Below are 115,343 nucleotides of genomic sequence, written 5' to 3' on the forward strand. Positions count from 1 at the left end.
AGCAGGGTCAGAGCCGCGGTCATGTTGCCGCCGACCGAGTCACCAGCGACCCCCAGTCGGGTGCCGTCGAGGTTCTTCTCGGCACCGGCGGTCACGATCCACTGCGCGGTCGCCCAGACCTGCTCGAGCGCGTGTGGGTAACGCACCTCGGGTGAGCGGTCGTATTCGGGGAAGACCACGGCGGCGTTCGCACCCACGGCGAGATCGCGCACGAGGCGGTCGTGGGTGTGGGCGTCGCCGAAGACCCATCCGGCGCCGTGCGTGTAGAGGATGACCGGCAACGTGTCGGTGGCCCCGGCCGGGCGCACGATGCGGACCTGGACCGTCCCGGTCGGGCCGCCGGGGATCTGGATCCATTCCTCATCGATCGCCGGCTTGAAGATCGGTTCGTCCTGCACACCGTCGACGGCCTTCCGTCCCTCCTCGGGGGCGAGTTGGTAGAGGTACGGCGGGTCGGCGGTCGCCTCGACGAACGCCTGGGCGGCGGGTTCGAGGGAAATGTTCTTCGGGTTCGCGGACATGGCGTGCACTTCCTTCCGGTCGGTGGAGCCGGGGTGAGAACGATCGTTCTCGATCGTGGTGTCGACTGTAGAGAACGACCGTTCTCGACGTCAAGGGGTGACCGACAATTTCCGTCGAGACCCGCCTTGACGAGGCCGAACGTCCACATCGGAGACCGCGGAAGAAGCACATCGACAGACCCCTTCGAGGGGTCGAGGGGCCACTGGGAGAACCAGCGTTCTCGGCGTGCGTAGACTGGCGCCCGTGAACGAGGAGATCCGCACCCGCATCGTCGAGGCCGCCGATGCGCTCTTCTACAGCCGCGGTTTCGGCCAGGTCGGAATGGACGCCGTACGCGACGCCGCCGGGGTCTCGCTGCGCGCGCTCTACAAGGAGTTTCCTTCGAAGGACGAGCTGATCGCCGCCGTCCTCGCCGGCCGCCACGAAATGTGGACGAGGGGCGTCGAAGCGAAAGTCGATGCGATCGACGATCCGGCGGCTCGACTGCTGGCCGTCTACGACTTCCTGAGCGACTGGTTCGGAGATCCCGACTTCCGCGGTTGCGGATTCATCAACGCTTTCGGCGAACTCGGCTCGGCGAACCCGCGCGTCGCCGAGGTCGTGCGCGAGCACAAGGCGGACTTCCAGCACTACGTCGCACGGCTGGTCGCCGAGGCCGGTGCGCCCGAATCCCTTGCCCCCAGCTCGCCATCCTCGCCGAAGGCGCCCAGACCACCGCGGCCATCGCAGGCACTACCGATGCTGCGGCACAGGCGCGGGCCGCAGCGGAAATTCTCATCGACTCCGCACTGGGCCGGTAAGCGAGGTCGGTGATCGTTCACGATTTCACCGCTGACGTCGGGAGCGAGCGGCGCGAGTTCTGTTCGTCGAGCGTCGTGATGTGAGAACGTTCCGGATCCGCATGCTCCGGGCCTTCAGCGCTCGTCGGATGCTCTCGCCGCTTCGAGTTCGCTACGCAGAGCAGCCGACTCGGCTCGGAGCTGCGTGTTCTCGTTCTGCAGCGTCCTCGTCTCGCTGCGCAGGGTGTTGATCTCGTCGCGCAGCGCGATCACTTCGGCGCGCAGCTCGTCGCCTCGTTCCCGGGCCGCCGCTTCGGCGGCCTGCGCCGTCGCTGCGGCGATGCGTGATTCTTCGAGCCGGCCTCGCAGGTCGGCTACGTGCTCGCGTTCGGACGCGAGTTCCGTCTCGACGCGTTCCCGTGCTGCGACCTCGCGGTCCAGGGCTGCCTGCAGCCGGGCGAGTTCGCCGCGCACGTCGGCGGTTTCGGCGGTCGCACGATCCCGCTGGGCCGCTGTCTCGGCGAGTTCGCGCCGGTGGGCAGTGAGGGCCCCGTCCTGTTCGGTGACGGTCGCACGGAGTTCCCCGACGAGGCGTGTGTGTTCGGCGGTGGCCGTATCGAACTCGTCCTTCCACCGTTGGAGCGTGTCGGCGTGCTCACCCTTCAGGCGCGTCAGTTCGGCGTGATGCGCCTCGTCGAGCCGGCGTATCTGTTCGGCGTGTGCGGTACGGGCGTCGGCGAGTTCGGCGTCGACGGCGGCCACCGCTGCGTCGGCGTTGTCGCGGTCCTCGAGCGCCTGGGCGAGTTGCTCGCGTAGACGCACGATCTTCGCGTCGGCATCGGCCTTGACCTTCGCGAGTTCGGCGGCGGACCGCGTCATGTGCGCTTCGAGGGCTTCGGTGTCGGTGAGTGTGTCGACGGCGGTGGTGATGCGGTCGGCGATCGCCGCGTACTGCTCGACGGTGTTCGCGGCCAGCGCACGCAACGCGGTGGTGGCGGCGGTGAGAGCGAAGACCGCCTCGTCGGGACTGTCGACGGACGGCGCGGCCGTGCCGGCCGCCTCCTTCTTGGCGCGTTCCCGTTCGCGGTAGGCCCGCACCCGGTCGGCGGCGGTGGCGTACTTGCGTGGACGTCCCACCCGGGCCTTGGTGGTACTGGCGTCTGCGCCTTGGTCGCCGGTGGGGGAGTGCGCGTCGGTCATCGATGGTCCTCGTCGTGTCGAAATCCCAGGTGAGAGCTGTGCAATCATATTACATTACGTAATAAAAAAACGTAACAGTAATGAAACGAAACGAAATAAAATCATCTGAACTGCAGAAATGGCAAGAAATACTCGATTTCGTCACAGAATCGACCGGATATTGTCAGGAGAGCCTCGGCAAGTCCGAGAGACTTCTTGATCGTCATAATCCCCACTTATGACGATCAAGTGCGGGGACCGTCCGAAAACTGTGCACCCCCGGATCCACGCCGCCGGCGAACTCGCACCCGTCACCGATGCGGTCCGTGTGCTGACCGGCACCGCCCCGAAGAGCCTGGCCGACGTGCTGCGCCGCTCGTGAGTGCCGAGGCTGCCGTCCGGTCGTCGGTTTCGCTAGCATTCGCCGTGTCGCACGACCGGTCCGTCAGCGCGGGAGCGACCACCCGTCGCAGGGGTAGAGGGGGAGCGCAGTGGTGAAACACGTCGGCATCCTGGGCCACAGCTGGGAAGGGGCTTCACTGTGCTGGCGGGAGGTCTGCCGGCACAGCAACCGTCTCGGGCATCCGGCTCATCCGGACATCACCATGGACTGCATCTCCTTCGAGCACTGCATGCCGGCCTGGGAGGCGGGGGATCACGAAGCGGCGCGCGCGGTGCTCGCGACCAGCATCGACCGCTTGGCCCGGGCGGGGTGCGATTTCTTCGTGTGCCCGGACAACACCGCGCACCTCGCGCTCGAAGCACCCGGTGATCCGCTCGCCCTTCCCGGCGTGCACCTGGTCGACGTCGTGGCGCGCGCCGCCGAGCGCGCCGGGCACAGCCGAGTAGGCATTCTCGGCACCCGGTTCACGATGCGCGGTCCGCTGTATCCCAGGGAGCTGGCCGAATGGGGGATCGACGCCGTCATACCCTCGGACGAGGATCAGGAGATGGTCCACGAGGCCATCTTCGGTGAACTGGTCCACGGCGAGTTCCGCGAGGACACCCGACGGTCGTTCGTCGACCTCATCGGCCGGCTGGGGGAGTCCGGTTGTGACGCGATCGCTTTGGTGTGCACCGAGATCCCGTTGTTGTTGTCGCCCGAGGATTCGCCGCTGCCCGTGCTGGACTCCACGAGATCGTCCGCACGGGCCGCGGCGGAGATCGCACTGGGTCTCGAGGCGATGCCGACCTGGCGCGGATCGGAATTCCGCTGATGGCGGACACGCCGGTGCCAGGTCCGTAGCATCGAGAACATGGTCCTCTTCTACGAGCTCCTCCTCGTGGTCGCCGCACTGCTCATCGCATGGTTCGCGGTGTACGTCATCTACCGGCTGATCACCGACGAATCCGCCGACCGCTGACCTGCGACCGACGCCCCCGTCAGCACCCTCGAACGGGCCGACGCGAGGAGTTCTGTGACCGAAACACCCCGAGCTCGAGCAGGCCGATCCTGTCGCACCGGTGCGCGTGGTGGCAGGATCGGAACCCGTGAGCTCCGCGAATCTGACCCGTGCCGAAACCGCCGCCCGCGCCCGCGCCCTCGACGTCCATTCCTACCGCGTCGAACTGGACCTGCGGAGCGCCGTCGACGCCCGGCACAGTGGTTTTCCCACGGTCACGACGCTCGAGTTCACCGCCTCGACCGACGAGACCTGGCTCGACTTCATCGGCGACTCCGTCGAATCGGTGACCGTCAACGGCGAGCCCGTACCCGTGGTCTACGACGGCGCGCGCATCACGATCGGTGGTCTGAGGGAGATCAACGTCGTCACCGTGGTCGCGACCGGGCTCTACAGCCGCTCGGGGGAAGGACTGCACCGCTTCGCCGATCCCGTCGACGGCGAAACCTATCTCTACACCCAGTACGAACCCGCCGACGCCCGCCGCGTGTTCGCGTGCTTCGAACAGCCGGATCTGAAAGCCCCGTTCACCTTCGTGGTCACTGCGCCGCTGCACTGGCGGGTGCTGTCGAACGAGACGACGGAGCGCCGGGTGCAGCGGGAGAACACGCAGACCGTGACTTTCGCGCCGACCCAGCCGATCTCCACCTACATCACCGCGATCGTCGCCGGCCCGTACCACCGGGTCGACTCGTCGTGGAGTCGCGGCGACCTCACCGTGCCGCTCGGGGTGCTGTGCCGGGCCTCGCTCGCCGGCCACCTCGACGCGGACGAAATCCTCGAGGTGACCCGGCAGGGCATGGACTTCTATGCCGACAACTTCGACTATCCCTACCCGTTCGGCAAGTACGACCAGGTGTTCGTGCCCGAATACAATCTCGGCGCGATGGAGAACCCCGGCTGCGTCACGTTCACCGAGGCGTACGTCTTCCGCGGTGCCGCCACCGCCGCCCAGCGCCAGGCCCGCGCCAACACCGTCCTCCACGAGATGGCGCATATGTGGTTCGGCGACCTGGTGACCATGAAGTGGTGGGACGACCTGTGGCTGAAGGAGTCCTTCGCCGACTTCATGGGCGCCCTCGTCAGCGCCGAGGCCACCGAGTTCACCGACGCCTGGGTGGCGTTCGCGAACCGGCGCAAGGCGTGGGCGTACCTGCAGGATCAGCTGCCCACCACCCATCCGATCGTCGCCGACATCGTCGACCTCGAAGCGGCCAAACTGAACTTCGACGGCATCACCTACGCCAAGGGCGCGAGCGTCCTCAAACAGCTCGTCGCGTACGTCGGCCGCGACGCCTTCTTCGACGGTGCCCGCCGCTACTTCCGCCGGCACGCCTTCGGCAACACCACCCTGGCCGATCTGCTCGCCGAACTGTCGAGCACGTCCGGTCGCGATCTGTCGCCGTGGGCGCGGGCGTGGTTGCAGACCTCCGGCGTGTCCACCCTGCATCTCGAGGCGACCGCGGACGACTCGTACGAGATCGTGCAGAGCGATCCGCGACCGCACCGCCTGGCCGTCGGCTGCTACGACCCCGACGAGTCCGGCGATCTCGTCCGCACCCACCGTTTCGAGATCGATCTGCTGGACACACGCACCGGCATCGACCTGCCCGACACGGCGCTGGTGCTGCTCAACGACGACGACTGGACCTACGCGAAGGTCCGCCTCGACGCGCGGTCGCTCGACACCGTCGAGACGTCCCTCGACCGCGTCCGCGAACCCCTCGCGCGGGGGCTGTTGTGGTCGGCGCTGTGGAACGCGACCCGCGACGGCGACCTCGCCGCCGATCGCTATCTGTCCATGGCCGCCCGGTTCGCCCCGCACGAGGCCGACATCGCCCTGCTGACCGCCGTGCTCGCCAACGCCGCCCAGGCCGTCGAACACTATGTGCCCCCCACAGCCCGGCCCGACGCACGGCGCCGCTGGTTCGATGCGGTCTGGGCGGGCCTGCACAGCGCGGCACCGGGCAGCGACGCGCAACTGGCGTTCGCTCGCGCCATCGGGGTCGCCGCGAGCGTCGACGATCGGCACTCGGGGGAGCTGCGCGCGATGCTCTGCGGGGACACCCCACCGCCGGACGGACTGCGCCTCGACCCCGACCTGCGGTGGAACTGGTGGGCGGCACTCACCGCCACCGGGAACGCCGACGAGACCGACCTGGACGAGGAACTGCGCAGCGACGACACCGCATCGGGACGCACCGCGCATCTGCGGGCGCTCGCCTCGCGGCCCCGCGCCGAGGTCAAGGCGCACGCATGGGCCACGATCCTCGCCGACCACACCCTCACCAACGACCATCTCGACGCGACCATCGCCGGTTTCCGCGCCGGGGCGCGCCGCGACCTGATCTCCGCCTACGACCCGGACTATTTCGCGGTGCTCCGCGAGACCTGGACGAGTCGCAGCATCGAGATCGCGCGGCGGATCGTCGTGGGTCTGTTCCCGGCCGCCGACAGTCTCGAACCCGTCGACGCGTGGCTCGATGCCAATCCCGACGCCCCCGCCGCGCTGCGGCGCCTGGTGATCGAACAACGCGACCAGCTCGCCCGGGACCTGCGCGTGCAGAGGCTCAACACCCCGTGAGCACCCCCGATCTGCACCGGCCCGAGCCGCCCGCGGTCCCCGACACGGTCGCGACCGCGATGCGCCGGCTGCGGGAGAAGGCGGCTTCGGAGAACACCCGGGCCGCCCAGCTCGCCGACTGGACGACCTTCACCCGCTGGTGCGAACGGACCGGGCACAGCCCGATCCCCGCGACGGCCGAACAGCTCGGCTGGTTCCTCACCGAGAAGGCCGCCGAAGTGCGGCCCGACGGCCGGTGGGCGTACGCACCGTCGACCCTGTCGCGCTGGGTGTCGACCATCAACAAGATGCACGCCCTGGCAGGTCTTCCGAAACCCGGTGGGCACGAATCGGTTCGGGACCTGTTGCGCGGAATCCGGCGCGACCGGGCCACCCCGCCGTCTCGGCGCACCCCGCTGCTCACCGACGACATCCGCACGATCCTGAGCGCGATGCGCGCCGAGACCGCCGACGCCGGATGGGCGGCGCGCGTCGCCGAACGCCGCGACGCCGCGCTGCTGCTCATGGGCCTGGCCGGCGCGCTGCGACGCTCGGAACTCACCGGCCTCCTCGTCTCGGATGTCGTCCCGCACCGCGCCGACGGGCTCTACGTCACGGTGCGCCGGTCCAAGACCGACCGCAGCGCACGCGGGCGCACCGTCACGCTGCCCTACGGATCCGACCCGCACACGTGCCCGGTGTGCGCCTACCGCCGCTGGCGGGACGTGCTCGACGCGTGGGACGAGACCGGCCGCGCAGCGGTCACCGAACTGCTCGCCGGCGCCGAGCCCGACACCGGCGACCACTGCTGCCGCGGACTGGCGTCCGGGCGCTCCCCGGACGGCGACCGGCCGCTGTTCCGGCCCGTACACCACAGCGGGACGGTGGGGACGAACGCGCTGTCGGGCCAGTCGGTGCACTCGATGATCCAGCGCCGGGCCCGCCGCGCCGGATTCAGTGACGAGCTCGTCGCGACCCTCGGCGGACACAGCCTGCGGGCCGGCTTCGTCACCCAGGCGGTCCGTGGCGGCGCGACCACCCAGACGATCATGACCCAGACCGGGCATGCCGACGAACGGATGGTCGCGCTGTACAGCCGCCACCACGCCGGTCTCGTCGGCAACGCCGTCACCCGTCTCGGTCTCTGAACCCGCCGCGCTGTCGCCGATCGGTCGTAGGCTGAGGCGACCGACCCACGGACAGGAGATCGCGGTGGCCCGGACGACAGCGAATTCCCCGACCGTCGACGAACTGCTCACCGAACTCGCCGCGCTCGACGATCCGCGCATCCGCGAGGTCAACGCGCGCCACGGCGACGACCACGGCGTGAACCTCACCGCGCTGCGTGCGCTCGCCAAGCGGCTGAAGACCCAGCACGAACTCGCACGACAACTGTGGGAGCGCGGCGACAGCGCCGCCCGCCTGCTCGCGCTGCTGATCTGCCGTCCCGGATCGTTCACCGGCGACGAACTCGATGCCATGGTCCGCGAGACCGGCACCCCGAAGGTGCACGACTGGTTCGTGAACTACGTCGTGAAGAAGAATCCGCACGCCGACGAGCTGCGTGCGCGCTGGATCGCCGACCCGGATCCGGTGGTCGCGAGCGCCGGCTGGGCACTGACCGCCCACCGCGTGACCGGCGACGCCGGCGGCCTCGATCTGCCCGCCCTGCTGGACACCGTCGAAACGCAGATGCGGGAGGCACCCGAGCGATTGCAGTGGGCGATGAACACCTGCCTGGCACAGATCGGCATCGCCCATCCCGAACACCGCGCCCGTGCGATCGACATCGGCGAACGCCTCGGGGTGTTGAAGGACTATCCGACCTCCCCGGGCTGCACGTCGCCGTTCGCTCCCGTCTGGATCACCGAGGTCGTGCGCCGACGCGGCGAGTGAGCCGGACGCCGGATGGGTACCGCTGCAACGACACATCCGGTCGTCGACGACGAGGAGCACGATGCCACTTCCCAGCCCGCAGACCAGTTCCGACGGCGCACCCACGGCGCTCGCCGCCGCGTCCGGAAGTGACTTCGAGGTCCTCGACGCGTGGTGGCGCGCGGCGAACTATCTGTCCGTCGGGCAGATCTATCTCATGGACAACCCGCTGCTGCGCGAACCGCTGCGCCCGGAACACATCAAACCGCGACTGCTCGGGCACTGGGGCACCACACCCGGCCTGAACTTCGTGTACGCGCACCTCAACCGCGCGATCACCGCACGCGATCTCGACATGATGTACGTCATGGGGCCCGGACACGGCGGACCCGGCCCGGTCGCGGCCGCGTGGCTCGAGGGCACCTACAGCGAGGTCTACCCGGACGTCTCCGGTGACGAGGAGGGAATGCGCCGGCTGTTCCGTCAGTTCTCGTTCCCGGGCGGTATCCCCAGCCATGTCGCCCCCGAGACCCCCGGCTCGATCCACGAGGGCGGTGAACTCGGCTACGCCCTGTCCCACGCCTACGGCGCCGCCTTCGACAATCCCGATCTGATCGTGGCCGCGGTCGTCGGGGACGGGGAAGCGGAAACCGGGCCGCTGGCGGCGAGCTGGCATTCGACGAAGTTCGTAGACCCACGCCGTGACGGTGCCGTGTTGCCGATTCTGCACCTCAACGGCTACAAGATCGCGAACCCCACCGTGCTCTCCCGGATCGGCGAGGACGAGCTGGTCTCGCTTCTACGCGGCTACGGGCACGAACCGATCGTCGTGGCCGGTGACGAACCCGCCGAGATGCACCGGCGGTTCGCCGCCGCACTCGATCGCGCCCTCGACCGGATCTCCGAGATCCAGCAGTATGCCCGTACGTCCGGTGATCCCACCCGGCCGGCCTGGCCGATGATCGTGCTGCGTTCCCCGAAGGGCTGGACCGGGCCGCACGAGGTCGACGGCGCGCAGGTCGAAGGATCCTGGCGTGCCCACCAGGTACCCATCGGTGATCCGCGCGGCAACGAGGAGCACCGGCGCGCACTCGAGGACTGGTTGCGCAGCTACCGGCCCCACGAACTGTTCGACGATGCCGGCGTCCCGGTCCGCGCCCTGCGCGATCTCGCCCCGCGCGGCGACCGGCGGATGAGCGCGAACCCGCACGCCAACGGGGGCGAGGTCCTCCGTGATCTGGTCCTGCCGGACTTCCGCGACTACGCCGTCGAGGTGCCCCGACCCGCCTCCGCCACCGCCGAGGCGACTCGGGTGCTCGGTCGCTTCCTGCGCGACATCGTGCACCGCAACCGGGACAACTTCCGCGTGTTCGCACCGGACGAGAACAACTCCAATCGTCTCGACGCCGTCCTCGAGGCCACCGACCGCACCTGGAATGCCGACATCGAACCGGGGGACGACCATCTCGCTCCCGACGGACGGGTCATGGAGATCCTGTCCGAGCACACCTGCCAGGGCTGGCTCGAAGGTTATCTCCTCACCGGCCGCCACGGATTGTTCTCGAGCTACGAAGCATTCGCGCACATCGTCGATTCGATGGTCAACCAGCACGCGAAATGGCTGCTCACCACGAACCGCATCCGCTGGCGTCACCCGATCCCGTCGCTGAACTACCTGCTCACCTCGCACGTCTGGCGACAGGACCACAACGGCTTCTCGCATCAGGATCCCGGTTTCATCGACCACGTCGTCAACAAGAAGCCCGAAGTCGTGCGCGTGTATCTACCGCCGGACGCGAACACCCTGCTGTCGGTCGCCGATCACTGCCTGCGCACCCGCCAGTACATCAACGTCGTCGTCGCCGGCAAGCAGCCCGCGCTGCAGTTCCTCGACATCGACGACGCGATGACCCACTGCCGCAAGGGCATCGGGATCTGGCAGTGGGCCTCGACCGACCGGGACGTCGAACCCGATGTCGTCCTCGCCTGCGCCGGTGACATCCCCACGATGGAGACCCTCGCCGCGGCCGACATCCTGCACCGCCGTTTCCCGGACCTGAAGATGCGCGTGGTCAACGTCGTCGATCTCATGCGGCTGCAGGACGACCGGCGGCACCCGCACGGACTACCCGACGCGCACTTCGACGCGCTGTTCACCACCGACAAGCCCGTGGTCTTCGCCTATCACGGCTATCCGTGGTTGATCCACCGCTTCGTCTACCGCCGCACCAACCAGGCCAACTTCCACGTGCACGGTTACATCGAGGAGGGCACGACCACGACTCCCTTCGACATGTGCGTGCTCAACCGCATCGACCGCTACCATCTCGCGCTCGACGTGCTCGACCGCGTCGAGAGGATCCGGCCGGTGGCAGGACACGCGCGTGAGGAACTCGAGAACATCCTCGCCGAGCACACCCGCTACGTACGCACCCACGGCGAGGACATGCCGGCGATCACCGACTGGCACTGGCAGGGCGTCGGAATCGACTGATCGTCACCCGTGCCGAGGCGCCCGCAGCACGAGCCTGCCCTCGGTGAGCGCGGCGACGTCGACCTCGTCGAGCGAGGACACCACGAGATCGGCGCCCGCCCGCGCCAGATCCTCGGCTTCCCCGTGGCGGGCGACGCCGAGCGCGGCCATGCCGCCGGCCTTCGCCGCCTGTACTCCGGTGATCGCGTCCTCGACCACCACACACGCGGCGGCCGGCACCCCGAGTTCGGTCGCAGCCGCGAGGAACAACTCCGGGTCGGGTTTGCCGTGGGCGACCGGGCGGCCGGACAGATCTGCGTCGAACTGCTCGAGCAAGGTCTCCCCGGGACGGTCGTGTGCGGGAATCGCCCGCAGGAACAACCCGGCGTTCTTCGACGACGACGCCGCCGCCACTGCGATACCCGCCGCGCGCACCGCCGCCACGAAACGCACGCCGTCCTCGAAGGCGCGGAACCGACGCTCGTCGATCAACTGCAGCAACCGCGCCTGTTTGCGATCGGCGTAGTCGACGGCGCGGCGTTCGGCGTCGGGCACCGCGAAGTACTCCAATGCGGCCCGCGCCCCGTCCATCCGCGGTCGCCCGGACAGGACCTGCCGGTAGACCTCGGAGGTGAACGCGTCGTCACTCCACGAGCCGGCGGCGCGTAACTCCTGCCAGTCTCCGGTCACCAACTCGGCCAGAGCTTCCCGCCACGCCGCTTCGTGCGGAGAGTCGACGAGCACCCCGTCGACATCGAAGATCACCGCCCGGAAGCTCGGCTCCCTTTCGGCCATGACCGTCCCCTCCCCGGATCTACGCGCGCACCGTGGCGAGCCGGAAGTCGTGCGAATCGCCCGGACCGAGTTCGGCGGAGTCGCCGTTGAGCGCGACCCGCACGGGTACCCGGAAACCTTCCGCCTCGGCGCGCACCGACAAGGTGTCCCCGGCGATGTGCACCCGTAGGGGAGTGCCGCGATAGCGCATCGAGAAGGCGACACCGTCGAGGTGCGAGATCAACTTGGGGCGGAAGACGAGCACATCGCCGTACCCCCGGGCACCGACGTAGTAGCGCTGCACCAGATCCAGGGTGCCGCCCATGACACCCATGTGGATGCCTTCCTTGGTGGTGCCGCCCTGCAGGTCGCTGACATCGCTCTCGAGGGCGAGTTTGAACCGCTCCCACGACGATTGCGGATCGAAGGTGGCGAGCACACCCGCGAACGTCACGTGACTGAGCGTCGAGCCGTGCGACGTGCGCTGATCGTAGTAGTCGACGGTGCGACGCACGAGGTCGAGATCGTACGGATAACCCAGCTGCTCGAACAGCGGCCGCAACTCGGCGTCGTCGAACAGGAAGAACAACATCACCGTGTCGGCCTGCTTGGCCACCTTGTAGGCGTTCGGGTCGCGTCCCTCGGCGCGCAGGATGCGATCCATCCGCCCGATGTTGCCGTATTCGGCGCGATAGTGATCCCAGTCGAGTTCCTCGAGGTCCTCGTAACCCTCGAACTGACTGATCACCCCGTCGTGGTACGGCACGAACATCTTGCGGCTCATCTCCGACCACACCCGGAGTTCCTCGTCGGTGACCCGCAGCCGCGCCCGCAAGGCGGTCTGCCGGCTCTTCGACAGCACCTCGAAGACGTCGAGTGCCCGCGCCGAGATCCAGGCGACCATGACGTTCGTGTACGCATTGTTGCGCAGCCCCGCCGCGGTCGAACCCGGATACCGCTCGTGGAATTCGTCCGGTCCCATCACCCCGTGGATCTCGTAGCGGTCGCGCTCGGGGTTGTAGTGGGCGATGGAGGCCCAGAACCGGGCGATCTCGAGCATCATCTCGGCGCCGTAGTCGGCGAGGAAATCGACGTCGTCCGTGGCCTGGTAGTAATGCCAGACGTTGTAGAAGATCGCGGCACTGACATGCCGCTGGTTGCGGCTCAGGTCCGGATCCCAGCGCCCGGACAGCGGATTGAGATGCACCATCTGCGTCTCTTCCGTGCCGTCGCTGCCGCTCTGCCAAGGGAACATCGCCCCCCGGTAGCCGGCCTCGCTCGCCGCCGCCTGCGCTTCGCTCAGCCGCCGGTAGCGATAGAGAATCAGGCCCTTGGTGATCTCGGGAACCCGCATTCCCAGGAAGGGATAGACGAACAATTCGTCCCAGAACACGTGCCCGCGGTAGGCCTCCCCGTTGAGCCCGCGCGCGGGGACTCCGGCGTCGAGCCGGGAGGTGTGCCGCGAACACACCTGCAGCACGTGCGAGATGTGCAGGCGCAACAGCAACTGCGCCCGCGGTTCCCCGGGCAGCCGGATATCGCCGATGTCCCACAGCTCGTCCCACGCCGCGACGTGCTCGTCGAACGCCTCGTCGAAATCCGGATAGCGCAGTACGTGCCGGCCCACCGACGCGAGCGGTTCGGTGATCGCGTCGTCACGGGCGGTGAACATCGCCACCATCTTCTCGATCCGCACCGTGGCGCCCTGGGTGACCTCGAACGCGAGGACCTGCTGGATGTAATCCTCCATCTGGTACAGATCGCGATCGATGAGCAGCGAACCGTTCTCGCCCTCCCGGAACACCCGGGTGCGCGCGGCCTGCGCGATATAGATGTCGGACTGGCGGATCTGGACCTTCAACGCGATCGTCTCCGGTCCGTAGGTGCGGGGGGAGACCGGGTCCAGATGCCGGGCTTCGAGATCGCGATAGCGAGCGACCGCGCGGTTGGTGACCCGGCCGTCGAGCGCGGAGACGATCTCGACCCGCCCCGACCAGTTCTCCGGGGTGAGCGACCATTCGAGTGCACCCTGGTGCGGATGGGCCATGCTCACGAAGCGCCTGCTGCGCAGGGAGGTTTCGCGGCCGCGCCGATCACGGAACCGGATCTCGCGGATCACCGTCGCCGTGCGGATGTCGTAGACGTGCCGATACGACAGGATCTGCGTCTGCGCCAGGCGGATCGCCTCGCCGCCGTCGATACGCAGTTTCAGCACCAGCCAGTTGGGGAGATTGACCAGATCCTCGTTGAGGACCGGGTTGCCGCCCATGATGGTGGTCTCACGGTTGTAGCAGCGGTGGGCGTAGGTGCCCGGATAGTGGACCGCGCCCATGTCCTCCCACTCGGCGGTGCCCCGCGTGCAGAAGTAACCGTTGCCCGTCGACGTCAGCGCCTCACGCAGGGCTTCGTCGTCGGGATCGAAACGGTCGTAGTGGAGGCTGAACTCCGAGTCGTACACGCGTACCTCCTGGCAGGTCGTACTCGACACGAGCTTTCCGGTGGCGCGGCGTCACCTGCCCAGAGCCGAGAGGAAACGTTCGACCTCGTCCACCGATCCCAGGACGAATTCGGCATCGGTGCGGCGTCCGGCCATCTCCGGGTCGTCCGGACTACCCACCAGAATCCCGATCCCGCGCCCGAGGAGGGCCCGGAAGGCGTCCTCGTCGGTGATGTCGTCGCCGAGATAGATGGGCACCACGTCGTCGGACCCGAGGCCGAGGCCGTCGATCAGATGGAGGACCGCCTTGCCCTTGTTCCAGTCCACCGCCGGTTTGAGTTCGTAGACCATCTTTCCGGGCACCACCGCCAACCGGTCCGGGTTCTCGGCCAGCAGTTCGTCGACGATCGCTTTCACCCGGTCGCGGACCTCGGGTGCGGCCTGGCGGTAATGCACCGCAACGGATGCCCGCTTCGGTTCGATGCCGACCCCTTCGAGGCCGGCCAGCCGGGCGCGGAGCGTGTCGGTGACCTCGGAGATCAGGTCGGTGAAATCGCCGAGGACGCCGTGCGCGAGCCGGCCGCCCGTCGGGCTCCAGATGTCGAAACCGTGGCTGCCCGCGACGACGAGATCGTCGACGCCCATGAGTTGCTGGACGACGTCGCGGTCGCGGCCGGTGACGATGCACACGGATACCCGGTCGGCGAGATCACGCACGGTGCGGCGCATCGAATCGGACCACACCGCGTCCTCGGGACGCGGAACGATCGGCGTGAGCACCCCGTCGTAGTCGAGGAAGACCGCCGGGCGGCGACCGGCGATCCGGCGGGAGAAGGCGTCGTCGAGGGCGGACGGTAGATCCGCCACGGCGCGAGTCGTCGTCATCCGGCCGGTACTCCTGTCGTCGCGACCCGTCATGGTTCGAACCGTACACAAAGATCGGTGGCGCGACCGGGATACGTGAGCCTCGGGTCCGCCGGAAGCGCCGTCACCGGATCGGGCGGCGCCAGTGCTCGTCGGCGGTGAGCCGGGAGCGCACGTGCTCGGCGGCGTCGTCGTTGCGGAACGGGCCGGCGAGCAGGTCGGCGTAGATCTGAGAGATCGCGGCGTGCCGGAGTCCGCCGCGGCGGTCCATCCGATCGAAGACCACCGGCGACCAGGGGATCGCGACGACGACATCGCCGCCGCGTTCGACCGGGCGCAACCCGAGGCTGTCGGCGACCTCGTCGGGATCGTCGGCGTAGAGCTCGAGCAACGCCGGGGCGGCATAGTCGGTGGCGCCGACGCCGGTGAGCGCATAGGGGAGATCGATGCGCTCGGCGAGACGCGCGCGGGTCGCGGTGACTCCGTCGGGGGCGGTGAACCGGCGGACCGGACACACCTTCCGTTCGGCCGCCCAGGCGCGCAGCATCGGTTCCCACCGCACCTCGACGATCGGACCGCGGGGCACCCGCCGGACGAGTTCGCGCTCGACGAGCACCTCGACGACCCGGTAGGTGGCGCCGGTCGACGCTCCGGACAGCGTGATCAGTTCCGGGACGGTGATCTCACCGACGTGGTCGGCCAGCGCCCGCACCACCCGGTCGGACGGTTCGCCGGTCAGGACGCCGGAGGGTCGGCCCGGCCCGCGCCACGGGTCGGCGTCGGCGCCGCGGTCACGGACCCACACCGCCGGGCGGTTCGCGACCAGGGAGAGGTTGCCGGTGGCGTCGGCATAGGAGATGCCGTGCCGGTCGAGCTGGCGCCGCACCGGATCGGAGAGATAGTGCGCGCACACGAATCCGCGGTCCGATTCGGTCAGGTCGGCGGCGATACGGGCGACGTCACCGGAGAGCACCCCGCGGGAGGCGACGACCGCGAACGACACCGCGTCGCCGTCGGGGGCGGTGACCAGCATCCGGCTCGGTGCGTCGGGGGAGCGGGGCCGGTCGCTGGACAACGACCAGCCGAGCGGCAGGCATGCCTCGAGGCGTGCCGTGGCGCGGCGGTAGATGTCGATGTACCGCTCGGGGCGGGGACCGACGGGGTTCTCGGGAGCAGGGGCGGACTGCGTCACATCCACCACGATAGTCACTCTGTGCGTGACGGAAAACAGGAAAACACGAAATTCGGCCGTCGGCCCCGGCCCCCTCCCGCGCCTCGGACCCCCGACGGGGATGCGCTAGTTTCGTCACCATGACCGATATCACCGGGCGCATCGCGTTCGTTCAGGCGACCTGGCACCGCAACATCGTCGATCAGGCGCGCACGGGGTTCACCGACGAGATCACCCGTCTGGGGGTCGCCCCGGAATCGCTGGACTTCTTCGAGGTCCCGGGCGCATTCGAGATCCCTCTGCACGCGCAGCGGCTGGCGAAGACCGGTCGTTACGCCGGGATCGTGGCGGCCGGGCTGGTCGTGGACGGCGGTATCTACCGGCACGATTTCGTCGCGACCGCGGTGATCGACGGTCTGATGCGCGTACAGCTCGACACCGAGGTGCCGGTCTTCTCGGTGGTGCTCACCCCGCACAACTTCCACGAGCACGCCGAACACGTCGACTACTTCACCCGGCACTTCGTCACGAAGGGCGCCGAGGCGGCCCGCGCCGTCGACGCCACCCTGCGGTCGCTGCGCGGGCTGCCGACCGGCGACTGACCGGCCGGCAGCCCGCCGCGGATCAGCGCGCGCTGCCGGTGGCGTCCCGGGGCGTGTCCGCGTCGACCGGTCGGGTGGGCGCGGGCGCCGGTGCCTCGGTGCGCTGCCGGTAGGCCGCCCGGGCGGTCTCGTCGGTGTTCAGCGCCAGGGACTGCAGCCCGAACGCCGCGGAGATGCGGTGGCGGGCTGCTTCGGGGATGAGCCCCAGCGCGCCGAGGATCCAGCCGGCGGTCCGCGGCACGTACTTCAGGCCGGGCCGACGCGCAGCGACGACCTGCACGATGGCAGTTGCGACCTCCTCCGGTCCCACCATCGCGAGCTTCTCGATGAGAGCGTTGGGTTTCATGCCCGCGATCAGTTCGGTGCGCACGAATCCCGGTGCGATGGTGGAGACCACGATGTTCGAGCCCGCGAGTTCCTGGCGCAGCACCGAGCCGAGGCCGATCACTGCGTGTTTGGTCGCGGAGTACACCGCGAGACCGGGAGCGCCTTCGACTCCCACGACGGAGCCGAGATTGACGATGTGGCCGTGGCCCTGTTCGGTGAATCGCGCAGCGGCCAGTTTCGAGCCCAGGACGACACCGCGGACGTTGACGTCGATCTGACGGTCGGTGACCGTGTCCGTCTCGTCCAGGAACGCACCGGTGGGCATGATGCCGGCGTTGTTGACGAGCACGTCGAGTCCGCCGAACTCCATGTGGGCGAGGCTGAGGAATTCGTCGAAGGATCCTCGATCGGTGACGTCGAGGGGCAGGCCGAGCACTGTGGTGCCGAAGCGGGCACCGATGCGCGAGGCGGTGTCCTGCACCAGTTCATTGTCGATGTCCCCGATGGCCACGCGTGCGCCGGCAGCGACGAGGGCTTCCGCCGTCGCCTGTCCGATGCCGCGGGCCCCGCCGGTGATGACGACTCTCTTGCCGTGCACGTGCGCGCTCATGTCGCACCGTCCTTTCCCGTTGTGACAGCTGTGGAGGCAACGCTACGAACGGGCGGTGCCGTGATCCATGCCACTATCGGCAAGTTCTTGTGAATTCCGGCCAATCTTCCGAGGATGGAACGTCGTGAACACGTGGATGTCCCGCCGTGCGGCCACCAGTGCGGCCCTGATGGCGTCCTTCGGGCGCGAACGAGGGATCGACGCGGAAACCCTGCTGGCCGGGACCGGGATGAGCGAGGAACAGCTCGTGGATCCGGGCAGCGAGATCACCGGCGACCAGGAACTGGCGGTGATCGGCAATCTGGTGGCCGCGCTCGGTGATCGGCCGGGGGAGGGATTCACCCTCGGCCTGCGCTATCAGGCGGCGGTACACGGGATTTTCGGATACGCCCTGATGAGTTGCTCGACCGTGCGGGAAGGCATCGAAGTGGGTACGCGCTTCTTCGACCTCACCTTCGCGTTCTCGCGGGCCGCACTCGAGTACGCCGGCGACGAGGTCCGCTTCTGCCTCGACGATCGGCATGTCCCGGCCGACTTGCGGGGCTTTCTGCTCGAACGTGACGTCTCGGGGATCCTCGCGCACTGGCAGACGCTGTGGGGATCGCCGTCGGAGGTGCGGCGTGTCGAGGTGGCCGCATCGCTGGCGGATCGGGTCGTGCCGGTCTTCCGGGACCAGGGGTGGTGTGTGGAGACCACTGCGGCGACTCATGCGGTGGTCGTGGACGCACGGGCCTTGGAGCGACCCATGCCGACCGCGAGTCCGGAGGCTGCGGCGGTCCTGCTCCGGGAATGCGCGGAGCAGCTGCAACGGAGGCAGAACCGCGGCGAGTTCGGGGCCCGGGTCCGGGGAGTGTTGCTGCGCACCGCCGCGGACGGTCCCAGCCAGGAAGACGTGGCGGCCGAGTTGGGGACGAGCGTGCGCACCCTTCGTCGCCGCCTGGGGGAGGAGGGGACCTCCTACCGCGTGGTGGTGGCCGAGACACTGGGGGCGATGGCGGAGGAGTTGCTGGATGCGGGGTTGCCTGTGGAGAGGGTGGGGCAGCGGCTCGGCTACGCGGATGCGTCGAGCTTCTCGGTGGCGTTCAAGAGGTGGACGGGGAGAACGCCGGGCCGGCGCCGGCGGATGAATCCGCCGGTCTGAGTGTGCTCGGCTGAGATGTCAGCCTATCCGAAAGTATTCTGAACAATACGGAAACCATCGAAAAACGGAATGATCGCCCCCTTCGTCTTTACTCACCACTACGACAAGGGGAAAGTATTCGACGACAAGCCAACCCTGAAGGGGGGATTCAGCGGGCAGTACGGCGCCGGGTCATGGCGAGGGGCACCAGCACCCCGAGAAGTGCGGCAGGTACCAGGAAAGCCACGACCGGGTCGGCGCTGTACACCGGGGTCAGCAGCAGAGGGGAGAAGGCCGCCCCGCCGAAGCGGAAGGCCTGTACGACGGACACCGCCCCGCCGCGGTTGCCGCCCGGCCCACCGAGCACCGCGGCATTGACCCCCACGAGGATGCATTGCGACGCGATGCCTGCCACGAACCACGCCACGGCCACGATGCCCAGCAAGGGAACCGTGCCGACCACCACGACCAGTGCCGCACCGAGCATCGCGCCCCCGAGCACCGTCCACCGGGCACCGACCCGATCGATGAGCACGCCCACCGGCCGGGCGGTGAGGATGCCGGCCAGACCGAACAGCGTGAGCACCACCCCACGTTCGGACGGCGACAACCCGAAGTCGTCCTCGACGCGGAAGGCGAGCAGGAAACCGAGCCCGCCGAGCGCACCCCAGCCCAGCAAGGCGACGACACCGATGCGCAGGACGTGAGGGCTCAGCGCGTCACGTAACCGCGCCCGCTCGGCTCCGGAGGGATCGTCGCGCACCGAATCGGGCAGGCCGATGAGCGCGAGCCCGAGCGCGGCGGCAGCGAGGACGACGAAGGCCCATCGCCAGTCCACCTCGGCGGCGAGTCCGCCGACCAGCGGGGCGACGGTCTGGCCTGCTGCCTGCATGGCTCCGAACAAGCCGAGCGCGCGTCCGAGCCGGTCCTTCGGCGTGATGACGGCGAGCGCTGCGAGCAGCAGGGGGGTGGTGAACGCGTTGGCGCCTCCCTGCAGCATGCGAGCACCGATCAGCAACGAGAAGGTCGGGGCCAGGGCAGCGGCGATCGATACCAGGGCGTAGACGAGATAGGCGGTGCGGACGGTGCGGGCACGCCCCCAGCGCGTGCCCAGAGTTCCCGAGAACAGCATCGCCGCAGCGAACACCCCGAGATAGGCGGTGACCGTCGTCGCGGCCGTGCCGGTGGACACGCCTGTGTCGGCGCCGAGTTCCGGCAGCATCGACACGACGACGCTACCTCCGAAGGGCCCGAGGAATCCTCCCGCGTACAGCGCGGCGCGCTGCAGCGGTTCACGTACATCCGTCACCGATTGAAGCCGCCGGGACCCCGTCGACGCAGGTAACGCTCGAACTCCGCGGCAAGGGCGTCGCCGTCGATCTTGGAGATCAGCTCGGAGATGTCCTCCTCCGCCTCGGCGTCACCGCGTTCTTCGAGGGTGTGCACGTACTCGGCGATCTCCTCGTCGTCGTCGATCATGTCGGTGACGGTCTGTTCCCATTCCTCCGCGAGCAACGGCAGCTCACCGAGGGGTACCTCGATGTCGAGGACGTCCTCGACACGCCGGAGGAGCGCCACCGTCGCCTTGGGGTTGGGTGGGTTGGACACGTAGTGGGGGATCGCCGCCCAGAACGAGACGGCGGGGATGCCCGCGCGCACGAAGGCGTCCTGCAGGACGCCGGTGATGCCGGTGGGGCCTTCGTAGCGGGAGGTCTGCAATTTGAAGCGTGCCGCGGCCTCGGCGCTGTAGGCGGTGCCGGTGACCGGGACGGGCCGGGTGTGCGGGGTGTCGGCGAGCAGGGCACCGAGGAGCACGACGGTGTGGACGTCGAACTCGTCGACGAGTTCGATGATCGCGTCGCAGAAGCTGCGCCAGCGCATGCTCGGTTCGATGCCGTGCAGCAGCACGACGTCGCGGTCGCTGCCGGGAGGGGAGCATACGGACAGGCGGGTGGTGGGCCAGTCGATCTCGCGGGTGACCCCGTCGACCATGCGCACCTGGGGTCGGTTGACCTGAAAGTCGTAGTACTCCTCGGAGTCCAGCTCGGCGAACGGCTCCGCGTCCCAGATCAGCTCAAGGTGCTCGACGGCGCCGCTGGCGGCGTCCGCAGCGTCGTTCCACCCCTCGAAGGCGGCGACGAGCACCGGATTGCGCAGGGCGGTGACGTCCTGGTCCGGGGTCTCGGAAAACTCGGGTGCACTCACCCGTCCAGCCTACGACCCGGGTCGTTCCGGGCGCCCACTAGTCTGAAGGGCATGTCCACCCCACTTCATTCTGTCCTGCTCGATGCGCTGGCCCAGCGCGTTGTCATCGGAGACGGGGCGATGGGCACCATGTTGCAGGCCGCGGATCTGTCGCTCGACGACTTCCGCGGTTTGGAGGGGTGCAACGAGATCCTCAACGAGTCTCGTCCCGATGTGATCCGTGGGATCCACCGGGCGTACTTCGAGGCCGGCGCCGACGTCGTCTCGACCAACACCTTCGGCTGCAACCTGCCCAATCTCGCCGACTACGACATCGCCGACCGTATCCGTGAGTTGTCCGAGCTCGGTACCCGTCTGGCCCGGGAGGTGGCCGACGAGATGGGTCCGGCTGCCGACGGTATGCCGCGGATGGTGATCGGTTCGATGGGTCCCGGCACGAAGCTGCCGACCCTCGGGCACGCGCCGTTCGCGGTGCTTCGCGACGCCTACGCCGAAGCGGCGCTGGGCATGCTCGACGCGGGCGCGGACGCGATCCTCGTGGAGACCTGCCAGGACCTGCTGCAGGCGAAGGCCGCGATCATCGGTAGCAAGCGTGCGATGGAGCAGGCGGGGCGGCGGGTGCCGATCGTCACGCACGTGACCGTGGAGACGACCGGCACGATGCTGCTCGGTTCGGAGATCGGCGCGGCCCTGACGGCGTTGGAGCCGCTCGGTATCGATCTGATCGGGTTGAACTGTGCGACCGGGCCGGCGGAGATGACCGAGCATCTGCGGTATCTGTCGCAGCATGCCCGCATCCCGGTGTCGGTGATGCCGAATGCGGGTCTGCCCGTGCTCGGCGCGAACGGCGCCGAGTATCCGTTGCAACCTGCCGAGCTCGCCGAGGCACTCGCCGGTTTCGTCACCGACTACGGGCTGTCCTTCGTGGGTGGTTGCTGCGGGACGACGCCCGAGCACATCCGGCAGGTCGCCGAGGCGGTGCGCGGCGTGCAGCCGGCGCCGCGTGCACCGCGCCCGGAGCCGGGGGTGTCGTCGCTGTACACCGCGGTGCCGTTCGAGCAGGACGCGTCGATCCTGATGATCGGTGAGCGCACGAACACGAACGGGTCGAAGGCGTTCCGGGAGGCGATGCTCGCCGGGGACTGGCAGAAGTGCCTGGACATCGCGAAGGATCAGATCCGCGACGGTGCGCACATGCTGGATCTGAACGTCGACTACGTCGGCCGGGACGGTGCGGCGGACATGGCGGAGCTGGCGTCGCGGTTCGCGACGTCGTCGACCCTGCCGATCATGATCGACTCGACGGAGCCGGAGGTGATCCGGGCGGGTCTCGAGCATCTCGGTGGCCGGTGCGCGGTGAACTCGGTGAACTACGAGGACGGTGACGGCCCGGGTTCGCGGTTCGAGCGGATCATGGAGCATGTCGTCGAGCACGGCGCTGCGGTGGTGGCGTTGACGATCGACGAGGAGGGGCAGGCGCGTACCGCCGCGCACAAGGTGCGGATCGCGGAGCGGTTGATCGCGGATCTGACCGGTCGGTGGGGGCTGGCGCCGCAGGACATCATCGTCGATGCGTTGACCTTCCCGATCTCGACGGGTCAGGAGGAGGTGCGGCGCGACGCGATCGAGACGATCGAGGCGATCCGGCAGATCCATGCGGCGCATCCGGAGGTGCACTTCACGCTGGGCATCTCGAATGTGTCGTTCGGGTTGAATCCGGCGGCGCGGCAGGTGCTCAACTCGGTGTTCCTGCACGAGTGCACGGAGGCCGGTCTGGACACGGCGATCGTGCACGCGTCGAAGATCCTGCCGATGGCGCGGATCCCGGAGGAGCAGCGGCAGGTCGCGCTGGATCTGGTGTACGACCGGCGGCGGGAGGGTTACGACCCGCTGCAGAAGTTGATGGAGTTGTTCGAGGGTGTGTCGGCGGCGTCGGCGCGGGAGTCGCGGGCACAGGAGCTGGCGGCGTTGCCGTTGTTCGAGCGTCTCGAGCGGCGCATCGTCGATGGCGAGCGCAACGGGCTCGAGGACGATCTGACCGAGGCGATGAGGACGACTCCGCCGTTGGCGATCATCAACGACACGTTGTTGTCGGGGATGAAGACGGTCGGTGAGCTGTTCGGGTCCGGGCAGATGCAGTTGCCGTTCGTGTTGCAGTCCGCCGAGGTGATGAAGACGGCGGTGGCCTTCCTGGAGCCGCACATGGAGTCCACCGGCGACGAGGGCAAGGGCCGGATCGTGCTGGCCACCGTCAAGGGCGATGTGCACGACATCGGCAAGAACCTGGTGGACATCATCTTGTCGAACAACGGGTACGAGGTGGTCAATCTCGGTATCAAGCAGCCGATCGCGACGATTCTCGATGCGGCGGTCGACAAGCGAGCCGATGTGATCGGCATGTCGGGGCTGTTGGTGAAGTCGACGGTGGTGATGAAGGAGAACCTCGAGGAGCTCAACGCCCGGGGGGTTGCGGAGCAGTTCCCGGTGCTGCTCGGTGGTGCGGCACTCACCCGCAGCTATGTCGAGAACGATCTGGCGGAGGTCTACGAGGGGAAGGTCTCGTATGCGCGGGATGCTTTCGAAGGTCTGGCGCTGATGGATCGGGTGATGGCCGAGAAGCGCGGGGAGGGTCCGGCACCGGACAGCCCGGAGGCGATCGAGGCCGCCCGCAAGGCCGCCGAGCGCAAGGAGAGGCACGAGCGCAGCAAGCGGATCGCGGAGAAGCGCAAGGCTGCAGAGACGCCGGCGGAGGTGCCCGCGCGCAGCGATGTGGCGTCGGATCTGCCGGTGCCGGCCCCGCCGTTCTGGGGGACGCGGGTGGTCAAGGGTATTCCGTTGGCCGATTATGCGGCGTTGATCGACGAGCGGGCGTTGTTCCTCGGGCAGTGGGGGCTGCGCGGGCAGCGTGGCGGTGACGGCCCGAGCTACGAGGAGCTCGTGGAGTCGGAGGGTCGGCCGCGGTTGCGGTACTGGCTGGACCGGTTGGCGACCGAGGGGATCCTGCAGCACGCGGCGGTGGTGTACGGCTATTTCCCGGCGGTGTCCGAGGGTGACGATGTGGTGGTGCTGACCGAGCCGCGGCCGGATGCGCCGGAGCGGTACCGGTTCACCTTCCCGCGGCAGCAGCGGTCGCGGTTCTTGTGCATCGCCGATTTCGTGCGGTCGCGGGAGGATGCGATCGCCTCGGGTCAGGTCGATGTGTGGCCGTTCCAGCTGGTGACGATGGGGCAGCCGATCGCGGATTTCGCGAACGAGTTGTTCGCCTCGGATTCGTATCGGGATTATCTCGAGGTGCACGGCATCGGGGTGCAGTTGACGGAGGCGTTGGCGGAGTACTGGCATCGCCGGGTGCGGCAGGAGCTGGCGTTCTCCGATGGGCACACGGCGGCGGACGAGGATCCGGAGGAGGTCGCCGAGTATTTCAAGCTCGCCTATCGCGGGGCCCGGTTCGCGTTCGGTTACGGGGCGTGCCCGAATCTGGAGGATCGGATCAAGCTGGTGGAGTTGCTCGAGCCGGAGCGGATCGGGGTGGAGTTGTCGGAGGAGTTGCAGTTGCATCCCGAGCAGTCCACCGATGCGTTCGTGCTGCACCACCCGGAGGCGAAGTATTTCAATGTCTGAGCGAGTTCAGGTGCCGGTGGCGGCACCGGCCGGGACGTTGCGTGCGGTGCTGTGGGACATGGACGGCACCTTGCTCGAGTCGGAACGGTTGTGGGACATCGGGATGCGGGAGTTGTCGCTGCATCTCGGGGGTCCGATGAGCGAGGAGACCCGGATCGCGACGATCGGGGGCCCGATGGATCTGGCGGTGCTGCGCACCTTCGCCGGTCTGGGGCTCGATCCCACCCCGGACGAGGCGGCGGCCGCGGCGGCATGGTTGACCGAGTACATGGGCCGGTTGTTCGCGCAGGGTCTGCCGTGGCGGCCGGGTGCGCGCGCTGCGCTGCGCACGGTGCGGCAGGCCGGTCTGGGTTCGGTGCTGGTGACCAACACCGAGCGGGCGTTGTGCGAGGTGGCGTTGGAGACCTTGGGCCGCGAGCATTTCGATCATTCGGTGTGCGGGGACGAGGTACCGGCCGGCAAACCGGATCCGGCGCCCTATCGGCGGGCGGCGCAGCTGCTCGGGCTCGATCCGGCGCAGTGTCTGGCGGTGGAGGATTCCCCGACCGGGGCGGCGGCCGCGGATGCGGCGGGGTGCACGGTGCTGGTGGTGCCGTCACTGGTGGAGGTGCCCGGTTCGCCGCGGCGGGTGTTCCGGTCGACCCTGGAGGGGTTGACCGCGGAGGATCTGCGCGAGCTGCACGGCTCGGGGGTGCGGTGAGGTGGCGGTCCCGAAGATCGTGCTGTTCTACAAGTTCACGCCGCTCGCCGATCCCGAGGCGATCCGGTTGTGGCAGCACACGCTGGCGTCGTCGCTGGGGTTGACGGGGCGGATCCTGATCTCCGAGCACGGCATCAACGGCACCGTCGGTGGTGACATCGCCGCGGTGAAGAAGTATGTGCGGGGACTGCGCGGCTATGCGGCGTTCAAGGACGTCGACGTCAAGTGGTCCGACGGCACCGGCGCCGATTTTCCGCGGTTGTCGGTGAAGGTGCGCCCGGAAATCGTCACCTTCGGGGTGCCCGAGGAGGTGAAGGTCGACGAGAACGGGATCGTCGACGGGGGGACGCATCTGTCGCCGCACGCGGTGCACGCGCTCGTCGCCGAGCGCGGCGAGGAGGTGGTCTTCTTCGACGGCCGCAACCGGTTCGAGGCGCAGATCGGCCGGTTCCGGAATGCGGTGGTGCCGGATGTGGCCACGACCCGCGATTTCGTCGCCGAACTCGACAGCGGCCGCTACGACCATCTCAAGTCCCGCCCGGTGGTGACCTACTGCACCGGTGGGGTGCGGTGCGAGGTGCTGTCGGCGCTGATGCGCCACCGCGGCTTCGAGGAGGTCTACCAGCTCGACGGGGGCATCGTGCGTTACGGCGAGACCTTCGGCGACGAGGGCCTGTGGGAGGGTTCGCTGTACGTCTTCGACGGGCGGATGAACGTCGAGTTCGGTGCCGAATCGGCGGTGATCGGGCGGTGCACCCTGTGCGGGACGCCGACCTCGCGGTACCGCAATCATCCGGATGTGCGGGGCCGGGAGCTGACCTTGGTGTGCGGGCGGTGTGTGCCGGATCCGGTGGAGGCCTGAGGGTGCGCGGTGCCCCGCTGCCGGTGCGCGACGGGCTCGGCCCGGACCGGATCCGGATGCCCGCCGACGTCACGGCCGGCACGATCGTCGAGTTCCTGCAGGCGGCGCATCCGGAGGAGGACTGGCTCGCCCGCCTGGCGGCGGGGGAGCTGGTCGACGAGCACGGGCGCCGGGTCGAGCCGCACACCCGCTGTCAGCCGACCCGGTTCGTGTACTTCTATCGGGAGCCGGCGCCGGAGGTGCCGGTGCCGTTCGCGGTGCGGGTGCTGCACCGCGAGGCGGGGCTGGTGGTGGTGGACAAGCCGCACTTCCTGGCGACCATCCCGCGCGGTGCGCACATCCGCGAGTCGGTGGTGGTGCGGTTGCGCCGCGAGCTCGAGCTGCCGGAGCTGGTGCCGGTGCATCGGCTCGACCGGATGACCGCCGGGGTGTTGCTGTGCACGACCGATCCGGCGTGGCGGCGCCCCTATCAGGAGTTGTTCGAGCGGCAGCAGGTCCGCAAGGTGTACGAGGCGGTCGCCGGTTATCGGCCGGAGCTGGAGTTCCCGCAGGTGGTGCGGTCGCGGATCGTCAAGCGGCACGGGGAGCTCACGGCGGTGCAGAGTTTCGACGAGCCGAATTCGGAGACGCGTGTCGAGCTGCTCGAGCGGCGCGGGGAGCGGGCGCGCTATCGGTTGTGTCCCCGCACCGGCCGCACCCATCAGTTGCGGTTGCATCTGGCGGGTTTGGGCGTTCCGATCGTGGGGGACAACTTCTATCCGCAGTTCCGGCCGCGCCGGGCGGGTGATTTCACCGATCCGTTGCGGTTGCTGGCGCGGTCGCTCGAGTTCACCGATCCGATCAGTGGGGTGGCGCGGCGCTTCGTCAGCGAGCGGGTGCTCGAGTTCTGAGGGTGGGTCGGTGTCCTGGATGCGGGCCCGGCGGTGGGGCATGAAACAATCGACCCCTGTGAAGACCTTCGATTCCCTGTTCGCCGAGCTGTCCGAGCGTGCCCAGACCCGCCCCGAGGGTTCCGGCACCGTCGCTGCCCTGGACGCCGGTGTGCATTTCCAGGGCAAGAAGGTACTCGAAGAGGCCGGCGAGGTGTGGATCGCCGCCGAGTACCAGTCCGACGAGGAACTGTCCGAGGAGATTTCGCAGCTGCTGTACTGGGTTCAGGTGCTGATGGTGGGGCGGGGTCTGAAGCTCGAGGACGTCTACAAGCATCTGTGACGGCCGCCGGCCCGCTGTGTGCGGTGCCGCCGGTCGTGCCCGTCGCTCCCTTCCTCGCTTCTGCTCGTTGTTCGAAAGGACCCCCTGCTCATGCTGCGCGTCGCAGTCCCCAACAAAGGTTCGCTGTCCGAGTCCGCCGCCGAGATCCTGCAGGAGGCCGGTTACCGGCGCCGCACGGATTCGCGGGATCTGACGGTCATCGATCCGGTCAACGACGTCGAGTTCTTCTTCCTGCGGCCGAAGGACATCGCGATCTATGTCGGCTCCGGTGAGCTGGATCTGGGGATCACCGGGCGGGACCTGGCGATGGATTCCGGGGCGCCGGTCGCCGAGCGGTTGGCGTTGGGTTTCGGGTCGTCGCGATTCCGGTATGCCGCCCCGAAGGGCCGGGACTGGACGGTCGAGGATCTTCAGGGCCTGCGGATCGCCACCTCGTACGCGAATCTGGTGCGCCGCGATCTCGAGGCCCGCGGCATCGAGGCGGAGGTGATCCGGCTCGACGGGGCGGTGGAGATCTCCATCCAGCTCGGGGTCGCGGACGCGATCGCCGATGTGGTCGGTTCGGGACGGACGTTGCGGCAGCACGATCTCGTCGCGTTCGGGGAGTCGCTGTGCGATTCGGAAGGGGTGCTGATCGAGCGGGAGGGTTCCGATCGTGGTGATCGGGCCCGCAACCAGCTGATCGCCCGGCTCGAGGGTGTGGTCTTCGCGCAGCAGTACGTGATGATCGACTACGACTGCCCCAAGCACCTGCTCGAGCAGGCCGTGCAGGTCACTCCCGGTCTGGAGTCGCCGACGATCTCGCCGCTGGCGAACGAGAATTCGGTGGCGGTGCGGGCGATGGTGCCGCGCAAGGGCCACAATGCGGTGATGGACCGGCTCGCCGAGATCGGCGCCCGCGCGATCCTCGCGTCGAACATCCGCTCGTGCCGGGCGATGCGCGCCCCCGAGTAGCCGCGCATCGGCCCGTCCGATCCCCGGCCCGTCCGATCCCCGGTCCGGTGCGGCTCCGCGGTCAGCGGGGCCGCACCTGCACGTTCTGGGTGATCCGGCCGAGAGCGCCGGTGTCGTCGTAGAGCAGTCCGGTGGTGGTGCCGACCCCGTCGGGGCCGACGGACATCTCGGCGGCGATCCCGATCCAGTCCTGGTCGCGGTAGGTGGGGGCGCGGAACAGGTGCACGGTCAGTTCGGTGTTGAGGAAGGTGTAGGCACGGGGGTCGAGTTTGGAACCGACCCCGTTGGCGACGTCGGCGACGCTCATCAACCGGTCCAGGCCGCTGGGGGTTTCCCCTTCGACGAGCGCGGTGTCGGTGCGCAGCCATGCCGAGGACAGGCCCGGTGCCCCGAAGGGCACGACGATGCGCCAGTCGAGGGTGTCGATGAAGCCGCCCTTCCACGACGGGTCGGGGTCGGTGGGGTGAAGGTCGGCTGCCCGCGGCAGCGGGGTCTCGGAGGTGCGGGCGATCTCGGGTAGGTCGACGATCTCGAGGCGCCAGCCGGTGCCGCGCGCGACCGCGCGGTGGGTGCCGTCGGGGGCGGTGGCCCACAGTTCGGCGACGACGAGTTCGATCTTGCGGCCGGGCCGTTCGATGCGGGTGCGGACTTCGAGGTCGGTGAGCGGTACGGGCCCGAGCAGGTCGACGGTCAGGCGGGTGAGCCGGGTGTCGGGGCGGGGCCGGTGGCGTTCGACGGCGCGGGCGAGCAACGCCGAGGGTGGGGCGCCGTGCTGCAGGTGCGGTCCCCAGGTGCTGACGGTGGACGCGGTGGGGCGGAAGACCTCGATCTCGGTGCCGTCGGGCACGGCGGGGGGCGCGGTATCGGGGACCGGCACGTAGTACGCGGCGTCGCTCACTCGGTGTTCTCCTGCTGCTCGATGCGGTGGGGCACACCCGGTGTCGAGGCGGCGGAGTCTTGCCGCCGGGGGCTACGGCGGGGGGTGCCGCCGAACGCCGGGCCCAGTGCCCGATGATCGCACCACCGGCAGTCCGGACCGTTGCCGGTGGGGGGTGTGGTCGCGGCCGGGCTCCCACCTGGCAGGCTGGAGTCCGGGTCGGGCACGGTGCCGGACCCGCGCGCCCGGTGGGGCGCGGGGCTGGAACGAAGGTGGACACGGCGATGGCAGTAGGCGGACTCGGGCGCAGCGGACCTTTCCAGGTCGGGGACCGGGTGCAGTTGACCGACGCCAAGGGCCGCAAGTACACCGTGGTGCTCGAGCCGGGCAAGGAGTTCCACACCCACCGCGGCGGGATCTTGCACGACGATCTGATCGGCACCGACGAGGGTGTGGTGGTGACCTCGACGAACGGCACCCCGTATCTGGCGTTGCGGCCGCTGCTGGTCGATTACGTGATGTCGATGCCGCGCGGCGCGCAGGTGATCTATCCGAAGGACGCCGCGCAGATCGTGCAGGAGGGTGACATCTTCCCGGGGGCGCGGGTGCTCGAGGCCGGCGCCGGATCCGGGGCGCTGACCTGTTCGCTGCTGCGGGCGGTGGGCCCGGGCGGGCAGGTGATCTCCTACGAGGTGCGCGAGGATCACCTCGAATACGCCGAGCGCAATGTCGACACCTTCTTCGGGGAGCGCCCGGCGAACTGGACGACGGTGCTGGGGGATCTGGCCGATTACGATCTCGACACGCACGGCCGGGTCGATCGGGTGGTGCTGGACATGCTGGCGCCGTGGGAGGTGCTCGACACCGTCAAGGCGGCGTTGGTGCCCGGCGGGGTGCTGATCGTGTATGTGGCGACGACGACGCAGCTGTCGCGGGTGGTGGAGGCGTTGCGGGAGCAGACCTGCTGGACCGAGCCGCGCTCGTGGGAGTCGATGGTGCGCGGGTGGCATGTGGTGGGGCTGGCGGTGCGGCCGGAGCACCGGATGCAGGGGCACACGGCGTTCCTGGTCAGTGCGCGCCGGTTGCAGGACGGGGTGGAAACCCCGAAGCCGCAGCGTCGGCCCAGCAAGGGCTGAGCCGACGCGGCTGCGGGCGGCGGATCATTCGCAGCTCAGCCGGCCCATGCTCAGGATCGAGCAGGCGCTGTCGTCGGCGATGACCCAGTTGCCGTCGATGTCCTCGAAGGTCAGCGGCATGGGGGCACCGCCGTGGGGGCCGGCGACCTCGGTGGTGGCGGTGACGGTGTCGGCGTCGACGGTGGTGATCTCCCCGACGGTGCCGGTCAGCGGGTAGCCGGCGAGCACCCCGGTGAACTGTTCGAGGACGGGGAGGCGGTCGGTGCCGTTCTCGACGACGGCGGCGCGTTCCTCGGTGGTGGCGGCCGGATCGAAGAAGATATCGACCTGGCTTTGCAGTTGTTCGACGGTCACCGCGGCGGGCGCCGCGACACCGCTGGTCGTGGTGGTGCTCGTGGGGGCGTCGGTCGTGGTGCCGGCGGTGGTGTCGGTGTCGTCGGAGCTGCAGCCGGTCAGGGCCGCGGCGGCGGCCAGCGCCGCGGCGACGCAGGTCACGCGGAGAGAACTCGTGGTCACGGAAGATGCCTTTCGCAGAGAACCGGGTCGACCCCGATATTAGGTAAGCCTGACATCGGATGGGGATGTCAGCTCCGGTGGCGCTGCCCACACGCGACACATGTTCGGAACACGACTGTTTCGTGTCCCCACCCACAGTGGGCGCTGTCCCGGTAGCGTGGAATGACCGACAGTGGAGGGAGTCGCTCATGAGCTCGTCAGAGAAGCCGGATGCGGTGGCAGCGGCACGCGAAATCGAAGAGTTGCGCGCAGAGGTGGCGGCTTTGCGTCGTCGGCTCGTCGAGCCGTCGGATCAGGTACGCGACCTCGAAGCACGCCTCGAGTCCCTCACGGTCCGCAACAGCAAACTGCTCGAGACCCTCAAGGATGCGCGGCAGCAGCTGATCACGCTGCGTGAGGAGGTCGATCGGCTCGCGCAACCCCCCAGCGGGTACGGGGTGCTGCTCGAGACGTTCGACGATCAGACCGTCGACGTGTTCACCTCGGGCCGCAAGATGCGGGTCGCGGTGTCCCCGAATCTCGAACTCGACACCTTCCGGCCCGGTCAGACCGTGCGGTTGAACGAGGCGTTGACCGTCGTGGAGATCGGCGGGTTCGAACGGGTCGGGGAGATCACCACCTTGCGGGAGGTGCTCGACGACGGCGCCCGCGCGCTGGTGGTCGGGCATGCCGACGAGGAACGCATCGTGTGGCTGGCGGCGCCGCTCGCCGCGGCCGCCGCGGACGCTCCGCTCGATCCGACCGCCGACGACGTCTCGTTCACGCTGCGCCCGGGTGATTCGCTGCTGGTCGACAGCAAGGCCGGCTATGCCTTCGAGCGGATCCCCAAGGCCGAGGTCGAGGATCTGGTACTCGAGGAGGTCCCGGACGTCGGCTACGGCGACATCGGTGGTCTGGGCCGGCAGATCGAGCAGATCCGCGACGCGGTGGAACTGCCCTTCCTGCACAAGGATCTGTTCCGCGAATACTCGCTGCGCCCACCGAAGGGGGTGCTGCTGTACGGTCCGCCCGGCTGCGGCAAGACGCTGATCGCCAAGGCGGTGGCGAACTCGCTGGCGAAGAAGATCGCCGAGGCCCGCGGCGACGATTCGAAGGAAGCGAAGTCGTTCTTCCTCAACATCAAGGGTCCCGAGCTGCTCAACAAGTTCGTCGGCGAAACCGAACGGCACATCCGGTTGATCTTCCAGCGGGCACGGGAGAAGGCCTCCGAAGGCACCCCGGTGATCGTGTTCTTCGACGAGATGGATTCGATCTTCCGGACCCGCGGGTCGGGGGTGTCCTCGGATGTGGAGACCACGGTGGTGCCGCAGTTGCTCGCCGAGATCGACGGGGTCGAAGGCCTCGAGAACGTCATCGTCATCGGTGCGTCGAACCGGGAGGACATGATCGACCCGGCGATCCTGCGGCCGGGCCGCCTCGACGTGAAGATCAAGATCGAACGTCCGGACGCGGAGGCCGCCCAGGACATCTTCTCGAAGTATCTGACCGAGACGCTGCCGGTGCACGCCGACGATCTCGCCGAGTTCGGCGGCGACCGGGCGGCCTGCGTGCGGGCGATGATCGAACGGGTCGTCGAGCGGATGTACGCCGAATCCGAGGACAACCGGTTCCTCGAGGTGACCTACGCCAACGGCGACAAGGAAGTGCTGTATTTCAAGGACTTCAACTCCGGGGCGATGATCCAGAACATCGTCGACCGCGCCAAGAAGTATGCGATCAAATCGGTGCTCGAGACCGGCGCGCCGGGCCTGCGGGTGCAGCATCTGCTCGATTCGATCGTCGACGAGTTCGCCGAGAACGAGGACCTGCCCAACACCACCAATCCGGACGACTGGGCCCGGATCTCGGGGAAGAAGGGCGAGCGGATCGTGTACATCCGCACCCTGGTCACCGGCAAGAACGCCAGCGCGAGCCGGGCGATCGACACCGAATCGAACACCGGCCAGTATCTGTAGCGGCCGCACCGACGAGACACGGACGACGACAGGATCGCGGCCGGGCACTGCCTTCGGGGGTGTCCGGCCGCGCTGTCGCCGGGGGAGGAAGGTCATGCCGCTGCCACGCGCACTGGCCCGATTCAACAAGGTGGCCACCAACCGGATCACCACCCCCTTCGCGCAGGTCTTGCCGGGCACCGCGGTGGTCGAGCATCGGGGCCGGCGTTCCGGGCGCGTCTTCCGCACCCCGGTGCTGTTGTTCACCGTCGACGACCGGTTGCGGATCGCGCTGACCTACGGCGCCGACACCGACTGGCTGCGCAATGTGTGCGCCGCCGGACAGGCGGTCGTGCACACCCGGGGCCGGGCGGTGCCGGTGACCGCGCCGGTTGTCGGGGACGATCCGCAGGCGAGCTGGGCGCCGATGCCGGTGCGGTGGGCGTTGCAGGCGATCGGCGCCACCGGCTATCTGGACTGCCGGGCCCGCCCCGCGGACAGCGGCCCGCAGCCCGGGCACTCGGGCGGTTGACGGCCGCGGACGGGCCGATCGCCTAGGCTCGAGGGCATGCAGCGGATCATCGGTATCGAGGTCGAGTACGGGATCTCCTCACCCAACGAACCATCGGCGAACCCGATCCTGACCTCCACGCAGGCGGTGCTGGCGTATGCGGCGGCCGAAGGGGTGCCGCGGGCCCGGCGCACCCGCTGGGACTACGAGGTCGAATCGCCCCTGCGCGACGCCCGCGGTTTCGATCTGGGCCGCGCGAGCGGACCGGCGCCGGTCATCGACGCCGACGAGGTCGGCGCCGCGAACATGATCCTCACCAACGGGGCGCGGCTGTACGTCGACCATGCGCACCCGGAGTACTCGGCCCCCGAGGTCGCCGATCCGCTGGACGCGGTGATCTGGGACAAGGCCGGCGAGCGGGTGATGGAGGCCGCGGCGCGGCACGCGTCGAGTGTGCCCGGCGCACCGCGGCTGCAGCTGTACAAGAACAACGTCGACGGCAAGGGCGCCTCCTACGGCACCCACGAGAACTATCTGATGGCGCGCGACACCCCGTTCTCGGCGGTGGTGGCGGGTCTGACGCCGTTCTTCGTGTCCCGGCAGGTCATCACCGGGTCGGGGCGGGTGGGGATCGGGCAGTCCGGTGACGAGCCGGGCTTCCAGTTGTCCCAACGCGCCGACTACATCGAGGTCGAGGTCGGTCTCGAGACCACCCTCAAGCGCGGCATCATCAACACCCGCGACGAGCCGCACGCCGACGCCGACAAGTACCGGCGGCTGCACGTGATCATCGGCGATGCGAATCTCGCGGAGATGTCCACCTATCTCAAGGTCGGGACCACGGCGCTGGTGCTCGATCTGATCGAGGCCGGCATCGACCTGTCCGACCTGCAGCTGGCCCGCCCGGTCACCGCGGTGCATCACATCAGCCACGATCCGAGCCTGCGCAAGACGGTGGCGTTGGTGGACGGGCGGGAGCTGACCGGGCTGGCCTTGCAGCGGATCTATCACGAGCGGGCCGCGAGGTTCCACGAGGGCACCGAGGACAAGCGGGTGCTCGACATCCTGGACAAGTGGGCGATGGTGCTCGATCTGCTCGAACGCGACCCGATGGAATGCGCCGACCTGCTGGACTGGCCGGCGAAGCTGCGGCTGCTCGAGGGTTTCCGCAACCGCGAGGGATTGTCCTGGTCGGCGCCGCGCCTGCACATGGTGGATCTGCAGTATTCGGATGTGCGGCTGGACAAGGGCCTGTACAACCGGCTGGTGGCGCGCGGGTCGATGCAGCGGCTGGTCTCCGAGCAGCAGGTGCTCGACGCGGTGCACACCCCGCCGTCGGACACCCGCGCCTATTTCCGCGGGGAGTGCCTGCGCCGCTTCGGTGCCGACATCGCGGCGGCGAGCTGGGATTCGGTGATCTTCGATCTGGGCCGGGAGTCGCTGGTGCGGATCCCGACCCTCGAGCCGCTGCGGGGCACCCGCGCGCACGTCGGGGAGCTGCTCGAGACGGCGCACTCGGCGGCCGAACTCGTCGATCAGCTCACCCACTGATCCCCGGCTGCGGAATCCCCACCGGTTGGTGGGCCGCGGTGGGGTGGGCGGGAAGCACGCGTGTCTCCACCGCCGGTGCGGTTCGCTGGGTAGGGTAGGGGTTCGAAGTAGCGGTGCCCGCACCGATCGTCGACCGGTGACGGTTCCGCGCCGAATACAGGAGGAGGTCGGCGGCTATGGCACAGGAGCAGACCACACGCGGTGGCGGCGGGGACGACGACGAGGTCGTCGGTGACGGCGGTGCCGGTCAGGAACGTCGCGAGAAGCTCGCCTCGGACACCGACGATCTTCTCGACGAGATCGACGACGTGCTCGAGGAGAACGCGGAGGACTTCGTGCGGGCATATGTGCAGAAAGGTGGCCAGTGACAGCCGAACGGTCCTCCCTTCCCTACCGCGAGGTGCAGCCGAGGCTGCACCTCGCGTCGCCCTTGTCGTCGTTCTCCGAACATCTGCGGGCGCACGCCCCGGAGATGCTGCCGGAGAACCGGTTCCGGTTCGAGCGAGGTGACCACGTGGAACTCGCCCCGCACGGCACCACGATCGTCGCGGTGACCTTCGACGGTGGGGTGCTGCTCGCCGGTGACCGGCGGGCGACGATGGGCAATCTGATCGCCTCCCGCGATGTCGACAAGGTGTTCATCACCGACAACTATTCGGCGGCGGGCATCGCGGGTACCGCGGGCCTGGCGATCGAACTGGTGCGGTTGTTCGCCGTCGAACTCGAGCACTACGAGAAGATCGAGGGTGTGCCGTTGACCTTCGACGGCAAGGCCAACCGGCTCTCGTCGATGGTGCGCGGCAATCTCGGGGCGGCGATGCAGGGTCTGGCCGTGGTGCCGCTGCTGGTCGGTTTCGATCTCGACGCCCCCGATGCGCGGCGCGCCGGCCGGATCGTCTCCTACGACGTCGTGGGCGGCCGCTACGAGGAACGCGCCGGGTATCACGCGGTCGGTTCCGGATCGTTGTTCGCCCGTTCGTCGCTCAAGAAGCTCTACCGCGCCGACGCCGACGAGCAGAGCGCGCTGCGCACCGCCGTCGAGGCGTTGTACGACGCGGCCGACGACGACACCGCCACCGGCGGCCCGGACACCACCCGGGGGATCTATCCGACGGCGGTGGTGATCACCGCGGCCGGTGCCGTGGCGGTCGCCGAGGAAGCCCTGTCCGAGCTGGCCCGCAGCATCGTGGCCGACCGCACCGCAGGAGATGGCCGGTGACTCTTCCGTACTATGCATCCGCCGAGCAGATCATGCGCGATCGCTCGGAGCTGGCCCGCAAGGGTATCGCCCGCGGCCGGTCGGTGATCGCGTTGACCTATCAGGACGGGGTGCTGCTCGTCGCGGAGAACCCGTCGAAGGCGCTGCACAAGATCAGCGAACTGTACGACCGGATCGGTTTCGCCGCGGTCGGCAAGTACAACGAGTTCGAGAATCTGCGGCGCGCCGGGATCATGCATGCCGACATGCGGGGCTATTCCTACGATCGGCGGGATGTGACCGGGCGGGCGCTGGCGAACGCCTACGCGCAGACCCTCGGCACGATCTTCACCGAGCAGCCCAAGCCGTACGAGGTGGAGATCTGCGTGGCCGAGGTCGGGCGCGCCGACACCGAGGACATCCCGCAGCTGTACCGCATCACCTACGACGGGTCGATCGTCGACGAGGAACAGTTCGTGGTGATGGGCGGCAACACCGACCCGATCGCCACCGCGCTGCGCTCGTCCTATCGGGCGGGCCTGCCGCTCGAGGAGGCGGTGGCCGTGGCGGTGGCCGCGTTGCAGCAGCCGGCGAGCACCGATGCGGGACCGCGGGTGCTCGGCCGCCGCGAACTCGAGGTGGCGGTGCTCGAGAAGCAGCGGCCGCGCCGCGCCTTCCGCCGCATCTCGGGGGCCGCACTCGAGGCGCTGTTGCCGGCCGTCGAAGCCGGTCAGCCGCCGACACCGGACGGCCCGGAGGCCGCCGCCCCGGAGTCCGGTTCCGGCTCGGAGACCGGCGGAGCGTCCGGCAGCCGATAGACCGTCACCGCCGCCGGCAGCACCCGGAAGACGAAGGTGGTGCCGTCGGCGGTGACCTCCCCGTCGGTGGCCAACGCCACCGGCTGCCCGGCGACCTGCACCGACAGGCTGCCGGTGTGCCGGTGCCGGTACACCGGGGATGCGCCGAGGGTGCCGGTCGCGGCGGCGGCGAGCAGCCGCACCCGCGAGAACGGCCGGTCGGCCCGCAGATACCGCACGTCGAGGCTGCCCGCGTCGAGATGCGAACGCGACATCGGGACCTGATCACCGGGGCTGTAGCGGCCGTTGCCGACGAACAGCAACCACACCGCGCGGCCGTCCCCGTCGATGCGCACCGGCATCGGGGTCGCGGTGCGCAACACCGCGATCATCGCCAGCCCGGCCGCCGGCCATTTCCCGATCCGCGGTTCCCAGCGTTGCCGCAACCGCACCGTGTCCGGATAGCCGCCCAGGCTCGCGGTGTTGACGAAATACCGCACCGTGCGGCCGGTGGGCCCGCTCACCGTCACCTGCCCGACACCGACGGCGACGGCGTGCCCGGTCTGCACCGCCCGCGCGGTCTCGTCCAGGTCGAGCACCCCGAGATCGTGCGCGAAGTGGTTGAGGGTGCCGCCGGGGAAGACCGCCACCGGCAACCGGGCGTCGAGGGCGGCGGCGACCACCGCGGCGACGGTGCCGTCGCCGCCGCACACCCCCAGGGCGCGGGGCCGGTGGGCGGCGATCAGCGCCGGCAGTTGCGTCGACGGGTCCTGCCCGAGATCGAGGTCGACGCGCAGCGCGGCGGGCAGGGCCGGGACGAGCAGGTCGGCCACGGCGCTGCTGCCGGCAGCGGGATTGACGATCAGCAGCAGACCGGCGCCGCCGGGCAGGGCGGGGGCGGTGCTCGTCGTCTGCACCGCGGCCGGTTCGCGGCTGCGCACCGCCCACCAGCGGCGGGTGGACCAGGCGACGGCCGCGCCGACCGCGGCGCCGACGACGACATCACCGGGCCAGTGCACCCCGGTGTGCACCCGCGAGTAGGCCACCGCCACCGCCAGCGGCGCCAGGGCCGCGCCGGCGGCGGGAGATTCGAGGGCGACGCCGGTGACGAACGCCGCCGCCGAGGCGGCATGCCCGGACGGGAACGACGACGAGCGGGGGATCGGCACCCGGCGGCGCAGGAACTTCGGGTCGGTGCGGGCCGGGGGCCGGCGCCGCGGCAGCAGGGGTTTGAGAACGCCGTTGGCCAGGGCGCTGGCCCCGGCGACCGACAACAGTCCGCGGACGGCGCCGCGGCGGGCGCGGCCACCGGCGGCGGCGCACACCGCCGCGCAACCGCACCACAGCACACTGTGGTTCGCGGCGCGCCCGAGCTCACGCAGCAGCGGATCGGCCAGGGAGGGGCGCAGCGCGCCGGTGTAGTCGAACAGCGCCCGGTCGGCGGTGCGGTAACGCTCACGCAGGATCACACCTCGAACCGTAGATGTCGTTGCCACCCATGGTGGTCGGGTCCGCGCGGTACTGTCGAAGTGTGCAGCGACGAATCATGGGTATCGAGACGGAGTTCGGCGTCACGTGTACCTTCCACGGGCATCGTCGGTTGAGTCCCGACGAGGTGGCCCGCTATCTGTTCCGTCGGGTGGTGTCCTGGGGGCGCAGCTCCAACGTGTTCCTGCGCAACGGGGCGCGGCTGTATCTCGATGTGGGATCGCATCCGGAATACGCCACCGCCGAGTGCGACGACCTGCTCCAACTCGTCGAACACGACCATGCCGGGGAGCGGGTCCTCGAGGAACTGCTCGTCGATGCCGAACAGCGGCTCGCCGAGGAGGGGATCGGCGGCGACATCTTCCTGTTCAAGAACAACACCGATTCGGCGGGTAATTCCTACGGCTGCCACGAGAACTATCTCGTCGCCCGCGTCGGGGAGTTCTCCCGCATCTCCGATGTGCTGCTGCCCTTCCTGGTGACCCGGCAGCTGATCTGCGGCGCCGGGAAGGTGCTGCAGACCCCGAAGGCGGCGACCTTCTGCCTGTCCCAGCGCGCCGAGCACATCTGGGAAGGGGTGTCCTCGGCGACGACCCGGTCCCGGCCGATCATCAACACCCGCGACGAGCCGCACGCCGACGCGGAGAAGTACCGGCGGCTGCACGTGATCGTCGGGGATTCGAACATGTCCGAGACCACCACGATGCTCAAGGTCGGCTCGGCGTCGTTGGTGCTCGAGATGATCGAGGCCGGGGTGCCCTTCCGGGATTTCGCGCTCGACAATCCGATCCGGGCGATCCGCGAGGTCTCCCACGACCTGACGGGCCGGCGCCCGGTGCGCCTGGCCGGGGGCCGGCAGGCCAGCGCCCTCGACATCCAGCGCGAATATCATGCGCGGGCGGTGGACTATCTGCAGCACCGCGAACCCGATCCGCATGTGACGCAGGTGGTGGATCTGTGGGGGCGGGTGCTCGACGCGGTCGAATCGCAGGATTTCGCGAAGGTCGATACCGAGATCGACTGGGTGATCAAACGCAAGCTGTTCCAGCGCTATCAGGACCGCTACGCGATGGAGTTGTCGGATCCGAAGATCGCCCAGCTGGATCTGGCCTATCACGACATCAAACGGGGTCGGGGGGTGTTCGACCTGCTGCAACGCAAGGGTCTGGCCGCCCGCGTCACCGACGACGAGTCCGTCGACGCCGCGGTGGACACCCCGCCGCAGACCACCCGCGCGAAACTGCGCGGTGATTTCATCGCCGCGGCGCAGGCCGCGGGCCGGGACTTCACCGTCGACTGGGTGCATCTCAAGCTCAACGATCAGGCGCAGCGCACGGTGCTGTGCAAGGACCCCTTCCGGTCGGTGGACGAACGCGTCGAACGGTTGATCGCCTCGATGTGACGACCGGTGGCCGGGGATCCCGGTCGGCGGCGACCTGTGCGGTGGCGGGACGGTTCGGGCACTAGGGTTGGCCCGTGGCGATCTCGAAAGTCGAACGGCTGGTGAATCTGGTCATCGCGCTGCTGTCCACCCGACAGTTCGTGACCGCGGAGAAGATCCGTGCCTCGGTGGCCGGCTATTCGGAGTGCGCGAGCGACGAGGCGTTCAGCCGCATGTTCGAGCGGGACAAGAACGAACTGCGGGATCTGGGGGTGCCGCTCGAGACGGGCAGGCCGTCGCGGTCGTCGACGGTGGAGGGTTATCGCATCAACCGCGACGCCTACGAGCTGCCGGAGATCGATCTGACCCGGGAGGAGACCGCCGCGGTCGCGGTGGCCGCCGCGCTGTGGGAGTCCCCGGAGTTGACCTCCGCGGCGCAGGGCGCGCTGCTGAAACTGCGGGCCGCCGGGATCCGGGTCGACGCCGACGCCGGTGGGGTGGTGGCGCCGTTGCCGCCGCGGGCCCGCGGGTCCGAACCGGCACTGACGGCCTTGCTCGCGGCGATCGATGCGCGGCGGGCGGTGCGGTTCACCCACCGCAGTTCCCCCACCGAACCGTGGGCGACCCGCACGGTCGAACCGTGGGGGGTGGTCACCGTGCACGGCCGCTGGTATCTGGTCGGCCACGATCGGGACCGCGACGCGGTGCGCACCTTCCGGCTCTCCCGGATCGGTGACGATGTGACCGCGATCGGTGCGGCCGGGGCGGTGCACATCCCGCAGGAGGTGGATCTGCGGGCGCGGGTGCTGGCCGCGACCTCCCCGGCGGAGGTGACCGGTTCGGCGCAGGTGTGGGTGGCCGACGGGCGGGCCTGGGAGTTGCGCCGGCTCGGCCGTCCCGGCGTGGCGCGGCGGGTCGCCGGCCGGGACGGGGTGGTGCTCGAGGTGCCGGTGCGGTCCTGGGAGTGGATCGCGCGGATCGTCGCCGGGCAGGGCGCCGACGCGCTGGTGCTGGCCCCGGCGGAGTTGCGGGCCGAGGTGCAGCGCATCCTGACGCGGGCGGCGGCCGAGACGGGGGAGGAGAGTCGATGAGTACACGATTGTCGGCGCGGCTGGGGCGGCTGCTGAATCTGGTGCCCTATTTCCTGGCGCATCCGGGGATCAGTGCCGCGGAGGCGGCGCGGGATCTGGGGGTGACCCCCAAGCAGGTGATGGACGATCTGAACCAGCTGTGGGTGTGCGGGCTGCCCGGATACGGCCCCGGTGATCTGATCGACCTGTCGTTCTCCGAGGACAGCATCGTGGTGACCTTCACCGCGGGCATCGACCGGCCGCTGCGGTTGACCTCCACCGAGGCCACCGCGCTGCTGGTGGCGTTGCGGTCGCTGCAGGAGATGCCCGGGGTGGTCGATCCGTCGGCGGCGCAGTCGGCGATCGCGAAGATCGAGGCGGCCGCCGGCACCGCCGCCGCCGCGGACACCCCCGACCCCGGCACCGACGCCGGGGATGGTGCGGAGCGGGCCGGGGTGGGCAGTGGCGTCGCCGACAGTGGGGTCGCCGAGGCGGCGGAGCTGCCCGGTGACGACAGCGCCGCCGGGCGGGTGCGGGCAGCGCTGCGCGAGGGCCGCGCAGTGCACCTGACCTACTATTCGGCCTCACGCGACACCGTCTCCGAACGGGTCGTCGACCCGATCCGCATCGTGCTCATCGACGAGCACGCCTATCTGCAGGCCTGGTGCCGCAGCGCCGAGGGGGTGCGGTTGTTCCGATTCGACCGCATCGACGCCGCCCGGGTGCTCGACGAGGCCGCCCGGCCCCCGCACCGGGCCCTCGACGACGACGATCATCTCGAACTGTTCGAGGGCGACCCGTCACTGCCGGCGGCGCGGCTGCGCATCGCCCCGGACTACACCTGGCTGCTCGACTACTATCCGCTCACCGATGTGCGCCTGTTGCCGGAGGGGGGCTGCGAGGCGTTGATGCGCTACGCCTCCCCGGACTGGATGGCGCGGCTGCTCGTCGGGCTCGGCGCCGGCGTGCAGGTGCTCGACCCGCCCGCGCTGCGCACCGCGGTGCGCGCCCGGGCCGCCGCGGCGCTGGCGGCCTACACCGAACTCGACCGGCCGGACCCGGACGCGGGGGCCACGCCGGGCACGTGACGATCGCCGGGTTTGTGAAACATCGGTGTGAATGCTCGGAGAATTGTGAATGGATCCGCCCACACGAGCCCCCGGGCCGTGCTCGGGGTCCGGTACATTGGTCGGAGCCGATCAGTGGAGGTTGTAAATGGGTGCAATGAGCCCCTGGCACTGGGCCATCGTGGCGCTGGTGGTCGTGATTCTCTTCGGTTCGAAGAAGCTGCCCGACGCCGCCCGCGGTCTCGGACGGTCGCTCCGGATCTTCAAGAGCGAGGTCAAGGAGATGCAGAACGACGACGCTCGGGCCGCTGCGCCGCAGCCGGCACCGAATCCGTTGCCGTCCGCGCAGCCGACCGCCGATCCCGCCGCGCAGAACACGCACACCGAACCGCGGTCTGCCTGACCGTCGTTTCATCCTGCCGGGGCTCCCATCGGGTGTCCCGGCGTTCCGCTGACCCCGGCACCGCATGCGCCGGTGGTCTCGACAGGAGCTGAGAACCGCACCGTGCGCATCCCGTTCGATCCGCGCCGCAGCCGGCGCAAGACCAATCCCGACGGCACCATGTCGCTGGTCGAGCACCTCTACGAATTGCGCACGCGTCTGCTGATCGCTCTCGCCGCGGTCGTCCTCACCACCATCCTCGGGTTCGTCTGGTACGGCCGCAGCCTGTTCGGTCTCGACAGTCTCGGGGAGATCCTGCGCGGACCGTACTGCGACCTTCCACCGTCCGCGCGCGCCGATCTGAGCACCGACGGGGCGTGCCGGCTGCTCGCCACCGGCCCCTTCGAACAGTTCATGCTGCGCCTGAAGGTCGCCGCGACCGCCGGGGTGGTGCTCGCGTGCCCGGTCTGGCTGTACCAGATCTGGGCGTTCGTCACTCCGGGGCTGTACCGGAAGGAACGCCGCTACGCGGTCGCCTTCGTCACCTCCGGCGCGACCTTGTTCGTCGCCGGGGCGGTGCTCGCCTATCTGGTGATCTCCCACGCCCTGTCGTTCCTGCTCACCGTCGGCAACGACGTGCAGGTCACCGCCCTGTCCGGCGCCGAATACTTCGGGTTCCTGCTGAACCTGCTGATCATCTTCGGGGTGTCCTTCGAGATCCCGCTGGTGATCGTCGCGCTCAACGCGGTCGGGGTGCTGCCCTACGAGAAGCTCACGGCGTGGCGGCGCGGACTGATCATGGCGGTGTTCGTCTTCGCGGCGATCGCCACCCCCGGCCAGGATCCGTTCTCGATGCTGGCGTTGGCGTTGGCGTTGACCCTGCTCGTGGAATTCGCCATCCAGGTGGCGCGGCTGACCGACCGGCACCGGGCCCGCCGCGCCCGCGCCGAGGGCTGGGCCGATCTCGACGACGACGAGGGCTCGACGATCACGGCACCGACCCCGGTCGATCCGGCCGCCCCCACCCGCACCGACTACTCCGACACCCTGTGACCGGCGATCCTGTGACCGGTGACGCCGTCTCCGGCACCGATCCGCACGTGCCGGGCGCGCAGCTGACGGCCTTCGCCGACGGGCTCGCTTTCCCGCTCGACGCCTTCCAGATCGAGGCGTGCCGGGCCCTCGAGGGTGGACATTCGGTGCTGGTCTGCGCGCCCACCGGCGCCGGGAAGACCGTCGTCGGGGAGTTCGCGGTGTTCCTGGCCCTGCAGGCCGGCACGAAATGCTTCTACACCACCCCGATCAAGGCGCTGAGCAACCAGAAGTACCACGACCTGTGTGCCCGGCACGGCAAGGATGCGGTCGGTCTGCTCACCGGCGACCAGTCGATCAATTCGGACGCCCCGGTGGTGGTGATGACCACCGAGGTGCTGCGCAACATGATCTACGCGTCGTCCACCGCCCTGATCGGCCTCACCCATGTGGTGATGGACGAGGTGCACTTCCTCGCCGACCGGTTCCGCGGGGCGGTGTGGGAAGAGGTGATCCTGCACCTGCCGGAGGACGTGCGGCTGGCGAGCCTGTCGGCGACGGTGTCCAACGCCGAGGAGTTCGGCGACTGGATGACCACCGTGCGCGGTGATACCACCGTCGTCGTCGACGAGGTGCGGCCCATCCCGCTGCACCAGCACATGATGGTCGGCTCTCGCATCTACGACCTGTTCGATCGCCGCGCCGATCCGCAGACCGCCCCGGCCCGGCGGCGCCGCGACATCGTCGTCAACCCGGAGTTGGTGGCGGCGGTGCGGCAGCGGCAGAGCCTGGCCGGGATGGACCGCTGGTCCGAACGCGGCCCGCGTTTCCGGCCGCCGCCCCGCCCGGAGGTGATCACCCGCCTCGACCGCGACGGTCTGCTGCCGGCGATCACCTTCGTGTTCAGCCGCGCCGGGTGCGACGCCGCGGTGCAGCAGTGCCTGCGGTCGGGACTGCACCTGACCGACGAGCGGGAGGCCGCGGAGATCGGCCGGATCGTCGACGAGCACACCCGGGATCTGCCGCGCGCCGACCTCGAGGTTCTCGGGTACGCCTCGTGGCGCACCGCCCTCGAACGGGGTATCGCCGCTCATCACGCCGGGATGCTGCCGGCCTTCCGGCACACCGTCGAGGAGTTGTTCGTGCGAGGGCTGGTGCGGGCGGTCTTCGCCACCGAAACCCTTGCCCTGGGCATCAACATGCCCGCCCGCACCGTGGTGCTCGAGAAACTCGTCAAATTCAACGGCGACACGCACGCCGAGCTGACCCCCGGCGAGTACACGCAGCTCACCGGCCGCGCCGGGCGTCGCGGTATCGACGTCGAGGGGCATGCGGTGGTGCTGTGGCAGCCCGGGCTCGAACCGGCGACCGTGGCCGGGCTCGCCTCCACCCGCACCTTCCCGCTGCGCAGTTCGTTCCGGCCGTCCTACAACATGGCGGTCAATCTCATCGACGCGGTCGGGGTGCAGCGGTCGCGGGCGCTGCTCGAGATGTCCTTCGCCCAGTTCCAGGCCGACAAGTCGGTGGTCGGTCTCAAACGCGGCATCGATCGCAACGAGGCCACCCTGGCACAGTTGCGCGACCAGCTCGGCGGGGAGGGCAGCGAGATCCTCGACTATCTGCGCTTGCGCGCCGAGCTGACCGACGCCGAACGCGAGCACGAGCGGCGCGGCCGGCAGGACCGGCGGGCGGAGGCGGTCGCCTCGCTGGTGGCCTTGCGGCGCGGCGACATCGTCGCGGTCCCGGCCGGGAAGCACCGGGGGCTGGCGGTGGTCGTCCTCCCGGACACCGACGCCGGTGACCCGCGCCCGCAGGTCGTCACCGCCGATGCCTGGTCGGGGCGGCTCTCGGCCGGGGATTTCCCGGCGCCGGCGACGGTGCTGGGCCGGTTGCGGTTGCCGCGGCACGTCGATCACCGCACCGGCCGGGGCCGCCGCGACATCGCGTCGGCGTTGCGGTCGAAGGGACTGGTGCCGCCGCGGCGCCCGAAACGCGCCCGAGCCAAGGGCGATACCCGCGAGATCGACGCGGTGCGGCGGCAGCTGAAGAATCATCCGGCGCGCACCCATCCCGACCTCGACTCGCTCGCCCGCATCGGGGAGCGCTATCACCGGCTGCTGCGCGAAACCCAGCAGCAACGCCGCAAGGCCGCCGCCGCGACCGATTCGCTGGCGCGGACCTTCGAGCGCATCGTCGCGCTGCTCACCGAACGCGGTTATCTCACCGGCGGGGACGATCCGGCGACCACGGAGGCGGGGGAGCGGCTCGCGCGGATCTACACCGAATCGGATCTGCTCGTCGCCGAATGTGTGCGGTGCCGCGCGTGGGTGGGATTGTCGGCGCCGGAACTGGCGGCGGTCGCCTCGGCGGTGATCTACGAGTCGCGGACCGACGAACCGGTCACCGTGGTCGGCCCGACCGGCCCGATCCGGCACGCGCTCGCCGAGACCACCCGGCTGTGCGACGGGTTGCGGGCCGACGAGATCCGGCATCGGCTGCCCCCGACCCGCGAACCCGATCTGGGGTTCGTCACCGCCGCCTACACCTGGGCGAGTACCGCCTCGCTGACCGAGGCGCTGGTCGCCGCCGAGGCGGCCGGTAAGGAATTGTCGCCCGGCGATTTCGTGCGCTGGTGCCGGCAGTTGATCGACCTGCTCGACCAGATCCGCACGTGTGCGGACGATCCGGAGCTGGCGCGCACCGCCGGCAAGGCGGTGGGGGCGATCCGGCGCGGTGTCGTCGCTGTCGATCCCAGCGCGGAATGAGTGCCCCGGCGGTGGCACGGGTGGATGTTCGCCGGTGCCAGCGGGCGCTACCGTAGTGGCACACAACGGGAAGGGTGAGTGGAGACGACGATGACCGGGCCGAACGAACCGCAGGACGCGCAGGGGCAGACACCGCCGGAACCGAAGGATCCGTGGGCGCCCACCCCTGCCCCCGGTGGCGGTGAGCAGCCGGGATCGTCGTGGTCCGCCCCGCACAGCGGGCAGCAGTGGGCGCCGGGCGCCGCCGCCGGGTGGGGTCCGCCGCCGGCCGGAGAGTCTGCGCCCGCGGGATGGGGTGCCGGCCCCGGGGAGGCCCAGCCGAATCCGTGGGCCGCACCGGCCGGCGCGTCGAACCAGCCGAGCTGGGCGGCGCCGGCTCCCCAGCATCCCGGTACCCCCCAGCATCCCGGTCCCCCCCAGCATCCGGGCCCGCAGCCGCATCCGGGCCCGCAGGGATGGGGTGCCCCGGCGCCCGGCTGGGGGCAGCAACCTTCCGGCGGACCGCAATCCTGGGGTGCTCCCGGACAGCCGCACCCCGCCCCGGGGTGGGGTGCTCACCAGCCGGGTGGTCCGCAGAACTGGGGTGCGCCGGCGAACGGTTGGCAGCAGCCCGGCCCGGCGCCACAGCAGAACGGCAGGTCGAAGCTGCCGTGGATCCTCGGTGGGGTCGGTGTGGTGGTCGTGCTCGCGATCGTCGGGATCCTCGCGGCGACCGTTTTCGGCGACAAGGTCCTCGACGACGCGGCCACCGAGGCCGGTATCGCGAAGGTGCTCACCGAGTCGTACGGGGCGGGGCAGGTCGGCGACGTGCAGTGCCCGAGTGATCAGGCCGTCGAGGCCGGTCACCGGTTCACCTGCGAGGCCACCGTGGACGGGCAGTTCCGGGAAGTGACCGTCACCGTCACCGACGACAACGGCACCTACGAGGTCGGCCGCCCCAACTGACCGAGTCGGTTCAGCGGTCGGCCAGGGCCGCGACCAGCGCGGACACCGGCCGCTCCAGCCCCCACCGCTGCGCCAGCGCGGTGAGCTGCTCCGGATCGGCCGGTTCCGTCGGCAACACGTCGGAGCGGGACAGATCCACGTCGGCGTCGGTGGCCACCCGCACCACCGGCAGCGCCGCATCCAGATAGTCCGCGGCCGCGGCGAGTTTCACCCGCATGCCCTGGGCCAGCGACGTCGACTCGTCGAGTGCCGCGGCCCGCACCGCCTCGAGCGAGCCGTACTGCTGCAGCAGTCCCGAGGCGGTCTTCTCGCCGACGCCCTTGACGCCGGGCAACCCGTCGGACGGGTCGCCGCGCAGCACCGCCAGCTCGGCGTAGGCGGCGCCGGCCCGCTCGGCCGGCACCCCGTAGCGTTCGGCGACCAGCGCCGGATCGAACAGTTCGGCCCTGGCCAGGCCACGACCGGCGTAGAGCACCCGCACCGGCACCGGCGTGTCGGTGACCACCTGCAACAGGTCGCGGTCGCCGCTGACCACGATCACCGGGTCGGTGGTCTCGCGGGCGGCGAGGGTGCCGAGCACGTCGTCGGCTTCGAACCCGGCGGCGCCGCCGGTGGCGATCCCGGCCGCGGCGAGCACTTCGAGGATCAGCGGCACCTGCGGCAGCAGCGCGGGCGGCACCTCCTCGACGGTGCCGTCGGAGCCGGCAGCGACGCGATGCGCCTTGTAGCTCGGCACCGCCGCGACCCGGAAGGCCGGGCGCCAGTCCAGATCCAGGCACACCACCAGCCGGGTGGGGCGGTGGGTGCGGATGAGGGAGGCGACCATGTCCACGAAGCCGCGCACCGCGTTGACCGGGCTGCCGTCGGGGGCGGTGACCTTCTCCGGGATGGCGTGGAAGGCCCGGAACCACAGGCTCGCGCCGTCGAGCAGCATCAATGTGGGGTCCGGTGCGGGTGTGGAGTTCTCCGGTGCGGTCACGGACCACATCCTGCCATCCGGTCGCGGCCACTAGGCTCGGATGCATGACCACTGCCGCCACTCGATTCCCCGCCGACCGTTACGCGGCCCGCCTGGCGCGCGCCGCCGAACTCGGTGCCGCCGCCGGTTTCGGCGCGCTGCTCATCACCCCCGGACCGGACCTGCGGTATCTGACCGGGTCGCGCGCCGAATCGTTCGAACGCCTGACGTGCCTGGTGATCCCCACCGACGGCTCCGGCGCCTCCGTGGTGGTGCCGCGGCTGGAGCTGGCGTCGCTCGAGGAGTCCGCCATCGGTGAACTGGGGCTGCCGGTGCGGGACTGGGTGGACGGTCAGGACCCCTACGCGCTCGTGCGCGAACTCGTCGCGACCGCGGGGACGTTCGCGGTGGCCGAGGCGATGCCGGCGCTGCACCTGGTGCCGCTGACCGCCCGGTTCGGCGCCGCTCCGGCGCTCGCGACGTCGGTGATCCGGCAGCTGCGGATGGTCAAGGACGCCGACGAGGTCGCGGCGTTGCGGCGCGCCGGTGCCGCCATCGACCGGGTGCATGCCCGCATGGGCGAATGGCTGCGGCCCGGGCGCACCGAAGCCCAGGTGGCCGCGGACATCACCGCGGCGATCCTCGAGGAGGGCCACACGGAGGCGGCATTCGTCATCGTCGGTTCCGGCCCGCACGGCGCCGACCCGCACCACGAGGTGTCCGACCGGGTCATCGAATCCGGCGACATCGTCGTCATCGACATCGGTGGTCCCGTCGAACCGGGCTACTACTCGGATTCGACCCGCACCTACAGCATCGGCGAACCGAACCCGGAGATCGCGACGAAGATCGCGGTGCTCGAGAAGGCCCAGCAGACCGCCGTCGACGCGGTGCGGCCCGGGGTGCGCGCCGAGGACGTCGACGCCGCCGCCCGCAATCTGCTCGCCGCCGCCGGCTACGGGGAGGCGTTCGTGCACCGCACCGGGCACGGCATCGGCCTGTCAGTGCACGAGGAGCCGTACATCGTCTCCGGCAACGACGACATCCTGCAGCCCGGCATGGCGTTCAGCATCGAACCGGGCATCTACTTCCGCGGCGAGTGGGGTGCGCGGATCGAGGACATCGTCGTCGTCACCGAGGACGGCTGCGAGTCGATGAACCTGCGCCCGCACGGATTGACGGTGCTGCCGGGCTGACACCCGGCGGCGTGTCCGGTCACGAGGCCGCGGCGGGACTTCTCAGATCGGCGAGGAAGACGTCGATGCTCGGGGAGCGGTCACCGTCCCTCCCGCAGACAGGAGAACCCCGCCACTGCATCCCGGAGATCGAACCGGGACACTGGCCGCATGAACCACACCGCACAGGGAACCGTCGTCATCTTCGGGGGACGCAGCGAGATCGGCGTCGAGGTCGCCACCCGGCTCGCCGCGGGCCGCACCGTGATCCTCGCCGCGCGTCGCGCCGACGACCTGGTCGACGAGTGCGCCGCCGTGCGGGCGGCAGGGGCGACGGCGGTGCAAACGGTCGAGTTCGACGCCGACGCGATCCACACCCACCCGGCGGTGCTCGACCGGATCGCCGCCTTCGGGCCGATCGATGTGGCGGTGCTGGCCTTCGGGATCCTCGGCGACCAGACCCGCGCGGAAACCGATGCGGCCCATGCAGTCTCGATCGTGCACATCGACTATCTCGCGCAGGTCGCGCTGCTCACCGACCTGGCACAGCGGCTGCGCGCCCAGCGGTCCGGGCGGCTGGTGGTGTTCTCCTCGGTCGCCGGGTGGCGGGTGCGCCGCGCCAACTACGTCTACGGCTCGGCGAAGGCCGGCCTCGACGGGTTCGCGTCCGGGCTGGCCGACGCGTTGCACGGCAGCGGGGTGTCGCTGCTGCTGGTGCGTCCGGGTTTCGTGATCGGGCGGATGACAGCCGGGATGACCCCGGCGCCGTTGTCGAGCACCCCCACGCAGGTCGCCGAGGCGACGGTGCGGGCGTTGCGCCGCGGCCGCGGTGAGGTGTGGGTGCCGGCGGTGCTGCGGCCGGTGTTCTTCGGGATGCGGTTGCTGCCGCGGGCGGCCTGGCGGCGGCTGCCGCGGTAACGGGCCGCCTCGCTGCGCGTTGTATTCGCAGAGCTTGGCCCGTGGTGTTCATTAGGCAGACCCGATCAGGATCCCGTCCATGAGGCGACGATCGTGCTGTTCGGGTCCGCTATACGAAACCGGCATGCAGGACGGTTGAACGGGACGGGTCGGACGGTCGGCTTGCCAGAACACGATTGAGTGCCGGGCCGTTTCGGGGTGTCCTGTTTGAGGATCGGTCCACAAAATTGATCTTGTTCCGAAAACGAACGTATATGAAACATCCGTGGCGGATTCGGACGATGTGACCTTCAGGAAGAGATGGCCGGAGATCTTCGTTGAAATGTGGCATTGAGCCAGAGGCCACCGGCCGCTGTTGACCGATGAGTGCACCCCTGCACCCGGTAATGTCCAGATCGGGTTCGGATTCGGACAACTCGTAGAGGCCGTATCGAAGGAGACGTAAAGAAGTGCAGCCACGACGTCGCGGGTGAAGGCTCTGGCAGCAGTAGCCGTCTGCGGTGTTGTGGCTGCTGCGGCGATCGGAGTGTGGAAGACCGGATCGAGGGACACTCCGGCCGCGGCCGCGGCGCGCAGTCACCATGCGGCGAGTACGCCATCCAGCCCGACCTCAGCCCCGGAATCGTCTATCGAGAATCCGCCCGATCCCGCTGGTACGTCGGAGCGTTTGACGACCGTCGTGCAACGCGCCGCGGAGTTGTTGCGGGTCAACGGCGCCGCATGGGGGCCGCAGGTCGCCACCGGGACCGAACTGTCCATCGGCGAAGCACTTGCGCAAGCCAGTTCGGTACCTGGGGACGCCACGATCGCGGAAATGGAATGGCTACGCCAGGCGGATCGGGACGGGATGTACGACGACCCGAATCGCCCTCTCGACAGGCTGGTTCAGCACCTCGAGGCGACCACGATCACCGACGCTGACCTCGCCAAGCATCTGGGACCGAACTGGCCGACCATCGTCGAGACATTCACCACCGTCGCGGCGATCGGGTTCGACAACTACGTCGCCCAGGTGCGCCGGTCCCCGCCGATGCGCATCGCCGATGCCCTCGATATCCGTGCGCAGTTGCAGGAGCAGGCTGCCGCAACCGGACTGCGGGAGCAGTGGGCTCGTTCCCAGGACCTGGTCGCCGCCTACTTCGAGCGGTGCATCACCGAGTCGTTGAGCAGGCGCGATCTCACGGATCCTCTGGACGAGTACATCCGGGACTGGTCGCTTGCGCAGGCGCTGGCCCACGATGCGGTCGCAGCAGCGTTCTTCGCAGAGGGAGCCGGTGCCGATGAGGACCAGGTCGAAACACTGGCGCGGGGTCTGCAGATCGTCCAGGCACCGGAGAGAGTCGATCGAGACGGTTCGCTGACCCGGACGGTGCAACCGGGGGAGAACCTGTCTCCCGAAGACGCCGAACTGCTCGACGCGGAAGAGCCCTTCCTCGAAGATGAATGACCCTGCCCGAGCGCACGGCATGGACGATGCCGGCTGCGCTCAGTGGTACAGGTGGTCGATGTGGTCGGTGAGTTCCCCGATCGGCGCGACGACCTCCCCTGTGTATCGTCCCCACACAGCTCGTCCGTCGACGATTCTGGGTGTCAGATGCCGGCCGTCGGGCAACGTGGGCCATTGCAGCCATTCGTCGACGTCCTGGAAGTAGGACGCGATCTCGACCGTGGTTGCGACGTCCTCCACTGCGCTGGAGATACCGAAACCTCCGTGCCCCGCGCCCCCGACGACGAGAGAGCACACCAACCCCGGCACGGGGACGACCTCGAGTCGGATGTCGATGCGCCACACCCCGGGATCGAACGTGTTCATCGCCTCGAAACGCAGCGTGTCCCGGGAGATCCGGGCGAACGCGGAGACGAGTACGTCCCGAATATGATCGGTGGGTTCGAAGGTGAACTCGATGTCCCACCGCGAACCGATCTCCGGACCGGGTATGCGCATGCTGCGACATTATTCGATGCTCGTTCCGGAAGGTGGACGGAGAGCATCGGTGTCCACCGGCTGCCGGGACCGCGACTCTTCTAGGCTGACGAGGTGTCCGACAGGCGTGGCGAATACCGATTGGCATTGCTGTGGTGGAGTGCCTTTTCCGGGATCCTCGTCTGCGCAAAGAAAGGGGCGTTTTCCTGTGACCTGACCGAGCCACACGCCTGACTTGCACAAGTTGAGGAGGATTCCCGGATTCTCCGAGCGTTTCCGCTGGTAGCGGGATCGCGGGTTGTCGATTTAGGGCACTAAGGGATCGGCTGCATTTCTACACGATCTTCCGACCCGATTGCCTCGCGCTGTGGGCCAGGGCTTGCTGAGCCAACGGGTGGGCCACGAGCTGGTCGATTGCGGTCGAGGCACGCATCCACGCCTCGACCTCGCCGGAGAAGCGGCCGACGAGAACTCGACAGTCTTCGATGATGCTGGCCGGACTGTGACGGAGTTGAATGCCCTGAGCCTGACCGGGCTGAGGAAAACCGAATACCACGCTCTCGCAATGGTTGACGCGGTTTCGCGCCCAGTTCAGTCGCTGGCATCTCTTCTGCGCCTGGGCCATCGTCCATATCGCTGTGGATGGTTGTCGAGCGCCGTTGAAGCACCCGTCCAGGGCCGGTGTCCACAACGTCGCTTCGTGGTCGACATCGCGTGGTGCTCGGAGCAGCGCGGTCCAGAAACCGAGCATCAGTGCGGCCACCACTTTGCCTGCGGGTGGGCGAGGGACAAGTCGAGCAGCGGGCTTTCGCCGTGGAGGGTTCAGTGTGTCGTACGCTTCGCGGACTTTCTTCTGTGCGTCCTGGGACAATCCTGCGCCGGTGGCGTTGTCGAACCAGCGGTCCCCGTATGCGGCTTTGAGCGCTACGTGCATCTGTTGCCGCAGCACCAGTTCGACGATGCGAAGGTGTCCGTGAATGTGCGAGGCCAGGCGCGCATCGAGTAGATACAACTCCAGCGCCGGCCCCTCGTGGCCCTGGCATGCTCTACGGAACGGTTTGAGGCGAGAACCGGCCGTGACCGCGATCAGAGCAGCTTGCTGCGTCGGCGTGGGTTGTTCGAGCACGGGCCAGACGCTACACTGAGTGCCATATTCCCGGCTTGGACCGGGTTTTCGAAGCCGTCGTCGCCCGTCAGGGAACGGCGGTTTCTTTTTTCTCGCCTCGGATCTCTTCTTTCGTCGGGCAATCAGGACACCAGACCAACCCGGACCTATTCACAGGGGTCACGCCATCGGCACCACGATCAGATCAACTCAACGTACAGCACCCGCGAGCGTGGCTATCGCGGCCCGTGACCGAGTCAGTGGCGGCGGGATTCGAGCAGCCGCAGCCAGATCTCGCTGATGGTGGGATAGGACGGCACCGCATGCCACAGTCGTTCGAGTGGTACCTGTCCGACGAGGGCGATCGTCGCGGCGTGTACGAGTTCGGCGACCTCCGAGCCGACGAAGGTGGCACCGACGAGGGTGTCGGTGGCACGGTCGACGACCAGCGCGGCGTGCCCGGTGAAGTCGTCGCGGGCCAGGGCGGCGCCGGCGACATCGATGTCGGCCTCGAGCACGTCGACGTCGAGACCGTCGGCGCGGGCCTGGGCGGCGGTACGGCCGACCGCGGCGATCTCCGGGACGGTGAAGATCACCTGTGGGACCTGTCCGTGATCGGCGCTCGCCTTGTAGCGCGGTCCGTCGGTGGGGCGGTGCTCGGCGCGGGCGGCGATCACGTCCCCGCACACCCGCGCCTGATATTTGCCCATGTGGGTCAGGGCGGTGCGGCCGGTGAGGTCACCGACGGCGTAGAGCCACTGCCCGTCCGTCCCGGCGACGGTCAGGTCGTCGCCGACCGTCACTTTCCCGTCGGAGAGGCCGACGCTGTCCAGGCCGAGACCGTCCACGGCGGGACGGCGGCCGGCAGCGACGACGAGCTCGTCGACCTCCACGACGTCACCGTCGGACAGGGTGACGCCGGCGGGACCGCCGTGGATGCAGCCGACACCGGTGTCCTGCACGTCGGGGCGTTGCACCGAGCGGATCTCGGTGCGATAGCGCACCTCGACACCCTTGTGGGCCATGCGGTCGGCGACCCGTGCGGCGGCGAACGCCTCGACGCGGGGCAGCAGCCGGTCCCCGCGCACCACGACGATCACCTCCTCGGCGCCGAGTTGCCGCAGCCAGGTGGCGGCCTCGCAGGCGACGACACCGCCGCCGACGAGCAGCACCCGGCGGGGGACCTCGAGCAGGTTCGTCGCATCGCGGGAGGTCCACGGCAGCGCGGCACGCAGACCGGGCAGATCCGGCACCGTCGGCAGGCTGCCGGTGGCCAGGACCACGGCGTGGCGGGCGCGCAGCCGGCGTTCACCGTCGCGGCCGGTGACGACGACGGTGCGCTCCCCGGCCAGGCGGCCGTGCCCGCGCACCACATCGATCCCGCTCGACCGGGCCCACTGCACCTGGGAGCTGTCGTCACGGCCGTGGGTGAAGCCGTCGCGGCGGGCGAGCACCGCCGGCACCTCGACGCCGTGGGCGCTGATCTTGTCGGCGACGCCGGGCATGTGCCGGGCGGTGGCGAGCACCTGGGTGGGCCGCAGCAACGCCTTGCTGGGCATGCACGCCCAGTAGGAACATTCCCCGCCGACGAGTTCGTGTTCGACGAGCACGGCGGTGCGGTCACTGCCGGCGATGGCGTACTGGGCGGCGTTCTCCCCGGCCGGTCCGGCACCGAGCACGATCACGTCGTAACTGTCCGAATCTGCCGTCGCCGCGGTCATCCGTCCACGGTAGGGGGCGCACCGGCCGCGCGGCGGGGATTCGGTGGCAGCGGTCCGCTTCGCGAAGTCTGCCGGCGGGTCAGTGCAGGTGGGGCGAGTCGGCGTCGAAGACCAACCCCATCGGGGCGAGCACCCGCACCACCTGTTCGGCGGTCCATTCGTCGAGATCGCACAGCAGCACCGACCGCCAGGGGGTGACGATCAGCGGACGTTCGACGGCGGCGAGGAATTCGGCGAGCCGGGCCGGCAACCGGCCGCCGGGCACCGCCCCGGCGAGGGTGACCCCACCGTCGGGCTGGTCGAGCCAGCCGACCGGGGGACGCGGCCGCGGCGGCAGCGGCTCGGCGGTCCCGGCCGGGCCGGCCGGTGGGGTGAGCACAGCGTCGACGGCGGCGGCGAGGTCGACGCGTACCCCGCTGTCGGTGCCCTCGCGGATCACCGCGAGGCGCCCGTCGGGGCGGGCGAGCAGCGCGACGGTCGGGGCGAGCGCGACGATGTCGCCGCGGCCGTCGTCGACCCCGACGACGGTGCCGGCGGCGACGGGCCGGTCGGCGAGTTGTTCGATCACGGTGCGGGTCAGCTCCCGCAGGTCGCGGTGCCCGCCGATACGGCCGGTGAGCGGAGAGGCGAGCACCCGTGCGCGGGTGGGGGAGTCGGCGCGCAGGCCGGCCGCCGCGAGCGCCGCCTCGATGGCGCGCGCATCGCCGTGCACCTGCAGCTGGGCGTGGTCGGTCAGGTGCAGGGCACCGTCCGCGAGGGTGTGAGCGAGCTCGGCGAGCTGCCGCAGCTGCGCGGAGGTCAGTTGCCCGGCGGGCAGGTGCACGTCGACGACGGAATCGGCCATATCCGTCAGGGTAGATCGCGCGCCCCGGATGAGACGGGGCGGGCGGTGGGGGCGCGGCGGTCCGTAGGCTGGGGCGCATGTCCGATTCGACTGCGCGGCCGGATTTCGCCGAGCTCGCCGCCGCCAAGTACGTGCTGTTGACCACCTTCCGCAAGGACGGCACCGCGGTGGGCACCCCGGTGTGGGCCGCGCCGGACGGGAACCGGTTGCTGGTGTGGACTGTCGCCGATGCCTACAAGGTCCGTCGCCTGCGCCGCGACCCGCGGTTGACGCTGGCGATCTGCGATGCGCGCGGCAAGCCGAAGTCGGCGGCGGTGCCGGGCACCGGAGTCGTCCTCGACGCGGACGGCTCGGCGCACGCCCGGGCGGTGATCGCCCGCAAGTACGGGCTGCTGGGGCGGTTGCTGGTCGGCGGCAGTACGTTGCGGCGGGGCCGCACCGGCACGGTGGGGCTGGCGTGTGTGCTCGACACCGACGCAGCCGCCGCGGACGAGGACGGGGCCGCCGGGACCACCCTGCCGTGAGTTGCCCGGGCGGGCTCGTGCGGTGCGTCCCGTAGGGTCGCTGTGATCTCGATCGCGCCCGGCCGGGCCGATCGAGGACGTCAGGATCGTCGACATCATCGAGGAGAGCCCGTGTCCGTTCACGATTTCACCGTGCGCACCGCCGACGGGGGCAGCGAGGATCTCGCTCGCTTCGCCGGCCGTCATCTGCTGATCGTCAATGTGGCGAGCAAGTGCGGGCTGACCCCGCAGTACGAGGCGCTCGAGGCACTGCACCGGCAGTTGGGCGACCGCGGCCTGCAGATCCTCGGGTTCCCCTGCAACCAGTTCGGCGGTCAGGAACCGGGCAGCGACACCGAGATCCAGGAGTTCTGCCGGGTGAACTTCGACGTGTCGTTCCCGGTGTTCGCGAAGATCGACGTCAACGGCGACGACGCGCATCCGCTGTACCGCCATCTGCGCAGCGAGGCCCCCGGCGATTTCGGTCCGCAGCACGGTTTCCTGTACGAGCACGTCGCCAGCACCCGGCCGGAGGCGCTCGGCACGGACGAGGTGAAGTGGAATTTCACCAAGTTCCTCGTCGATCCGCAGGGGACGGTGCTGCGCCGCTTCGAGCCGACCGTCACCCCAGAGGAGATCGGCAAGGAGATCGCCGATCTGCTCTGAGCGGTAGCTGTGCTCGGCGGCCGGCGGTCACTGCGCGGTACTGACCGAGGACATGTGGAAGTCCGGGATGCGCATCGGGGGCATCGCGGTGCGGGTGAACCAGTCCTTCCATTCCCGCGGCAGGGTGCGTTCGGTCGCGCCGATCTCGGTGGCGCGGCCGAGCAGATCCACCGGGGACTCGTTGAAGCGGAAGTTGTTGACCGCGCCGCGCACCTGCCCGTCCTCGACGAGATACACCCCGTCGCGGGTCAGGCCGGTCAGCAGCAGCACCGCCGGGTCCACCTCCCGCAGGTACCAGACGGTGGTCAGCAGCAGCCCCCTTTCGGTGCCCGCGACCAGGTCGTCGAGATCGGCGCCGTTGCCGCCGGTGAGCAGCAGATTCTCCCCGGGCGCGGTGGCGACGGCACCGAATTCGGCGGCGGCGGACCGCGGATACGCCAGGGCGTGCAGGGCGCCGTCGCGGATCCAGTCGACCCGCCCGCAGCTCATCCCGGTGTCGAACAGCGAGATGCTGTCGGTGGAGGTGGTGGCGGTGACGAACGGGGCGTAGCCCAGGCCGGGTGCAGCCGGATCGGAGGTCAGCGTCACCGGCAACGCCGCGATCCGCTGCCCGAGGCGGGTGCCGTCGGGCCCGGCCCACACCGACCGGCCCTCCTCGGCGCCGCGGCCGTCGAGGGACCACAGCAGCGGAATCATCAGGTCGGCGACCACCGAGGACGGCAGGATCGTCTCGTAACGCCCCGCGGGCAACTCGATGCGGGTGCCGGCCCAGTCCAGACGCCGCGCCAGTTCGGTGCGCAGGGCGGGCATCGCCAGATCGGTGAAGTCGACGGTGCCGGCCCCCACCCAGGCGCTCGGCCCGCTGAGGCCACCGCGTTTGCCGTTGATCTCGATCGACCCGTCGCGCTGCACCCAGCGGCGCCGCAGCCCGGTGGAGCTGCCCAGCCACAGGGTGTGCACCTGGTGATGGGCGAACCCGTAGAGGGCGTCGGCCTCGTCGAAACCGCCGGTGAGATCGTCGACGACGGGCGTGAAGACGTCGATGTCGGTGCCGGCGGCGGGCAGCCCCCACTGCTCGTCGGGTCCGTCCCCGGCGAGCAGCGGCATCGCGTCGGGCGCGGCCGGGGCCCGGTCGGCGGCGTCCGCGGCGGCGGCGGTCAGCGCGGCGATGTCGTCACCGTCGGTGACGGCGGCGGTGACCACCCCGCAGTGACTCGAACCGGCGGTGCGCCGGATCGCGACGACCGTGGCGGTGCGGGCGCGCACCGAGCCGTTGGTGGTCATGGAGTTGTCCGCCCAGCGCAGCGACGCCTCGGCGGTGTCGGTGACGACCACGAGCGTCTCGTCGGCGCTCGACGCCACCAGCGCGGCCTCGACCAGGGCGTCTCCGGGGATCATCGGCCACCTTCTTCGACGGTGTTGAGCACGTTGACGCCGCGGACGAGGACCGACGGGCACCCGTGCGAGACGGCGGCGACCTGCCCGGGCTGGGCCTTGCCGCAGTTCATCGCCCCGCCGAGCCGCCAGGTCGACGGCCCGCCGACGGCCTCGAGCGCACCCCAGAAGTCGGTGGTCGACGCCTGATAGGCGACGTCACGGACCTGCCCGGCGAGGCGACCGCCGCGGATGCGGTAGAACCGCTGCCCGGTGAACTGGAAGTTGTGCCGCTGCATGTCGATCGACCAGCTGCGGTCCCCGACGATGTACAGCCCGTCGTCGACCCCGGCGATCAGATCGGCGGTGCTGCGGTCGACCTGCGGGTCCGGCTGCAGCGACACGTTCGCCATCCGCTGGATCGGCACGTGATGCGCCGAATCGGCATAGGCGCAGCCGTTCGATCGGGCCACCCCCAGCTTCGGGGCGAACGCCCGGTCGAGCTGGTAACCGACCAGGACACCGTCGCGCACCAGCTCCCACGACTGGGCGGCGACCCCGTCGTCGTCGAAACCGACGGTGGCCAGGCCGTGCGGTTCGGTGCGGTCGGCGCTCACCTGCATCACCGCGCTGCCGTAGCGCAGGGTGCCCAGCAGGTCGGGGGTGGCGAAGGAGGTGCCGGCGTAGGCGGCCTCGTACCCGACGGCCCGATCGTATTCGGTGGCGTGCCCGACGGATTCGTGGATGGTCAACCACAGATTCGTCGGGTCGATGACCAGATCGGTGCGGCCGGGAACGACCGACGGGGCCTGCACCTTCTCCGCGAGGTGGTGCGGTAGCCGATCGAGTTCGCCGCTCCAGTCCCACCACCGGTCGGAGGCGAGATACTCCCAGCCGCGGCCGGTGGGGGCGGCCAGGGTGCGCATCGACTCGAAGGTGCCCGCCGCCCGGTCCACCCGGGTCGCCTCGAGTTCGGGATGGATCCGCACCCGCTGCTGGGTGATCGTCGACCCGGCCAGGTCGGCGTAGAAAGTCTGTTCCTTCACCTGCACCAGGTGCGTGGCGACGTGGTCGATCCCGGGCGCGGTGAGCAGCCGCCCGGAATAGTCCTCGAGCACCGCGAGGCGGTCGTCGGCCGCGACGGTGAACGGATCGATCTCGTAGGGCGAGACCCACACCGCGTCGCGGTAGACCGGTTCGTCGGCCCACTGCACCGGATCCCGGTTCAGTGCGCGCAGGGTGCGGGCGACGGCCACCGCCCGGGTCGCGGCGTCGGCGGCGCCGTCGGGTCCCGGTACCGGATGCGAGGCGAATCCCCAGGTGCCGTCGAGCAGCACCCGCACCGCCACCCCGCAGTCGGTGCTGTCCGCCGCGGCCTGCAGCGCCCCGTCGCGCAGCGTCGTGGTGCCGGTGCGGACCCGGTGCACCCGCACGTCGGCGTGGCTCGCACCGGCCCCGCGCGCCACCGACAGTCCCGCATCGGCGGCCGCGCGCAACGGCAGGGCCAGGAAGTCGTCGTCCACCGCGTTCACCCGCCCACCCTAGCCCCGGGACGCCCCGGCACCGGGGACGGTCACCCGAACTGTTCGATGCCGAGCCGGATCACCATCGCCACCACCACGACCAGCAGCACCACCCGCACGAAGCCGGCCCCGCGGGCCAGGGCCATCCGCGAGCCGAGCACCGACCCGACCACATTGCACACCGCCATCGCCGCGCCGAGGGTCCACCACACGTGCCCACCGGCGGCGAACAGCACCAGCGCACCCAGATTCGAGCCGAAGTTCAGCACCTTCGCCATCGCCGCGGAGGTGACGAACTCGCTGCCGAGCATCGCCGCGAACACGATGATGAAGAAGGTGCCGGTGCCGGGGCCGAGAATGCCGTCGTAGAAGCCGATCACCGCGGCCGCCGTCACCACGACGGTGACCAGCCGCAGTGCCGACGGGCGGCGGGTGCCACCGGCCCCGAGTTTCGGGCGGGCGGTGACGAACACCGCCACCGCGACGAGCACCACCATCACGATCGGGATGAACACTTCCCGGTCGATGAGCGAGACCGCCGCCGCCCCGGCGGCCGCACACACCGCCGCGACCAGCGCGGCCGGGGCGAGCAGCGACCAGCGCAGCGGGATGCGCCGCGCGAAGGTCAGCACCGCGGCGCCGGTCCCGCAGATCGCGGTGAGCTTGTTCGTCGCCAGCGCCGCCTGCGGGGTCAACTGCGGGGCGACGAGGAACAAGGCCGGCAGCAGGATCAGCCCGCCCCCACCGACCACGGCGTCCACCCATCCGGCGGCGGTCGCGGCGGTCAGCAGCAACGCCCAGTCACCTGCACCCATGCCGGACATTCGATCATGGTCGGTGTGTGCGCCGCGGTCGGGAGCAAAACCGCGGCCCCGTTCGTTGACCGGACGAGAGCCGCCTACGGAAGGACCCCGCGTGTACCTGTTGTCGTTTCTGCTGTACGTCGTGGCGGAGATCGCGGTGCTGGCCTGGCTCGGCTCCACCGTCGGCGCGCTCACGACCGTGTTGATCTTCCTCGCCGTGAGCGTCGCCGGATATCTGGTGCTCGCCGCCCAGGGCCGCCGCGCCCTGCACAATCTCGGCCGGCTGCGCGACGGGCGCGCCCCCCTGTCCGCCAACCCGGACCGGGTGCTCACCGACGGTGCGCTCGTCGGTGCCGGCGCCGCCCTGGTACTGATCCCCGGCATCGTCAGCACCCTGTTCGGGATCGTGTTGCTGCTACCCACCCGCGCGGCGGCGCGGCCGCTGGTGCGGATGCTGGTCGCGCGCCGGGCCCGCACCACCGGGTTCACCGCGCAGCGGCTGGTGGTGGTCGACGGTCAGGTCGTCGACCACACCGTGGTGGGGGGTGCCGCACCGCTGACCGGCGGCCCGGAGCATCCCGGTCGGATCCGTCACATCGACGACAGCGCCACCGTCCTCGACGGGGAGATCGTCGACACCCCGCGGCGCCGCGACGAGCGGTGACGGGGCAGACTGGGCATCCGTGAGTCGAGCACCGCACACCCAGCTTCTCGTCGGCGGCCGGATCTACAGCGCCAGCGCCCCCGATGCCACCGCGATGGCCGTCACCGACGGCCGGGTGGTGTGGGTCGGGCAGGATCGTCCCGGCCGCGCCCTGCACCCCGATGCCGAGGTCGTCGACCTGCACGGCGCGTTCGTCGCCCCCGGTTTCGTCGACAGTCACGTGCACCTCACCGCGCACGGGCTGGCCCTGAGCGGGCTGGATCTGACCGACACCCCGGACCGGGAGACGGCACTGCGGGCGGTGCGGGCGCACGCCGACGCGCACGACGAGGCGGTGATCTGGGGGCACGGCTGGGACGAGACCCGCTGGCCCGATCCGACCCCGCCGACCACCGCCGAGCTCGATGCCGCCGCGCCGGGCCGGCTGGTCTATCTGGGCCGGGTCGACGCGCATTCGGCGGCCGCGTCGAGCGCGCTGCGGGCCACCGCCGAACCCCTCGCCGAGCTGACCGGTTTCGATCCGCAGCAGCCGCTGACCGCGGCGGCGCATCATGCGGTGCGCGGCGCCGCCCGCCGCGGGTTGACCGCCGCGCAGCGGGCCCGCGCCCGCCTGGCCGCCCTCGACGATGTCGCCGCGCACGGCCATGTCGCGGTGCACGAGTGCGCCGGCCCGGACATCTCCGGGCTCGACGACTTCACCGAACTGCTCGGCACCGACCATCCGGTGGAGGTGCGTGGCTACTGGGGGCAGGCGGTGCGCAGCGCCGAGGACGCGGTGGAGTTGCTCGCCGCGACCGGCGCCCACGCGCTCGGCGGGGATCTGTTCGTCGACGGGTCGATCGGTTCGCACACCGCGCGGTGGCAGCGGCCCTATCAGGATCGGCCGGACTGCTGCGGCACCGCTTATCTGGGCGAGGACGAGATGACCGCGCACATCCGGGCGTGCACCGCGGTGGGTGTCCAGGCCGGTTTCCACGTCATCGGTGACGCCGCGACCGCCCTGGCGGTGGCCGCTTTCGAAACCGTCGCCGCCGAGGTCGGGGGACCGGCGCTCGCGGCGCGGGGACATCGCCTCGAGCACGTCGAATCGCTCACCGTCGAGCAGGCGCAGGTGCTGGCCCGCTACGGGGTGATCGCGAGCATGCAGCCGGGCTTCGATGCGCTGTGGGGCGGGCCGGACGGCATGTACGCGCAGCGTCTCGGGCCGGAGCGGGCGGCGGCGCTCAACGCGTTCGCGCCGGTGGCCGCGACCGGGTTGGCGTTGGCGTTCGGATCGGATGCGCCGGTCACGGCGCCGCGGCCGTGGTCGATGCTGCGGGCGGCGGTGCACCATCGCACTCCCGGCAGCGGGATCTCCCCGCGTGCCGCCTTCTCCGCGGCCACCCGCGGGGCGTGGCGGGCCGGCGGGGTGCGGGACGGCATGGCGGGCACGCTGGATCCGGGGGCGCCGGCCTCCTATGCGATCTGGGAGGTCGGCGAGTTGGTGGTCCGCGCCCCGAAGGATTCGGTGCAGCGGTGGTCGACGGATCCGCGGTCGCGGGTGGCGCCGCTGCCGGATCTCGAGCCCGGCAGCGACGACCCGGTGCTGGTGCGCAGCGTGCACCGCGACCGGGTCGTGTACGCGCGGTGAGCGGGCCGCTGCGCGGCCGGGCCGCGCCGGCGGTGCGGGCGTTGCTGGCCGTCGCCGCCGGGTTGCTGCTGTTCGCGAGTTTCCCGCCGCGTCCGCTGTGGTTCCTCGCCCCGCTCGGCCTCGCGCTCCTGATCGGTGTGGTGACGGCAGCGCCGCTGCGGCGGAGGGCGGGATTCGGCTACGGCTATCTCGCCGGTCTCGGCTTCTTCGTGCCGCTGCTGCCCTGGGTGGGGGTCTATGTGGGGCCGTTGCCGTGGCTGGCGCTCGCCGCCGCCGAGGCGGTGTTCGTGGGACTGTTCGGGGCGCTGGTGGTGCACCTGCGGTCGCTGCCGGGGGCGCCGCTGTGGATCGCGACGGCGTGGACGCTGACCGAATGGTTGCGGGCGAGTGTGCCGTTCGGTGGGTTCCCGTGGGGGCGGTTGGCCTTCGGGCAACCCGACGGGCCGTTCGTGTCCCTGGCCGCGGTCGGTGGGGCGCCGCTGGTGTCGTTCGCCGTCGCCCTGACCGGGGCGGGCCTCGCGGCGCTGGTGGTGACCGCACGCCGGCGTCCGGCCGGCCGCCGCGACTGGACGGTGCCGGTCGCGGCGAGCCTGCTCGGCCCGCTGCTGGCGGCGGTGGCCTGGCCGCTGGTGCGCGCCGGCACCGACGGTGCCGGCGCGGAGACGGTGACCGTCGCGGCGATCCAGGGCAGCGTGCCGCGGCTCGGGCTGGACTTCAATGCCCAGCGCAAGGCGGTGCTCGACAATCACGTCGCCCGCACCCTCGAACTCGCCGCCGACGTCGACGCCGGGCGGGTCCCGGCGCCGCAGGTGGTGATCTGGCCGGAGAACGCCTCCGACATCGATCCGCTGCGCAACGCCGACGCCGCCCGCGACATCTCCGCTGCGGCCGCCGCGATCGGCGCCCCCATCCTCGTCGGCACGGTGCTCGCCAACGGCGACGGCACCACGAGCAATTCGGTGATCGTGTGGGATCCGGAGACCGGGCCGGGTGAGCAGCACGACAAGAAGATCATCCAGCCGTTCGGGGAGTATCTGCCCTGGCGGTCGTTCTTCCGGTTGTTCTCCGAGTACGCCGACCGGGCCGGGAACTTCGTGCCCGGTGACGGCGACGGGCAGGTCGGCGCCGCGGGTCTCCCGATCGGGGTGGCGACCTGCTACGAGGTGGCCTTCGACCGGGCGTTCCGCGAGTCCGTCGACGCCGGGGCGCAACTGCTGGCGGTGCCCACCAACAATGCGACCTTCGGGGACACCGAGATGACCTATCAGCAGCTGGCGATGTCGCAGCTGCGGGCCGTCGAGCACGGCCGGGCCGTGGTGGTCGCGGCGACGAGCGGGGTCAGCGCGATCGTCGGACCGGACGGGCGGGTGCAGCAGCGCACCGATCTGTTCGTGCCGGCGGCCCTGGTGGCGCAGCTGCCGCTGCGGGCAGACGTTACGCTGGCTAGTCGGCTCGGAGTCGCGCCGGAGCTCGTGCTCTGCGCCGTCGCCGTGGCCGCTGCCGGACTCGCCGTGGTGCGGGGCCGGCGGGAGAAGACCGGTGCGGGCGCCGAACCGCCGGCCGGCACAGCAGGAGCACCGGCCGGTGGCCGGTTCGACAAGGAGGACCTCTGATGGCAGCGGCGACGCCGGCCGGGAACGACAGCGCACCCAGCGCCCGCACCCTGGTGATCATTCCGACGTACAACGAGCGGGAGAATCTCGGGCGGATCATCTCCCGGCTCCACGCCGCCCTGCCGCACACCCACGTGCTCGTCGTCGACGACGGCAGCCCCGACGGCACCGGCGCGCTCGCCGACGAACTCGCCGCCGCCGACGAGCGCATCGCCGTGCTGCACCGCACCGAGAAGAACGGTCTCGGCGCCGCCTACATCGCCGGTTTCCGGTGGGGTCTCGACCATGGCTATTCGGTGCTGGTGGAGATGGACGCCGACGGCAGCCACGCCCCCGAACAGTTGCCTCTGCTGCTCGAGCGGGTCGACGCCGGCGCCGATCTGGTGCTCGGCTCGCGGTATGTGCCCGGCGGCACGGTGGTGAACTGGCCGTGGCACCGCGAGGTGCTCTCCCGCGGCGGCAATGTGTATTCGCGGCTCGTGCTGGGGGTGTCGATCCGCGACATCACCGGCGGCTACCGCGCCTACCGCCGCGAGGTCCTCGACACCCTCGACCTCGACGCGATCGCCTCGCACGGTTACTGCTTCCAGGTCGACCTGGCGTGGCGCACCCTGCAGGCCGGGTTCACCGTCGCCGAGGTGCCGATCATCTTCACCGAACGGGAGATCGGCGAGTCGAAGATGAACGGCAACATCGTGCAGGAAGCGTTGGTGCGGGTCACCGTGTGGGGGCTGCGCAGCCGCCTGGCGCGGCTGCGGGCGCTGCTGGCCCGCCGCTGATCCACCCCGCGCGAACGTCCCGGTCCTGCGGGTGCGGTCAGCGCGGCCACGGCCAGCGGGCGTCGAGTTCGTCGCCCAGTCCCAGTGCTCCGCACAGCCGGCGGATCGCGGTGCAGTCCTGCACCACCGGCCGGTCCGCGGTCGCGGCGATCGTGTCGTCGACCAGTTCGGCGCGGCCGGGCACATCCTCGTGTTCGAGGATCGCCGCCCAGGTGCCGGTGTCGCTGCCGGTGAACGCCGCGACCGCCACGCCGAGCGCATCGAGCAAACGCACCCGGTCGGTGTCGTCGAGGTCGGTGAGCACCGCGGTGAGCAGCTCCCCGGCCAGCGAGGAGTGGCACAACTCGTCGCGGCGGTGCACCGCCACCGTCGCCCGGTGCACCGGTTGCAGCGCGGCGTCGCCGGTGAGCAACGCCAGATAGGCGCTGATCGAGGTCTCGGCGACGGTGGTGAACGCCAACTGCACCAGCGCCGCCGCCCGCGGATCGGCGGCGCGGGCCACGGCGAGGCGGTGTGCCCGCACGGTCGGGCAGGGCGGCAGCACCGTCTCGGGCAACGCCCAGCCGCGGCGGCGGCGGGTCAGCGCGTTCGCCTGCTGATGCATCAGGGTGTGGTACTGCTCGTCGACCATCGCCTGCAGCACCCCGGTGATCACGGTGTCGGACAGACCGAGCCCGAACACATCGGCGGTGATCAACCCGAAGCCGGGGTTGACGACATACTGCTCGATGTCGACGACGCTCTTGTTGTAGGCGATCCACGCCCACGCCCGCAGCCGCGCCTGCCGGTCCTCGTCGAGCGCGAGGAAACGGCGATGCTCGGCGAAGGGCAGCATCGCCTCCGGGAAGTCGGTGCGGTGCGGTTCGAACAGCGCGTCGAGGTCGACCTCGGGTTTCTTGACCGCGGCGCGGCGCGGCCAGGACCGGGTCAGGCCCGCGATCACCGCGCTCTCGGCGGGATCGCCGGGGTCGTGGTCGGGTAGTGCGGGGGCGTGCAGGCGGCGCCGGTGATCGGTCACGGCCGGCTCCTGTCCTCGGCCGCGGCGCCGGGCGCGCCGTCGGGAAGCGGATGGGGAGGCAGCTGCGCGAACAGCTGCGCGCACAACTGCCGGGCGGGCGGGCCGCCCGCGCCGAGGGCGCGGCGCCCGCGGGCGAGGACGGCCGCGAATTCCGCGGGTGCGCCGACGGCGAGGTCGAGTTCGGTGACAGCCTCGGCGAGTGCCCGGCGTGCGGTCGCCGCATAGGGATTGGCGGCCTGGATGTCGTGATACACCTCGGCGGTGCCCGCGGTGAGCCGGGCGAGCAGCGCCCGCAGGGTGGTGTGCGGGGGTGGGGCGGTCGGTGCCGCCGCCGCGGGCGGGTCGAGCCGGTCCAGGGCGGCGCCGAACGCGAGGATCGTGGCGTGGGTCAGGGCCTGAGTGGCGGCCGTGATCCGATCGTGCTCGTCGGCGCCGGTCTCGACCACCTGCGCGCCCCAGCGGGTCAGGGCGGTGGCGAAGGCGGTGACGGCGGGGCCGTCGCAGTGCCGGATCAGCGCGACCGGCCGTGCCCGCCACCCCAGATCCGGCGCGAACATCGGGTTGATGCCGACGGCCGGCCGGCCCGGCCGGTGGGTGTGCACCGCGGCGGCGATGGGGGTCTTGACCGACAGGGTCTCCACGAGCAGCGTGTCCGGGGCGAGCACCGGCGCCAGCGTGGGCAGCGCGGCGACGGCGACGGGCTCCGGCACCGCCAGGATCACCGTGCCGGCGGCGCGCAGCGCGGTGGTGAGCGGCCCGGTGGGGGCGGTGATGTCGCCGCGCACCCGCGGGCCGCTGCTGTCCTCGACGCTGGGATCGACGACGAGCACCGATCTCCCGTCGGCGCGCAAGGCGTCGACGAGCAGGGAACCGACGGCACCACCACCGCCGGCGACGAGCACCGGCGGTGCGGTCACGGTCCGGTCCCACCCGGTGTCGTACCCGTCCCGTCGCGGTGTCCGGCGTGCGGGTCGGCCGCGGTGAGGCAACGGCGCATCACCACCGATTTGACCAGGGTCTCGTCGAGTTCGTCCGCCGGATCGGACAGCGCGACGATCGCCCCGCCGATCCCGAAACCGACCTGGTGTGCGGTGGCGACGAGGGTGCGGATGACCACCGACAGGTCGGCGGCGCCGGTGGGGGACAGATAGCCGATCGCCCCGGAGTACACCCCGCGGGGGCCGTCCTCGAGTTTGTCGATGATCTCCATGGTGCGCAGTTTGGGGGCGCCGGTCATCGAACCGCCGGGGAAGGCGGCGCGCACACAGTCCACCGCCGACACCTCCGGGCGCAGGGTGCCGCGCACGGTGGACACCAGCTGGTGCACCGCGGCGTAGGTTTCCACCGCGAACAGGGCGGGCACGTGCACCGAGCCGGGCACACACACCCGCGACAGGTCGTTGCGCACCAGGTCGACGATCATCAGGTTCTCCGAGCGGTCCTTCTCGCTGGCGCGCAAGCCGTCCCGCAACGCCGCGTCCTCGGCGGGGGTGCGGCCGCGGGGGCGGGTGCCCTTGATCGGTTTCGATTCGACGGTGCCGTCGGCGCCGATCTTCAGGAAGCGTTCCGGGGAGGCGCTGAGCACCGCGACGTCGGGGAAGTCGAGCAGCGCACTGTAGGGGGCGGGGCTGATCCGCCGCAGCATCCGGTAGGTGCTCAGCGGGTCGATGCCGTGGTCGACGGTCGCGGTGTTCGTCAGGCACACCTCGTAGGTTTCACCGCTGCGAATCTCGTTCTGGCACTGGGTGATCAGGTCGAGATAGCGCTGCGGGGAGTGCCGCAGCCGCAGCTGCGGGTCGTGCTCGGCACCGACGAGCGGTTCCGCTGCCGGCGCCGCCTCGGCGGCCGGCGCCTCGGGCAGCGCGGCGATCTGCGCGGCGGTCGCGTCGAACCAGGCGAGGGTGTCGGGATCGTCGGCGGTCTCGGTCAGGGCGAGCAGATAGCAGCGTCGCCCGTCGTGGTCGAGCACCACCGCCCGATCGGCGAACACCAGCGCCGCATCCGGATACGGGGAGGTGTGCACGAGCTGGCCGCCGGCGTCGGCCTTGAGTTCGTAACCCAGATAGCCGACATAGCCGAGCGCGAACCCGAACGGCAGGTCGTCGCGGGCCGCGACCTGCCGTTGCATCAGCCGTGCGGCGAGATGATCGAAGACGGTGCGGCGGTGTTCCTCGACGGTGCCGTCGGGATGCTGTTCGCGCACCAGCCCCTCACCGACCCGGTAGGTGAGATAGTCGGCGCGGGGCCCGGCGCCGTTGCCGAGCACGGTGAACCGGGACTGCGGTTCGAGTCCGGCGCTGCCGTCGAGCCAGAAGCCGTGCGGGCCGGCGGCGAACACCGTCTCGTACAGCGCCGCCGGATCCGGGTGTCGTTCGAGGATCCGGCTCGCCAGCACGTATCGGGGGGCCGGTTCGGTGGGGGCGGGGCGCGGGGCGGGCCGGCCGACGGTGACCGGGCCACGGACGGGGGTGGCGTCGCGGAAATTGGCGAGCAGTTCGGCGCCGTGGGCGGTGCTGATCGATTCGGGATGGAACTGCACCCCCCACAGGGGTCGCTGCCGGTGCGCGACGGCCATCAGCAGCCCGTCGCTGGTCCAGGCGGTGCCGGCGAGTTCGTCCGGTACCGTCTCGGCGATCAGCGAGTGGTAGCGCACCGCCTCGAACGGCGAGGGCAGGCCGGTGAACAGGCCGCTCCCGTCGTGCACGATCGCGCTGGTACGCCCGTGCACCGGTTCGGGGGCGGCGACGACGGCGCTGCCGAAGAGCTGGCACAGACCCTGGTGGCCGAGACACACCCCGAGCACCGGCACTCCGGCGTCGGTGAGCACACGGGCGCTGATCCCGAAGTCCCGGTCCCGGTCGGGGCGACCCGGGCCGGGGGAGATGACGATGTTGTCGAACGGTTCCCCGAGCAGCTCGTCCCAGCTGCGGTCGTTGGTGACCACGCGCGGGGGCAGTCCGTTCACGCGGGTGAGCAGGTCGTACAGGTTGTAGGTGAACGAATCGTAGTTGTCGACCAGCAGGGTGCGGATCGGGCGGGGCGCGGACACGACGGGCCTCAGTTCGGGCGGTGCGCGGTGTCGGATCCGGCCACGATCCGCTCCGCCGGGTCCGCCCCGGACACGATCCGGTCCTCGAGCCGGCACGCCTCGTCGATGAGCAGACCGTACAGGGAGCGGACGAAGTCGCCGGAGATGCCGTGCCGCTGCGCGTAGTCCTGGGCGCGGCGGTGCACCACCTCCATGCGGCCGGGTTGCAGCACGTCGAGACCGTGGCGTTGTTTCAGTTCGGCGACCCGGGTGCACACCTCGAGGCGGGCACGCACGTCGTCGAGCAGCGCGCCGTCGATGGCGTCGAGTTCGGCACGCAGGTCGTCGAGTTCGGCGGCTGCCTGCGTCGACGCGGCGTCCGCCGCGGGGCTGGGACGGTCGGGCACGGGCACTCACCCCCTGTGCGAACTGACCCGCCGGAAGCGGTGCGGGTCCGGCTGTCGTGCGGGGCCGATCCTCGGCGACCGGCGTGCGGCCATAATTGCACGCGCACCGAGTGCCATGCCGACGATTGCGCGATTCGTGGCGGGGCCGCAACCGGATTCGCGCACACCCCGGTCCGGCAAGGGGCATCGCGCACCCCGGAAACGAGGTGTGCCGCCCCGGACGGTGAGTCCGGGGCGGCACCACGACAGCGAGCGGGCCGGTCAGGCGCCGCGGCGCTTGGCCTTGAGCAGATCCAGGCGCTCCTTGAGCAGATCCTCGAGTTCCTCGATCGAGCGGCGCTCGAGCAGCATGTCCCAGTGGGTGCGCGGCGGCTTGACCTTCTTCGGTTCGGGTGCGGCGCCTTCCACCAGGGTGCCTTCGAGCCCGTTCTTGCAGATCCAGGTGCCGGGGATCTCCGCGTCGTCCGCGAACGGCACGTCGTACTCCTCGCCGTTGTCGCAGCGGTAGCGAGCGATTCGCCGCGGCGCCAGATCGTGGTCGCGGTCGGTTTCGTAGCTCACCGCCCCGAGTCGGCTGCCTCGCAGTACACGATCTGCCATGGTGGTGTCCTTCCTTGTGTGCTCCACCCGGGTGACGGTGCCGTGCGGCACCGACGCCGGGCTCGACGTCCACTGGGGTCAACGTCGACGGAGCCGATTCCGTTCCCGCGGCCCACCGAGGAGCCGAGGTGCCAGTCTAGCGACCCGCCGCGGCGGCGCCCCGCACGGTGCCCACCTGCCCCGCCGGCGACGGCAGTACAGTGACTGCTCGTGACCGGACGGGAGACGCGACTGAGCACGTGCCTGTGGTGCGGACGCCCGGTCCCGGAGATCGGCACCGGGCGGCGGCGACGCTACTGCCGCCAGTCCTGCCGCCAGCGCGCCTACGAGCAGCGCAGCAGTACCCGCCGTGCCGGACTGCCCGAGGACGCGGTGGTGCTCACCGCAGCCGAGGTCGAGGCGCTCGCCGATCGGGCCTTCCGGTTGCGGTGCGCCGCCGAGGACGTGGCCACCGCCGTCGCCGAGGACGCCGGCCGCGACGAGCTCACCGCGCTGTGCCGGGACCTGCTCGACCTGGCCCGCGACGCCGAACGGCTGCGCTGACCGCGCATCCGCGCCGCGGGCGGCCCCGGCCGCGGCTCAGGCGAAGAATCCGCCCATCGTGTAGATCACCTGGCAGAACGCCCCGTTGGTGTACTGCAGCGACCCGAACAGGGCGCCGATCACCGCGCCGGGGCCGGTGTCGATCACCGTCGACTGCAGCCCGCCGCCGTTGTCGAGGGTGGCCACCCCGGCCCGGAAGTTCTCCATGTTCATCCACACGAACTTCAGATCCGAGGCGGCGACCGGGGCGGGCACGGTCGGTTCGACGTACACCCCGATCGATCCGGGCGGGACCTGACCGTGCGGGCCGGGATGCACCCAGGCCGTGGTCATCGCGACCGGCACGAATCCGCCGCAGCCGGGACCGACCGTCGGGGCGGGCGCGGTGAACGGCTGCGGGATGTTCTTCGGCGGGGGCGCGAACGGATTCGCCGACCCGGAATCGGCGACGAGCCGTTCGAGTGCGGCGAGGATGTCGGGGGAGTCGGCGACCTCGGCGCGCAACCGGTCGACGGGCAGCCCCGGCGGGGGCGGTGCGGCAGCGGCCTGGGCGGGCAGTGCCACCACGGCGGCGGCGAACAGGGCGGTGACGAGCTGAGCGGATCGGCGACGCAACATCGCGGGCTCCTTCGAGTCGGACGAGCGGAAGGGCGGGACGAACCGGTCGCGATCCGGTCACGCCGGGGTCGCGGCGGCGGGAGCACAGAGCAGACAGCCGTTCCGAGAATAAAAAGACCTGTCGGATTGTGGGCCGTTTCCGTCCACTTCGCCCCGGCTGCGCCGCAGCATCGACGACCTCTGCCGTCACGAACGGGACAAACCCCGCGGCGCCCCGGAAAACGTTATCGAACCGCGACGAAACCTGCGGTCGGGGAACTACTTCCGAGGTCACCCCTGGGTCGGCGCCGACGCCGCGCCGGCCCCGGGCGCGTCCGGACCGGCTGCAGCGCACGCTTCGCCGCATTCCGCTGCTGCCACCGCCGGAGGTGGTCTAGCTTGTGGTGTGGTCCCGCTCACACGGGATCCGCACGATCGAACGGGGGTCCGATCGGGACACCGCGCGTCGCGGTGCCGGATCGGTCCTCGCACGCGATGTCGGGGGCGCGCCGATCACGGCCAAACATCGCTTTCGGAGGGGACATGTCGCTGCGACACCGTCGTCCGCAGTTACCGGCCGGGGCTTTCCCGTTGTCGTCCGCGCAACGGGCCATCTGGTTCACTCAGCAGCTCGCCCCCGAGGTGCCGGTGTGCATCGCGCAGTATGTGGATCTGCGCGGCGCACCGGATCTGGAACTGCTGCGCCGCTGCGCCTATCGCGCCGCCGGCGAATTCCGGTCCGCCTATCTGCGGGTCGTCGAGGTCGACGGCGAACCGTTCCAGTACATCGATCCGGGCGTCGCCGAGACCGCCGAGATGCCGCTGCTCGACTTCCGCGACACCCCGGAGCCGATGGCCGCGGCGCACACCTGGATGACCGCCGACTACGCCACCCCCGTCGATCTGGCCACCGACCAGCTGGTGAACATGTCGTTCCTGCAGGTCGCCGACGACCGGGTGCTGTGGTACAGCCGCATCCACCATGTCGCGCTCGACGGCTTCGCGGCGATGACGATGGTCAACCGCATCGCCGCGCTGTACACCGCGGCGGTGCAGGACCGCGAACCCGAACCGGCCCGCACCGCCGAGCTGCGTGCCCTCTACGACTGGGACCACGACTACCGGTCCTCCGAGCGGTACCGCACCGACCGGGACTACTGGCTCGACCGGGTCGCCGGACTCGAGGACGGATCCACCCTCGCGCTGCGTGAGGCCCCCACCGCCGCGGTGTCCCGCCTGTCGAGCCGCGCACTGCCCGACGACCTCGTCACCGCGCTCACCGCGCTCGACGACGAACCCGGCGTCTCCTCGACCGCCGCGGTGATCGCCGCCGTCGCGTGCTATCTGGCCCGGATGACCGGCCGCGACGATGTGGTGATCAACCTGCCGGTCTTCGCCCGCACCACCGCGCTGGCCCGCCGCTCGGGCGGCATGCTCGTCAACACCGTCCCGTTGCACGTGTCCGTCACCGCCGCCGACACCCGCGCCGAGCTGGTGCACCGGGTGCAGCTCGAACTCACCGGGGCGCTGCGGCACCAGCGATTCAGCCTCGAGGACATCCGCCGCGAGAGCGGAGCGGCCGGGGAGCCGCACCGCTATGCCGGGCCGCTGGTCAACGTGATGCTGTTCCGGCAGGAGATCGTGCTCGGCGACATCCGCGGCGAATTCCACATCATGACCTCCGGCCCGGTCCAGGATCTGCTGGTCAACATCTATCAGAGCGGTGATCCGGCCCGCACCTTCCTCGATTTCCGCGGCAACCCCCATCGCTACGACGAGGACGAACTGCGCGCCCACCACGACCGCTTCGTCGAGTTGCTCGGCGACTTCGTGCACGCCGCACCCGACCGGCCGATCACCGCGGTGCATCCACCCACTGTCGCCCTGGCGGCGCAGCGTCGCCGCGCCGCCGCCGCGACCGCTTTCTGGCAGGACCAGCTCGCCGACGGCCCGGACCGGCTCGACCTGCCCACTCCCGCGGGCCCGGCTCCCCTCCACCCCGATCCGCCCCTCGACCCCGCCGCGCTGGTCGCGGCGGTCGGCACTGCCGCGCCGGTCGCCGGCGCCGCCGGGGACACCTCCGGCGCGCTGCGGGCGGTGCTGTGCGCTGCGGCCGCGACCCTCACCGCCCGTCTGACCGGCCACGACGACATCGTCGTCGGTGTCACCGAGCGCGGCGCGATCTGGCCGCTGCGGGTGCGCCTCGATCCGGCCGAGGCGTTCCCCGCGCTCGTCGCCCGGGTGCGGCGCACGCTCGAGGACATCACCGCCCATCTCGACGTCGACCGGGCCGTGCTCACCGACTCGGTGCGGACGCTGCCCCTGGTGCTGCACCTCGACACTCCCGCCGCCCCCGGCTCCGAGGGGAGTCCCGGCACCGCCGATCCCGACGGGAGTCCCGACGCCGCGCACCTGATGTTCGACACCACCGGGCCCGCCCTGCAGATCCGTCCCGCGGCCGGCACCGCACCCGGTCTGGCCGCCCGGTTGCACCGCGTCCTGACCGCCGCCCGCACCGATCCCGGCGCGCCCGTCGGCGACCTCCCGCTCGTCGGCGCCGACGAACTGGCCGGTTTGCTGCCCGCCCGCGGCGAACCGGCGCGTTCCCCGCAGACCCTGCCGGAGATCCTCGGCGCGGTCGCCGCGATCGTGCCGGACACCGACGCGGTGGTGTGCGGCGGACAACGCCTGACCTACCGCGAACTCGACGCCTGGTCCAACCGGCTGGCTCGGGTGCTCGTCGCCGCCGGCGCCGGCCCGGAACGGTTCGTCGCCGTCGGCATCGCCCGGTCCCTCGAATCGGTCGCCACGATCTGGGCGGTCGCCAAATCCGGCGCGGCCTTCGTGCCCGTGGACCCGAACTATCCCCCCGACCGCCTCGACTACATGCTCGCCGATTGCGGGGCGGTGCTGGGCGTGACCACCGCCGCCACGCGCGCGGGTCTGCCGGGGACGGTGCCCTGGCTCGTCCTCGGCGAACCCGACCTCGACGACCGTCTCGCCGGGGCGAGCGAAGCGGCGATCACCGACACCGACCGGCCGGCGGCCCTGCAGTTCGACCACCCGGCCTATCTGATCTACACCTCCGGTTCCACCGGCCGCCCCAAGGGGGTGGTGGTGCCGCATCGGGGCCTGGCCGACCTGTCCGCGACCCTGCACACCCGGCTCGCGCCACCGCCGACGGCGCGGGTCTCGCACTTCTCGTCGCCGAGTTTCGACGCGTCGGTCTTCGAATACATGACCGCCTTCGCGGTCGGTGCGACGCTCGTGGTGGTGCCCGCCCACATCTACGGCGGCGACGAACTCGCCGCGCTGCTGCGCGAGGAGGCGATCACCCACCTGTTCTCCACCCCGGCGGCGCTGGCCTCGGTCGATCCCACCGGTGTCGGCTGCGAAGTGGTGACGGTGGCAGGGGAGGCCTGCCCCCCGGAGCTGGTGGCGCGGTGGGCCCCCGGCCGGCGCATGTACAACGCCTACGGCCCCACCGAAACCACCATCGTCTGCAACATCACCGACGCCCTGGTGCCGGGGGAGTCCATCACCATCGGCAGCCCGGTGTGCGGGATCGGCCAGACGATCCTCGACAATCGGCTCCATCCCGTGCCGATCGGCGTCGCCGGGGAGCTGTACGTCGCCGGGCCGGGGGTCACCCGCGGCTATCTCGCCCGCCCGGGGCTGACCGCCACCCGATTCGTGCCCGACCCCCACGGCCCGCCCGGCACCCGCATGTACCGCACCGGCGATGTCACCCGCTGGGCCGGCGCCGACGCGTCCGGCGCGGTGCCGCACCCCCCGGCGGTGGAATATCTGGGCCGCTCGGACTTCCAGATCAAGATCCGAGGTTTCCGCATCGAACTCGGGGAGATCGACGCCGCGCTCAGCGACCGCGACGATGTCGCCTTCGCCGTCACCCTCGGCCGCACCGCCCCCTCCGGGGAACCGGTGCTCGTGTCCTATCTGCTGCCCGATCCCGGCCGCAGCCTCGACCCCGAGACGCTGCTCGCCGCGCTCGCGCAGCGGCTGCCCGCCCACATGGTGCCCGCGGCGATCGTCGTGCTCGACGAGATCCCGCTGACCGCCGTCGGCAAACTCGATCGTGCGGCGCTACCCGAACCGTCCTTCGGTCCGGCCGGCGCGACCGGCGCGGCGACGGTCTCGGCGACCGAGACCGCCCTCGCGGCGATCGTCGCCGACCAACTCGGTGTCACCGCGATCGGCGCCGAGGACAACTTCTTCGATCTCGGCGGCAACTCGCTGGTCGCCACCCGGGTGATTTCCCGCATCAACGACGCCTTCGGCACCGATCTGGGGGTGCGGGCCCTGTTCGACGCCCCCACGGTGCGGGCGCTGGCCGCGAACCTGCCCGCCGGCGACGACCGGGAACGGCCCGCCCCCGCCCCGGTGGTGCCGCGACCCGAGCACATCCCCGTCTCCGCGGCCCAGCAGCGCCTGTGGTTCGTCGACCAGCTCGATCCGGGCTCCGCCGCCTACAACATCCCCGTCGCGCTGCATCTGCGCGGGACACTCGATCCCGCGGCGCTGGCCGCCGCGATCGGGGACGTGCTCACCCGGCACGAGGCGCTGCGCACCGTCTACCCGGCGACCGCCGCGGGCCCGGTGCAGCAGGTGCTGCCCGTCGAGGCGGTGCGCCCGGACCCGGCCGCGCAGACCACCACCGATCTCGATGCCGCGGTCGCGGCGGTCGTGGCGACCGGTTTCGACGTCACCGTCGACCCGCCGGTGCGCATGCGGCTGTTCCGCCTCGCCGACGACGACCACATCCTGGCCGTGGTGATGCACCACATCGCCGCCGACGGGGCGTCGCTGACGCCGCTGGCGCGTGATCTGGTCACCGCCTACGCCGCCCGCGCCGCCGGCACCACCCCGGACTGGGCGCCGCTGCCGGTGCAGTACGCCGACTACACCCTGTGGTTCGATGCGCTGCTCGGCGATGTCGACGACCCGGAGTCGCGGGCCGGCCGGCAACTGCACTACTGGCGCGAGGTCCTCGCCGGCGCCCCCGAACTGTCGGCGCTGCCCACCGACCGGCCCCGGCCGGCGCAGCAGTCCTTCCGCGGCGACCGGATCGACGTCGAGATCGACGCCGAGCTGTACCGGCGGATCCGGGCGCTCGCGCACGCGCACACCGCCACCGAGTTCATGGTGGTGCACGCCGCGCTGGCGGTGCTGCTCGCCCGGCTGTCCGGCAGCGACGACATCGTCGTCGGCAGCCCGGTCGCCGGTCGCAGCCACCGCGCCCTCGACGATCTGGTCGGCATGTTCGTCAACACCGTCGCGCTGCGCACCGCGGTGCCCGCCGGGGCGTCCTTCGCCGACATCCTCACCGCGGTGCGCGACACCGACCTGGCGGCGTTCGCGCACACCGACCTGCCGTTCGACCGGCTCGTCGACGCGGTGGTGCCCACCCGCTCGGCGGCGTACTCACCGCTGTTCCAGGTGATGCTCGCCTTCGCCGACACCACCGGCGCGCACCTGAGGCTGCCCGGACTCGACGTCGACATCACCGAGATCGACACGCACACCACGAAATTCGACCTGCATCTGCAGCTCGGGGAGGCCCCCGACGTCACCGGCGGCGCCGCGCTGCGCGGCGCGCTGTCCTACGCCACCGACCTGTTCGACCCGGCCACCGCGGCGTCCTTCGCCGCGCGGCTGGTGCGGCTGCTCACCGCCGTCGTCGACGATCCCACCGCGGCCGTCGGCGACCTCGACCTGCTCACCGCCGCCGAACGCGCCGCGGTGCTGCACCACTGGAACACCACCGCCGCCCTCGAGTCCGCGCCCGGCCTGGGCGCCCTGTTCGCCGCGCAGGTCGCCGCCCGTCCGGATGCCCCGGCGCTCACCGTCGCCGACCGCACCTACACCTACGCCGAGTTCGATGCGCTCACCAACCGGCTGGCGCGGCGCCTGCTGCGCGCCGGCGCCGGACCGGACCGGGTGATCGCGCTGGCCGCACCGCGATCGCTGGAACTGCTGGTGGGCATGTACGCGATCGTCAAGGCCGGCGCGGCGTATCTGCCGCTCGACCCGGACCATCCCCCCGAGCGGCTGCGGCACGTGCTCGACACCGCCGCCCCGATCGCGGTGCTCACCACCACCGCGGTCGCCGATGCGCTGCCGGCCACCACCGTGCCGGTGCTGCCGCTCGACCGGCTCGATCTCGACGCCGAATCCCCGGCGGCGCTGACCGCGGCCGAACGCCCCGAGCCGGGCGGCGCGCAGCTGGCCTACGTGATCTTCACCTCCGGTTCCACCGGCCGCCCCAAGGGGGTCGCGGTGCCGCACGCGGCGATCGTCAACCGGCTGCGGTGGATGCAGCACAGCTATCCGCTCTCCGGCGCCGACACCGTCGTCCAGAAGACCCCCGCCACCTTCGACGTGTCGGTGTGGGAGTTCTTCTGGCCGCTGCAGGTCGGGGCGCGGCTGGTCGTCGCCGAGCCCGGTGGGCACCGCGATCCCGGCTATCTGCTGCGCCTGTTCGCGCAGCAGCAGGTCACCGTCGCGCATTTCGTGCCGTCGATGCTCGCGGTGTTCGTCGACGCGGTGCGCGACGACCCCGCCGGGGGAGAGTCGCTGCGGCACGTCTTCGCGTCCGGGGAGGCGCTGCCCGCCGAGACCGCCGCCGCGCTGCGCGCTGCGCTGCCGCACACCGCCCTGCACAATCTCTACGGCCCCACCGAGGCCGCGGTGGACGTGACCGCCTGGACCACCGGCGCCGACGATCACGGCGCCGTCCCGATCGGGGTGCCGGTGTGGAACACCCGCACCTATGTGCTCGATGCGCGGCTGCATCCGGTGCCTCCCGGCGCCGCCGGGGAGCTGTATCTGGCCGGGGTGCAGCTCGCCCGCGGCTATCTCGGCCGGGCCGCGCTGACCGCCGACCGGTTCGTCGCCGACCCGTTCGCGGCGCCGGGGGAGCGGATGTACCGCACCGGGGATCTGGCCACCCGGCGCGCCGACGGTGTCCTGATGTATCTCGGCCGCACCGACTTCCAGGTCAAGATCCGGGGCCTGCGCATCGAACTCGGCGAGATCGAACATCTGCTGCGGCGCCGCCCCGAGATCGCCCAGGCCGTGGTGCTCGTCCACCACGGCAACGACGACCGGCTCACCGGCTATCTCGTGCCCGCCCCCGGCCACAGCATCGACACCGCCGCGGTCACCGCCGACCTCGCCGCGCAGCTTCCCGAGTACATGCTGCCCGCCGCCCTCGTCGTCCTCGACGGCCTGCCGGTCGGCGCGACCGGCAAACTCGACCGGGCCGCGCTGCCCGCCCCACCCGCCCCGGAACCCGGGGCCGGTTATCGGGCGCCACGCACTCCCACCGAACAACTCGTCGCGACGGTCTACGCGGATCTGCTCGACCGCACCGAGGTCGGCGCCGACGATCATTTCCTCGACCTCGGCGGCAGCTCCCTGCTCGCGATGCGGGTCGCGGCCCGGCTCGCCGCCGCCACCGGCACCGAACTCGGCATCCGCGAGGTGTTCGACCATCCGATCGTCACCGATCTCGCCGCCCACCTCGACCGGCCCGACCGGGCCGGGCACGACCGCGGCGTCCCCACCGCCGGGCCGCGCCCCGAACCGATCCCGCTGTCCCCGGCGCAGCAGCGCATGTGGTTCATCAACCAGTTCGACACCACCTCCCCGGCCTACAACATCGCCGTCGCGCTGCGGCTGAGCGGCCGGCTGGACCGGGCCGCGCTGCACCGCGCGATCGGCGCGGTCGTCGACCGGCACGAATCGCTGCGCACCCGCTATCCGCTCACCGACGACGGACCGGTGCAGCTGATCGTGCCCGCCGGGGCCGCCGTGACCGACCCGGCGGTACCGACCGTCCCCACCCCGGCCGGCGGCGACGAGGCCGCCGCGCTCACCGCGCACCTGGAGCCGATCCTGGGCACCGGTTTCGATGTGGCCGCGGAGATCCCGTTGCGCATCCGGCTGCTGGCACTGTCCGAGACCGAACACGTGCTCGTGTTCGTCGTGCACCACATCGCCGCCGACGGGTTCTCCATGGGGCCGCTGGCCCGCGACGTCATCGCCGCCTACAGCGCCCACCACAGCGGCCGACCCCCGCAGTGGACCCCGCTGCCGGTGCAGTACGCCGACTACACCCTCTGGCAGCACCGGGTGCTCGGCGACGACACCGATCCGGGCTCCCTGGCCGCCACCCAGCTGCGGTTCTGGCGCGACACCCTCGACGGCGCCCCGGACCTGCTGGAACTGCCCCTCGACCGGTCCCGCCCGGTGCAGCCCTCGCGGCGCGGTGCGCGGATCCCGTTCACCGTCGACGCCGCCGCGCACCGGCGGCTGACCGAGATCGCCCGCGCCCACGACGCGTCGGTGTTCATGGTGGTGCACGCCGCGCTGGCGGTGCTGCTCGCCCGGCTGTCCGGCAGCGACGACATCGTCGTCGGCACCCCGGTCGCCGGCCGTGGGCACCGCGTCCTCGACGATCTGGTCGGCATGTTCGTCAACACCGTGGTGCTGCGCGCCCGGGTCGACGACGACGAACCGTTCGGGGCGCTGCTCGCCCGGTTGCGCACCGGGGATCTCGCCGCCTTCGGGCACACCGACGTCCCCTTCGAACGGCTCGTCGAGGTCCTCGACCCGCCCCGCTCGACCGCCTACACTCCGCTGTTCCAGGTCCTGCTCGAATTCCAGGACACCGAACGTCCCGAGATCGTCCTGCCCGACCTGACGGTCACCGCCCTCGACCTCGATCCGACACTCGCCCAGTTCGACCTGCAACTGTCCGTCGCCGAGGACCACACCGCCGACGGGCCCGCCGGGATCCGGGCCGCCTTCACCTACGCCACCGACCTGTTCGAGCCCGCCACCATCGCCTCCTTCACCGACCGGTTCGTGCGGATCGTCGACGCGATCACCGCCGACCCGCACACCCCGATCGGACAGATCGACATCGTCACCGACCGGGAACTCGCCGAGTTCGCCCCGGCCCGCGGCCTGCCCCCGGTCTCACCGCAACTGTGGCCGGAACTGCTCACCTCGATCGCGGCGATCCTGCCCGACTCGGTGGCGCTGCGCTTCCACGACCGGCAGATCACCTACGCCGAACTCGACCTGTGGTCCACCCGGCTGGCGCGGCTGCTGATCGAGGCGCGGATCGGACCGGAGAGCGTCGTCGCGCTGGCCCTGACCCGCTCGGTGGAATCGGTGGCGGTGGTGTGGGCGGTGACCAAGACCGGCGCGGCGTTCGTGCCCGTCGACCCCGGCTATCCCCCCGAGCGGGTGCGTTACATGCTCACCGACAGTGCCGCCGCGCTCGGGCTCACCACCCTCGCGCACCGCGCCGAGCTGCCCGGGGAGGTGCCCTGGCTGGTGCTCGACGATCCCGCCGTCGCCGCGCGGATCGACGCCGCCGATCCCGCCCCCGTCACCGACGCCGACCGCACCACCGCGCTGCACTTCGATCACCCCGCCTACTTGATCTACACCTCCGGTTCCACCGGCCGCCCGAAGGGGGTGGTCGTCACCCACCGCGGCATGACCAACCTGAACGCCGAGGTCCGCAGCCATTTCGCGCTCACCCACCACGCCCGCGTCTCGCATCTGGCGTCGCCGAGCTTCGACGCGTCGATCTTCGAGTTCACCAAGGCGTTCTGCGCCGGCGCCACCTTGGTGATCGTGCCGCCGGACATCTACGGCGGGGACGAACTCGCCCACCTGCTGCGCCGGGAGAAGGTCACCCACGCGTTCATCACCCCCACCGCGCTCGCCTCCCTCGACCCGGCCGGTCTCGACGACCTCGAGGTGCTCGTCGTCGCCGGGGAGGCCTGCCCACCCGAACTGGTCGCCCGGTGGGCGCCGGGGCGGCGCATGTTCAACGGCTACGGCCCGTCCGAGGCGACCATCGAGACCAGCGTCAGCCCCGTCCTGCGGCCCGGCGGCACCGTGACCGTCGGCGCCCCGGCCGTCGGCTTCCACCAGGTGGTCCTCGACGACCGGTTGCGGCCGGTGCCCGTCGGGGTCGCCGGGGAGCTGTACATCGCCGGGGCCGGAGTGGCCCGCGGCTATCACCACCGCCCCGATCTGACCGCCGCCCGGTTCGTCGCCGACCCCTACGGGGCGCCGGGGGAGCGGATGTACCGCACCGGTGATGTGGTGCGCTGGCGCCGCGACGGCGACATCGAATATCTCGGCCGCTCCGACTTCCAGGTCAAGGTGCGCGGTTTCCGCATCGAACTCGGCGAGATCGACGCCGTGCTCACCGGCCACGACGCGCTCGCGTTCGCGCACACCCTCGGCCACACCGCCCCGTCCGGGGACACCGTGCTGGTGTCCTATGTGCTGCCGGAGACCGGCACCGGCGTGGACCCGCAGGTCGTGCGCGCCTACGCCGCGGCGCGGCTGCCGGCGCACATGGTGCCCACCACCGTCGTCGTGCTCGACGCGCTGCCGCTGACCCCGGTGGGCAAACTCGACCGCGCTGCCCTGCCGGTCCCGGATCTGACCGGCACGGCCGGCGACTACCGCGCGCCGGGCACCGAACTCGAGGCCACCGTCGCCGGGATCGTCGCCGAGATCCTCGGCCATCGCACCGTCTCCGTCGACGACAACTTCTTCGATCTCGGCGGCAACTCGCTGATCGCCACCCGGGTCGTGGCCCGCCTGAACACCGCGCTGGGCACCGACGCCGGGGTCCGCGCCCTGTTCGAGGCACCGACGGTGCGGTCCCTGGCCGCGCGGATCCTCGACGATCACGGCGGACACGGGCGGGTGCCGCTGGTCGCCGCGCCGCGCCCGGACCGGCTGCCGCTGTCCCCGGCGCAGCAGCGGATGTGGTTCGTCAACCAGTTCGACACCGCCTCCGCCGCCTACAACATTCCCCTGGCGATCCGGTTGACCGGCCGGCTCGACGTGCCCGCGCTGACCGCCGCGGTCCACGACGTGCTGGCCCGGCACGAGAGCCTGCGCACCTGGTATCCGGGGGACGACCACGGCCCGCGGCAGGTGATCGCCGACGCCGAGCAGGTGGCCGGCAGGCTGGTCGCCGAACCGGTGCCCGCCGCCCGGTTCCCGCAGCAGCTCACCGATTTCGTCGGTGCCGGTTTCGATGTCGCCGCGGCGGTGCCGGTGCGGATCCGGTTGTGGCGTCTCGACGACACCGATGACACCGACGACACCGACACCGGTGTTGCTGCCCATGTGCTCGCGGTGGTGGTGCACCACATCGCCGCCGACGGCTCCTCCATGGCCCCGCTGGCCCGCGACCTGATGCTCGCCTACACCGCCCGCACCGGCGGGCAGCACCCCGACTGGGCGGCGCTGCCGGTGCAGTACGCCGACTACGCGCTGTGGCAGCAGCAACTGCTCGGCGACCCCGACGACCCGCAGTCCCTCGCCGCCGCCCAGTTGCGGTTCTGGCGCGACACCCTCGCCGACGCCCCCGAACTGCTGCCGCTGCCCACCGACCGGCCCCGCCCCGCGCAGCGCAGCTTCCGCGGACGCCTGCACCGGTTCACCCTGCCCGCCGCCGCGCACCGCCGCCTCGCCGCCCTGGCCACCGACCACGACAGCAGCGTGTTCATGGCCGTGCACGCGGTGTTCGCGGCGCTGCTCGCCCGCCTGACCGGCACCACCGACATCGTCGTCGGCAGCCCGGTCGCCGGTCGCGGCCACCGCGCCCTCGACGACCTGGTGGGCATGTTCGTCAACACCGTGGTGCTGCGCACCCCCGTCGACACCGGGGCGGCGTTCACCGATCACCTCGACCGGATCCGGGAGATCGACCTCGCCGCCTTCGGGCACACCGAACTGCCCTTCGAAAGCCTCGTCGACACCCTCGCCCCCACCCGCGCCGTCGACCGGTCCCCGCTGTTCCAGGTGGTCATCGAATACGGCAACACCGACCAGGCCCGGCTGGTGCTCCCCGAACTGGAGGTCGCGGCGCTCGACACCGACCTGCCGGTCGCCAAATTCGATCTGCAACTGACCCTGCAGGACGAACCCGGACAGGGCGACGCCGGGATGCACGCCGCCTTCACCTACGCCACCGACCTGTTCGATCCCGCCACCATCGCCTCCTTCGCCGACCGGTTCGTGCGGCTGCTCGAGGCGGTCACCGCCGACCCGCACACCCCGATCGGCGACATCGACCTGCTCACCACGGACGAATACCCCGCCCCGGCACCGGCCCCGCGGCCGGTCACCGCCACCCTCGTCGACCTCTACGCCCGCGGCGCCGGCCTCGACCCGAGCGCCGTCGCCGTCACCGCCGAGGACGGTTCCCTGACCTACGGCGAACTGACCGCGCAGGTGCACCGGCTCGCGCAGGTGCTGCGCGCGCACGGCGCCGGCTCGGACCGGCTCGTCGCGGTCGCGCTGCCCCGCGGCACCGACCTGATCGTCGCGCTGCTCGCCGTGCTGCACAGCGGCGCCGCCTATCTGCCCATCGACGTGAGCTTCCCCCCGGACCGGCTCGCGTACATGTTCGACGACGCACGCCCGGTGTGCCTGCTCACCACCACCGAGCACGCCGCCGCGCTGCCCGCACACACCCCACCGATCCTCGATCTGCACGATCCCGCCCTGCACAGCCTTCCGGACACCGCGGCCCTGCCGCCCGTGCATCCCGATTCGGCCGCTTACGTCATCTACACCTCCGGCTCCACCGGCCGCCCCAAGGGCGTGACGGTGCCGCACCGCACCGTCGTCACCCTGCTCACCGACACCCGCGAGATGTTCGATTTCGGCGCCCACGACGTGTGGACGATGTTCCACTCCTACGCCTTCGACTTCTCGGTGTGGGAACTGTGGGGGGCGCTCGCCCACGGCGGCCGGGTCGTCGTCGTCGACTACCACACCGCCCGCGACCCGCACGCCTTCCTGGCCCTGCTGCGCCGCGAACAGGTCACCGTCGTCAACCAGACCCCGACCGCCTTCTACCAGCTGATCGACGCCGACCGCGCCGCCGCCGTCGACCTGCCGGCGCTGCGCTGGGTGATCTTCGGCGGCGAAGCCCTCGACTTCGCCCAGCTCGACCGCTGGTACCGCCGGCACGACGACACCGCCCCGAGGCTGGTGAACATGTACGGCATCACCGAGACCACCGTGCACGTCACCGCCCGCAGCATCAGCCGTGAGCTCGCCGCCCGGGCGTCGGCGAGCCTGATCGGGACGCCGCTGCCCTCACTGCGCCTGCACCTGCTCGACACCCGTCTGCATCCGGTACCGCCCGGGGTGATCGGCGAACTGTACGTCTCCGGGACCCAACTGTCGCGTGGCTATCTGCACCGCCCCGATCTCACTGCCGCCCGTTTCGTCGCCGACCCCTACGGGCCGCCCGGGACGCGGCTCTACCGCACCGGGGATCTCGCCCGCCGCACCCGCGACGGTGAGATCGAATATCTCGGCCGCGCCGATCTCCAGGTGCAGCTGCGTGGTTTCCGCATCGAACTCGGCGAGATCGAAGCGGCCCTGCTGCGCGCCCCCGGCGTGGCCCGCGCCGTGGTCCTGCTGCACACCGACACCGACACCGGCACCGGCGGGGAGCCGGCCGGCCCCGACCGGCTCGTCGGCTATCTCGTCCCCGAGACCGGCCACGACCTCGACGTCGACACCGTGCTCGCGCACGCCGCCGGGGAACTCGCCGCCTACATGCTGCCCGCCACCCTGATGGTGCTCGACCGGCTGCCTATCACCGCGACCGGCAAACTCGACCGGCGGGCCCTGCCGGTCCCCGACTTCGCGGCCCGCAGCACCGTCTCCCGCGCCCCGGCCCGCGGCCACGAAACCACCCTGGTCGAGTTGTTCGCGCAGGTCCTCGGACTGCCCACGGTGGGAGTGCACGATTCGTTCTTCGCGCTCGGCGGCGATTCGATCATGTCCATCCAGCTGGTCTCCCGCGCCAAGGCCCTCGGCCTGGACCTGACCCCCCGCGACATCTTCGAACACAAGAACCCGGCCGCGCTGGCCACCGTCGTCGGCACCGGCGATCCGGCCGACCGGCTCGCCGAACTGCCCGGCGGGGGAGTCGGCAGCATGCCACTGCCCCCGATCGCGCACTGGCTGCTCACCCGCGGCGGCCCCGTCGACCGGTATTCGCAGGCGATGCTGCTGCGCCTGCCCGCCGGCCTCGACGCCGCCACCCTGCACGCCGTCGTCGGCGCCGTCCTGGACCGGCACGACATGCTGCGCGCCCGGCTCGTCCCCACACCGGACGCTGCCGGCGGGCACCTGCTGCACGTGCCCGCCCCGGGCGGTGTCGACACCGCCGCCGTGATCCACCGGGTGCCGGTCACCAGCGCCGCCGACAGCGACGACTTCTTCGCGCTCGCCGCCACCGAACTCGACGCCGCCGCCGACCGGCTCGACCCGGCCGCCGGCCGCATGATGCAGCTGGTGTGGTTCGACGCGAGCAGCGGTGCGGGCCGGCTGCTGCTCGTGATCCACCATCTCGCCGTCGACGGGGTGTCCTGGCGCATCCTCGTCCCCGATCTCGCTGCCGCCTGGGCCGCCGCCACCGCCGGTGCCGCGACCTCGGCGCTGCTACCCCCGGCCGACGGCACCAGCGTGCGCCGCTGGGCGCACGCCCTGCACGACGCTGCCCACGATCCCGCCCGCCGCACCGAACTCGACTTCTGGCGCCGGATCCTCGACGGCCAGGACCCCCCGCTCGGGCACCGCCCCTTCGATCCGGCGCGCGACACCACCGCCACCGTCACCACCGCCACCACCGAACTGCCCCCCGCGGTCACCGACGCGCTGCTCACCGCCGTCCCCACCGCCTTCCACGGTGCCGTCGACCACGGTCTGCTCACCGCCCTGGCCCTGGCGGTGACGGCCTGGCGCCGCGACCGCGGCCAGGACCACCGGTCGGTGCTGCTGAACCTCGAAGGGCACGGCCGCGACAGCACCGCCGCCGCCGGCGCGGACCTGTCCGGCACCGTCGGCTGGTTCACCACCATCCATCCGCTGCGCCTGGACCTGACCGGCATCGACCTCGACGACGCCCTGGCCGCCGGCCCCGCCGCGGGCCGCGCCGTCAAGACCGTCAAGGAACACCTCGCCGCCGTCCCGGACCACGGCACCGGATACGGGCTGCTGCGCTATCTCGACGACGACACCGCGGCGCTGCTCGCCGACCGTCCCGGCCCGCAGATCAGCTTCAACTATCTCGGGCGTCCCACCGCCGGGGTCACCGACCCCGACACCCCGTGGCTGCCGATCGACGGCTTCCCGCACGGCGGCGCCCACCATCCCGAGATGCCCGCCGCGGCGGTGCTCGACATCAACGCCGTCACCGTCGACACCCCCACCGGGCCGGTGCTGCGGGTGCACTGGTCGTATCCGGCCGGGCTGCTCGACCCCGCCGACCTCGCCGCCCTGACCACCCGGTTCGGTACCGCCGCGACCGCGTTGACCCGGCACACCCGCAGCCCGCACGCCGGCGGTCTGACCCCCTCCGATCTGCCGCTGGTGCGCCTGGACCAGGACGGCATCGAACGTCTCGAGCAGCGCTACGGGCCCCTCGAGACGGTGTGGCCGACCGCGCCGCTGCAATCCGGTCTGCTCTTCCACGCCCTGCTCGCCGGGGACCGCCCCGACGCGTACATCGTGCAACTGGTGCTCGATCTGCGCGGGCAGGTCGACCCGGGCCGGATGCGGCGCGTCCTGCAACTGCTGCTGGACCGGCATCCGGCGCTGCGCGCGGCGTTCCCGGCCGCCGGGGACACCCACGTGCAGGTCGTGCCCACCCATGTGGAGGTGCCGTTCACCGTCGCCGACACCAGCGACGACCCGGATCCCGATGATGCGGCCGCGCAACTGCTCGCCCTGGACCGGCGCACCCGCTTCGACACCGAGACCGCACCGCTGCTGCGCGCGACCGTCGTCCGTACCGGACCGGGCCGGCACCTGCTGGCGTTGACCAACCACCATCTGCTGCTCGACGGCTGGTCCACCCCGGTGCTGATCCGCGAGCTGCTCATGCTCTACGCCACCGACGGTGATCTGCGCGCCCTGGACCCGGCCCCCTCCTACGGGCACTACCTGAGCTGGCTGGCCGAGCGGGATCCGCAGGCCTCGCTCGACGCCTACCGCCGGGCCCTGGCCGGGGTCGACGAACCGACCCTGCTGGCCCCGCAGCACCGGGCGACCGGCGCCGGCGGGATCTCCGAGGATCTCGACATCGACCTCGACACCGCCCTGTCGCACCGGCTGCACACCACCGCCACCGGCCGCGGGGTCACCGTCAACACCCTGGTGCAGACCGCCTGGGGGGTGGTGCTCGGCACGCTCACCGGCCGCACCGATGTGGTCTTCGGGGCGACGGTGTCCGGGCGGCCCCCGCAGATCCCCGGGGTCGAAGCGACGGTCGGCTTGTTCATCAACACCGTCCCGGTGCGCATCACCGTGCGGCCCGACGAGACCGTCGGCGCCCTCGTGGACCGCATCCAGGCCGAACAGGTCGCCCTGCTCGACCACCACCATCTCGACCTCGGCAGCCTCGACCGGCATCTCGGGGCCGCGGTGCGCTTCGACACCCTCACGGTGTTCGAGTCCTATCCCGTCGAACGCGCCGGGCTCGACAGCGACACCGATCTGGCCGGGATGCGGGTGGCCGGCATCACCGGCCGCGACGCCGCGCACTATCCGCTGTCGGTGGTCGCGCACACCGACAGCGCGGTGCATCTGCGCATGAAATACCTGCCGGAGGTCTTCGACCGCGCCGAGGTCGCCGCCATCGCCGCACGCATCGCCGCCGTCCTCGACGCTCTCACCGGTGATCCCGCCACCGCGGTGGGTGCCCTGCCGGTGCTCACCGCCGGCGAACACGCGGCGCTGCTGCCGGTGCGCGGCCCCGCCGGGGGCAGCTCCGCGACGTTGCCGGAGCTGCTCGCCGCCACCGCCGCGGCGCATCCGGACACCGCGGCGCTGCGCGAGGGTGCGAGCACGCTCACCTACCGCGAACTCGACGACCGGTCCACCCGCTGGGCGCGGCAGCTGCTCGAGCACGGGGCCGGACCGGAGACCTTCGTCGCGCTGGGCGTGGCCCGTTCCGTCGACGCGGTCACCGCGATGTGGGCGATCACCAAGACCGGAGCGGCGTTCGTACCCGTGGACCCGCGCTATCCCACCGACCGGGTGACGTTCATGCTCGACGACTGCGGCGCCCGGTTCGGGCTGACCACCGCCGCGCACCGCGCGCAGCTGCCGGACACGGTGCCGTGGCTGCTGCTCGACGACCTCGACCGGGTCGCCCCGGCCGGCGCCGCGCCGATCACCGACGCCGATCGTCGCGTGCCGCTGCGACTCGACCACGCCGCCTACCTGATCTACACCTCCGGTTCCACCGGCCGCCCCAAAGGCGTGCTCACCACCCACCGCAGCCTCGACAACTTCGCCCGCGAGCAACGCGACCGGTTCGGCGCCGGACCCGGCGCCCGGGTGATGCATCTGTCCTCACCGAGCTTCGACGCGTCGATCTTCGAATACCTGCTGGCCTTCGGCTCCGGCGCCACCCTGGTGATCGTGCCCCCGCAGATCGTCGGCGGCAGCGAACTCGGCCGGGTGCTGCGCGAGCAGCGCATCACCCACGGCTTCATCACCCCCGCCGCCCTGGCCTCCCTGGACCCGGCGGATCTGACCGCCCTCGCCGACCTCGCCGTCGGCGGGGAGGCCTGGCCCGCGGACCTGCCGCAGACCTGGGCGCCGGGCCGACGGCTGGTCAACGGCTACGGACCCACCGAGACGACGGTGATGGCGACGATCAGCAAGCCGGTGACCGCCGATCGGATCCCGACCCTCGGTGGTCCGCTGCGCGGGGTGCACGCCGTGGTGCTCGATCCGGCATTGCGGCCGGTGCCGGTCGGGGTCACCGGCGAGTTGTATCTGGCCGGCTGGGGTCTGGCCCGCGGCTATCACGCCCGCCCGGCGCTGACCGCCGCCCGGTTCGTCGCCGATCCCTACGGCACCGCGGGGGAGCGGATGTACCGCACCGGTGATCTGGTGCGCTGGGTCGGCAACCCCGCCGGCGGGGACCTGCGGATCGACTATGTCGGCCGCGCCGACTTCCAGATCAAGATCCGCGGGTTCCGCGTCGAACTCGGCGAGATCGACGCGGTGCTCACCGCGCACCCGAGTGTCGGCTTCGCCGCGACCGTCGCCGCTCCCGCACCCAGCGGGGACAGCATCCTCGTCGCCCACATCCACCCCGCGACCGGCACCACCGTCGACCCGGCGGAGCTCAAAAACTATGCGGCCGAGCATCTTCCGTCCCACATGGTGCCGACGGTGGTGACCCCGCTCGACGAGATCCCCCTGACCCCGGTGGGCAAACTCGACCGCTCCGCGCTGCCCGCCCCGGACCTGACCCCCGGCCGCGGCGACCGTCCGGCCCCCACCGACCCCCTCGAAACGAGCCTCGCCGACATCCTCGCCGAGGTCCTCGGCATCGACCGGCTCGGCGCCGACGACAACTTCTTCGACCTCGGCGGCAACTCCCTGCTCGCCACCCGCGCGGTCGCGCGCCTCGGGGAACGGCTCGGCCGGCCCGTGCCGGTGCGCACCCTGTTCGACGCCCCCACCGTCGCCGCGCTCGCCACCGCGCTCGGCGGCGGCCGGACCGACGCCGAGCGCCACGCCGCGCCGACCCTCGGCCCGGTCGCACACGTGCGCCCCGCACAGGTGCCGTTGTCCCCGGCGCAGCAACGCCTGTGGTTCATCAACCAGTTCGATCCGACCTCCGCGGCCTACAACATCCCCCTCGCCATCCGGCTGTCCGGGCATCTGTCCCCGGCCGCGCTCGGGGCGGCCCTGCACGACGTGCTCACCCGGCACGAAAGCCTGCGCACCGTCTATCCGGCCACCGCGACCGGCCCGCACCAGCGCATCCTCGCCGCCGCCGACGCCCCGCTGACCGTCGACGTGGTCCCCGCCGACGAGACCGACGTGCACCGGGCCATCACCGAGTTCGTCGGCGCCGGTTTCGACGTCACCGTCGACATCCCGATCCGGGCCCGGGTGTTCTCCTTCGGCCGCGACGACCACCTCGCCGTGCTGGTCGTGCACCACATCGCCGCCGACGGCGGCTCCACCGGCCCGCTCGCCCGCGACCTGATGACCGCCTACGCCGCCCGCAGCCGCGGCGAACGCCCCGACTTCGCACCGCTGCCGGTGCAGTACGCCGACTACACCCTCTGGCAACTCGACCGGCTCGGCGATCCGGGCACCGCCGGCAGCCTCGCCGCCGAACAGAGCGACTACTGGCGCCGCCGGCTCACCGGACTACCCGACGTGCTGCCCCTGCCCACCGACCGGCCCCGCCCACCACAGCAGTCATTCCGCGGCGACATCGTCCGCTTCACCGTCGACCCCGACCTGCTCGACCGGCTCCGCCGCCTCGCCGCCACCGCCCACAGCACGGTGTTCATGACCGTGCACGCCGCCTACGCCGTGCTGCTCGCCCGACTGTCCGGCAGCGACGACATCGCCGTCGGATCCCCGATCGCCGGGCGCGGGCACCGCGTCCTCGACGACCTGATCGGCATGTTCGTCAACACCGTGGTGCTGCGCACCCCCGTCCCCGCCGCGGCGGGCTTTGCCGAGGTGCTCAGCGCGGTCACCGACCACGACCTCGACGCCTTCGCCCACGCGGATCTGCCCTTCGACCGGGTCGTCGACCTGCTCGCCCCGGCCCGCTCGACCGCGCACTCACCGCTGTTCCAGGTGTCCCTCGAATTCCACACCCCCGAACTGCCGACGGTGGAACTACCGCACCTGAGTGTGCACGGCGTCCCCCTCGACCCCACGGTGTGCAATTTCGATCTGGAACTGCTCGTCGGCGAACATCCCGAGGGCGGACTGGACGCGGCCTTCGTCTACGCCACCGATCTGTTCGACGCCGCCACGGTGCGCTCCTTCGCCGACCGGTTCGTGCAGCTGCTCGCGGCGGTCACCACCGCACCCGACCGCCCGGTCGGGGACATCGACCTGACCACCCCCACCGAACGCGGCGCCCTGGTGCCCGCCACCGGCCCGGCACCCGAACCGGCGCTGCTGTGGCCACAGCTGCTCGACGCCGCCGTCACCGCCGCCCCGGACACCACTGCGGTCATCGACGGCGACCGCAGCCTCGGCTACCACGCCCTCGACCGCCGCGCGCACACCCTGGCGCGGCTGCTGCTCGCCCACGGCGCCGGACCCGAGCAGGTCGTCGCCGTGGCCGTGCCCCGCTCCCTCGAGTCGATCACCGCGGTGTGGGGCACCGTCCGCAGCGGCGCCGCCCTCGTCCCGATCGATCCCACCTATCCGGCCCAGCGCATCGCGTTCATGCTCGACGACAGCGCCGCCCGCGTCGGCATCACCGTCGCCGCGCACCGGCCGGCGCTGCCCGACACGGTGGACTGGCTCGTCCTCGACGACCTCGACCTCGACAGCGCGGCGGGCGGGCCGGTCACCGACGCCGCCCGGCCCGCGGCGCTGCACCCCGATCAGCCCGCCTACCTGATCTACACCTCCGGTTCCACCGGCCGCCCCAAGGGGGTCGGCGTCACCCACCGCGGCCTGGCCTCCCTCGCCCGCGAGGAACGCGAACGCCTGCAGGTCACCCCCACCTCCCGCGTCTCGCATCTGGCCTCCCCGAGCTTCGACGCGTCGATCTTCGAACAGCTGATGGCGCTCGCCGCCGCCGCGACCCTGGTGGTGGTGCCGCCCCAGGTGTACGGCGGTGACGACCTGGCCGCGGTACTGCGCGCACACCGGGTCACCCACACCTTCATCACCCCGACCGCGCTGGCCTCCCTCGACCCGCACACCGTGCCCGACGTGCAGGTGCTGCTCGTCGCCGGGGAAGCCCTGCCGGGCGAACTGGTCGACCGCTGGGCCGGCACCCGGCGCATGATCGACGCCTACGGCCCCACCGAAGCGACCGTGATGAGTTCGCTCGGCGACCCGCTGCAGCCCGGCGAGCCGGTCACCATCGGCCGGCCCGCCCGGGGATTCCGCGCCCTGGTGCTCGACGCGCGCCTGCAGCCCGTGCCGGTCGGGGTGGCCGGCGAACTGTACGTCGCCGGTCCGGCGCTGGCGCGCGGCTATCACGCCCGCCCCGATCTGACCGCCGCCCGCTTCGTCGCCGACCCGCACGGGGCGCCGGGGGAGCGGATGTACCGCACCGGCGATCTGGTGCGCTGGACCGGGGACGGGCAGCTGGACTTCGTCGGCCGCACCGACTTCCAGGTCAAGATCCGCGGTTTCCGTGTCGAACTCGGCGAGATCGACACGGTGCTGACCGGCCACCCGCAGGTGGTCTTCGCCCACACCGTCGGGCACACCGCACCGTCCGGGCAGCAGGTGCCGGTCTCCTACATCCGCCTCGCCCCGCACGCCGAGATCCCGGTCGCCGAGGTGAAATCGTTCGCCGCGCAGCACCTTCCGTCACACATGGTGCCGGCGGTGATCGTCGTCCTCGACGCGCTGCCGCTCACCCCGGCCGGCAAACTCGACCGTGCCGCGCTACCGGCCCCGGACTTCACCGCCGCCGACGGCGCCTACCGGGCCCCGGGCAGTGACCTCGAACGGCTCGTCGCGGACCTGTTCGCCGAGCATCTCGGTGTCGACCGGGTCGGGGCCGACGACAACTTCTTCGACCTCGGCGGCACCTCCCTGCTCGCCACCCGGCTGCTGCCGGCGCTCGGCGAACGTCTCGGCCGCCGGGTACCGATCGCCGCGATCTTCACCGGTCCGACCCCCGCGGAACTGGCCGCCGAACTGGCCGCCGGCGATGCGGCCGGGGACACCGCGGCCGAGGTGGCCGCCGCCTTCCGGGTGCTCGTGCCGCTGCGCGCGGGTAGCGGCCCGGCACTGTTCTGTCTGCCGCCCGCCGCCGGTCTGGCCTGGCCGTATCTCACGCTCGCGCATCGCCTCGGCGACGACCGGCCGGTCTACGGGCTGCAGCTGCCGGCCCTGTCCGGGGGCCCGCACCACGACAGTCTGGCCACGCTGGCCCGGCACTGGGTGCGGGAGATCCGCCGGGTGCAACCGCACGGCCCCTACCATCTGCTCGGCTGGTCGCTCGGCGGTGTCGTCGCCCACACCGTCGCCGTGGAGCTGCGCCGCGCCGGGGAGATCGTCGACACCCTGGCCCTGCTCGACAGTCACCTCCTCGTCGGTGCCGCACCCGCCTTCGGTCCCCGGGAGATGCTGCGCGATCTCGGGATCGTCGTCGACGATCCCGAGCCGAGCTTCGCGCGTGCCGCGACCCTGCTCGACGAGATGTTCGGCGGCGGCACCGGATTGACCGGTGCGCATCTCGAACGCCTGACCGCCGGGTCCACCGACACCGCGCGGGCCGCCCGCCGGCACGAAGCGGACACCTTCGACGGCGACGCGCTGTTCTTCACCGCGGCCCGCTCGGAGGCCCCGAATCCGGCGGTGGCGTCCTGGCACAACGCGATCGCGGGGGAGATCCACCAGTACCGGCTCGACTGCGACCACCACGAGATGGTCACCGCCCCGGCCGTCGACACGATCGTGGCGGTGCTGGGGGCGCGGCTGGCCGAGAGCGACGAGGCGGTGCGCCGCTGGGGGCGCGGCGAGGTGCCGGCGGCGGCGCGCAACGGGCAGCGGCGACCCTGATCTCCGACCCCCGCATGCATAACCTGCATGACACACGATGCGGATTATGAGTTGGATTTATGTCAAGGGTGGCACTTCACTGAAGCGCATGACCAGCAGCCCTCCCACGGTCGAGCTCGACCTGTTCGCCGACGACGTGCTCGTCGACCCCTATCCGACCTTCGCCACCCTGCGCGAACTCGCCCCGGTCGTGTACCTGCCCGCCCACGACGTCTACGCCCTGACCCGCTACGAGGTCATCCGCGCCGCCCTCGCCGACCCCGCGACATTCTCCTCGAGCCGCATCGCCTTCAACCCGGCCGCCAACGAAGCCCTGCAGGGCACCTCGCTGGCCTCCGACCCGCCGATCCACACCGAACTGCGCGCCACCCTCACCGAGAATCTCTCCCCGCGCGCACTGCGCGGACTCGCGACCACCATCACCACCAAGGCGGACCGGCTCGTCGCCGAACTGGTCGAGCGGGGAACCTTCGACGCCGTCGACGCCCTCGCCCGCGCCTTCCCCCTCGAGATCGTCGCCGACCTCATCGGCTTCACCGGGGAGGTCCGCGACAACATGCTCCGTTGGGGACAGGCCGCCATGGAAGTGCTCGGCCCGATGAATCCGCGCACCGCCGAGAACTTCCCCATCGCCGGGGAACTGTACGCATGGTGCTCGCAGGTCCGCGCCGACGATCTCGCCCCCGGCTCGGTCGGTCGCCGCATCTTCGACGCCGAAGCCCGCGGCGCCGTCCCGGCCGACAGCGCCGGACACATCATCCACCAGTATCTCGGCGCCGGAGTGGATACCACCATCGCTTCCCTCGGCAACGTCGTCGCTCTGTTCTCGGCCTTCCCCGAACAGTTCGACCGCGTCCGCGCCGACCGCACCCTGGTGCCCGCCGCCTTCGCCGAGGTACTGCGCTACTGGGCGCCGCTGCACGCCTGGGGTCGCGCGGTGACCCGCCAGGTGGACATCGACGGCTACACCCTCCCGGCCGGCGCGCAGGTGGCGATCCTGTTCGGCGCCGGCAACCGCGACCCGCGGCACTACGACGAGCCGGACATCTTCCGCGTCGACCGTAATCCGGTCGACCATCTGTCCTTCGGTTACGGCCCGCACGGCTGCGCAGGGCAGGGCCTCGCGCGGCTGGAAGCCCACGCGGTGATCTCCGCGCTGGCCACCCACACGAGCCGCCTGGTCGCCGCGGAACCCGCCCGCGTGCCCACCAACACCACCCGTTCCATCGACACCCTCGAGATCCTGGAGGTCGTTCCCGCATGAAGATCACCCTCGATCGCCCCCGCTGCGAAGGCCACGGCCTGTGCGAGGAGGCCGCCGCCGAGCTGATGCATCTCGACGACCACGGGGAACTGGTCCTCGACGTCACCGAGTTGCCCGAGGACAGCCCGCAGGCCGCGGCCGCCCGCGCCGCCGTGCGGGTCTGTCCCGTCGCCGCCCTCGCGCTGGCATGAGCACCCCTGCCTTCCCGAGCGCCGCGGCGCCGAACCGGATCGTCGTGGTCGGTAACGGCATTGCCGGGCAGACCGCCTGCGACAGCCTGCGCGCCGCCGGCTTCGACGGGCAGCTGACCATCGTCGGGGAGGAGAACCGTCCCGCCTACTCCCGACCGGCGCTGTCGAAGGCGCTGCTCACCGACGGCGGCTCGCCCGAGCTGCCCGCCCCGGCGCACGGCGCTACCGAACTGCTCGCTGTCACCGCGGTGGGACTGGATCTCACCGCGCGGGTCGTCCACCTCGACGACGGCACCGAGTTGCCCTTCGACGGGCTGGTCATCGCCAGCGGCTCCCGACCCCGCCGGGCGGGACCGGTGGGGGATGGTGCGCTGGTACTGCGCACCCTCGACGACGCCCTGACCTTGCGGGCGCGACTCGCCGACCGACCCGTGGTCACGGTCGTCGGGGCCGGCCCGCTCGGCATGGAGGTCGCCTCCGCGGCCACGCAGGCCGGCTGCGAGGTCACCGTCGTCACCGAGCACCCCCCGCTGCGCCCGCAGTTCGGACCATATCTGTCCGAGATCTTCACCGCCGCGGCCACCGCCGCCGGAGTGAAGATCGTGTCCGGCACCGCCACCGGGCTCGACGCCACCGCGGTGACCCTCGGCGACGGCACCCACATCACCGCCGATCTCGTCGTCGCCGCGATCGGGGACCTGCCCAATGTGGCGTGGCTGCAGGACAGCGGGCTGCTCACCGACGGTCGCCTCGTCGCCGATGCCCGCGGCCGCGTCGCCCCGGGCATCGTCGCCGCCGGTGACGTCGTGCATCTCCCGATCCGCGGCGTCGTGCGGCGCAGTCCGTTGTGGAACAGCGCCATCGAACAGGCCCGTGTCGCGGCGCTGGCGCTGCTGCGTGGGGACGACGCGCCGGAATACGCCGCCGACCCGTACTTCTGGACCGAGCAGTTCGGGTTGCACCTCAAGGCGATCGGGCATCTTCCGGTCGACGGGGAACCGGACGTCCTCGTCGGCGACGAGCCGCACGGGCCGGCGCTGCTGCACTGGCGGCATCCGGACGGCGCCGGGGTGGCGGTGGCGCTCAACCACCGCATCTCCATTCCCCGCTTGCGGCGCACCGCCACCACCGGCCGGCCGCCGACCGCCGCAGCGACGCCCGCGTAAGTTCGTGTGGGTGAACCGACCCGCGGAGCATCCGGCCGACCCCGACCTACCGCGGCTGGCGTCGGTCAATCTGAACCTGCTGGTGCCGCTGCTGGCGGTGCTCGAGGAACGCTCGGTCACCCGCGCGGCGGCGCGGGTGGGGATCACGCAGCCGGCGATGAGCCACGCCCTGGGCCGGATGCGCCGGTTGTTCGGGGACGATCTGGTGGTCCGGCAGGGGAGCGGGCTAGTGCTCACGCCCCGCGCGGCGGAATTGATCGGCCCGCTGCGGGACGTACTGCGGCAGACCGCGCGGGTGGTGGATTTTCCCGGTTTCGACCCGGCCCGCGACTCCCGCACCGTCACCTTGGCGATGACCACCAGCACCGCCTTCGTCGTCGGCCCGGAGCTGAGCCGCCTCGTCACCGCGCGGGCCCCGCACGCGACGGTACGCCTGCGCACCTTCATCGAACCGCAGCCGGCCGATTTCACCGACGACGGTGTCGACGTGGTGCTGCTGTCACAGGCGTTCTCCGCGCCCTATCCGCGCGAGCGGCTCTACGAGAACCGGTGGGTGGTGATCGCCCATCCGGACACCGATCCGCAGGCGTCCGCGCTCGAGTTGCTCTCGTCGATCCCGCACGTCACCTACGATGCGCGGCACCGGGTGGCGCCCTATGCCGCGTTGGACGCGGCGGGGGTGCGTTACCGGATCGGACAGTTGATCTCCGATTTCCTGCTCATCCCGCATCTGGTGGGCCGATCCGGTGGGGTCGCCGTGCACACCTATCGGGTGGCGCAGCAGATGCGCCGGCAGATGCCCCTGCGGATCGAGGAGTTCCCGTTGCCGGTGGCCCCGCTCGGTGTGGATGTGGTGTGGAATCCGCGGCTGGCCGACGGCGAGTTCATCGCCTGGCTGCGTGGCATCCTCGCCGAGGCGATCGTGGCCACCGAGAGGCTCGCGGCGACTCAGTCGGGCACGTCGAGCAGATAGCACCACGAGTCGGTGAGCTCGTCGAGGCAGATCGCCCGCGGGGTGCGCCAGCCGACGGAGAAGTAGCGCCGCGACATGTGTTCGAGCTGCCCGAAGGCCAGCACGCAGCGGATGCGGCGACGGTCGGGGGCGAGCCGGCCGGCCCGGTCGAGGCCTTCGGTCATGTCGGTGACGGCGCTTTCGAACCACCGCTCGGTCTTCGCGGCCACGTCCGGGTCGTGTGCGGCCTGATAGGAGGCCGTCATATAGGGCTTGATCTCGTCCCACTGGGAGAGTTTGCGATCGAGCCACTGCCGGATCAGCGGGCGTGACCCCGAGGCGACGACCGCGGTCAGGCTCGGGTCGTCGGCGGCGGTGAGGATCGTGTCGACCTTCGTCAGCAAGGCGCTCATCACGTCGGCCTTGGACGAGAAGTGCAGGTAGAAGGTGGTGCGGGTGGACCCGGCGGCGGTCGCGATGTCGTCGATGGTGGTCGCCGCGTAGCCCTTGGTGCCGAACAGTTCGAGGGCCTTGGCGAGGAACAACTCGTAGGTCATCTGCTTCTGGGCGGCACGAAGGGACATGGACAGCCATCCTAGCCTCGACCGCTCACTTACCGACGAGTACATTCACACATCGACGCGTCAATTCACTTGACAGTCTGTAATCCGAATCTTTACCGTGACTCCCACCACGTCGCGCCCTGCGACGCCGATGAAAGGAAGCGCGATGACCGGCCCCGAGACCGCGACCGCCACCGTCCACACCGTCCTCGGCCCGGTCCCCGCCGACGACCTCGGCGTCGTCGCCGTCCACGAGGCCCTGCTCTCCGTGCTGCCCGGCGCCCAGTACGCCTACGACATCGACCTCGACCGCGCCGCGATCTTCACCACCCTGCTCGGCAAGCTCCGCGACTTCCGCGCCGCCGGCGGCGGCACCCTCGTCGACGCCACCGGCATGTTCCACGGCCGCGACGTACCGATGTACGAGAACCTCTCCCGCGCCTCCGGGGTGCACATCATCGCCTCCACCGGCCTGGGCCCGGAAAACCTGCTCGGCGGCTACTTCCTGACCCCGCAGACCAACCCGCCCACCCCCTGGCCCGCCGACAAGTTCGCCGACCTGTTCACCCGGGAGGTCACCGAGGGCATGGTCGTGCCGCGCGTCGAACGCCGCGCCGCCGCCGGCCTGATCGCCACCGCCGCCCACCCCGACGGCATGACCGCCACCGAGGAGAACCTGTTCCGCGGCGCCGCCCGCGCCGGCCGCGACACCGGCGTCGCGGTGTCCCTGCGCTACGGCAAGGACCCGCTGGCCGACCTCGACATCGCCCTCGACGAGCACCTGCCCGCCGACCGCATCGTCGTCGGCGGACTCGACCGCCGCGACGCCGTCGCCGCCGGAGCCCCCGCCGAGATCGCCCGCCGCGGCGCCTACATCGCCCTCGATCACCTCGGCAGTACCGACGACCGGCACCTCTCCGACGCCGAGCGCGTCGACCTGATCACCGAACTCGTCGCCGCCGGGCTCGGCCACCGCATCCTGCTCTCGTGCCGGGCCACCGGCGTCGCCACGGGCCACCCGGCCCGGGAACTGCCCTTCGGCTACGTGCTCACCACCTTCGCGCCGCAGCTGCGCGCCGCCGGCCTCGGCGAAGACGAGCTCACCGGCATCCTCACCGTCAACCCGCGCGCGCTGCTCACGGTGTCCTCGCCCCGCCCGAGCACCGACCAGTAACCACCGAGAAGTCTTCGCCCGAAGGGGAATTGTTGTGTCGAGAGTGAACACCGTCCTGGGACCGATCGCACCCGAGGAACTGGGCATCGTCGCCATCCACGAACACATCGGATACGGCATGCCCGGCTCCGAACTGGACACCCGCTGGTGGAAGAGCCCCGAGGTCCGCTACGAGGAGACCGTCCCGAAGCTGCGCGCCTTCCACGACTACGGCGGCGGCACCTTCGTCGACGTCACCGGCATCTGCAACGGCCGCGACATCGACTACTACAAGTCGCTCTCGGCCAAGACCGGCGTGCACATCGTCGCCTGCACCGGCTTCGTCGGCGGCGACACCGCCCTGCCGTTCTTCGAACGCGCCTCCGTCGACTACCTGATGCGCCAGTTCGTGCACGAGATCACCGTCGGCATCGGCGACACCGGCAGCCGCGCCGGGGTCATCAAGGTCGGCGTCTCCCGCGGCGGGAAGATGACCGAACTCGACAAGCGCATCTACCGCGCCGCCGCCCGCGCCGCCCTCACCACCGGCGTGCCGATCCTCACCCACCTCGCCATCGACGCCGAGACCGCCATCGCCATCTTCACCGAGGAAGGCCTGCCGCTGCACCGGGTGCTGTTCGGGCACGCCGACGACGGGGTCAACGCCGAAAAGACCCGCGACACCTGGATCGCACAGCAGGGCGGCCGGGTCGGCTTCGACACCTTCGGCTACGAGACCGAACTCGAGGACCCGCCGTTCTGGGCCCGCCCCCGCGCCGAGCGCCTCGCCCACTTCCTGCGCTTCCTGAATGCCGGCCACCTCGATCAGGCCCTGGCCGGCGTCGACGCCAACTGCAGCCCACTCGGCTGGCCGGGCGTCAAGGGACACACCGTGAACTACCTGTTCGAGGACCTCATCCCGGACCTGCGCGAGGCCGGACTCGACGAGGCCACCATCACCACGCTGTTCGTCGAGAACCCCGCCGACTTCCTCACCATCGCGCAACCCTGACCCGAACCTCCCGGCGCGCACCCGCGCGCCCTCCGAAAGAGACACCCACATGCAGACCTCGGATCTGACCGATCTCACCATCGCCATCGTCGGCGCGGGATATGCCGGTGCGGCCGCCGCCCGGGCCCTGTCGTTGCTCGGCGCGAACGTCACCGTCTACGAACAGGCCACCGAGATCCGCGAGGTCGGCGCCGGCATCGGTCTGCGCCCGTCGAGCATGGAACGCTTCCGCGAGTGGGGCATCGCCGACGACATCGCGAAGGTCAGCGCACCGAGCGACTACTTCGAGATCCTCACCGCCACCGGCGATCCCATCATGAAGGACACCTGGCCGGCGCACGGCGACCAGAAGCACACCCACCTGATCCACCGCGGCGACTTCATCGACACCCTCATCGCCGCCCTGCCCGACGGCATGGTCGCGCTCGGCCACAAGCTCGAGACCGTCATCGACCACGGCGATCGGACCACCCTCACCTTCACCAACGGCACCAGCGTCGACGCCGACCTGGTGATCGGCGCCGACGGCATCAAATCCGTGGTCCGCACACAGCTGTTCTCCCACGCCGAACCGGTGTTCTCCGGGGAACGCGCCTACCGCGCCGTCATCGACCTCGCCGACGCACACGGGATGGTCACCGACGACAACCTGCGCATGTACATCGGCAAGGGCACCAAGGTGTACCTGCTGCCGCTGCGCCACCGCAATCAGGTGTCCTTCGACATCACCGCCCTGTGCCCGGATCCGGACTGGGCGCCGCAGGTGAGCAAGGACGACATGCTCGCCACCGTCGCCGGTTTCGACCCGCGCATCGTCGACATCACCGCCGGCCTCGACATGGACATCGTCAACATCCGCGGCGTCTACGACATCGACCCGATCGACCGCTGGCACAGCGACTCGGTGGTGCTCGTCGGCGACGCCGCCCACTCGATGCTGCACCACCAGGGCCAGGGCGCGAACTCGGCGATCCTCGACGCCGGGGTGCTCGCCGACTGCCTGCGCGACGCCGACACCGTCGCCGAGGCGCTCGCCGCCTACCAGGCGCAGCGCAAGCCGGTCACCGACGAACTGCAGCGCATCTCCCGCCAGGGCTGGACCGAGGACGAAGTGCAGGACGTCTTTCCCGGCCAGAAACCCGCCGCGCAGCAGCCTGCCCGGTAGTTCACCACCCACCCGCTCACCGCCCCGAAGGAGACGACCGGCCATGCCGTTGCACCCCGAGATCGCCCGGATCCTCGCCGACCTGCCCGCCCCGCCGCCCGGACCGCTCGATCCGGCCGCGATGCGCGCCGGGGATCAGGCCCAGGTGCCGCCACTCGAGGAGCGACTGCCCCTGCACGACGTCCGCGACACGATCGCCGCGACGCCCACGGGACAGGTGCCGGTGCGGGTCTACACCCCGACCGCCGCCGACACCTCCGGTCTGCTCGTCTACTTCCACGGCGGGGCGTTCTTCCTCGGCAGCCTCGACACCCACGACCACGTCGCCCGGCACCTCGCGAAGGCCACCGGCTGCACCGTGGTGTCCGTCGGCTACCGCCGCGCCCCCGAGGCACAGTTCCCGGCCGGCCTCGACGACTGCTACGCCGTGGTGCGCTGGGCCACCGAACACGGCGACGACCTGCACTGGGACGGCACCACTCTCGCCCTCGCAGGTGACAGCTCCGGCGCCAACTTCGTCGCCGCCGTCACCGGTCTCGCCCACGACGACGGCTTCGACCGCATCACCCACCAGGTGCTGTACTACCCGTCCCTCGACCTGGACTTCGACGAAGACCGCTACCCGTCGATGCGGGAGAACGCCGTCGGCTACGGCCTCGAAACCGCCGGCCTGAAACCGTTCAACGCCTTCTACTTCGACAGCGGCGCCGACCCCGCCGACCCGCGCGTCTCACCGATCAAGCGCGAAGACCTGTCGGGCCTGCCCGCCGCGCTGATCGTCACCGCCGAGTTCGACCCGATGCGCGACGAAGGCGAACTGTACGCCCGGCGACTCGAGGACGCCGGGGTTCCCGTCACCCTGATCCGGTATGCCGGCGCCAACCACGGCTTCGTGCAGAACTTCTCGTGGATCCCCGAATACGCACAGGTCTTCGACGAGACCGCCGCCTTCCTCCAGGGCAGCCGGCATGAGTGACGTGACGATCCACCCGATCGTCTCCCCGTGGGGACGCTTCGGGCTCTACACCTTCTACATCGACGCCGAACAGCCCGCGATCGTCGACACCGGCATCGCCACCTCTCCGGCCGAGGGCATGGCCCCGGCCCTCGAGAAACTCGGCCGGCGCCTCGAGGACGTGCGCTGGATCCTGCTCACCCACGGGCACATCGACCACATCGGCGGCGCCCACGCCCTGTGGGAGGCCACCGGCCGCAAAGCCCAGGTCGTCATCCACCACGCCGACGCACCCCTGCTGCGCTCCCGGCAGGCACACGTCGACGACTACCTCGCCGGCCGCGGACAGTACCTGAACGACCCCGACGGAGCCGCGAAGGTCACCGCCGCCGCCGAAGCGGTCATCTCCGGGGAGATGGAACCGACCATGCTCGTGCGCGGGGGAGAGACGATTTCCCTCGGCGGGGGTGTGGAGATCTCCGTGCACTCCATCCCCGGCCACACCCCGGGATCGGTCGCCTACGTCGTCGAAGGCCGGAACAGCGTGTTCGTCGGCGACGCCGTGCAGGTCCACGGCGCCGCCAACGGGTTCCCCGGCTACACCGACCCCGACGCCTACCGCGACAGCCTCGCCTACCTGCGCGAGACGATCCGCCCCGACACGCTCTACCTCGGGCACCCCTACCGCCGCACCGACGGCACCGCCTACGGCGTCGAACTCGACCGCGACCAGGCCGCCGAAGCACTGCGCGAGAGCGTCGACATCGAAGGGGGAGTGCGCGGCGCCGCGCACCGCTGCCTGTGTCACGGCCTGCTCGACACCGACTCGCCCTATTCGCCCTTCACCCCGGTCGCCGACGACCTCGGCTACACCGGCGATCCCACCCTCGAACCGTCCCCGTTCTTCACGACGCTGCACGGCTACCGCACCCAGTTTTCGCATCAGCACTGATCACCCAGAGGAGTCGTAGGTTCCCATGGCCGAGTTCGACACGTTCGACGCAGGCGGACAGACCATCCACATCCGCAAACACCTGCGGGTCCCCATGCGCGACGGCATCGAGTTGGCCGCCGACGCCTACCACGGCGTCGACGACAAGCCCCGCCCCGCGCTCGTCGCCCTGAGCCCCTACGGCAAGGAACTCCAAGCCCTCGCCCTGACCACCCCGCCGCAACGCCGCCCCAGCCCCATGTGGGACGGCTGCATCGAAGCCGGCGACATCGCCCGCGTCGTCGCCGAGGACTACGTCCACGTCATCGGCGACATCCGCGGCACCGGCGACTCCGACGGCGAGCACATCGGCAACTACAACGCCGGCGGTGTCTCCCTCGGCCAGGACGCCTACGACTTCATCGAATGGGTCGCCGCGCAACCCTGGTGCGACGGCAACGTCGGCATGATCGGCATCTCCTATTTCGGATCCATGCAGGTCCTCGCCGCCGCCGAACGCCCCCCGCACCTCAAGGCCATCTTCGTCTCCGGCGGCCACTACGACTTCTACGAGACCACCTACCACGGCGGCATCATGTGGTTCATGCCCCGCGCCGCCCGCGAGGGCCGCGGCGGCGACTCCGGCTGGGCGTTCACCGACCGCGTCACCTCCCGCATGCTCGAGACCTACAGCCCCGACGAGATCCAGGCACGCGTCGCCCAGCGGCTCGCCGACCCCGACGTCGCGGCCTGGCCGAACCTCGTGCACGTGCTCCACTACCCGAAGCACCACGAAGCGTGGTTCGACATCATCACCAACGAACTCGACGGCGAGTGGTACGAGGAACGCAACCCCATCAACCTCGCCCGGAACATCGACATCCCCGTCTACCTGCAGATCGACCAGGGCCGCGGCTGGACGATGGACGGCACCATCGAACTGTTCCACGCCCTGCAGGGACCGAAGAAGCTCGACATCGGCCCCTATCCGCCCATGCAGTCGCGGCCCTTCATCGAAGAGCACGACACGATGTTCCGCTGGTACGACTACTGGATCAAGGGCATCGACAACGGCATCATGGACGAACCCGCCGTGAACGTCTTCGTCGAAGGCTCACGACGGCGCGTCACCGCCGACCAGTGGCCACCGAAGGACATCGAGTATCGGTCGCTGTATCTGCGCCCGCGCGGCAAGCTGTCCACCGACCCCGAACCGATGGGCGTCCGGTACGCCGCCCCGGACGGCTTCTACCAGGCGCCGCTCACGGTCACCGACAAGGTCGAGATCCTGAAATGGGAAACCCCGGTCTTCGCCGAACCCACCGAGATGATCGGCACCGGCGCCGCGCACATCTTCGCCGAGATCGACCAGGCCGACACCAACTTCATCCTCCGCATGTGGGATTACGCCCCGAACGGCACGCGGCAGCTGATCACCACCGGCTACCTCAAGGCCTCGCACCGCGAACTCGACCCCGAACGCACCACCGAAGGCGACCCCTACCACCCGCACACCCGCGCCGTGCCGGTCGAACCCGGCAGCATCGAGGAATACGTGCTGCGGCTGTATCCCTTCGCCAACACCTTCCTGCCCGGCCACAAGCTCGTCGTGGAACTGTCGAACAACGAACCGCTCGCCGACGAACACAACGCACTGCTGCCGCCGGACGCCTTCCACCTGCCCGTCGGCCGCCCGGTGACCCACAAGATCTACCGGGACGCCACGCACCCCTCGCGGCTGGTGCTGCCGTTCACCACCGGCAACGCAGAGAACTGATCCCACCCGGATCCGTCTCAGCCGAGCCCGGTGAGCGCCTCCGGTACCCACCCGGGCCACCGGACGGCACCGACCGGGACCCCGGCGGCGAACCGCGCCACCGGCGCCGGGGTCCCCGAGGCGGTGTCGTACACCGTCGCCTGATCGGCGCGCCGGATCGCCTCGACCACCAGCGGCCACAACCGCCGATAACGGGCCCGGATCTTGTCCTCCGGCACCGAATGCCCACCCGCGGCCACCCGGTGCTGCACACGCAGCACCGACATCGTCTCGGGCACCAGCATCACGTGCACCACCACCGTGAACCCCGCCTCGTGCGCCCGGTCGATCAACTCCAGCTTCGACGGATGCGAGAACACCGTCTCGGCGATGAACGAACGTCCCTGCCGCAACAGCCGCTCCCGCGCCGCCGCCGCGAGTTGCGCAGCCTCGTACGACATCTCCTCGGCCCGCTCCGGCCATCGCTGCCGCGCGATGACATCGGCATTGACGAACACGCTGCGCGGCAGCAGGGGAGCGAGGGACAACTCGACGAAGGTCGACTTGCCGGACCCGTTCGGTCCGACGATCAGATCCAGTCGCCTCATTCGTCGTCGAGCACCCGGCGACTACCGTCCGGACGCTGTTCGACCAGCCGGCCCTCGTCGTCGAGCAGTACCGTGGTCACCCCGCGCGCGGCGAGCACCCCGGCATAGTCGGCGCGGGCCAGCCCGTCGGCCAGGCGGGCGTCGATCTCCGCGTCGAACAACCGGCCTTCGGCGGTGGTGAGTTCGCTGGTCTCGCGCAGCCCGGCCAGAGCATCCTGTACCCGGTGCAGCGAGGCGGTCTCGTGCGCGGTCATCGCGCGGCCGATACGGGCCCAGTATTCGAGTTGCTGGCGCCCGGTGCGGTTCTGGCGGCCGCCCTCGGCGATGGCGCTGTCGACGAGTTCGGCGTCGAAGCGGGTGACCTTGTCGGTGGACGACGTCATGACGACCTCCCCTTGTTGCAGACTGCTACCGATCGTAGCGCGCTGCAACACCGACGTGCACCCCCGGATCCGCGCCATCGCCGATTCGTGACCTCATCCACCACACCACCACCCGGATCGACACCCGATCGCACCCGTCCCGTCGCCGGGCGCACCCGGCGTCGGCCTAGCGTGAGCGACGTACCCACATCGCAAGGAGGTGCGCGATGACCACGGACACACACGACCTCGACGAAGCACGCCTCGAACAGACCCTCGGGCAACTCGTCGTCGACATGGGCGCGGCCATGAACGGGGCACTGGTACTCATCGGTGTCGAGCTCGGCCTGTGGCGGGCCCTCGATGCATCCGGCCCGACCACCAGCGAACAACTCGCCACCGACACCGGCATCCGCGAACGCTATCTGCGTGAGTGGCTGGCGGCGCAGGCCGCGAGCGGATATCTGAGCTACGACCCGGACACTGCAACCTTCACCCTCTCACCGGAACACGCCATGGCGCTGGCCCGTGAAGACAGCCCGGTCTACCTGGCCGGAGGTTTCCACCTGATCAGTTCGGTCTACAAGGACCGCCGGCGCATCACCGACCGGATCCGCAACGGCGACGGCTTCGGCTGGCACGAACACGATCCGGAACTGTTCATCGGCACCGAACAGTTCTTCCGCCCCGGATACCGGGCCAACCTCGTCGACGCGTGGCTCCCTGCCCTCGACGGTGTCGTCGACACGCTGCGTGCCGGCGCGACCGTCGCCGATGTCGGGTGTGGGCACGGGGTATCGACGACGATCCTCGCGCAGGCGTTCCCGGAGTCCACGGTGCGCGGCTTCGACTATCACGACGCGTCGATCGCGCGGGCACGCGAACTGGCCGCCGAGGAAGGAGTCGGCAACGTCTCCTTCGACGTCGCCTCGGCCGCGGACTTCCCGGGAGAGGGTTACGAGCTGATCTGTTATTTCGACTGCCTGCACGACATGGGGGATCCGGTCGGCGCACTGCGCCATGCCCGTGAGAGCGTGGCGGACGACGGCAGTGTGATGCTCGTCGAGCCGTTCGCGCACGACAGCCTGCCCGAGAATCTCGATCCGGTGGGCCGGATGTACTACGCCGCCTCCACGGTGCTGTGCACCCCGTCGTCGCTCGATCAGCCCGTCGCCCTCGGTCTCGGCGCCCAGGCCGGCGAGCGGCGCCTCGGGGAGGTCGCCGCCGAAGCGGGATTCGGCACCTTCCGGCGGGCGACGGAAACACCGTTCAACCTCGTCCTCGAAGCACGACCCTGACCCTCCAATTCGTCACAGTGACGAATTAGGGATGATGGGACGTCGGCGCAGGGGAGACCCCTCGGTGAGCCGGCACAGCGGATGAGTCAGGATCGGGGCATGGACCGCGCCGCCCGACTCTCCCTCGCCCTCGAACGCCAGGACGGCCGATGCCTGTGGTGCGGTCGCGCGTTCGGCCGGTTGATCACCCCGACGACCGACCATCTGGTGCCGCGCCTCAAAGGCGGCCCGAGCATCACGGCCAACGAGGTCGCGGCCTGCCGCCGTTGCAACGCCGACCGCGGCCACACCGGACCGGTCGACTGGCTCGACGAGTGCCGGCGCCGACCCGACCGGTCACCGCAGACCGCGCTGCTCGCGACGCTGCTCGACGAGCTGGATACCGAACTCGACCGTTCCGGCGGCCGGCGGCGGGCGCGGCAGTACCTGACCAGTCAGCTGCGCCGGTTGCACAACACGGATTCATGAGCCCGCCCGTCCACCCTGAAACGTCACAGTGACGTTTCAGGGTGGACGGGCGGGGCGCGGAGGGGACCGGCCGGGGGTCGAAGCAGGGCCGAATCGGCCGCCGGGCACGAGCGCCGATGCCGATCGATTCGGCCGGCCGGCCGGCGGCTGGGCGCCGACACGAGGCCGCGGCGGGAACCGGCCACGGAGACATCGCCGGCAGGCAACGTACCGGAACGCCTCACCGGCGAGGCACGCCGCAGGAACGACACGTCCTGCGACATCGTGGCGCACAACGAGCAGCCGGCCACACAGGACGATCGACGGGCCGGCGGGCCGAGTCGGGCTCGGACGTGCCGTTCACCCAGGTCGATAAATTGCCGATAATCTACATTATGTTAACTAGACCGGATCCGGACCTCCTCCGCGCTGCTGCGGCGGGGCGTGCGGAGCCCCTCGGAGACCTCGGCTCGAAAGCGTCGCGTACGACACGCAGCCGGGCGACGAACCCGACTCGGCCGGCTTCTCCGCACGGCCCGTCCGGGTCCACCCCGGAGCCCTCAGCCGAGGCGGATCACGCCGCGACCCGATCACCGACCACCGCGTGCCGATCGACCTCGCGTCGCGGCGACACATATCCCGTTCCGTCCGTTGCGACGACGCCGCACCGGGTGTCGACGCCGCACACACCGACGTATCGCTCGTGATAGTCCGCATGCGGCAGGCCGGGCAGGCCCCGTCCCCCGGGGCACCCCGACAGCCGGCCGACGAGCCTCACCCCTTCCATATTTGATGGATAATCACCGTTATCCATGAAGCATCCCCTGCGGCAACAGCAGTCGGATCGCGTCGATCGCATCGACGGCCCTCGCCAGCCCGGGCAGCACTCCCGCGATCCACTCCCGCGATCCACTCCCGCGATCCACTCCCGCGCCGGCCTCGACCGCTCGTCCCGCGACTCTGCCCACACCCGCTGCCCCATACCCGGTACTGACCGTCACCCCCACCCCCGCAGCGCACCCCGAAGACGAGTTCCAGTCCCCTCCCGCCACACCCTCCCCGCGCGCCTCGATTCGTCACGGTGACAGTGAGGAGCCACAATCCGGCGTGGTGCTCCCCCGTACACCGCCGCCAGGCCCTACGGTAGGCGTCGTGACGACCCCCGCATCGAGCTATCTGTTCCAGGCCCGGACCTTCGTGAGCGGCTCCCGAAAGTGGCGACTCGAGGTGGCACTGGCCACCGCGAAGATCTGCGAGAGCTTCGAACGGCCCTATCCGGAGTCGGTCCGTTCGATGGTGCACGACGCCTACGACCTGCTCCGGCTCGACGCACCCGAGGTGGCCGCCGAATTCGGTCCCCCTTCGCTCTGAGACCGACACCGCACGGATGCGCACGGTCGGTACTGTGCACCACAACTGACGGTCTTTCCGACGAGCGGCGGTACCTCGATGAACCCTGCGGTATGGCTCACCCCCGGACAACTGTCCGAACGCGCCGGCGTCGCGGTCTCCGCGCTGCACTACTACGAGTCGCGCGGCCTGATCGCCAGCCGCCGCACCACCGGCAACCAGCGCCGATATCGCCGCGACACCTTGCGCAAGGTCGCCTTCATCAAGGTCGCCCAGGGTGTCGGAGTGTCTCTCGAGGAGATCAAGGACGCCTTCGATTCGTTGCCCGACAGCCGGGTCCCCACCACCGAGGATTGGGCGCGACTGTCCCGCGCGTGGCACGACCGCCTCACCCGACGCATCGACGCGCTCACCGCTCTGCGCGACAGTTTCACCGACTGCATCGGATGCGGATGTCTGAGCTTGGCCTCGTGTCCGCTCGCGAACCCCGGCGACGTCCTCAGCGCACAAGGGCCCGGCCCACGCCGTCTTCCCCTGCCCGACGAGCCACCGGAGCCGGTCCTGGACGGTCGGTGACTCCGCGAGGGCGCTGCGCCGAGCACAGCCGAGGTGGTAGGCAGGAGACAGTCAGCATTACGCCTCGCGCAGCTCGGAGAGTGATTCGAGCACTCGGATGGGACGGCGATGAGAGTTCTCGTGGTCGGTGCGTCCGGTTATGTCGGTAGCCGAGTCGTCCCCGCCTTGCTCACAACCGGCTGCACCGTCCGTGTCGGCGCCCGCGATCCCACCTCCGTGCGACGGTTCCGGTGGTACGACCGTGTCGAAACCGCCGCTGTCGACGTCACCGCGTCGCACACATTGCCGTCCGCCCTCGCGGATGTCGATGTGGTGGTCTATCTCGTGCACGGCATGCGGTCGGCGAACTTCCGGGATCTCGATCTGACGGGTGCCCGCGAGATGCGGCGCGCTGTCGACGCGTCCTCGGCGACCGGAATCGTCTACGTCTCCGGTTTCGTACCCGACTGCGAGCCGCAGGAGATGTCCGAACATCTGCTCTCCCGCTGGGAGGTCGAGCGGGAGCTCGCCCGCGCGGACCGATCGGTGATCACCCTGCGTGCCGGGATCGTTCTCGGTTCCGGTTCGACCAGCTTCGAGGTGCTCGGTCAGCTCGGCGGGCGACTTCCGGTCACGATGGTTCCCGACTGGATGTATGCGCTGGTCGAACCGATCGCAGTGGTCGACCTGACCACGGCGGTGCTCGGCGCGGTGTTCTCCGAGTTGCCCACCGAGTCGTTCGATGTGGGGTGTGGGGAGATGTCCAGCTACCCCGATCTGCTGCGTCTCTACGGGGCGATCACCGCGATGCCGCGTGTCCGGGTCACGCTCCCCCGGCTTCCGGCGACGGTGATCGGCAGGATCGGTTCATGGTTGACCGACGTGCCGTCCGTGACGGTCACCGCTCTGATGGAGAGTCTGCGCCACGACATGATCGCCCGGGACCGCCGGTGGATCGGCCGCCTGGTCCCCTCCGGCTATCGTCCCGTCGGTATCGAGCGGGCACTGCAACGCGCGGTGCTTCCCGCAGATCCGGCTGTCGCACCGGAGGATCGGGATCCGATGGGTGCCTTGCCGGGTGATCCGCCGTGGGCTGTCGCGGCGGCGGAGGCCCGCCGGTATTCCGCGCGGGGTATCCCCCCGCGTCGCGGCCGATCGAGGGGGCGATGATGCGCGACAGCGACATGAGCCGACCCGAGCTGCCCCTTTTTCTCCGGCGAGTGCGCGCCGTGGCCCGGTAGCCGGTGTTAGCTTGACGGGATGGCGGTACCGAACCTGCCTTCTCCGGGCGAGAAGGGCTCCAGTGGCGGGCATCCGGGGACAGAGCCCCACTCCGGTGGGTTGGCGAGCAAGCTGAATTGGTTGCGGGCGGGGGTGCTCGGCGCGAACGACGGGATCGTGTCGACCGCCGGGTTGGTGGTCGGTGTCGCCGCGGCGACACCGAACGAGTCGGCGATTCTCACCGCCGGTGTAGCGGGGCTTGCCGCGGGTGCGGTATCGATGGCGCTGGGCGAGTACGTGTCGGTGAGCACTCAGCGCGACACCGAACGCGCGGCCCTGTCGACGGAGCGTCGTGAGCTCGCCGCCTCGCCCGAGGCGGAGCTGCAGGAACTCGCGGATCTGCTCCGGCGCAGGGGGTTGTCGGCGGCCACGGCTCGTACTGCGGCAGAGGAGTTGACGGCCCGGGATCCGCTGGTCGCGCATGCCGAAGTGGAGTTGGGTATCGACCCGGCCGAACTGGCGAACCCGTGGGCGGCGGCGCTGTCGTCCGCGGTCTCGTTCACGCTGGGGGCGTTGGTGCCGTTGCTGGTGATCATTGCGGTGCCGGACGCGACACGCATCCCGGTGACCTTCGTGGCGGTGTTGTGTGCGCTGGCGGTGACCGGATCGATCAGTGCGTGGCTCGGGGGTGCCCGGCACGGCCGGGCGGTGCTGCGGGTGGTGGTCGGCGGCGCGATCGCGATGGGTGTGACCTACGCGTTGGGGCAGTTGTTCGACGTCGCCGTCTAGCGCCGCGCAGCCCCGGCTATCTGCCGGGCGGGTTCGGTGGGTGCGCGGTGCGTACTTCGCTCCCCGCGCGAGGCGGGAGCCACCATACTGAACGCCGTGTCCTGGAACGGGCTCGTCGACGCCGCGCTCGACCTGAAGGTGACCTCGACGGCGGCGTCTGTCGTGTTCGCCGTCGTCGCGGCGCTGGGGGTGGGCGTGCTCGTGGCGCGGCGTCGTCGCCGGTGGCTGGTGGTCGGGCCGGTGGCCGCGGCAGCCGCGGCGGCGGCGCTGGTGGTGGCGGGGGCGGTGCTGATCGAGAAGGTGTGGCGGCCGTTTCCCGATCCGTTGCCCCTGTCGGTGTACGGGTGGGCGGGGGTGGCGCTGTTCGCCGTCGGCCTGCTCGTGGGCCGGGTGTTCTTTCGGCGCGAGGGCCGGCATCCGGGTGCGGCCGTCGGGCTCGTCACCACGACAGTCGTGGTGGTGGTCTGTGCCGGTGGGGCGATCAATGCCGTCTACGACGCCTATCCGACGGTGCGGGCCGTGCTGGGGATCGCCGATTACCGCACCGTCCCGTTCACCGACGTGCCACCGCCCGCCCCGGCCTCGGCAGCGCCGCCGCCCCCGCTGAGCGAGTGGACGCCGCCGGCCGATCTGCCGTCGACCGGCGCGGTGACCGAGGCCGATATTCCGGGCACCACCTCGGGCTTCTCGGCGCGCGCCGCGCGGATCTATCTGCCGCCGGCGTATTTCGCCGGGTCGCGGCCCGATCTGCCGGTGCTCGTGTTGCTCGCCGGGCAGCCGGGCAGCCCCGGCGACTGGCTGGCCGGGGGTCGGCTGACCGAGATCATGGATGCCTATGCGGCCGGGCACGAGGGGTTGGCGCCGATCGTGGTGCTCGCCGACGGCACGGGCGGACAGTTCGACAATCCGTTGTGTGTCGACTCCCCGCGGGGGAATGCGGCGACCTATCTGGCGGTGGATGTGCCCGCCTGGGTTCGCGCGAACCTTCAGGTGGCTCAGGATCCGCGGGCGTGGGCGGTGGGCGGGTTCTCCTACGGCGGGACGTGCGCCCTGCAGCTGGCGACCACGCACCCGGAGATGTATCCGACCTTTCTGGATCTGTCCGGGCAGGCGGAGCCGACCATTGGGGACCGGGAGTCGACGATCCGTGAGGTCTTCGGCGGGGACGCGGAGGCGTTCGCCCGCAACAATCCCGCGGATCTGCTGGCCAGTCATCGGTATCCCGGGTCGGCGGGCGCGTTCGTGGTGGGCGAGAACGATGTCGAGTATCGCGCCGGTATCGAGCAGTCGGTGACGGCGGCGAGGGCTGCGGGTATGGATGTGCATCTCACCGAGCTGCCCGGCGGGCACAGTTTCGCTGTATGGTCCGCGGGGCTGGAAACGGAGTTGCCGTGGCTCGGCCGCCGGCTCGGACTCCCCTCGTGAGGTCCCGGATCGTCCTGTCCCGGATCGGCGGAGCGGTGTCCGGCGCCCCGGTGAGTGTCGGCGCCACGGGGCTGCTCTGAGTCCTGGCGGTGGTCACCGTTCGTGGCGGGCGGGCCCACCGTCGCAGTGGGCCGCGGAGGTGTCGGCGGGGGTGCGCACGGTCGGGGACGGCCGGTGGTGGACGCTGTGGACGTCCGGTTTGTTCGCGTCGGGGTGGGCGCACTATGTGGTGGCGAGCATCGTGCTGCTCGGTGTGGCGGTGCCGGTGGAGCATCGGCTCGGCAGTCGCCGGTTCGCGTTCGCCGCGGTGCTCTGTCAGGGGCTCGGGGTGGCCGCGGCGTTGCTCGTCGCCCTGATCGTCTCGGTGGTGCCGAATTCGTGGGGCCTGGAGCTGCACCGGCATCTGTTCGTCGATCCCCTGGCGTGGATCTGCGGCACCGTGCTGGTGGCCACCGCGACGATGCGTACCTTGTGGCGGCGCCGGATCCGCGCGGTGTTGCTGGTCCTTCTCGTCACCGGGGCGCTGTTCGCCGGGCATCTGCAGGATGTGGCCCGGTTGGGTGCCGCGGTGGCCGGACTGCTGGTGGGGCCGATGCTGGTGGGGCGCCCCGCGCGGGCGCCGGCGCTCGGGGGCACCATCCGGGAACGGCGCACCCTGGTTGCACTGGTGGTCGCGGCCAGTGTGCTCGGCCCGATGTTCGCGGCGTTCTCCCCGCAGGCGATCGGCCCGTTGTCGGCGTTACGGGAGTTGTTCGATCAGGTGCCCTACAGTCCGCGGGAGCTGGTCGTGGTGTGTGCGGATCCGGCGTTGTACGAGCAGTGCCGCGAGGGCCGGCAGGCGGTGCGGTTGTCCGGGATCGGACCGTGGGTGATGAATCTGATGCCCTCGCTGCTGCTTCGTCGGCGCCGAGGGGTTGCGGCGGGGCCGGCGGGCGGCGTGGTGGCTGTCGGTGTGGGGCCATGGGGTGCTGGTGCTGGCGGCCGCGGCGAGTGTGCTGATCCGTGTCACCGAGGAGGACGGCACGCGGTCGTTGCTGTACGGGGTGCACCGGCACAGTGCGGTGTACGCGGAGTTCGCTCCGCTGCTGGCGGTGCTGGCGGTGCTCGTTCTGCTGGTGGCCACCGGGCAGTTGTTCGATGTGCGGGCCGCTCGCGGCACGTATCGGCTGGTGTGCCTGGCCACGGCCGCGGCCGGTGCGGTGGCTCTGGCGGTCTATCTGGTGTGGGGGACGGTGATCGCGGACGGTTTCGATCGGGATCCCGGGGTCGCGACGTTGTTGCGGGAAGCGCCGCGCCGGCTGGTTCCCCCGGTCTATCTGCAGTTCGTCGATCCCGTCGTGATGCCGTTGACGAATGCGGCGACATTGCTGTTCGAGTGGGCCGGGGTGCTCGTGTGGGTGGTCTTCTGCCTGATGATGCTGTGGAGTTTCGGGGCGCCCCCGCAGGGAGTCGATGTCGGTGGCGCCCGGCGGGTGCGGGAGCTGCTGCATGCACCGGGCGGAGGCTCACTGTCGTGGATGAGCACCTGGGCGGGTAACGCCTACTGGTTCAGCTCCGACGGCGGCTGTGCGGTGGCCTATCGGGTGCACGCGGGGGTCGCCTTGACCATCGGTGATCCGATCGGTGCTCGTGCTCGGCGCGCGGAGGCGGTCGACGAGTTCGCTGCGTTCTGCTTCGGCCGGGGCTGGACGCCGTGCCTGTACTCCGTCGAGTCGGACACCGCCGAGATCGCCCGCGCTCACGAGTGGAGTTGCCTGCAGGTGGCCGAGGAGACGGTGATCGATCCGGCCGGGCTGACCTTCACCGGAAAGAAGTTCCAGGACGTGCGCACCGCCCTCGACCGTGCCACCCGCGAGGGCATCGAGGCACGCCGGACGAGCTGTGCCACGGCCCCACGGTCGGTGACCGAGCAGATCGTGGAGATCTCCGAGGAGTGGGCCGCGGACAAGGGTCTGCCCGAGATGGGTTTCACGCTCGGGGGGGCTGGCGGAACTGCGGGATCCGGAGGTGCGGTTGTTGCTCGCCGTCGACCGCGACGAGCACGTGCATGCGGTGACCTCGTGGATGCCGGTCTACCGGGACGGTGTCCTGATGGGTCTGACGCTGGATTTCATGCGGCGCCGCGCGGACGGATTCCGGGCGGCGATGGAGTTCCTCATCGCCTCGGCGGTGCTGGCGGCCCAGGAGCGGCGTCTGGAATTCCTGAGTTTGTCCGGAGCTCCCCTGGCGGGGGTCGAACCGGACGGTGCGCGCGGCGACGG

89 protein-coding genes and 1 pseudogene (1 of these 90 running past the window's edge) are annotated in these 115,343 nt (G+C 70.8%); 60 read left to right on the top strand and 30 right to left on the bottom strand.

All coding sequences use genetic code 11. From position 1 onward, the window contains the following. Positions 1–521: alpha/beta hydrolase (locus MOM01_RS17895; protein WP_241386792.1), on the bottom strand; the 521-nt coding region annotated here is incomplete at its 3' end. Positions 522–765: 244 nt separating this feature from the next. Here MOM01_RS17895 and MOM01_RS17900 point away from each other — a divergent pair. After that, entirely contained in the window at positions 766–1,335 is a 570-nt protein-coding gene (locus MOM01_RS17900) for a TetR/AcrR family transcriptional regulator (protein WP_308197007.1), read from the top strand. A 101-nt stretch (positions 1,336–1,436) separates the two neighbouring features. Here MOM01_RS17900 and MOM01_RS17905 read toward each other — a convergent pair whose 3' ends face one another. Next, positions 1,437–2,501 (bottom strand): hypothetical protein, encoded by a 1,065-nt coding sequence (locus MOM01_RS17905; protein WP_241386793.1) that lies wholly within the window; start codon positions 2,499–2,501, stop codon positions 1,437–1,439. A 217-nt stretch (positions 2,502–2,718) separates the two neighbouring features. Here MOM01_RS17905 and MOM01_RS17910 point away from each other — a divergent pair, with 217 nt between their 5' ends. From MOM01_RS17910 to MOM01_RS17935, 6 genes are all read left to right on the top strand, one after another. Next, positions 2,719–2,862 (top strand): hypothetical protein, encoded by a 144-nt coding sequence (locus MOM01_RS17910; RefSeq protein WP_241386794.1) that lies wholly within the window; start codon positions 2,719–2,721, stop codon positions 2,860–2,862. A 112-nt stretch (positions 2,863–2,974) separates the two neighbouring features. Further along, positions 2,975–3,697, top strand: coding sequence for an aspartate/glutamate racemase family protein (locus tag MOM01_RS17915; RefSeq protein WP_241386795.1), 723 nt, complete (start codon positions 2,975–2,977; stop codon positions 3,695–3,697). A gap of 274 nt (positions 3,698–3,971) precedes the next feature. Continuing rightward, complete coding sequence (pepN, locus tag MOM01_RS17920; protein WP_241386796.1) at positions 3,972–6,467, top strand: aminopeptidase N; 2,496 nt, start codon at positions 3,972–3,974, stop codon at positions 6,465–6,467. Further along, positions 6,464–7,594, top strand: coding sequence for a tyrosine-type recombinase/integrase (locus MOM01_RS17925; protein WP_241386797.1), 1,131 nt, complete (start codon positions 6,464–6,466; stop codon positions 7,592–7,594). The genes pepN and MOM01_RS17925 overlap by 4 nt, the downstream gene beginning before the upstream one ends. A 64-nt stretch (positions 7,595–7,658) precedes the next feature. Continuing rightward, positions 7,659–8,342, top strand: a complete 684-nt coding sequence (locus tag MOM01_RS17930; RefSeq protein WP_241386798.1) for a DNA alkylation repair protein — start codon at positions 7,659–7,661, stop codon at positions 8,340–8,342. A gap of 61 nt (positions 8,343–8,403) precedes the next feature. Next, entirely contained in the window at positions 8,404–10,815 is a 2,412-nt protein-coding gene (locus tag MOM01_RS17935) for a phosphoketolase family protein (protein WP_241386799.1), read from the top strand. A gap of 3 nt (positions 10,816–10,818) precedes the next feature. On the opposite strand, the gene MOM01_RS17940 is transcribed toward MOM01_RS17935, so the two are convergent. The 4 genes from MOM01_RS17940 to MOM01_RS17955 all read right to left on the bottom strand — a co-directional run bounded on the left by MOM01_RS17940 (position 10,819) and on the right by MOM01_RS17955 (position 16,061). Next, positions 10,819–11,589, bottom strand: a complete 771-nt coding sequence (locus tag MOM01_RS17940) for an HAD family hydrolase (RefSeq protein ID WP_241386800.1) — start codon at positions 11,587–11,589, stop codon at positions 10,819–10,821. Between the two features lie 19 nt (positions 11,590–11,608). Then, positions 11,609–14,026 carry a glycoside hydrolase family 65 protein gene (locus tag MOM01_RS17945; RefSeq protein WP_241386801.1) on the bottom strand — a complete coding sequence of 806 codons (2,418 nt, stop codon included), beginning with the start codon at positions 14,024–14,026 and terminating at the stop codon, positions 11,609–11,611. A gap of 51 nt (positions 14,027–14,077) precedes the next feature. Further along, positions 14,078–14,890, bottom strand: coding sequence for a trehalose-phosphatase (gene otsB, locus MOM01_RS17950; RefSeq protein WP_241386942.1), 813 nt, complete (start codon positions 14,888–14,890; stop codon positions 14,078–14,080). Positions 14,891–14,993: 103 nt separating this feature from the next. Beyond that, positions 14,994–16,061 (bottom strand): helix-turn-helix domain-containing protein, encoded by a 1,068-nt coding sequence (locus tag MOM01_RS17955; protein WP_241386802.1) that lies wholly within the window; start codon positions 16,059–16,061, stop codon positions 14,994–14,996. A gap of 119 nt (positions 16,062–16,180) precedes the next feature. Between MOM01_RS17955 and MOM01_RS17960 the strand changes: the two genes are divergently transcribed. Then, a complete protein-coding gene (locus tag MOM01_RS17960; protein WP_241386803.1) occupies positions 16,181–16,642 on the top strand; it encodes a 6,7-dimethyl-8-ribityllumazine synthase in 462 nt (153 codons plus the stop codon). 22 nt (positions 16,643–16,664) lie between these two features. On the opposite strand, the gene MOM01_RS17965 is transcribed toward MOM01_RS17960, so the two are convergent. Beyond that, entirely contained in the window at positions 16,665–17,579 is a 915-nt protein-coding gene (locus tag MOM01_RS17965; protein ID WP_241386804.1) for an SDR family NAD(P)-dependent oxidoreductase, read from the bottom strand. A gap of 124 nt (positions 17,580–17,703) precedes the next feature. On the opposite strand from MOM01_RS17965, the gene MOM01_RS17970 reads away from it, so the two are divergent. Continuing rightward, positions 17,704–18,720, top strand: a complete 1,017-nt coding sequence (locus MOM01_RS17970) for an AraC family transcriptional regulator (RefSeq protein ID WP_241386805.1) — start codon at positions 17,704–17,706, stop codon at positions 18,718–18,720. Positions 18,721–18,868: 148 nt separating this feature from the next. Here the strand turns inward: MOM01_RS17970 and MOM01_RS17975 are convergent, their stop codons facing one another. Beyond that, a complete protein-coding gene (locus tag MOM01_RS17975; RefSeq protein WP_241386806.1) occupies positions 18,869–20,008 on the bottom strand; it encodes an MFS transporter in 1,140 nt (379 codons plus the stop codon). Continuing rightward, positions 20,005–20,904 carry a PAC2 family protein gene (locus MOM01_RS17980; RefSeq protein ID WP_241386807.1) on the bottom strand — a complete coding sequence of 300 codons (900 nt, stop codon included), beginning with the start codon at positions 20,902–20,904 and terminating at the stop codon, positions 20,005–20,007. The genes MOM01_RS17975 and MOM01_RS17980 overlap by 4 nt, the downstream gene beginning before the upstream one ends. 51 nt (positions 20,905–20,955) lie before the next feature. Here MOM01_RS17980 and metH point away from each other — a divergent pair, with 51 nt between their 5' ends. From metH to hisG, 6 genes are all read left to right on the top strand, one after another. Beyond that, the gene (gene metH / locus MOM01_RS17985; RefSeq protein WP_241386808.1) at positions 20,956–24,525 is read left to right on the top strand and encodes a methionine synthase; all 3,570 of its coding nucleotides are present in this window, start codon (positions 20,956–20,958) and stop codon (positions 24,523–24,525) included. After that, positions 24,518–25,225: an HAD family hydrolase gene (locus MOM01_RS17990; protein WP_241386809.1), complete on the top strand. Its 708-nt coding sequence runs from the start codon at positions 24,518–24,520 to the stop codon at positions 25,223–25,225. The genes metH and MOM01_RS17990 overlap by 8 nt, the downstream gene beginning before the upstream one ends. Before the next feature lies 1 nt (position 25,226). After that, positions 25,227–26,087 (top strand): oxygen-dependent tRNA uridine(34) hydroxylase TrhO, encoded by an 861-nt coding sequence (gene trhO, locus MOM01_RS17995; RefSeq protein WP_241386810.1) that lies wholly within the window; start codon positions 25,227–25,229, stop codon positions 26,085–26,087. Between the two features lie 2 nt (positions 26,088–26,089). Next, positions 26,090–26,977, top strand: coding sequence for a pseudouridine synthase (locus tag MOM01_RS18000; RefSeq protein WP_241386811.1), 888 nt, complete (start codon positions 26,090–26,092; stop codon positions 26,975–26,977). 40 nt (positions 26,978–27,017) lie between these two features. Continuing rightward, entirely contained in the window at positions 27,018–27,299 is a 282-nt protein-coding gene (locus tag MOM01_RS18005; RefSeq protein ID WP_241386812.1) for a phosphoribosyl-ATP diphosphatase, read from the top strand. Positions 27,300–27,389: 90 nt separating this feature from the next. Next, positions 27,390–28,253, top strand: a complete 864-nt coding sequence (hisG, locus tag MOM01_RS18010) for an ATP phosphoribosyltransferase (protein WP_241386813.1) — start codon at positions 27,390–27,392, stop codon at positions 28,251–28,253. Between the two features lie 61 nt (positions 28,254–28,314). Here the strand turns inward: hisG and MOM01_RS18015 are convergent, their stop codons facing one another. Further along, entirely contained in the window at positions 28,315–29,151 is an 837-nt protein-coding gene (locus tag MOM01_RS18015) for a thioesterase family protein (RefSeq protein WP_241386814.1), read from the bottom strand. A 263-nt stretch (positions 29,152–29,414) separates the two neighbouring features. On the opposite strand from MOM01_RS18015, the gene MOM01_RS18020 reads away from it, so the two are divergent. Further along, the gene (locus tag MOM01_RS18020) at positions 29,415–30,266 is read left to right on the top strand and encodes a tRNA (adenine-N1)-methyltransferase (protein ID WP_241386815.1); all 852 of its coding nucleotides are present in this window, start codon (positions 29,415–29,417) and stop codon (positions 30,264–30,266) included. A 24-nt stretch (positions 30,267–30,290) separates the two neighbouring features. On the opposite strand, the gene MOM01_RS18025 is transcribed toward MOM01_RS18020, so the two are convergent. Continuing rightward, entirely contained in the window at positions 30,291–30,782 is a 492-nt protein-coding gene (locus tag MOM01_RS18025) for a nuclear transport factor 2 family protein (protein WP_241386816.1), read from the bottom strand. A 188-nt stretch (positions 30,783–30,970) separates the two neighbouring features. Here MOM01_RS18025 and arc point away from each other — a divergent pair, with 188 nt between their 5' ends. The 6 genes from arc to prcA all read left to right on the top strand — a co-directional run bounded on the left by arc (position 30,971) and on the right by prcA (position 36,794). Further along, positions 30,971–32,737, top strand: coding sequence for a proteasome ATPase (arc, locus tag MOM01_RS18030; RefSeq protein ID WP_241386817.1), 1,767 nt, complete (start codon positions 30,971–30,973; stop codon positions 32,735–32,737). A gap of 94 nt (positions 32,738–32,831) precedes the next feature. Beyond that, on the top strand, positions 32,832–33,248 hold the full coding sequence (locus MOM01_RS18035) for a nitroreductase family deazaflavin-dependent oxidoreductase (RefSeq protein ID WP_241386818.1): 417 nt from the start codon (positions 32,832–32,834) through the stop codon (positions 33,246–33,248). 36 nt (positions 33,249–33,284) lie between these two features. Then, complete coding sequence (dop, locus tag MOM01_RS18040; RefSeq protein ID WP_241386819.1) at positions 33,285–34,778, top strand: depupylase/deamidase Dop; 1,494 nt, start codon at positions 33,285–33,287, stop codon at positions 34,776–34,778. A 176-nt stretch (positions 34,779–34,954) separates the two neighbouring features. Further along, complete coding sequence (locus MOM01_RS18045; RefSeq protein ID WP_006552173.1) at positions 34,955–35,146, top strand: ubiquitin-like protein Pup; 192 nt, start codon at positions 34,955–34,957, stop codon at positions 35,144–35,146. Beyond that, on the top strand, positions 35,143–35,997 hold the full coding sequence (gene prcB / locus MOM01_RS18050; RefSeq protein ID WP_374112324.1) for a proteasome subunit beta: 855 nt from the start codon (positions 35,143–35,145) through the stop codon (positions 35,995–35,997). The genes MOM01_RS18045 and prcB overlap by 4 nt, the downstream gene beginning before the upstream one ends. Then, positions 35,994–36,794 carry a proteasome subunit alpha gene (prcA, locus tag MOM01_RS18055; RefSeq protein WP_241386820.1) on the top strand — a complete coding sequence of 267 codons (801 nt, stop codon included), beginning with the start codon at positions 35,994–35,996 and terminating at the stop codon, positions 36,792–36,794. Before prcB ends, prcA begins: the two co-directional genes overlap by 4 nt. Here the strand turns inward: prcA and MOM01_RS18060 are convergent. Further along, a complete protein-coding gene (locus tag MOM01_RS18060) occupies positions 36,707–38,242 on the bottom strand; it encodes a phosphatase PAP2 family protein (protein ID WP_241386821.1) in 1,536 nt (511 codons plus the stop codon). The genes prcA and MOM01_RS18060 overlap by 88 nt on opposite strands. 62 nt (positions 38,243–38,304) lie before the next feature. On the opposite strand from MOM01_RS18060, the gene pafA reads away from it, so the two are divergent. From pafA to MOM01_RS18095, 7 genes are all read left to right on the top strand, one after another. Continuing rightward, positions 38,305–39,663: a Pup--protein ligase gene (pafA, locus tag MOM01_RS18065; protein WP_241386822.1), complete on the top strand. Its 1,359-nt coding sequence runs from the start codon at positions 38,305–38,307 to the stop codon at positions 39,661–39,663. A 74-nt stretch (positions 39,664–39,737) separates the two neighbouring features. After that, positions 39,738–40,733, top strand: a complete 996-nt coding sequence (locus MOM01_RS18070; RefSeq protein WP_241386823.1) for a helix-turn-helix transcriptional regulator — start codon at positions 39,738–39,740, stop codon at positions 40,731–40,733. Continuing rightward, positions 40,730–41,800, top strand: coding sequence for a helix-turn-helix transcriptional regulator (locus MOM01_RS18075; protein ID WP_241386824.1), 1,071 nt, complete (start codon positions 40,730–40,732; stop codon positions 41,798–41,800). Before MOM01_RS18070 ends, MOM01_RS18075 begins: the two co-directional genes overlap by 4 nt. Before the next feature lie 127 nt (positions 41,801–41,927). After that, positions 41,928–42,182, top strand: a complete 255-nt coding sequence (gene tatA / locus MOM01_RS18080) for a Sec-independent protein translocase subunit TatA (RefSeq protein ID WP_241386825.1) — start codon at positions 41,928–41,930, stop codon at positions 42,180–42,182. A gap of 102 nt (positions 42,183–42,284) precedes the next feature. Continuing rightward, entirely contained in the window at positions 42,285–43,214 is a 930-nt protein-coding gene (tatC, locus tag MOM01_RS18085) for a twin-arginine translocase subunit TatC (RefSeq protein ID WP_241386826.1), read from the top strand. Beyond that, positions 43,211–45,958, top strand: a complete 2,748-nt coding sequence (locus MOM01_RS18090) for a DEAD/DEAH box helicase (RefSeq protein ID WP_374112325.1) — start codon at positions 43,211–43,213, stop codon at positions 45,956–45,958. Before tatC ends, MOM01_RS18090 begins: the two co-directional genes overlap by 4 nt. 90 nt (positions 45,959–46,048) lie before the next feature. After that, the gene (locus MOM01_RS18095) at positions 46,049–46,903 is read left to right on the top strand and encodes a DUF4333 domain-containing protein (RefSeq protein WP_241386827.1); all 855 of its coding nucleotides are present in this window, start codon (positions 46,049–46,051) and stop codon (positions 46,901–46,903) included. A 10-nt stretch (positions 46,904–46,913) separates the two neighbouring features. Here the strand turns inward: MOM01_RS18095 and MOM01_RS18100 are convergent, their stop codons facing one another. Continuing rightward, positions 46,914–47,891, bottom strand: a complete 978-nt coding sequence (locus MOM01_RS18100) for a 5'-3' exonuclease (protein ID WP_241386828.1) — start codon at positions 47,889–47,891, stop codon at positions 46,914–46,916. Between the two features lie 35 nt (positions 47,892–47,926). On the opposite strand from MOM01_RS18100, the gene MOM01_RS18105 reads away from it, so the two are divergent. From MOM01_RS18105 to MOM01_RS18115, 3 genes are all read left to right on the top strand, one after another. Continuing rightward, a complete protein-coding gene (locus MOM01_RS18105; protein ID WP_241386829.1) occupies positions 47,927–49,057 on the top strand; it encodes a M24 family metallopeptidase in 1,131 nt (376 codons plus the stop codon). A gap of 150 nt (positions 49,058–49,207) precedes the next feature. After that, positions 49,208–49,954, top strand: a complete 747-nt coding sequence (locus MOM01_RS18110; RefSeq protein ID WP_241386830.1) for an SDR family NAD(P)-dependent oxidoreductase — start codon at positions 49,208–49,210, stop codon at positions 49,952–49,954. A 667-nt stretch (positions 49,955–50,621) separates the two neighbouring features. After that, positions 50,622–51,401, top strand: a complete 780-nt coding sequence (locus tag MOM01_RS18115; RefSeq protein ID WP_241386831.1) for a hypothetical protein — start codon at positions 50,622–50,624, stop codon at positions 51,399–51,401. Between the two features lie 39 nt (positions 51,402–51,440). Here the strand turns inward: MOM01_RS18115 and MOM01_RS18120 are convergent, their stop codons facing one another. The 4 genes from MOM01_RS18120 to MOM01_RS18135 all read right to left on the bottom strand — a co-directional run bounded on the left by MOM01_RS18120 (position 51,441) and on the right by MOM01_RS18135 (position 55,548). Then, positions 51,441–51,899 carry a hypothetical protein gene (locus tag MOM01_RS18120; protein ID WP_241386832.1) on the bottom strand — a complete coding sequence of 153 codons (459 nt, stop codon included), beginning with the start codon at positions 51,897–51,899 and terminating at the stop codon, positions 51,441–51,443. A gap of 313 nt (positions 51,900–52,212) precedes the next feature. Next, on the bottom strand, positions 52,213–53,004 hold the full coding sequence (locus MOM01_RS18125) for a hypothetical protein (protein WP_241386833.1): 792 nt from the start codon (positions 53,002–53,004) through the stop codon (positions 52,213–52,215). A gap of 236 nt (positions 53,005–53,240) precedes the next feature. Then, a complete protein-coding gene (locus MOM01_RS18130; protein WP_241386834.1) occupies positions 53,241–54,704 on the bottom strand; it encodes a dihydrolipoyl dehydrogenase family protein in 1,464 nt (487 codons plus the stop codon). Between the two features lie 79 nt (positions 54,705–54,783). Beyond that, positions 54,784–55,548: a precorrin-3B synthase gene (locus MOM01_RS18135; protein WP_241386835.1), complete on the bottom strand. Its 765-nt coding sequence runs from the start codon at positions 55,546–55,548 to the stop codon at positions 54,784–54,786. A gap of 77 nt (positions 55,549–55,625) precedes the next feature. Between MOM01_RS18135 and MOM01_RS18140 the strand changes: the two genes are divergently transcribed. Together MOM01_RS18140 and MOM01_RS18145 are read left to right on the top strand one after the other, a co-directional pair. Further along, positions 55,626–56,072, top strand: a complete 447-nt coding sequence (locus tag MOM01_RS18140; protein WP_241386836.1) for a PPOX class F420-dependent oxidoreductase — start codon at positions 55,626–55,628, stop codon at positions 56,070–56,072. 111 nt (positions 56,073–56,183) lie between these two features. Then, complete coding sequence (locus MOM01_RS18145) at positions 56,184–56,717, top strand: glutathione peroxidase (protein ID WP_241386837.1); 534 nt, start codon at positions 56,184–56,186, stop codon at positions 56,715–56,717. Between the two features lie 27 nt (positions 56,718–56,744). Here MOM01_RS18145 and MOM01_RS18150 read toward each other — a convergent pair whose 3' ends face one another. From MOM01_RS18150 to MOM01_RS18160, 3 genes are read right to left on the bottom strand one after another with little or no spacing between them, the layout of a single operon-like run. After that, the gene (locus tag MOM01_RS18150; protein WP_241386838.1) at positions 56,745–58,115 is read right to left on the bottom strand and encodes a metallopeptidase TldD-related protein; all 1,371 of its coding nucleotides are present in this window, start codon (positions 58,113–58,115) and stop codon (positions 56,745–56,747) included. Next, entirely contained in the window at positions 58,112–59,623 is a 1,512-nt protein-coding gene (locus MOM01_RS18155; RefSeq protein WP_241386839.1) for a TldD/PmbA family protein, read from the bottom strand. Before MOM01_RS18155 ends, MOM01_RS18150 begins: the two co-directional genes overlap by 4 nt. 41 nt (positions 59,624–59,664) lie before the next feature. Next, positions 59,665–60,429 (bottom strand): TSUP family transporter, encoded by a 765-nt coding sequence (locus MOM01_RS18160; RefSeq protein ID WP_241386840.1) that lies wholly within the window; start codon positions 60,427–60,429, stop codon positions 59,665–59,667. A 100-nt stretch (positions 60,430–60,529) separates the two neighbouring features. On the opposite strand from MOM01_RS18160, the gene MOM01_RS18165 reads away from it, so the two are divergent. The 4 genes from MOM01_RS18165 to MOM01_RS18180 are packed head-to-tail and all read left to right on the top strand — an operon-like array spanning position 60,530 to position 65,103. Next, the gene (locus MOM01_RS18165; protein ID WP_241386841.1) at positions 60,530–61,081 is read left to right on the top strand and encodes an FxsA family protein; all 552 of its coding nucleotides are present in this window, start codon (positions 60,530–60,532) and stop codon (positions 61,079–61,081) included. 19 nt (positions 61,082–61,100) lie between these two features. Next, positions 61,101–62,711 carry an amidohydrolase gene (locus MOM01_RS18170; protein WP_241386842.1) on the top strand — a complete coding sequence of 537 codons (1,611 nt, stop codon included), beginning with the start codon at positions 61,101–61,103 and terminating at the stop codon, positions 62,709–62,711. Continuing rightward, a complete protein-coding gene (lnt, locus tag MOM01_RS18175) occupies positions 62,708–64,324 on the top strand; it encodes an apolipoprotein N-acyltransferase (RefSeq protein WP_241386843.1) in 1,617 nt (538 codons plus the stop codon). The genes MOM01_RS18170 and lnt overlap by 4 nt, the downstream gene beginning before the upstream one ends. Then, entirely contained in the window at positions 64,324–65,103 is a 780-nt protein-coding gene (locus tag MOM01_RS18180; protein ID WP_241386844.1) for a polyprenol monophosphomannose synthase, read from the top strand. Before lnt ends, MOM01_RS18180 begins: the two co-directional genes overlap by 1 nt. Positions 65,104–65,140: 37 nt before the next feature. Here MOM01_RS18180 and MOM01_RS18185 read toward each other — a convergent pair whose 3' ends face one another. The 5 genes from MOM01_RS18185 to MOM01_RS18205 all read right to left on the bottom strand — a co-directional run bounded on the left by MOM01_RS18185 (position 65,141) and on the right by MOM01_RS18205 (position 70,156). Next, on the bottom strand, positions 65,141–66,121 hold the full coding sequence (locus MOM01_RS18185) for an AurF N-oxygenase family protein (protein ID WP_241386845.1): 981 nt from the start codon (positions 66,119–66,121) through the stop codon (positions 65,141–65,143). Continuing rightward, a complete protein-coding gene (locus tag MOM01_RS18190; protein ID WP_241386846.1) occupies positions 66,118–67,038 on the bottom strand; it encodes a prephenate dehydrogenase/arogenate dehydrogenase family protein in 921 nt (306 codons plus the stop codon). Before MOM01_RS18190 ends, MOM01_RS18185 begins: the two co-directional genes overlap by 4 nt. Further along, a complete protein-coding gene (gene pabB / locus MOM01_RS18195) occupies positions 67,035–69,170 on the bottom strand; it encodes an aminodeoxychorismate synthase component I (protein WP_241386847.1) in 2,136 nt (711 codons plus the stop codon). The genes MOM01_RS18190 and pabB overlap by 4 nt, the downstream gene beginning before the upstream one ends. A gap of 8 nt (positions 69,171–69,178) precedes the next feature. Then, entirely contained in the window at positions 69,179–69,562 is a 384-nt protein-coding gene (locus tag MOM01_RS18200; RefSeq protein ID WP_374112326.1) for a chorismate mutase, read from the bottom strand. A 255-nt stretch (positions 69,563–69,817) separates the two neighbouring features. Beyond that, positions 69,818–70,156, bottom strand: coding sequence for an RNA polymerase-binding protein RbpA (locus tag MOM01_RS18205; RefSeq protein ID WP_026061850.1), 339 nt, complete (start codon positions 70,154–70,156; stop codon positions 69,818–69,820). A gap of 210 nt (positions 70,157–70,366) precedes the next feature. Between MOM01_RS18205 and MOM01_RS18210 the strand changes: the two genes are divergently transcribed. Further along, positions 70,367–70,699, top strand: a complete 333-nt coding sequence (locus MOM01_RS18210; protein ID WP_374112327.1) for a hypothetical protein — start codon at positions 70,367–70,369, stop codon at positions 70,697–70,699. Between the two features lie 36 nt (positions 70,700–70,735). On the opposite strand, the gene MOM01_RS18215 is transcribed toward MOM01_RS18210, so the two are convergent. After that, a complete protein-coding gene (locus MOM01_RS18215) occupies positions 70,736–71,317 on the bottom strand; it encodes a hypothetical protein (RefSeq protein WP_241386849.1) in 582 nt (193 codons plus the stop codon). Between the two features lie 522 nt (positions 71,318–71,839). On the opposite strand from MOM01_RS18215, the gene MOM01_RS18220 reads away from it, so the two are divergent. From MOM01_RS18220 to MOM01_RS18240, 5 genes are all read left to right on the top strand, one after another. Then, entirely contained in the window at positions 71,840–93,919 is a 22,080-nt protein-coding gene (locus tag MOM01_RS18220) for a non-ribosomal peptide synthase/polyketide synthase (protein WP_241386850.1), read from the top strand. 88 nt (positions 93,920–94,007) lie between these two features. Further along, positions 94,008–95,183, top strand: a complete 1,176-nt coding sequence (locus MOM01_RS18225) for a cytochrome P450 (protein ID WP_241386851.1) — start codon at positions 94,008–94,010, stop codon at positions 95,181–95,183. Then, entirely contained in the window at positions 95,180–95,374 is a 195-nt protein-coding gene (locus MOM01_RS18230) for a ferredoxin (protein WP_241386852.1), read from the top strand. The genes MOM01_RS18225 and MOM01_RS18230 overlap by 4 nt, the downstream gene beginning before the upstream one ends. Next, complete coding sequence (locus MOM01_RS18235) at positions 95,371–96,540, top strand: NAD(P)/FAD-dependent oxidoreductase (protein WP_241386853.1); 1,170 nt, start codon at positions 95,371–95,373, stop codon at positions 96,538–96,540. The genes MOM01_RS18230 and MOM01_RS18235 overlap by 4 nt, the downstream gene beginning before the upstream one ends. Positions 96,541–96,550: 10 nt before the next feature. Next, on the top strand, positions 96,551–97,513 hold the full coding sequence (locus tag MOM01_RS18240; RefSeq protein ID WP_241386854.1) for a LysR family transcriptional regulator: 963 nt from the start codon (positions 96,551–96,553) through the stop codon (positions 97,511–97,513). Here MOM01_RS18240 and MOM01_RS18245 read toward each other — a convergent pair. Further along, complete coding sequence (locus tag MOM01_RS18245) at positions 97,489–98,076, bottom strand: TetR/AcrR family transcriptional regulator (RefSeq protein ID WP_241386855.1); 588 nt, start codon at positions 98,074–98,076, stop codon at positions 97,489–97,491. The two genes, MOM01_RS18240 and MOM01_RS18245, sit on opposite strands and share 25 nt — an antisense overlap. Before the next feature lie 145 nt (positions 98,077–98,221). Between MOM01_RS18245 and MOM01_RS18250 the strand changes: the two genes are divergently transcribed. The 6 genes from MOM01_RS18250 to MOM01_RS18275 are packed head-to-tail and all read left to right on the top strand — an operon-like array spanning position 98,222 to position 105,048. Beyond that, positions 98,222–99,229, top strand: coding sequence for a phosphotriesterase (locus tag MOM01_RS18250; RefSeq protein WP_241386856.1), 1,008 nt, complete (start codon positions 98,222–98,224; stop codon positions 99,227–99,229). Positions 99,230–99,263: 34 nt separating this feature from the next. After that, complete coding sequence (locus MOM01_RS18255; RefSeq protein WP_241386857.1) at positions 99,264–100,220, top strand: phosphotriesterase; 957 nt, start codon at positions 99,264–99,266, stop codon at positions 100,218–100,220. 49 nt (positions 100,221–100,269) lie between these two features. Continuing rightward, a complete protein-coding gene (locus MOM01_RS18260; RefSeq protein ID WP_241386858.1) occupies positions 100,270–101,385 on the top strand; it encodes an FAD-dependent monooxygenase in 1,116 nt (371 codons plus the stop codon). A gap of 43 nt (positions 101,386–101,428) precedes the next feature. Next, entirely contained in the window at positions 101,429–102,361 is a 933-nt protein-coding gene (locus tag MOM01_RS18265) for an alpha/beta hydrolase (protein ID WP_241386859.1), read from the top strand. After that, a complete protein-coding gene (locus MOM01_RS18270; protein WP_241386860.1) occupies positions 102,354–103,292 on the top strand; it encodes an MBL fold metallo-hydrolase in 939 nt (312 codons plus the stop codon). The genes MOM01_RS18265 and MOM01_RS18270 overlap by 8 nt, the downstream gene beginning before the upstream one ends. 25 nt (positions 103,293–103,317) lie before the next feature. Beyond that, positions 103,318–105,048: a CocE/NonD family hydrolase gene (locus tag MOM01_RS18275; protein WP_241386861.1), complete on the top strand. Its 1,731-nt coding sequence runs from the start codon at positions 103,318–103,320 to the stop codon at positions 105,046–105,048. 17 nt (positions 105,049–105,065) lie between these two features. Here the strand turns inward: MOM01_RS18275 and MOM01_RS18280 are convergent, their stop codons facing one another. Both MOM01_RS18280 and MOM01_RS18285 read right to left on the bottom strand, forming a co-directional pair. Then, the gene (locus MOM01_RS18280) at positions 105,066–105,635 is read right to left on the bottom strand and encodes a zeta toxin family protein (RefSeq protein ID WP_241386862.1); all 570 of its coding nucleotides are present in this window, start codon (positions 105,633–105,635) and stop codon (positions 105,066–105,068) included. Then, the gene (locus MOM01_RS18285; RefSeq protein ID WP_241386863.1) at positions 105,632–106,018 is read right to left on the bottom strand and encodes a ParD-like family protein; all 387 of its coding nucleotides are present in this window, start codon (positions 106,016–106,018) and stop codon (positions 105,632–105,634) included. The genes MOM01_RS18280 and MOM01_RS18285 overlap by 4 nt, the downstream gene beginning before the upstream one ends. Positions 106,019–106,224: 206 nt before the next feature. Here MOM01_RS18285 and MOM01_RS18290 point away from each other — a divergent pair, with 206 nt between their 5' ends. Further along, a complete protein-coding gene (locus MOM01_RS18290; protein WP_241386864.1) occupies positions 106,225–107,295 on the top strand; it encodes a class I SAM-dependent methyltransferase in 1,071 nt (356 codons plus the stop codon). A 99-nt stretch (positions 107,296–107,394) separates the two neighbouring features. Continuing rightward, entirely contained in the window at positions 107,395–107,763 is a 369-nt protein-coding gene (locus MOM01_RS18295) for an HNH endonuclease (protein ID WP_241386865.1), read from the top strand. A 553-nt stretch (positions 107,764–108,316) separates the two neighbouring features. Here MOM01_RS18295 and MOM01_RS18300 read toward each other — a convergent pair. Further along, positions 108,317–108,529, bottom strand: coding sequence for a hypothetical protein (locus MOM01_RS18300; protein WP_241386866.1), 213 nt, complete (start codon positions 108,527–108,529; stop codon positions 108,317–108,319). Between the two features lie 365 nt (positions 108,530–108,894). On the opposite strand from MOM01_RS18300, the gene MOM01_RS18305 reads away from it, so the two are divergent. The 8 genes and pseudogenes from MOM01_RS18305 to MOM01_RS23190 all read left to right on the top strand — a co-directional run. Continuing rightward, a complete protein-coding gene (locus MOM01_RS18305; RefSeq protein ID WP_241386867.1) occupies positions 108,895–109,113 on the top strand; it encodes a hypothetical protein in 219 nt (72 codons plus the stop codon). A 78-nt stretch (positions 109,114–109,191) separates the two neighbouring features. Beyond that, positions 109,192–109,668 carry a redox-sensitive transcriptional activator SoxR gene (gene soxR, locus MOM01_RS18310; RefSeq protein WP_241386868.1) on the top strand — a complete coding sequence of 159 codons (477 nt, stop codon included), beginning with the start codon at positions 109,192–109,194 and terminating at the stop codon, positions 109,666–109,668. Positions 109,669–109,776: 108 nt separating this feature from the next. After that, positions 109,777–110,817 (top strand): NAD(P)H-binding protein, encoded by a 1,041-nt coding sequence (locus MOM01_RS18315; RefSeq protein ID WP_241386869.1) that lies wholly within the window; start codon positions 109,777–109,779, stop codon positions 110,815–110,817. 90 nt (positions 110,818–110,907) lie between these two features. Next, the gene (locus MOM01_RS18320; protein ID WP_241386870.1) at positions 110,908–111,657 is read left to right on the top strand and encodes a VIT1/CCC1 transporter family protein; all 750 of its coding nucleotides are present in this window, start codon (positions 110,908–110,910) and stop codon (positions 111,655–111,657) included. Positions 111,658–111,753: 96 nt separating this feature from the next. Beyond that, on the top strand, positions 111,754–113,082 hold the full coding sequence (locus tag MOM01_RS18325) for an alpha/beta hydrolase (RefSeq protein WP_241386871.1): 1,329 nt from the start codon (positions 111,754–111,756) through the stop codon (positions 113,080–113,082). Positions 113,083–113,233: 151 nt separating this feature from the next. Beyond that, positions 113,234–114,619, top strand: a complete 1,386-nt coding sequence (locus tag MOM01_RS18330) for a rhomboid family intramembrane serine protease (RefSeq protein ID WP_241386952.1) — start codon at positions 113,234–113,236, stop codon at positions 114,617–114,619. After that, positions 114,600–114,998, top strand: a pseudogene (locus tag MOM01_RS23185) (phosphatidylglycerol lysyltransferase domain-containing protein); the annotation flags it as partial. The gene MOM01_RS18330 and the pseudogene MOM01_RS23185, both read left to right, overlap by 20 nt. Positions 114,999–115,089: 91 nt before the next feature. Further along, a protein-coding gene (locus MOM01_RS23190; RefSeq protein ID WP_308197008.1) for a DUF2156 domain-containing protein crosses the window boundary here: on the top strand, positions 115,090–115,343 show its 5' portion. Its footprint extends 235 nt past the window's final position; only the first 254 of its 489 coding nucleotides appear in the window; the start codon lies at positions 115,090–115,092; the stop codon falls past the right edge of the window.

The sequence above is a fragment of the Rhodococcus sp. CH91 genome (assembly GCF_022554085.1).
GTDB lineage: Bacteria > Actinomycetota > Actinomycetes > Mycobacteriales > Mycobacteriaceae > Rhodococcus.

Excerpts from the sequence above, each read along its gene's own strand:
- MOM01_RS17905 (WP_241386793.1), bottom strand. The coding sequence starts at position 2,501 with ATGACCGACGCGCACTCCCCCACCGGCGACCAAGGCGCAGACGCCAGT.
- MOM01_RS17910 (WP_241386794.1), top strand. The coding sequence starts at position 2,719 with ATGACGATCAAGTGCGGGGACCGTCCGAAAACTGTGCACCCCCGGATC.
- MOM01_RS17935 (WP_241386799.1), top strand. The coding sequence starts at position 8,404 with ATGCCACTTCCCAGCCCGCAGACCAGTTCCGACGGCGCACCCACGGCG.
- MOM01_RS17940 (WP_241386800.1), bottom strand. The coding sequence starts at position 11,589 with ATGGCCGAAAGGGAGCCGAGCTTCCGGGCGGTGATCTTCGATGTCGAC.
- otsB (WP_241386942.1), bottom strand. The coding sequence starts at position 14,890 with ATGACGACGACTCGCGCCGTGGCGGATCTACCGTCCGCCCTCGACGAC.
- MOM01_RS17960 (WP_241386803.1), top strand. The coding sequence starts at position 16,181 with ATGACCGATATCACCGGGCGCATCGCGTTCGTTCAGGCGACCTGGCAC.
- MOM01_RS17965 (WP_241386804.1), bottom strand. The coding sequence starts at position 17,579 with ATGAGCGCGCACGTGCACGGCAAGAGAGTCGTCATCACCGGCGGGGCC.
- metH (WP_241386808.1), top strand. The coding sequence starts at position 20,956 with ATGTCCACCCCACTTCATTCTGTCCTGCTCGATGCGCTGGCCCAGCGC.
- MOM01_RS17990 (WP_241386809.1), top strand. The coding sequence starts at position 24,518 with ATGTCTGAGCGAGTTCAGGTGCCGGTGGCGGCACCGGCCGGGACGTTG.
- MOM01_RS18005 (WP_241386812.1), top strand. The coding sequence starts at position 27,018 with ATGAAACAATCGACCCCTGTGAAGACCTTCGATTCCCTGTTCGCCGAG.
- hisG (WP_241386813.1), top strand. The coding sequence starts at position 27,390 with ATGCTGCGCGTCGCAGTCCCCAACAAAGGTTCGCTGTCCGAGTCCGCC.
- MOM01_RS18020 (WP_241386815.1), top strand. The coding sequence starts at position 29,415 with ATGGCAGTAGGCGGACTCGGGCGCAGCGGACCTTTCCAGGTCGGGGAC.
- arc (WP_241386817.1), top strand. The coding sequence starts at position 30,971 with ATGAGCTCGTCAGAGAAGCCGGATGCGGTGGCAGCGGCACGCGAAATC.
- MOM01_RS18035 (WP_241386818.1), top strand. The coding sequence starts at position 32,832 with ATGCCGCTGCCACGCGCACTGGCCCGATTCAACAAGGTGGCCACCAAC.
- dop (WP_241386819.1), top strand. The coding sequence starts at position 33,285 with ATGCAGCGGATCATCGGTATCGAGGTCGAGTACGGGATCTCCTCACCC.
- MOM01_RS18045 (WP_006552173.1), top strand. The coding sequence starts at position 34,955 with ATGGCACAGGAGCAGACCACACGCGGTGGCGGCGGGGACGACGACGAG.
- MOM01_RS18075 (WP_241386824.1), top strand. The coding sequence starts at position 40,730 with ATGAGTACACGATTGTCGGCGCGGCTGGGGCGGCTGCTGAATCTGGTG.
- tatA (WP_241386825.1), top strand. The coding sequence starts at position 41,928 with ATGGGTGCAATGAGCCCCTGGCACTGGGCCATCGTGGCGCTGGTGGTC.
- MOM01_RS18095 (WP_241386827.1), top strand. The coding sequence starts at position 46,049 with ATGACCGGGCCGAACGAACCGCAGGACGCGCAGGGGCAGACACCGCCG.
- MOM01_RS18100 (WP_241386828.1), bottom strand. The coding sequence starts at position 47,891 with ATGTGGTCCGTGACCGCACCGGAGAACTCCACACCCGCACCGGACCCC.
- MOM01_RS18105 (WP_241386829.1), top strand. The coding sequence starts at position 47,927 with ATGACCACTGCCGCCACTCGATTCCCCGCCGACCGTTACGCGGCCCGC.
- MOM01_RS18110 (WP_241386830.1), top strand. The coding sequence starts at position 49,208 with ATGAACCACACCGCACAGGGAACCGTCGTCATCTTCGGGGGACGCAGC.
- MOM01_RS18120 (WP_241386832.1), bottom strand. The coding sequence starts at position 51,899 with ATGCGCATACCCGGTCCGGAGATCGGTTCGCGGTGGGACATCGAGTTC.
- MOM01_RS18130 (WP_241386834.1), bottom strand. The coding sequence starts at position 54,704 with ATGACCGCGGCGACGGCAGATTCGGACAGTTACGACGTGATCGTGCTC.
- MOM01_RS18135 (WP_241386835.1), bottom strand. The coding sequence starts at position 55,548 with ATGGCCGATTCCGTCGTCGACGTGCACCTGCCCGCCGGGCAACTGACC.
- MOM01_RS18140 (WP_241386836.1), top strand. The coding sequence starts at position 55,626 with ATGTCCGATTCGACTGCGCGGCCGGATTTCGCCGAGCTCGCCGCCGCC.
- MOM01_RS18150 (WP_241386838.1), bottom strand. The coding sequence starts at position 58,115 with ATGATCCCCGGAGACGCCCTGGTCGAGGCCGCGCTGGTGGCGTCGAGC.
- MOM01_RS18160 (WP_241386840.1), bottom strand. The coding sequence starts at position 60,429 with ATGGGTGCAGGTGACTGGGCGTTGCTGCTGACCGCCGCGACCGCCGCC.
- MOM01_RS18180 (WP_241386844.1), top strand. The coding sequence starts at position 64,324 with ATGGCAGCGGCGACGCCGGCCGGGAACGACAGCGCACCCAGCGCCCGC.
- MOM01_RS18205 (WP_026061850.1), bottom strand. The coding sequence starts at position 70,156 with ATGGCAGATCGTGTACTGCGAGGCAGCCGACTCGGGGCGGTGAGCTAC.
- MOM01_RS18215 (WP_241386849.1), bottom strand. The coding sequence starts at position 71,317 with ATGTTGCGTCGCCGATCCGCTCAGCTCGTCACCGCCCTGTTCGCCGCC.
- MOM01_RS18220 (WP_241386850.1), top strand. The coding sequence starts at position 71,840 with ATGTCGCTGCGACACCGTCGTCCGCAGTTACCGGCCGGGGCTTTCCCG.
- MOM01_RS18225 (WP_241386851.1), top strand. The coding sequence starts at position 94,008 with ATGACCAGCAGCCCTCCCACGGTCGAGCTCGACCTGTTCGCCGACGAC.
- MOM01_RS18230 (WP_241386852.1), top strand. The coding sequence starts at position 95,180 with ATGAAGATCACCCTCGATCGCCCCCGCTGCGAAGGCCACGGCCTGTGC.
- MOM01_RS18235 (WP_241386853.1), top strand. The coding sequence starts at position 95,371 with ATGAGCACCCCTGCCTTCCCGAGCGCCGCGGCGCCGAACCGGATCGTC.
- MOM01_RS18245 (WP_241386855.1), bottom strand. The coding sequence starts at position 98,076 with ATGTCCCTTCGTGCCGCCCAGAAGCAGATGACCTACGAGTTGTTCCTC.
- MOM01_RS18250 (WP_241386856.1), top strand. The coding sequence starts at position 98,222 with ATGACCGGCCCCGAGACCGCGACCGCCACCGTCCACACCGTCCTCGGC.
- MOM01_RS18260 (WP_241386858.1), top strand. The coding sequence starts at position 100,270 with ATGCAGACCTCGGATCTGACCGATCTCACCATCGCCATCGTCGGCGCG.
- MOM01_RS18265 (WP_241386859.1), top strand. The coding sequence starts at position 101,429 with ATGCCGTTGCACCCCGAGATCGCCCGGATCCTCGCCGACCTGCCCGCC.
- MOM01_RS18270 (WP_241386860.1), top strand. The coding sequence starts at position 102,354 with ATGAGTGACGTGACGATCCACCCGATCGTCTCCCCGTGGGGACGCTTC.
- MOM01_RS18275 (WP_241386861.1), top strand. The coding sequence starts at position 103,318 with ATGGCCGAGTTCGACACGTTCGACGCAGGCGGACAGACCATCCACATC.
- MOM01_RS18280 (WP_241386862.1), bottom strand. The coding sequence starts at position 105,635 with ATGAGGCGACTGGATCTGATCGTCGGACCGAACGGGTCCGGCAAGTCG.
- MOM01_RS18285 (WP_241386863.1), bottom strand. The coding sequence starts at position 106,018 with ATGACGTCGTCCACCGACAAGGTCACCCGCTTCGACGCCGAACTCGTC.
- MOM01_RS18290 (WP_241386864.1), top strand. The coding sequence starts at position 106,225 with ATGACCACGGACACACACGACCTCGACGAAGCACGCCTCGAACAGACC.
- MOM01_RS18295 (WP_241386865.1), top strand. The coding sequence starts at position 107,395 with ATGGACCGCGCCGCCCGACTCTCCCTCGCCCTCGAACGCCAGGACGGC.
- MOM01_RS18300 (WP_241386866.1), bottom strand. The coding sequence starts at position 108,529 with ATGGAAGGGGTGAGGCTCGTCGGCCGGCTGTCGGGGTGCCCCGGGGGA.
- soxR (WP_241386868.1), top strand. The coding sequence starts at position 109,192 with ATGAACCCTGCGGTATGGCTCACCCCCGGACAACTGTCCGAACGCGCC.
- MOM01_RS18315 (WP_241386869.1), top strand. The coding sequence starts at position 109,777 with ATGAGAGTTCTCGTGGTCGGTGCGTCCGGTTATGTCGGTAGCCGAGTC.
- MOM01_RS18320 (WP_241386870.1), top strand. The coding sequence starts at position 110,908 with ATGGCGGTACCGAACCTGCCTTCTCCGGGCGAGAAGGGCTCCAGTGGC.